This is a genomic window from Streptomyces sp. LaPpAH-108, from assembly GCF_000373625.1.
Classification (GTDB): Bacteria; Actinomycetota; Actinomycetes; order Streptomycetales; family Streptomycetaceae; genus Streptomyces.
This window is the reverse complement of record NZ_KB891994.1, coordinates 630,522-745,864: the sequence shown is the minus strand read 5'-3', so window position 1 is coordinate 745,864 and position 115,343 is coordinate 630,522. Positions and strand designations below refer to the sequence as shown.

Genomic DNA, 115,343 nt, shown 5'->3' with positions numbered 1-115,343 from the left:
GCGCGCACCGGTTCATGGTCGAGCAGGTCGAGACCCATCAGGTCGGCGTCGGGCAGGCGCAGCACGATGCCGTCGTCGGCGTGCATGACCTGGGCGTCCATGCCGTACCGCTCGGACAGACGGGCGCCGAGCGCGAGGGCCCAGGGAGCGTGCACCTGGGCGCCGAAGGGGGAGTGGATGACGACGCGCCAGTCGCCGAGTTCGTCGCGGAAGCGCTCGACCACGATCGTGCGGTCGTCGGGGACATGGCCGCAGGCCTCGCGCTGCTCGTCCAGGTAGGACAGCACGTTGTCCGCCGCCCAGGCGTCCAGGCCCGCCGTGAGCAGGCGCAGCCGGGCGTCCTCCTTGGACAGCGAGCCGACCTCGCGCAGGAACGCGCCCACCGCGCGGCCCAGTTCGAGCGGGCGGCCCAGCTGGTCGCCCTTCCAGAACGGCAGCCTGCCCGGCACCCCGGGCGCGGGGGAGACCAGGACCCGGTCGCGGGTGATGTCCTCGATCCGCCAGGAACTCGTGCCCAGGGTGAACACGTCGCCCACGCGGGACTCGTAGACCATCTCCTCGTCCAGCTCGCCGACCCGGCCGCCGCCCTTCTTCGGGTCGGACCCGGCGAGGAACACCCCGAACAGGCCCCGGTCGGGGATCGTGCCGCCGGAGGTGACCGCGAGCCGCTGGGCGCCCGGGCGCCCGCTGATCGTCCCGGCCACGCGGTCCCACACCACGCGCGGGCGCAGCTCCGCGAACGCGTCGGACGGGTAGCGGCCCGCGAGCATGTCCAGGGTGGCCGTGAACGCCGACTCCGGGAGCGAGGCGAAGGGGGCCGCGCGGCGCACCATGGCGAGCAGGTCGTCGTACTGCCAGGTGTCGAGCGCCGTCATGGCGACGAGCTGCTGGGCGAGCACGTCCAGCGGGTTGGACGGCACCTTCAGGGACTCGATGCGCCCCGAGCGCATCCGCTCGGTGACCACCGCGGCCTGCACCAGGTCGCCCCGGTACTTCGGGAAGACCACACCGGTGGAGACCGCGCCGACCTGGTGGCCCGCGCGGCCCACGCGCTGGAGTCCGGAGGCGACCGAGGGCGCGGACTCCACCTGGACGACGAGATCGACCGCGCCCATGTCGATGCCCAGCTCCAGGCTGGAGGTGGCGACCACGGCGGGCAGCCGGCCCGCCTTCAGGTCCTCCTCGACCAGGGCGCGCTGCTCCTTGGAGACCGAGCCGTGGTGCGCGCGGGCGATCACCGGCGGGGCGCCCTGGGCCGCGCCCGAACCACCCATCAGCTGGGCCGGGGCGTGGTGTTCGTCCAGCTTCTCGCCGGTGGCCCGCTCGTAGGCGATCTCGTTGAGCCGGTTGCACAGCCGCTCGGCCAGGCGGCGGGAGTTGGCGAACACGATGGTCGAGCGGTGCGACTGCACCAGGTCCGTGATCCGCTCCTCCACATGGGGCCAGATCGACGGCTTCTCGGCGCCCTCACTGCCGTCGGCCGCTGGGGAGCCGCCCAGCTCGCCCATGTCCTCCACCGGGACGACCACCGACAGGTCGAACTCCTTGCCGGACTTCGGCTGGACGATCTCCACCTTGCGGCCGGGGGAGAGGAACCGGGCCACCTCGTCCACGGGGCGGACGGTCGCGGACAGGCCGATGCGGCGGGCGGGCTTCGGCAGCAGCTCGTCCAGCCGCTCCAGGGACAGCGCGAGATGCGCGCCGCGCTTGGTGCCCGCGACCGCGTGGACCTCGTCCAGGATCACGGTCTCGATGCCGGTCAGCGCGTCGCGCGCGGCGGACGTCAGCATCAGGAACAGCGACTCGGGGGTGGTGATCAGGATGTCCGGCGGGCGCGTGGTCAGCGCGCGGCGCTCGGCGGGCGGGGTGTCGCCTGAGCGGATGCCCACCTTGACCTCGGGCTCGGGCAGGCCGAGCCGGACGGACTCCTGGCGGATGCCGGTCAGCGGGCTGCGCAGATTGCGCTCCACGTCGACCGCGAGCGCCTTCAGCGGTGACACGTACAGCACCCGGCAGCGCTTCTTCGGGTCGGCCGGGGGCGGCGTGGAGGTCAGCCCGTCCAGCGCGGCGAGGAACGCGGCCAGTGTCTTGCCCGAGCCGGTCGGCGCGACCACCAGCGCGTCCGAGTCCTCCTGGATCGCCCGCCACGCGCCCTCCTGGGCCTCGGTGGGCGCGGAGAACGCCCCCGTGAACCAGCCGCGGGTCGCGGGGGAGAAGCCGTCGAGGGCCGAGCGGGCGGAACTGACCATGCATCCATCCTGCACCCCGCCACTGACAATCCGCCTGACCTGCACAAACGGGACGGAAGCGGGCCGCGCGGACCGGCCTTGCGTGGCGGACAATGGGCGCATGTCTTCAGGGGAGCGGGCACGGTCTTCGACGGAGCGGGCAACGCCTCCGACGGAGCGGGCACGGCACTGGCGGTACGACGAACTGCCCGGTGTGGACCTGCTGCGCGCCCGCTACATCCGCAAGACCTTCGTCCGGCACACCCACGAGAACTTCGTGATCGCGGCCATCGCCGACGGGGTCGAGGTCTTCCAGCACGGCGGCAGCGACGTGTCGGCGGGCGCCGGGGCCCTCGCGCTGGTCAACCCGGACACCCCGCACACCGGCCGGGCCGGTGTCCCCGAGGGCTGGCGGTACGGCGCGCTCTACCCCTCGCCCGAGGTGGTGGCCCGGATCGCCGCCGAGACGACCACGATCCGGGGCACCCCGGGCTTCGTCACCCCGGTGCTCGACGACCCGTACGCCGCCCGCCTGGTCCACCAGGTGCTGCGCGCCGTCGACGAGGGCAACGCGCTGGCCGCCGACACCCTGCTGAGCGTGGCCGTCACCAGGCTGCTGCGGCTCAACGGCGGCCCGCTGCCCGAGCGGCGCCCCCGGAGCGCCGGAGCCTCGCTCGCCGCACGCGCGCGTGCCGTGCTCCAGGAACGGATGGCCGCCCCGCCCACACTCGAGCGGCTGGCCGCCGACCTCGGCACCAGCCCGTTCGCCCTGCTGCGCGCCTTCCGCGCCGCCTACGGGATGCCGCCGCACACCTGGCTGACCGACGCCCGGGTCCGCCGCGCGCGCCTCCTCCTGGACGAAGGGACCTCGCCCGCCGAGGCCGCCGTCGCCGTCGGCTTCACCGACCAGCCGCACCTCAACCGCCACTTCACCCGGATCGTGGGCGTGCCGCCGGGGGCGTACCGGCGCGAGCGGCACTAGAAGCGCGCGGCACCAGGGGCCGAGGGGCGGGCGCAAGAACGTACAAGACCCGCGCGCGCGAGCGGCCGTACCGTCCGGGCGTGGCACAGCGACAGACAGCACTCGAGGACAGGGCCGCCCAGAGCGCGGCACGCCCGGACAGCGCCGTCGTACGGGACGCCCTCGGGGTGGGCGTCGCCGTCGGGCTCTCCGGCTTCGCCTTCGGCGTCACCTCGGCCGGAAGCGGGCTCGGGCTGCTGCAGACCTGCGCGCTCAGCCTCCTGGTGTTCACCGGCGCCTCCCAGTTCGCGCTGGTGGGGGCGCTCGCCGCCGGGGGCAGCCCGTTCACGGCCGCCGCCGGGGCGTTCTTCCTGGGCGTGCGCAACGCGTTCTACGGACTGCGCCTCTCGCAGGTGCTGGCCCTTCCGCGCGCGCTCAGGCCGTTCGCCGCGCAGTGGGTGATCGACGAGACCACCGCCGTCACCCTCGCGCAGCGCGACCGGCGTGGCGCGCGGCTCGGCTTCACCGTCACCGGGCTCAGCCTGTACGTCCTGTGGAACCTGACCACGCTGCTCGGCGCGCTGGGCGCCCGCGCCATCGGGGACACCGACGCCTGGGGCCTGGACGCGGCCGGACCCGCCGTCTTCCTGGCCCTGCTCGCGCCCATGCTGTGCACCACCACCGAGCGCGCGGTCGCGGGCCTCGCGGTCCTGCTCGGCCTCGGCCTGCTGCCCGTGCTGCCCGCCGGGGTGCCGGTCCTGGTGGCGGCGCTGGCCGCACCGCTCGCCCTGCTCGCGGAACGCCGCGTCACCGGCCGGGGCGGCGAAGGCATACCGGACCCGGCTTCCCTGCCGGGCGACGCGGAGGAGGACCGTTGAACACCTGGATCGCGATCGGCGCGACCGCCCTCGGCTGCTACGCCGTCAAGCTCGCCGGACTGCTCGTCCCCGCCGGAGCCATGGAACGGCCCCTGGTACGGCGCCTGGCCGCCCTGCTCCCCGTCGCCCTCCTGGCCGCGCTCACGGCCCAGCAGACCTTCGCCGACGGCCACGCGCTCGTCCTGGACGCCCGCGCGGCCGGTGTCGCGGCGGCGGCCGTCGCCCTGATGCTGCGCGCACCGTTCCTGTTGGTCGTCGCGGCGGCCGTGGCGGTGACGGCGGGGGTGCGGATGCTCGGCGGGTGACGGGAGCCGGCCTCAGCCCACGTAGCGGCCGTACGCCCTGAGGGTGCGCAGCGCGTCGATCGTGACGGCCGGGCGCGCCTCCAGGGCCGGTACCGGTGCCCACTGGCGCCAGCGGATCGGCCAGCCGCCGTCCTCCTGCTGCTCGGCGGCGAGGAAGTCCAGCGAGCGGGCCATCTCCTCGTCCGTGAACCACGCGCGCGCGAGCGAGTCCGGGGTGCGGGCGAAGTCGTGCGGGAAGTGGTGCTCGGCGGGGGCGTAGCCCGGCGCGACCGGGTACGCGTCGAGACGGTCCGGCTCCAGCGCCGCGAGCCGCTGCTCGCGCACCAGGCGCCCCAGCCGGTCGGCAGCCGCCTGCGCGCGCGGGCGGTCGGGCGCGGAGTCCAGGAAGGCCACGGCCGCCTCCACCTCGTAGGGGTGGGACTTCTCCAGCGACTCCACCGCCTCCCAGCAGAAGTCGGTGGCCCGGAACAGCCACGCGTGCCACACCTCGTTGCGGTGCAGCAGACCCACCACGGGCCCGGTCGCGAGCAGTTCGCTCGGCGGATCGTCCACGATCGGCACGAACGGCGCCGCCGGATAGCCGCGCTGGGCGGGATCGATGGCGGGCAGCGCGCCCTCCATGGTGGACGCCGCGGTCAGATGACGGCACAGCCGCTCCACCCGCTGACCGCCGCACCGGCCGACCACGTCCAGCACATGCAGCGCGCGAGCGGCGTGCAGCGGCTGGCTCACCGGACCGCGCAGATCGGGTTCGAGACCATGGCCGTAGCCGCCGTCCTCGTTGCGATAGGCGTCCAGCGCCGCCTCCACCGGGTCGGCGGCGCCGTTCAGGAAGTGGAACGCGAACAGCCGCTGCTCCAGTACGCGCGCGGTGAGCCAGACGAACTGCTCGGCGCGGAAGAGCGGGGAGTGCGCCGGGGGCGCAGGGGGGCGTGGGGTAGCTCCTGAGTCGGACATGGGTCAGACCGTAGGGCGCGACGCGGCCCTTGTGGACGGTCCCGGACAGGCGCACCCCCGAGGGCGGGATACTGGAGTCGCGCGGTTGACGGTCTTCCGGCGGCGGAGGACCGGGCTGTGGTGCGGATGTGGGGGGACGACTTTGTCCCAGGACAGCCCTGTCGGGGGCTGAGGATGTCCCATTGTGAGGGCCTGCGGCGCATGTGAATCTCTCTCTCGTGGCCGACGGAACATGCCGAATGTCCAGGCCGCCAGAAATTCGATTCCCATGATTCACGCCTTCCCGCTCTTCGGCGGAAAGCTTTTCGGCTCACCCTCGCGAAGTGCTCGGTGGCGTGGAGAACCGGGAGTGTTCCACTCCCTGAGGAGAGAGCCGTCATGGCCAATGAGAACGTCAAGTCCGTGCAGATCAAGGCGTTGGCCTGGGACATCGCGGCGGACATCTACTTCCCGCCGGGATTCGACGCGAAGCAGAAGTACCCCGTGATCATCAGCGCGCACCCGACCGGCAGCTGCAAGGAGCAGACCTCGGGCAACGTGTACGCCACGGCGCTGGCCGAGCAGGGCTTCGTGGCGATCGCGTTCGACGCCAGCTTCCAGGGCGCCAGCGGTGGCGAACCGCGCTTCACCGAGGACCCGGCCTTCCGCGTGGGCGACTTCAGCTACGTGATCGACTACCTGGTCACGCAGCCGTACGTGGACGAGAACCGCATCGGTGTCCTCGGCATCTGCGGCGGAGGCGGGTACGCCGTCAACGCCACGATGACGGAGCGCCGGATCAAGGCGCTCGGCACCGTCGTCGCGGGCAACGTCGGCCGCCTGATGCGCGAGGGCTTCGTCAACTACGACCCGCTGGCGGCGCTGGAAGCCATCGCCGCGCAGCGCACCGCCGAGGCGCGCGGGGCGGACGGCGTGGTCAACGACCTCCTGCCCCCGTCGATGGACGCGGCCAAGGAGGCCGGCGTGACCGACATCGACGTGTGCGAGGCCACGGAGTACTACAAGACCGACCGCGGTATCGCGCCGCACGGTGCGACCAGCTTCCGCTTCTCGCGCCAGGCCGCCCTGGCCAACTGGGACGCCTTCGACCGCGCCGAGGTGCTGCTCACCCAGCCGATGTGCGTCGTGATCGGCGACCGGCCGGGCGCCTTCGGCTCCTACCGCGCCGGTATGGAGATCTACGGCCGCGCCGCCTCCAAGGACAAGGAACTCGTCGTCGTCGAAGGCGCGTCGCACTACGACCTCTACGACAAGCCCGAGCCCGTCGCGGCGGCGCTGGAGCGCCTGATCCCGTTCTACAAGAAGCACCTCTGACCGAGACTCGTGGTGGGCGGTTCCCCGTTCGGCGGGGAACCGCCCACCACGATTCCTGTCCGTCCCGCTTTATTCTGCGTACACGCATCCGCTTCACGCCGACGCGGGTGCGGGTAGCCGTGCCGGGGTGCGAAGGTGGGGGAACATGCAGGTCATAGCGGGTATGGAGCGGGCATCATGCGGTTGACGGTCTTCTGGCAGCGGATGGCGGAACACTTCGGCACGGCGTCGTACGCCGAGATGTTCGCGCGGGACCACGTCATGTCCGAACTGGGTGGACGCACGGTGAACGAGGCACTGGACGCGGGCTGGGCCGCCAAGGACGTGTGGCGAGTGGTCTGTACGGTCATGGACGTGCCGAGCGAGAAGCACTGATTTCCGCGCGCCTGTGATGGCCGGCCACATCGGCCGAAAGACACCCCTGAAATACACGGATCGCCCGGCCGCGGGGGCCGTCCGGCGGCGTATGTGTCCACGGTCATAGGCCGAGCCGGTCCCGAGCGGCACCGGCTGTCGGCGGCGTGGGCGAGACTTGGCGCGTGGCACCTACTGACGACCTCGACGACCGGCCCACGGCATCCCCGTCCGGGCCCGCGGCGCCCCCGGCCGAGCCGGTGGCGCCCGCCGTTGCGCCGGCCGACGGCACCACCCTGCGCACCGCGCGGATGCCGCGCTGGCTGCCGCGCGCCATGGTGCTCGCGCTCGCGCTCATCGCCACGTTCCAGTTCGGCAGCTGGGCCTTCCACCAGCTCACCGGACTGCTGATCAACATCCTGATCGCGTTCTTCCTGTCGCTCGCGATCGAACCGGCCGTCAGCCGGATGTCCGCGCGCGGGATGCGCCGGGGACTCGCCACCTTCCTGGTCTTCCTCGGCCTCGCGGTCGTCACGGCGGGCTTCGTCACCTTGCTCGGCTCGATGCTGGCCGGACAGATCATCAAGATGATCGAGGGTTTCCCGGAGTACCTGGACTCATTGATCAACTGGATCAACCAGACCTTCCACACACAGCTCAAGCGCGTGGACGTGCAGGAGGGGCTGCTGCACTCCGACTGGCTGCGCAAGTACGCGCAGAACAGCGCGGCCGGTGTCCTCGACGTGTCCGCCCAGGTGCTCGGCGGCCTCTTCCAGCTCCTGACCGTCGGGCTGTTCTCGTTCTACTTCGCCGCCGACGGACCCCGGCTGCGGCGCGGCCTGTGCTCGGTCCTGCCGCCCGCGCGCCAGGCCGAGGTGCTGCGCGCCTGGGAGATCGCCGTCGACAAGACCGGCGGCTACATCTATTCGCGCGGCCTCATGGCGCTCATCTCCGGCGTCGCGCACTACGTCCTGCTCCAGGCCCTCGGCGTGCCGTACGCGCCCGTGCTCGGTGTCTGGGTGGGCCTGGTCTCGCAGTTCATCCCGACCATCGGCACTTATCTCGCGGGTGCGCTGCCGATGCTGATCGCGTTCACCGTGGCGCCCTGGTACGCGGTCTGGGTGCTGGTCTTCGTCGTGGTCTACCAGCAGTTCGAGAACTACATGCTCCAGCCCAAGCTGACCTCCAAGACCGTCGACATCCACCCGGCGGTCGCCTTCGGCTCGGTCATCGCGGGCACGGCCCTGCTCGGCGCGGTCGGCGCCCTGATCGCCATCCCGGCGGTCGCCACGCTCCAGGCGTTCCTCGGCGCGTACGTGAAGCGCTACAAGGTCACGGACGACCCGCGCGTCCAGGGACACCGCCTGCGGGCGAACCGGCCCGGAATGCTTCCCCGGATGCTGTGGGCACGCGAGCGGCGCACGGAGGAGGAGGCGCCGTCCTCCTGACGCGGACGGGCACGGCCGGGCCGTCTCAGTACGCCAGCACGGCCCACACCACGGCCCCCGCGACCGCCACCGCGTAGCAGCCGGTGGCCGCCGCCACGGTCCGCCACCGGGTCCGCGCGCTCGCGGAGGTGCGGGACAGCAGCCACGCCAGCAGCGGCAGGACCAGGACGGCGTGCAGGCTCACCCCGTGCAGCGGCTTGAGCGGCGCCGTCGAGTGGTAGGCGCCCTCCTGGTGGCCGGTACGGGTGAGGACGACCCCGCGCGCGATCATGGCCGCGCCCGAGGCCAGCGCCACCAGCAGGATCGCGAACCCGGAGCGCACCGCGAGCGCCATCCCCGCGGGCCCGTCGGGCCGGTGCCGGAAGGACGCGACGGCGAAGACGGTGAGCACCACGACCAGGACGCCGCCCCCGACCGCGAGCATCATGGAGACGCCCGTGTCGAACGGCGTCTCCATGTTCAGATGCGAGGGCACCCGCCGCCACGCCTGGAGCGTGATCCCGCCGACCTCCACCACACAGTCGGCGGCGAAGACGGCGAGCAGCACCACGCGCGTGCGCGCGCCGAGCCGCACGTACGACGTGACCCAGACGACCGCCATGAGCGTCACCCCGAAGGACAGCCCGAACGTGACCGGCTTGCGCCAGGAGACCGGCCCGTCCCAGGGGCCGCCGTCGACCGCGAACACCACCAGGTGGGCGAGACCGGAGAGCATGAGCAGCAGCCCGGTCGCATGACAGAGGCGTTCTACGGCACGCCCTACGGCACGCCGGACGGCGCGTGGATTCTTCATGCGCCCAGCGTTCCGGCGGCGCCCGGCGCGGTCGTCGTACGGCCGGAGGCACCTGCCGTACGACGGCGGAAGCAGGGGCGGGGGCCCGCGTGCCGCTCCAAGATCCCGTACTGGCACGCTGGCCCTGCCCGATCCGTTCGGCCGAGAGGTGAGTGTCTTCGTGAGCACCGGCAGCTACTACGAGCCCATCGACGAGCACCGCTACAAGCCCACCCCGCACGCCGGTGGCGCCTGGGACACCGACGAACAGCACTTCAGCCCGCTGGGCGGCCTCATCGTCCACGCCATCGACCGCCAGCTGGCCGGGCGGCCGGACAGGGGTCTGGTGCCGTCGCGGATCAGCTTCGACATCCTGGGGCGCCTCGCCCTGGACGAGTGCGAGATCAGGGTGGAGGTCGTCCGGCCCGGCCGCACCATCGAGCTGGTGGAGGCCGTCGTGCTCATCGCGGGGCGCCCGGTGGTGCGTGGCCGCGTGTGGTTCCTCGCGGCCGGTGACACGGCGGCGGTGGCCGGGGGCGCGCCCGAACCGCTCACCCCGCCGGACGCGCTCGCGTCCTGGCCGATGGCCTCCCTCTGGCCGGGCGGCTACATCGCCTCCCTCGACGTGCGCCCGGTCGCACCCCCGCGTCCCGGACGCGCGACCGTCTGGGTCACCAGCGGACTCGACCTCGTCGCCGGACAGCCCGCGAGCCCGCTCGCCTCCTACGTGGCCCTCGTGGACACCGCCAACGGCATCGCGGTCCGTCAGCCGCCCACCGAGTGGATGTTCCCCAACGTCGACCTGACCCTCCACCTCCACCGCCGCCCCGAGGGCCCCTGGACCGGTCTCGACACCTCGGTGGTCTTCGGCCCCACGGGCCAGGGCGTGACCAGCACGGTCCTGCACGACCTCCACGGACCGGTCGGCCAGGCACAGCAGATGCTGACGGTCCGGCGGACGGGGACGTCATGACCGCCGGAAGCTGGCAGCTCAAGCGGGGGGACGCGCTCGTCGGAACGCTGACGCGCGAAGGCGCCGACATGTTCTGGACCGACTGCCTCTTCCGGCCCGGGCCCGCCTGGGAGACCGCCCGGCCGCTGTTCGAGGCGGCGGAGGACGCCTGGGAGCGTGCCGACGAGGACGCCGCCCTGGCCGCCGACGAGCTGATCCACGAGGCAGGGTTCGTGCTGGTCCCCGGTGACGGCGGGGTTCCGGTGACGGACTTCCTGCTCCGTGTCTCGGGCCGGACCGCGCGTTTTCGGGCCTAGCGAGGGGGCGCACCCGGGGCCGCTCGGCGACACGGCTCTCATCCCGGGAGTCGCTTGACACGGAAATCGAACATCCATTCTGATGGAGGCTCGGGCGAGGCTTCTGGCGGGTGTTTCATGGTGGTTCGGGTAGAAACATCCCCCAGTTATCCACAGGCCGGACCGACGTCGGGGCGCATTGTCAGTGGCAGGCGTTAGCGTCTTGGACGTGAAGCGATCGACTCAAGCAAACCGGGTGGAACCCATGGCAGGAACCGACCGCGAGAAGGCGCTCGACGCCGCGCTCGCACAGATTGAACGGCAATTCGGCAAGGGCGCTGTCATGCGCATGGGCGAGCGGTCGATGGAGCCCATCGAGGTCATCCCCACCGGGTCGACCGCTCTCGATGTCGCCCTCGGCGTCGGCGGCCTGCCGCGCGGCCGTGTCGTGGAGATCTACGGCCCCGAGTCCTCCGGCAAGACGACCCTGACCCTGCACGCCGTGGCCAACGCCCAGAAGGCCGGCGGCCAGGTCGCCTTCGTGGACGCGGAGCACGCCCTCGACCCCGAGTACGCGAAGAAGCTCGGCGTCGACATCGACAACCTGATCCTCTCCCAGCCCGACAACGGCGAGCAGGCGCTCGAGATCGTGGACATGCTGGTCCGCTCCGGCGCGCTCGACCTCATCGTCATCGACTCCGTCGCCGCGCTCGTCCCGCGCGCGGAGATCGAGGGCGAGATGGGTGACAGCCACGTCGGTCTCCAGGCCCGTCTGATGAGCCAGGCGCTCCGGAAGATCACCAGCGCGCTCAACCAGTCCAAGACCACCGCGATCTTCATCAACCAGCTCCGCGAGAAGATCGGCGTCATGTTCGGCTCGCCGGAGACCACGACCGGTGGCCGCGCGCTGAAGTTCTACGCCTCGGTGCGTATCGACATCCGCCGCATCGAGACCCTGAAGGACGGCACGGAGGCGGTCGGCAACCGCACCCGCTGCAAGGTCGTCAAGAACAAGGTCGCGCCGCCCTTCAAGCAGGCCGAGTTCGACATCCTCTACGGCCAGGGCATCAGCCGCGAGGGCGGTCTGATCGACATGGGCGTGGAGCACGGCTTCGTCCGCAAGGCCGGTGCCTGGTACACGTACGAGGGCGACCAGCTCGGCCAGGGCAAGGAGAACGCGCGCAACTTCCTCAAGGACAACCCCGACCTGGCCAACGAGATCGAGAAGAAGATCAAGGAGAAGCTGGGCGTCGGCGTCCGTCCCCAGGAGCCCGCGGCCGAGCCCGGCGCGGACGCGGCGGTCACCCCCGCCGCCCCCGACACCAAGGCGGCCCCGGCGACCAAGGCCACCAAGCCCAAGGCCGCCGCAGCCAAGAGCTGACCCATGACACGCCGAACCGACTGGGCCGAGCACGAGTACGCCTCCCCCGGTGCCCCACGGGGGAGGGGCATCGGGGGCGACTCCGCCTCCGCCACGGCCGGTGACGACCTGGGATACGGGGACGAGATGTACGGAGGCCGTGGTCACGGGACGGGTGACCACGACCACGGGGGTCACGGGGAGTACGGGACTCATGGTCACGGGGGCCATGAGGACGACGGGTACGGCGGACGCGGCGGGTACGGCGACGCGTCGTACGACCGGCCCGGCCAGGACGGCCCGGAACCCGCCGACGGCCGCCGCGGTCCCGCCAGAGGGCGTGGCCGAAGGCGCCGCTTCGGGGATCCGGGCGGTGAGACCGAGGGCTCCCTCTCCTCGTCGAGGGCCGAGCGGGGGGAGCCCTCGGCGGCGGATCCGGCCGAGCGGGCGCGGAACATCTGTCTGCGCCTGCTCACCGGTACGCCGCGCACCCGCAAGCAGCTCGCGGACGCCCTGCGCAAGCGGGAGATCCCCGACGAGGTGGCCGAGGAGGTGCTGTCGCGGTTCGAGGAGGTCGGACTGATCAACGACAGCGCCTTCGCGGACGCCTGGGTGGAGTCACGGCACCACGGCCGGGGGCTCGCCCGCCGCGCTCTCGCCCGTGAACTGCGTACCAAGGGCGTCGACTCGGCGCTGATCGACGAGGCCGTGGGACAGCTCGACTCCGAACAGGAGGAGGCGACCGCCCGCGAGCTGGTGGACCGCAAGCTGCGGGCGACCCGGGGCCTGGACCGCGACAAGCGGCTCCGCCGCCTGGCCGGGATGCTCGCCCGCAAGGGCTACCCCGAGGGCATGGCCCTCCGTGTCGTCCGCCAGGCCCTGGAGGAGGAGGGGGAGGACACGGAGTTCCTGGAGGGCGAGGGCTACTGACGGACGCCGTTCACCGGCTCCACCGGCAGCCCCGCCGCACGCCACGCCTGGAAGCCGCCCACCACGTCCGTCGCCCGGCGCAGCCCGAGCTGGTGCAGGGAGACGGCGGCCAGGCTGGAGGCGTAGCCCTCGTTGCAGAGGACCAGCACGCGTACGTCATGGCCGGTGGCCTCGGGGACACGATGACTGCCCTGCGGATCGAGCCGCCACTCCAGTTCGTTGCGCTCGATGACGAGGGCGCCCGGGACCAGCCCGTCCCGCTCGCGCAGCGCCGCGTACCGGATGTCGACCAGCAGGCCGTCACCCGCGCGCGCCGCCTCGTACGCCTCGCGGGCCTCCACGCGCCGGTAGCCGTCGCGCACCCGCTCCAGCAACGCGTCGATGCCGAGGGGCCGTTCGCCCTCGCCCGGGCGGCTGTCGCTCACTGCCAGTCCTCCGGGAGTTCCACCTGCTCCAGACGCAGTACCTGACCGCTGCGACTGTAGCGGCGGATGCGCGGCAGCGGCGGGTAGTAGGCGTGGACGGATACGGCGTGCCGGTCGGGGGACTCGTTGAGCACCTCGTGCACATGATGGCGGCCGAAGGCGCGGCCCTGTCCGGCCGCCAGCCGGCGTTCCCGGTCGACGCCGTCGGTGAGTTCGAGGGTCCGCCAGCCGTCGGTGGGGAGCCGGGCGGCCAGCGCGTTCTCCTTCAGCTCGCCCGAGGCGGTGAGGAAGGCGCCGACGGAGTCGGCGTGGTCGTGCCAGCCGGTGCCGGTGCCGGGCGGCCAGCCGATCAGCCACGCCTCGCTGCCGCCGGGCCCCGTCAGCCGGACCCAGGTGCGGCCCTCGGGATCGAGCGGGAGCGAGGCGATCAGCTCCGCGTCGGCGGCCGTACGCCGCACGAAGTCGAGCAGTTCCGTCTGCGTGGGGGCCGCAGCGGCCGGGGACGGGAGGGGGGAAGAGGACACGGGAGAGACAGACACGTGCACCGTCCTGAGAAGGGTTCGCCGAACGGGCGCACGACGGCGCCCGGAGAAAAGGGGGATGCGAATTCAGCAGGACGGACGACACATGCAGCCCGCGTAGCGGACGAGGTCCATATGGACCCTCCGCCACAGGCGCACACAGGTGTCGGTCATGATGCGGAGTACAGCACGCGGCCACGCCCCGAATCAATCCATGGTCACCATGTGGACAGGGCAGAAGGACGTGCCGCAGGAGCACTCCGGCGCACGGTCAGCGCGCGGCGGAACCCGCCTGCGCCTCCTCCTTCACCGCGTCCTCCGGCCGCTCGGCACCCCCGAGCGTGGCCTCCGCCGCCGCGTACAGGTCGGCGGGGCGGACCCCGCTCAGCGCGGTGACCAGATGGCCGTCCGGACGGACGAGCAGCACGCTGTGCGCGGGCGCGCCCGGGTACTCCTCGGCGACGAGCAGTTCGGCCCGGTGCGGCAGCGCGGTCACGGCAGCCGCGAGGCGGGGCATCACCCCGGCCGACATCCAGTGCTTGCGGTCCCACACACCCGTGCCCGGAGCGATCAGGACGACCAGCAGCGCACCCCGGCCGAGCCGGTCGCGCAGCCGGACGAACGACCCGTCCTCCGCCGTGACCCGCACATCGGCGACCGGGGCGCCGGGCTCGGTGCCGACCGGGATCTCGCCCTCCAGATACCGGGGCGCGAGCGGCGACGTGGTGTACGCCCCCGGCTCGCCGAGCGCGCCGCTCCCCAAATGGCCGTCGGCCAGCAGCGCGTCCTGGCCACGGGTGGCGCCGGGCACGTAGGCGCGCAGCCCGCCCCCGCCGCGCAGAACCGGAAGCAGCTGGTCGGCGGCGCGCAGCCGGGCGGCGACCACCGCGCGCCGTTCGGTCTGGTAGCTGTCGAGCAGCGCCTCGTGCGGGCCGTGGTGCCAGGCGACGGCCAGTTTCCAGGCGAGGTTGTCGGCGTCCCGCAGCCCCTCGTCCAGGCCCTGGGTGCCGAGCGCGCCGAGCAGATGGGCGGCGTCCCCGGCGAGGAAGACCCGGCCCGCGCGCCACCGCCGGGCCAGCCGGTGGTGCACGGTGTGGACGCCGGTGTCGAGCAGGTCGTACGCCGGGACGCCACTGGTCCAGCCCGCCAGGGTCTCGCGGACGCGGGTCACCAGCAGATCGGGCGTGACCAGTTCCTTGCCCGGGGGCAGCAGCCAGTCCAGGCGCCACACGTTGTCGGGCAGCGGGCGGGCCGTGATCTCCGAGCAGGGCGGCCCCGAGGTGCGCCACGGGGGCGTGCGGTGCAGCAACGCGCGCCCCTCCCAGGGGAGTTCGACGCGCAGCGCGGCGACCGCGTGCCGCTCCACCGCCGTACGGCCGGGGAAGCGGATGTCCTGGAGCTTGCGGACCGTGGAGCGCGGGCCGTCGCAGCCGACCAGATAACTGCCGCGCCACCACGTGCCGTCGGGGCCACGGGTGTGCGCGGTGACACCGGAGCGCTCCTGCTCCAGGGAGTCGAGACGGCTGCCGACCGCCACCCGGACCAGCGGCTCGGCGGCGGCAGCGGCCCGCAGGGCGCCGGTGAGGACGTGCTGGGCGATGTGCAGCGGCGCGGGGTCGTCCCGCTCGAAGTCGGTCTCGCCCACCACCTGCCGACGGCGCATCGAGCGCCAGCCGGACCACCTGGCCCCGAGCACACCGGCGGGCATCGCGGTCAGCCGCTCCAGCAGCGCGGCCGTGTCCTCGCGCAGGACGACGGTGCGCGCGAGGCGGGGTTCGTCCGCGCCCGGACCCTCGTCCAGGACGACGGACGGCACCTCCTGGCGGGCCAGCGCCAGGGCGAGCGTGAGCCCCACGGGCCCCGCTCCGACGACGATCACCGGGTCCACGACGCGACGCCCCCTGCCCACAGCGGTGCCCTGACGGACTCGGACGAACAGGAAGGTGAAGCGGGGTGCACGATCACAGAACGTATGCAACCCATTGGCAGAGTATGCGTCAAGTGACCGGGGCCCGTGGCGATCACACCCTCAAGGATCGGGCAACGGCGGCGTGTCCGCAACGGGGCGGGGCGGTGACGTGTCCGTCACCGCCCCGCCCGTGAAACGCAAGTGACGCCAGGTCAGGCGGGGACGCCCGCGTCCCCCGCGTTGAGGTCGTCGACCGTCTCCTTGGCGAGCACGGTGCCCGTGCCGCGCTTGCTGCGCCGCAGCCGGCGCTCCAGCCAGGAGGCGAAGGAGGTGAGCACGAAGTTGAGGACGATGTAGATGATCGCCACCACGACGAAGCTCTGGATGACGTTCGCGTAGTTCGCCGCGAGCGTGCTGCGCGCGCTGAGGAGTTCCGCGAACTGGAGCATGACGCCACCGAGCGCGGTGTCCTTCACGATGACCACGAGCTGGCTCACGATGGCCGGGAGCATCACGGTGACGGCCTGCGGCAGCAGGATGCCCGCCATGGTCTGGCCCTTGCGCAGCCCGATGGCGTACGCCGCCTCCGTCTGGCCCTTCGGCAGGGCGAGGATGCCGGCCCGGACGACCTCGGCGAGCACCGAGGCGTTGTAGAGCACCAGGCCGGTGACGACGGCGTACAGCGGGCGCTCGTCGCTCGCGATGTCGGTGGAGCGGACGTACAGCTCGTTGGCGAACAGCATCAGGAGCAGTACCGGGATCGCCCGGAAGAACTCCACGATCACACCGGCGGGTACGCGCACCCAGCGGTGGTCCGACATGCGGGCTATGCCGAGCACCGCGCCCAGGGGCAGCGCGATGACCATGGACAGCGCCGCCGCTTCGAGGGTGCTGCCCAGCCCCGGCAGCAGATAGGTCGTCCACGCCTGGGAGGTGGTGAAGGGCTCCCACAGGCTCCACTTCAGCTGGCCCTTGTCGTCCATCTTGGCCACGACCCACCAGGCCAGCAGCCCGAGGAATACGAAGAACAGGACGGAGAGGACCACATTGCGCACCTTGGCGCGCGGGCCGGGCGTGTCGAAGAGGACGGAACTCATCGCTTCACCGCCAGTCGCTTGCCGAGCCAGCCGAGGAACAGGCCGGTGGGCAGGGTCAGTACCACGAAACCGAGGGCGAAGACGGCACCGATGGCCAGCGTCTGCGCCTCGTTCTCGATCATCGTCTTCATGAGGGTGGCGGCCTCGGCGACGCCGATGGCTGCCGCGACCGTGGTGTTCTTGGTGAGGGCGATCAGCACGTTGGCCAGCGGGCCGATCACCGACCGGAACGCCTGCGGGAGCACGATGATCCGCAGGGTCTGGGTGAAGCTCAGCCCGATGGCGCGGGCCGCCTCGGCCTGGCCGACCGGGACGGTGTTGATGCCCGAGCGGATCGCCTCGCAGACGAACGCCGCGGTGTAGGCGGTCAGACCGAGCACGGCCAGCCGGAAGCCCTGGATCTTGAAGTCCTCGGTGCCCATGGTGACGCCGAAGATGTCGGCGAGGCCGAGCGAGGTGAAGAGGATGATGATCGTCAGCGGGATGTTCCGGACGATGTTGACGTAGGCGGTGCCGAAGCCGCGCATGAGGGGGACAGGGCTGACCCGCATGGCGGCCAGCAGGATGCCCCAGACGAGGGAGCCGACGCCGGAGAAGACGGTGAGCTGCACCGTCGTCCAGAACGCCCCCAGGACGTCGTAGCCTTCAAGAAAGTCGAACACGTTCTCCCGCGCTTCCGGGTGTGTGGCGTAGGGGTGGGCCGGCCCGCGCCGCCGTCCGGGAAGCGGTGGACGGTGGCGCGGGCCGTGGGACCGTGCGGGGCCTGTCCGGTCCTCGCGTCCGCGGCGACGGGCCTACTTGACGATCTGGCCGATCTTCGGGGCGGGCTCGTTCTTGTAGTCGGCCGGGCCGAAGTTCTTCTCCACGGCCTTGTCCCAGGACTTGTCGGAGACCATCTGCTCCAGGGCCTTGTTGATCTTGTCGACGGTCGCGGAGTCGCCCTTCTTGACGCCGATGCCGTAGTTCTCGTTGCTGAGCTTGAGCCCGGCGAGCTTGAACTGGCCCTTGTACTTGTCCTGCGCGGCGTAGCCCGCGAGGATCGAGTCGTCCGTGGTCAGCGCGTCCACGGAGCCGCTCTGCAGACCGGCGAGGCACTCGGAGTAGCCGGGCAGGTTGCGCAGGTTGGCCTTCGGCGCGATCGACTTCTGGACGTTCTGCGCCGAGGTCGAACCGGTCACGGAACACAGCTTCTTGCCGTTGAGGTCCGTGCCCTTGGTGACCTTCGAGTCCTTCTTCACCAGGAGGTCCTGGTGGGCCAGCAGGTACGGACCGGCGAAGTCCACCTTCTGCTTGCGCTCGTCCGTGATGGAGTAGCTGGCCACGATGAACTTGACGTCACCGCGCTGGAGCGCGTTCTCGCGGTCGGCGCTCTTGGTCTCCACCCACTCGATCTGGCCCGGCTTGTAGCCGAGCTGCTTGGCGACGTACGTGGCCACGTCCACGTCGAAACCGGAGAAGGAGCCGTCGGGCTGCTTCAGACCGAGACCGGGCTGGTCGTACTTGATGCCGATCTTGATCTTGTCGCCGCCGCTGCCCGAGGAACCGGCGTCGTCCTTCTTGTCGCCGCCGCACGCGGTGGCGGTCACGGCGAGAGCGAGCACGACGGCCGAGGCGGCGGTGACCTTGCGGAGCTTCATGGTGGACATCCTTTGCGTGATGCGGGAGAGGGGAGAACGAGGTCCTTGCGGGCGCGAGCGGCCCGGCGGGCGGCTCAAGTGCCGTGAGCCGCCCGGGCGATCAGTGGTGCGTCCGGTCGGTTCAGTGGTGCAGGATCTTCGACAGGAAGTCCTTGGCCCGGTCGCTGCGCGGATTGCTGAAGAACTGCTCGGGTGCCGCCTGCTCGACGATGCGGCCGTCGGCCATGAAGACCACGCGGTTCGCGGCCGAGCGCGCGAAGCCCATCTCGTGGGTGACCACGATCATGGTCATGCCCTCGCGGGCCAGCTGCTGCATGACCTCCAGGACCTCGTTGATCATCTCGGGGTCCAGGGCCGAGGTCGGCTCGTCGAAGAGCATCACCTTCGGGTCCATTGCCAGGGCGCGCGCGATGGCGACCCGCTGCTGCTGACCACCGGACAGCTGCGCGGGGTACTTGTCGGCCTGGGTGCCCACGCCGACCCGGTCGAGCAGGGCGCGGGCCTTCTCCTCGGCCTGCTTGCGGTCCGCCTTGCGGACCTTCATCTGGCCCAGCATCACGTTCTCGAGCACGGTCTTGTGCGCGAAGAGGTTGAAGGACTGGAACACCATCCCGACGTCCGCCCGCAGCCGGGCCAGCGCCCTGCCCTCCTGGGGCAGCGGCTTGCCGTCGATCGTGATCGTGCCGGAGTCGGTCGTCTCCAGGCGGTTGATGGTGCGGCACAGCGTCGACTTGCCGGACCCGGAGGGTCCGATGACCACGACTACCTCGCCGCGGGCGATCGTCAGGTCGATGTCCTGGAGCACGTGCAACGCGCCGAAGTGCTTGTTGACGCTCTTCAGGACGACCAGTTCGTCAGTGGCGGCCGCGTCCTCCTTGGCCACCGATACTTCGGTCATCGCTCTCGGGCTCCGTCCCACTCGGTTTCCGGAGGACCTTAGTGAGCCACGGCGACCAGCGTCATCACATCTGAGGTGAATCTGAGCATCACGATCCGATAGCAATCGGATACGTGTCGTAGCACTTGCCCTCAGTGTGAATATCGGCCGGATAACGGAAGCAGTGGGCGACCCGATCGCTCTTGACGCCGTCCTTGTCCATCGGCATCACTGCCATGGTGCACGCGTGCGTGCACCGCGTGACAACCGTGCGCGAACCATGGCCGTACACACACCGAACCGGAGGGGGCCGGATGAGACTGCTGCTCGTCGAGGACGACGACCACGTCGCCGCAGCCCTGTCCGCCGTCCTCACCCGGCACGGCTTCCACATCACCCACGCGCGCAGCGGCGAGGAGGCTCTTCGGTCACTCGTCCCCGACAGCGAGTGCTTCGGCGTGGTCCTGCTCGACCTGGGCCTGCCCGACCAGGACGGATACGAGGTCTGCGGCAAGATCCGCAAGCTCACCGCCACCCCGGTCATCATGGTCACCGCCCGCTCCGACGTGCGCTCCCGCATCCACGGGCTCAACCTCGGCGCCGACGACTACGTGGTGAAGCCCTACGACACCGGCGAACTGCTCGCCCGCATCCACGCCGTCAGCCGCCGCACCGTCCAGGAGGACCCCGCGACCGGCGCCGAGAGCACCGCCCTGCTCCTTGGTCCGGTCCGCATCGAACTGCCCACCCGGCAGGTCAGCGTCGGCGGCGCGGCCGTCCAGCTCACCCGCAAGGAGTTCGACCTGCTCGCCCTGCTCGCGCAGCGCCCCGGCGTGGTGTTCCGGCGGGAGCAGATCATCAGCGAGGTCTGGCGCACCAGTTGGGAGGGCACCGGCCGCACGCTGGAGGTCCATGTGGCCTCCCTGCGCTCCAAGCTCCGGCTGCCCGCGCTGATCGAGACCGTGCGGGGCGTCGGCTACCGGCTCGTCGCCCCGGCCGGATAGCGGGCAGGGGTGCGCACCCGCCTGCTGCCGCTGCTCATCGTCCTGATGGCGGCCGTCCTGCTCTCCCTCGGCGTGCCGCTCGCCGTCAGCCTGGCCGCGGCCGAGCAGCAGAAGGTGGTCGTCGACCGCATCGACGACACCGCGCGCTTCGCCGCGCTCGCCCAGTTCGTCACCGACGCGCCCAAGGGCAACCGCCCCGCGGTGCCCGACGAGCGCCTGGAGACGCTTCAGCGCGAACTGGACAGCTACTACGACGTCTACGACATCCGGGCCGGTGTCTTCTACCGCAGTCGTACGGCCATGGGCAGCGCCCCGGCCCACTGGCGGATACCGCGAGCGGGCGAGCTGGGCGCCGCCTTCGACGAGGCGCTGCTCAGCAGGCGCAGCCACGACCCCGGTCAGGTCTGGCCATGGCAGCACAGCCGCCTGGTCGTGGCCTCACCGGTCATCCGGGACGGTGACGTCGTGGCCGTCGTGGTCACCGACTCGCCCACCGACCAGATGCGGGCGCGCACCGTGCGCGGCTGGCTGCTCATCGGGGCCGGGGAGGCCGCCGCGATGCTCCTCGCCGTCGGGGCCGCGCTGCGCCTGACCGGCTGGGTGCTCAGACCTGTCCGCGTCCTGGACGCCACCACCCACGACATCGCCACCGGGCGCCTGAAGTCCCGCGTCGCCGCCGCCGGAGGGCCGCCTGAACTACGGCGTCTGGCGCGCTCGTTCAACGAGATGGCGGACAACGTCGAGGACGTCCTGGAACAGCAGCGCGCCTTCGTCGCCGACGCCTCCCACCAACTGCGCAACCCGCTCGCGGCCCTGCTGCTGCGCATCGAACTCCTCGCCCTCGAACTCCCCGAGGACAACGAGGAGATCGCCTCCGTGCGCACCGAGGGCAAACGGCTCGCCCAGGTCCTCGACGACCTGCTCGACCTGGCGCTCGCCGAGCACGCCGAGGCCGACCTCCGGCTGACCGACATCGGCGCCCTGGCCGACGAACGGGTCGCGGCCTGGACCCCGACCGCCCGCGCCAAGGGCGTACGGCTGACCGGCGAGTGCCCGCCCACCACCGCCTGGACCGACCCGATCGCCCTGTCCAGCGCGCTGGACGCGGTGATCGACAACGCCGTGAAGTTCACCCCCGAGGACGGCGAGGTGCGGGTCACCGTCTCCTCCGGCGGCGACTTCTCGACCGTCGTCGTCACCGACACCGGGCCCGGCCTCACCGAGGACGAACTGGCGCGCGTGGGCGACCGCTTCTGGCGCAGCGGCCGGCACCAGAACGTCAAGGGCTCCGGCCTCGGCCTCTCCATCAGCCGCGCCCTGCTGGCGGCGGCGGGGGGCGGCATCGGCTACGGGCACCACGAGCCGGGGGGCCTGCGGGTGACGGTCACGGTGGCGCGGAACCCTTGAGCGGGCGCGGCGCTGCCGGAGTCCGGCGGAGGGCTCGACCCCGGGCCCGTCAGGGTTTGACGGACCGGTAGTAGCGCCGGGCCCCCTCGTGCAGGGCCAGCGGGTCGGTGTAGATGGCGGTGCGCAGATCGACCAGTTGGGCGGAGTGCACGCGCTCCCCGATGCGGTCCCGGCTCTTGATCACCGTGCGGGTGACCCACTCGGTGAGCCGGGGGTCCATGTCCTTGCGGGTCACCAGCAGGTTGGACACCGCGATCGTGGCCACCGTGGCACCCCGCTGCACCGAGGGGTACGCCGACTCCGGCATGTTGGTCGTCCGGTAGTAGCGCGCCTCCTCCCCCTCGCTGTGCAGCTTGCCGACCAGCTTGCCGTCGATGGGTATGAACCGGAACGCCCACTTCTTGGCGAGCCCCGACAGCCCCTTCGTCGGCAGACCGCCCGACCAGAAGAAGGCGTCCACCGTGCCGTCGCGCAGCAGGTCCGGCCCGTTGTCTATCCCGACGGACATCGGGGTGATGTCCTTGTGCGGGTCGATCCCGGCGGAGCGCAGCACCCGCTCGGCTATCAGCTGGACCCCGGAGTCCTCGAGGCCGGTGGCCACCCGCTTGTGCCGCAGGTCCGCCACACTGGTGATCTTGGAATCGCGGGCCACGACGAGCTGCACGTAGTCGTCGTAGAGCCGGGCCACTCCGCGCAGCCGGTCCGCCTTGGCGGGGTTCTCCAGCTCGTACGACTGCACCGCGTCGGCCGCCGCGATGGTGAAGTCCGCCTCGCCGTCCGCCACCCGGCGGACGTTCACCTGCGAACCGGCGCTGCTCGTCAGCTCCACCTTCAGCCCGGGCATGTCCTTGGCCAGCGCGCTGCGCAGATGCTCCCCGTACTCCTCGTACACCCCCCGCGAGGTGCCCGTGCTGAAGACGATCTTGCCGGTGGGCGGTTCGTCGCCGAGGGGCAGCAGCCACCACGCCAGGAGCCCGAGGACCACGACCCCGACGGCCGTGCCCCACAGGACGGGCCGCCGGCCGGGCACGGGGAACGTTGTGGACATGCGGGCGATCCTGCCAGCCCGGACGGTGGCCCCGCCAGAGCCCTGGGCGCACCTGTGGACAACCCCACGGGACCGGCCCGCAGAGCCTGTGGACAACGTCGGGGGCTGTCGGTGGCGGCGGCTAGAGTCGCCCGCATGAGCACTTCTCCCGCCCGCCTCGTCCGTGAGTTCCACCGCGCCTTCGGCCTCGACGCCCGCGAGACCCCCACCGAGGTCTCCCCGCAGCTGGCCGCGCACCGCGGGGAACTGCTCGCGGAAGAGGCCGCCGAGGTCGCGGAGGTCGCGGTCGAGGGCCCCCTGGACCACCTCGCGCAGGAACTGGCGGACGTGGTCTACGTGGCGTACGGCACGGCACTGGTCCACGGCATCGACCTCGACGAGGTGATCGCCGAGATCCACCGCGCCAACATGAGCAAGCTCGGCCCCGACGGCCAGGTCCTGCGCCGCGAGGACGGCAAGGTCCTCAAGGGCGACCACTACCGGGCGCCGGACGTCGCGGCGGTGCTGCGCGGCCAGGGCTGGATAGCCGAGGACGCCTGACGGCCACCGTTCTCACCCCGTGAGCCGAGGCGGATGTGGGGGGATGTGTGGCTGTCTGTATCGATCTTGTAACCGAGTTTCGCGAGACAGGCGCGGACCCGGGCTCCGCCGACGACAATGTCGGCGTGTCTCTCTCACATGACCTCGAACTCGATGACGGCACACCCGTCCGATTCGTGCTCGCACCCGCGGGCGGTGAGGTTCCCGCCGCACCCGACGACGACCTCCCCGAGGGCATGGGAAGGGCCGTGCCCGTGGCGGCCGGGGGGAGAGTGGTGGCCGACTTCGCGGCCGGAGCCCTTCGCGGTGCCCTCCGCCCGCTCGGGCCGCTGCTCGAAGAGGTCCACGCCGCGGCCACCGCCGTGCAGACGCCGCCGACCGAGCTGAGCGTGACCTTCGGCGTCCAGGTCGGCCAGGACCTCAAACTCGGGATCGTCGGAGGCACGGCCCAGGCACACCTCACCATCACCGCGAACTGGAAGCCGGCTCCCCAGCCCGACGTGGCACCGACCGTGGAGTGACGCGTGGGATGGTTCGGAACCGCGGGGGACGGTACCGGCGACGCCTCCCTCCACGTCGTGTCCATCCGGCGGCCGGTGGACGCCAAAGCCATGGGCGCGGGATTCGTCCTCGGCGGCGACACGGTGCTGACCTGCGCCCATGTCGTCAACGCCGCGCTGGGCCGCCCCATGCTCACCTCACGCGCGCCCGGACCGGACGAGATCATGGTCGAGGTGCACGACGACGACCGGCCCTCGCAGCGCTATGGGGCACGCGTGGCCCACTGGATCGCGCCCCGCGCCCACGACGGCGGCCCGGTACGGCCGGGTGACGACGAATGGCTCGGTGATCTGGCCGTACTGCGCGTGGACGGACCGGCAGGCGGTCTGCCCGCAGGACCCCGCCGGACGGCCATGCGGGTCGGCCAGGACGTGGAAGCCTGTCACGGCTCCGGCGTCGAGGCCACGTTCGCGCTTCTCACCGTCCGCCGCCTCAACGGCTCCCGCGCCTATCTGGACGGGGCGCCCACCGGCATGGCGGTCGGCCCCGGCTACAGCGGCAGCCCGCTGTGGTGCGAGGAGGAGAAGGCCGTGGTCGGCCTGGTGGTCGCCCACTTCATGCCGCCCGTGGATCCTGGCACCGGCGCCCCTCGCCCGTCGAGCACCCAGGACCTCGCACGACGCAGCTGGGCCGCGCCCTGGCAGCGCGTGGAGGCCGAACTGCGCCCGCTCGGCGTGCTGGACGGCCTGGCAGCCGAACCGCCGGACGAGGACGATCACGCCTTCCTGCTGCTGGTGCAGGCCATCGAGGACATCTTTCCCTCCGCGAGCAGCCGGGTGGAGAGCGCCAAGCGGCTGGCACGGTCCTGCGGCGTGACGCACGGCAGCGACGTCACCCCGCCCACACCCGAGGAGTTCGCGTCCTTCCTGCTGACCCATCCGCGGGCCCTGGCCGCCCTGGTGGGCAACCTGCGGCGCGGCGCCCCCCGGGACGCCGACCGCGTCCTGGCGGCGGGCGCCCTGTCCCGGACACCCCTCCTGCTGTCCCCGCAGGAGTACGCCACGCTCCGTAAGCATCTGCGGGACGTGGAGGCGGACGTACTGGCCCGGATACCCGAGGCGGTCCGCGCCGCCCTCCCGCACCTGGCCGCACTGCCGGGCGCGGACACCGCGGAGGCGCTTCTCAACCACCTGGAGGCACTGCCGGGCGACGGCCACGCGGGCGACGGTGAGCCCCGGGTTCCCGCCCTGCTGAGGGTGATGGAGTACGTCAGCGCGCTGAGCGCGAATCCGGTCCGGCCACACCTGCGGTTCTGGGCCGACAGCGTGGCACAGCGCCTGGGCATCCCGCGGGCCGCCCTCGGTGAGCGCCGCTCCGACGCCCAGGACTGGGTGCGGTCCCTGCGGGCCCGGACCGCGCGCGTGCGGGTCCTGGTCCAGGTGACGCGCGTCGGCCGGGCGCGGCACCAGCTGAGGATCTGGTGCGACGAGGGCGCCGGGCTGCGGCAGATCTCGACGGACAGCGTCACCTCGCACTCGGCGTCGGAGGCAGCGCGCGAAGTGCTCCGCGTGCTCGACTCCCTCGCGCCCCCGGCCGACGACGAACGACCGCCCCTGGTCGAGGTACTGGTGGACCGGAGCGGCCTCAACCTGCCGGTGGACGAATGGACGGCACGCGACCCGGAAGCGCTCGTGCCCGGTGTCCTCGGCGTCGAGTTCCCGCTGGTGGTGCACTGCCCGGAACTGCTGCGCAGACACGGGCGGTTCCTGGCCCACTGGCGCAGCCGGTGGAGCCGGCTCGACTCGGGCAAGACCCTCGTGGTCTCCGACTCCATGGACCGCGAGGCGATCTACTCCCGGCTGGTCAACCAACTCGACACCGTACGCGTCTGTGTGGACGTGCCCCCGGGACCGCGGGACGGCATCGTGCAGACCTGCCTCGCCCTCGGCGTGCCGGTGGTGGTGTGGGACCGCGGTCGCGACGGCACCTCCCACACCGTCCGGTACACAGCCGAGATCGCCACGCCCGAACTGCCCGACGGGGTACGGGACTACCGCGCCCACGCCAAGGCCAACCCGCCCGACTTCCCCGGCCGCCCGGTCCTCGCCTGGGCGGACGCCGACCGCACCGTGCCCCGCCTGCACCTGACCGAACCCCAGGAGAGCGCATGACATCCGCTGCCGACGCCGACTGGCGTCTGTTCCGCGGCGACGGCGTCCCCCGCCCCATCACCTTGCCCCCGGCTCCGCCGTGGCGCCGCTTCACACCGGCGCGGTCCGTCCGCCCCGAACTGCCCTATGTGATCGAGCCCCAGCACGCCGATGTCGTCAACGCGGCGCTGCACCTGCGGCGCCCGCTGCTCGTCACCGGCCCGGCCGGGACGGGAAAGTCCTCCCTGGCCCGCGCCGTAGCCCATGAACTGAGCCTGGGCGAACTGCTGCGCTGGCCCGTCAACAGCCGCTCGACGGTGAAGGACGCTTTGTATCAGTACGATGCGATCGGCCGGCTGCGCGAGACGACCCTCAGCCGCGATCGCGGTGAGCGCGAACCGTCCATCGGCACATTCGTCCGGCTCGGCCCGCTCGGCACCGCGCTGGTCCCGTCGGACACCCCGCGCTGTCTGCTGATCGACGAGATGGACAAGGGCGACGTCGATCTGCCGAACGACCTGCTCACGGTCTTCGAGGAGGGGTTCTTCGACATCCCCGAACTCTCCCGGCTGCCCGAGGACTCGGCCAACGTGGAGGTGCAGACGTACGACCATCGCGGCGCCGTCCGTGTCCATCAAGGTCTCGTGCAGTGCGCCGAGTTCCCGGTCGTCGTCATCACGAGCAACGGCGAGCGCGACTTTCCGCCCGCCTTCCTGCGCCGGTGTCTCAGGCTCGATCTGCCGCTGCCCGACGAGCAGCGGCTGCGCACCATCGTCGCCGCGCATCTCGGCGAGGAGGCGATGGGGGAGGCCGACGACATCATCGAGGTGTTCCTGCGCCGCCGCGCCCTGGGCGAACTGGCCACGGACCAGCTGCTCAACGCCGTGTTCCTGCGTACGGGAGGCGTCGCGCTCGACGCGGAAGGGCTGCTGGACGCCGTGCTGCACCAGCTCACCGGGGCGATGTGACCATGCCGGGCGGTGGGGAGCGGCTCTCCGAGGTGCTGCGGACCCTCGCGGGCTGCGGTCTGGACCTGGACGCCGATCAGATACTCGACGTGCTGTGGCTGGCCCGCCGCCTCCCTTCGGATGCCGACGCCCCGCTGCTCCGGCAGACGTCCACTCAGCCGAGCACGAGTCAGAGCCCGCCGCCCGACGGCCAAGAGCCACAGGAGCGCCCCACCCCGTCCCAGCCCGCTCCCCAGCACGACGATCCGGAACTGCCGGACCTCACCAGCCCCAGCCTCTACTCGTCGGCCCGCCGGGCACCGGTCCCCGAGCCCCGTGCGGCCGACCCGGACCGGGAACCGCGCCGGGCGCTGCCCGTGCGGGTGCCCGAGGACAAGGCTCTCGTCGGCGAACTGGAACTCGGCCGCGCCCTGCGCCCGTTGCGCCGCCGCCACGACAGCAGGCACCGCACCGAGATCGACGAGGACCGCACCGCCTCGGCGCTCGCCGAGACCCACCTGCCCGACGTGGTGGAACGGCCCGTACGAGAACGCTGGCTGGACCTGACCCTGCTCGTCGACGACGGCTTGTCCATGCTGCTGTGGCATCGGCTCGGCACCGAACTGCGCGCGCTGCTGGAGCGTCTTGGCGCGTTCGCCGTCACGCGGGTGCTCGGCCTCGACACGCGCAGTCCGCAGCGGCCTCGGCTGCACGCCAGGCCGTTCAGCCCCGGCAGCACCGAACTGCCGCTGAGCACCGTCAACGATCCGTCCGGGCGCACCCTGTTGCTGGTCGTCAGCGACGGCATGGGCCCCGCCTGGCGGTCAGGGGCGATGCACCGGCTGCTCGCCGAGCGGGCCGCCCGGGGCCCGGTGGCCGTCCTGCACACCCTGCCGCGCGACATGTGGGAGGCGTCCGGGATCTCCGCCACGCCCTGGCAGGCCACCACCCGGCGCATCGGCGGAGCCAACACCTCCTGGCGGATCACCGACCCCGTGCTGCCCGCCGAACTCGGCAGCTTCGACGACATCCCGGTGCCCGTCCTCCAGCCCACGGCCCAGTCGCTGCGGGTGTGGGCCCGGCTGCTCGCCTCGCCCGGGATCACCGTGGAACTGCCGCTGCTGGTGCGCCCGGACAACTACGCCACCGTCGCCGCCGCACGGGACCTCAGCAGCGTCCAGCACTTCCGGGACGCGGCCACCCCCGAGGCGTACCGCTTGGCCGCCCACCTCGCGGCCGTGGCCCCGCTCTCCGTACCCGTGATGCGGCTGGTGCAGCGGGGAGTGCCCTGGACGGCCACGACCTCGCACCTCGCCGAGGTGTTTCTCGGCGGCCTCCTGCGACCCCACCCCGCCCCCGTCCCGGGCCCCCTCCCGGCCAAGCACAGGGTCTTCGACTTCTCGGACGACTCCAAGACGGTTCTCCTGGACGCCGTACCGCAGGCGGAACTCCTGCGCACCGGCGGCCGTATCGCCCGCCGCCTGGAAGAACTCGCCGGGAACTCGCCGGACTTCCCGGCATGGCTGCTCCACCCGGACGGCTCCGACGTGCTGTCCGCCGCGCAACTGCCGTTCAGCAGCATCGAGCGCCGACTGCTCACCCGGTTCGGCGTGTCCTTCGGCGACACCCGCCGCGCCACGGGTCCGGCCCGGCAGGACGCCATGGACACCGACGACTGGGATCCGCTCGTCGACGAGGACCCGCGCAGAGTCGGGGGCTACGAGCTGCGCGGGCGCAGGCGCGGGCGCCGCACGGTCGTCTACCGGGGCGTGGACGCCGACGGCAGGGAAGCCGTCGTGCGTCTGCCGCGCCCCGACCTGCCCGCCGTCAACGCCGGACTGATCGCGGTGGAGGCGGAGGTCCTGGCCCGCCTCCAGGGCCAGTACGCCCCCCTGCTGCTCGACGCGGGGCTCGACGAGTCGCCGCCCTGGCTCGCCATGACACCGATCTCGGACACGGGGGCGCCCGACGCACAGCCGACCCGGCTCCTGGAGATCTTCACCCGGGCCCTGACCGACAGCACCGCCCCCTTCGACCTGCTGCAGGGCCTGCTGGTCTCCTGCTACCTCGCCAACGCGGTCGCGCTGTGCCATGTCAACGGGATCGTGCCCGCGTTCCTGGACGCCGACAGCGTGTACGTCCTGCGCCGCACCGTGGTCCTGGGCGACCTCTCGGACTGTGCCGTCGACGGCACCTACCTGGGCTCCGGCGTGGCTCCCACCCGTGAGGACAACGTGCGGGCCCTCGGCGAGCTGCTTCAGGTCATCAGCAGCAAGGCGGGCTGGGAGATGCCGGGGCTGCCCGAGGGCATGCACCTGTGGCAGGGCGACACCTGGGAACAGCTGCGGAAGCTCGTGCTGCGCTGCGGCGACCCGGAGCCCGAGCGGCGGCCGAGTGCGAGCGAGGTCGCCGAAATACTCGCCCGGTACGTGTCGCGCACCCGCCTCCAACTGGGCGGTGCACGGTCGTCGGCGGTCCAGGAGACCCGGCCCCGCTCCGTGCCGCTCACGCAACCGCCGCCCGAGATCACCGGCGCGACACCTCCCGAGCTGCGGCTCCCGCGCTTCGGTGCCGCCCGCCGGGAGGCCGAGCGGCGACTGGAACGACTGCGGGTTCCCCTGTCGCACAGCCGACGCCTGACCCTGGTGGGCGCCCATCACTACAGCGGTCGGGCCACGACCACCATGGTGCTCGGATCGGTCCTCGCGGCGGTGCGCGGCGAACCGGTCCTGGCCCTCGACGGCTCCGCCTCCGAAGGCGCGCTGGACGCCTTCCTCACCGACCGCAACCCCGCCGTCGTACGCGACCTGGCGGCGCTCCCTGACCCCTCCTCGTACGAGACGATCCGCGACCGCACCACCCGCCTGCCGTCCGGCCTGGAGGTCGCCGCGCACCGCGCGGGTCACTTCACGCCCAACCCGTCCCACCAGCAGGAGTACGCCCAGGTACTGGTCCGGACCGCGCCCTACTACTCCTTCGTCCTCACCGACTGGGCACCGCTGCACCTGGACGGTACGGCCGAGGCGGTGCTCGATCACACCGACCGGCTGATCCTGTGCTGCGGGACCGGCGAGCTGTCCCTGGACGCGGCCGTGCGCACCCTCGCCCGTCTCAGGGGGAACGGCCGGGAACAGCTGGCACGACGGGCGCTGGTCGTGGCCACGGACATGGACGTCGGCTCCGGCCGCGAACTGCCCGAGGGATTCACCCGGCGGCTCCAGGTCCCCGCCGGACACGTGGTCCAGGTGGGCTTCGACGCGGCACTGCAGTCCCCGGGCTGGACACTGGACCGACTGCGGCCGGCCACCACGGCCACGTTCCTCCGGCTGGCCGAGCTGGCGCTGCGGGACGACGGAGACCGGACCCCGCGGTGACCGGACAGGAGGGCCGCATCGGCGGTCCGCCGGACCCCCTACCCTTGATGCATGACCAGCAGCAGCGACCGGAGCCCGGCAGTGGACGTTCTCTCAGCCAAGACGTACGAAATCCGCACCTACGGGTGTCAGATGAACGTCCACGACTCCGAGCGGTTGTCCGGGCTGCTGGAGGACGCCGGGTACGTACGGGCGCCGGAGGATGCCGACGGGGACGCCGACGTCGTCGTCTTCAACACCTGCGCGGTCCGTGAGAACGCCGACAACCGGCTCTACGGCAACCTCGGACGGCTCGCGCCGCGGAAGGCGTCGCGGCCCGGGATGCAGATCGCGGTCGGCGGCTGCCTCGCGCAGAAGGACCGCGACACCATCGTGAAGCGGGCGCCGTGGGTCGACGTCGTCTTCGGCACGCACAACATCGGCAAGCTCCCCGTGCTGCTGGAGCGCGCCCGCGTCCAGGAGGAGGCGCAGGTCGAGATCGCCGAGTCGCTGGAGGCGTTCCCCTCCACGCTGCCGACCCGGCGCGAGAGCGCGTACGCGGCCTGGGTGTCGATCTCCGTCGGCTGCAACAACACCTGCACCTTCTGCATCGTCCCGGCGCTGCGCGGCAAGGAGAAGGACCGCAGGACCGGCGACATCCTCGCCGAGATCGAGGCGCTGGTCGGCGAGGGCGTCTCCGAGATCACCCTGCTCGGCCAGAACGTCAACGCCTACGGCTCCGACATCGGCGACCGCGAGGCGTTCAGCAAGCTGCTGCGGGCCTGCGGCAAGGTCGAGGGCCTGGAGCGCGTCCGCTTCACCTCCCCCCACCCCCGCGACTTCACCGACGACGTGATCGCCGCCATGGCCGAGACGCCGAACGTGATGCCGCAGCTGCACATGCCGCTCCAGTCCGGCTCGGACACGGTGCTCAAGGCCATGCGCCGTTCCTACCGCCAGGAGCGCTACCTCGGGATCATCGAGAAGGTCCGCGCGGCCATCCCGCACGCCGCCATCACGACCGACATCATCGTGGGCTTCCCCGGCGAGACCGAGGAGGACTTCGAGGAGACGCTGCACGTCGTGCGCGAGGCCCGCTTCACGCAGGCGTTCACCTTCCAGTACTCCAAGCGGCCCGGCACCCCCGCCGCGACCATGGAGAACCAGATCCCCAAGGAGGTCGTGCAGGCGCGCTACGAGCGTCTTGTCGCCCTCCAGGAGGAGATCTCCTGGGAGGAGAACAAGAAGCAGGTCGGCCGCACCCTGGAGCTGATGGTCGCGGAGGGCGAGGGCCGCAAGGACGGCGCCACCCACCGGCTGTCCGGCCGCGCCCCCGACAACCGCCTGGTCCACTTCACCAAGCCGGACGAGGAGGTCCGCCCCGGCGACATGGTCACCGTCGAGGTCACCTACGCCGCCCCGCACCACCTCCTCGCCGAGGGCCCCGTCCTCGCCGTGCGCCGCACCCGCGCGGGCGACGCCTGGGAGAAGCGCAATGTCGCCGAGGCCGCCGCCAAGCAGCCCGGCGTGATGCTCGGCCTGCCCAAGATCGGCGTCCCCGAGCCGCTGCCGGTCGCGGCGAGCGGCTGCGGCTGCGACTGACAGCGCCCGATACGAGGTGGCCCCGGCTACGAGGTGCCCCGGCCCGGCGTCGTCCGGACCGGGGCCCTTGTGCGACGCGTGCGACCGACGGGTGGGGCGGGTTCACCGCCGCACGGGGATACCCTGCCGATCATGCTTGTCGCAGCCGCCGTCTGCCCCTGCCCGCCCCTGCTCGTCCCCGAGGTCGCCTCGGGCGCCGCACCCGAACTGGACGCCGCCCGCGCCGCCTGCGCGGAGGCGCTGGGCGTCCTCGCCGCGGCCCGCCCGGACCGGCTGATGATCGTCGGCCCCGACGAGCGCGGCGGCCTCTACGCGCAGGGCACCCCGGGTTCCTTCCGGGGCTTCGGCGTCGACCTGGCCGTACGGCTCGGCCCGGCGGCCGACGCCGGAGCCGACGCCCCTGAGCTGCCGTACTCGCTGGCCGTGGCCGCCTCGCTGCTGGAGCGCTGCGGCTGGGCGGAGTCCCCGGTCGAGGGCGTCGGCGTGCAGGACACGCTCACGCCCGAGCGGTGTGCCGCGCTGGGCCGCGTGATCGGCGCCGAGGACGGGCGGACGGCCCTGCTGGTGATGGGCGACGGCAGCGCCTGCCGTACCGTGAAGGCACCCGGCTATCTCGACGAGCGCGCCGCCCCCTTCGACGCGGAGGCCGCCCGGGCCCTCGCGACGGCCGACCCGGCGGCCCTCACCGCCCTGGACGCCGGGCTCGCCCGCGAGCTGAAGGCCTCCGGCCGCGCCCCCTGGCAGGTCCTCGCCGGAGCGGCCGACGGCGCGGACCTCAGCGGCACCCTGCTGTACGACGACGCCCCCTACGGCGTCGGGTACCTGGTGGCCTCCTGGAGCTAGGGCTTCTTGTCCGCCTCGGGCTTCTCGTCGTCCTGGTGGCCGAGCCGCTCCACGGCCTCCTTCGCCTTGTCCGTACCGGCGTGGATCTTGTCGCTGTACTTGCCCTTGGTCCGCTCGTCGACGAGGTGGGCGGCCTTGTCGATGCCGTCCTGGACCTTGTCGCCGTGCTCGCGGGCCAGGTCCGCCGCCTTCTCCTTAGCCGTGTCGAGACCGGCCTTCACGTTGTCGAACAGACCCATGATCCACCTTCCGAAAACACCCAATTGCGCGTGATGCGCCTGCTTGCGGGGGAACGTTTACCCGTGCGCACCGCGTGTCACACCCCGGATCCGCTCCGGTTGCCCATCTCACACACCGCCCGCAGAACATCACTCGTTGGAGACCGGGCCCCGGGGTTTGCGAAACTGGTGCGGTGAGCAGTGCATCCCGCGCCCCCCGTGTCATCGCCGTCGTCGGACCCACCGCGGCCGGAAAGTCCGATCTCGGCGTCTTCCTGGCCCAGCGGCTGGGCGGCGAGGTCATCAACGCCGACTCCATGCAGCTGTACCGGGGCATGGACATCGGCACCGCCAAGCTGACGCCGCAGGAACGCGGCGGCGTACCGCACCACCTCATGGACATCTGGGACGTCACGGTGACCGCCTCCGTCGCCGAGTACCAGAAGCTCGCCCGCGCGCGGATCGACGCCCTGCTCGCCGAGGGCCGCTGGCCGATCCTGGTCGGCGGCTCCGGCCTCTATGTGCGCGGCGCCATCGACAACCTGGAGTTCCCCGGCACCGACCCCGAGGTCAGGGCCCGCCTGGAGGAGGAGCTGACCCTGCGCGGCCCCGGCGCCCTGCACGCGCGCCTGGCCGCCGCCGACCCCGACGCCGCCCGCGCCATCCTGCCCGGCAACGGCCGCCGCATCGTCCGCGCCCTGGAGGTGATCGAGATCACCGGCAAGCCCTTCACCGCCAACCTCCCCGGCCACGACTCGATCTACGACACCGTCCAGATCGGCGTCGACGTCGCCCGCCCCGAACTCGACGAGCGCATCGCGCGCCGTGTCGACGTCATGTGGGAGGCCGGACTCGTGGACGAGGTACGCGCCCTGGAGGCCGAGGGGCTGCGCGAGGGACGTACGGCGTCCCGCGCGCTCGGCTACCAGCAACTCCTGTCGGCGCTGGCCGGGGAGTGCACCGAGGAGGAGGCGCGCGCCGAGACCGTGCGCGCCACCAAGCGCTTCGCGCGCCGCCAGGACACCTGGTTCCGCCGTGATCCCCGAGTGGAGTGGCTGAGCGGCGCGGCGGCCGACCGGGGGGAACTTCCCGAGCGGGCGCTCACGTTGGTCGAACGACCGGTCACAGCCTGATCACGTCATGGCATCGGGATGCGCCGCCGGTCAACGCGGCCTTCGGCGCCGTGCCATCATCGAGCTTCGATCGACCAGTGGAAGTCCTAGTTGGGAGGGCGCGTGGCGATGGAGGCCGGCCCTCGTGACACCGCACCAGGCACCGAGCACGTCACCACCGACGGTGACGAGCCGGACCGGGGCGAGGACCATCTGACCGACGACGGACCCGAGGACGTGGCGGGCGGCGTGACCGCCGACGGACCCGCGCCCGAGGAGATGTACGCGAGCGGTCCGGAGGTCGAGGTCGAGCTGCGGCCGCAGCGGCGGCTGCGCATCTGGCAGCTCGCGCCCATCGTGGGTCTGGCCGCGCTCGGCTCCCTGATGTTCGCCTTCCCGCTCGCCTTCGACTTCGGCGACAGCGGCGCGGTGATCGCCATGCTGGGCCTGCTGATCTGCTCCTGCGCGGCGGGCTGGGGCATGATGGCCGCCCGCCGGGTCGGCTACACCTGGCCCGGTCTGCCCGCGCGCGGCTCCGGCCGCCGCCCGGACTGGCGGGTCGTGCTCGCCTACGCGCTCGTGGTCGCGGTCGTCGCCGTCCTCGCCGTATGGCGGGTGGCCCGGCTGCGCTGAGCGCGTCTGCTGCCTTGGCGCGTCTGCGGCTGAGCGCGCCCTCACCAGCGCGGCGATGCGTTGTCCACAGGGGTCGACGGGGCGGCGACGGGTTGTCCACAGGGCAGCGGGCCCACAGCACGGCCTCGCCCGTGACGCCGTACGATCGAATCCATGAGCACGCGGATCGCCTTCCTCAAGGGCCACGGCACCGAGAACGACTTCGTGATCGTTCCGGACCCCGAGAACGCCCTCGACCTGTCCCCGGCCGCCGTCGCCGCGCTGTGCGACCGCCGCGCCGGCATCGGGGGTGACGGGGTGCTGCACGTGGTGCGGTCCGCCGCCCACCCCGAGGCCAAGGACATGGCCGGCGAGGCCGAGTGGTTCATGGACTACCGCAACAGCGACGGCTCGATCGCGGAGATGTGCGGCAACGGCGTCCGTGTGTTCGCGCGCTACCTCCAGCACGCCGGACATGTGGGCGAAGGTGACCTCGCGATCGCCACGCGCGGCGGGGTGAAGCGCGTCCACATCGACAAGGCCGCCTCCCTCGACACCCAGGGCGACATCACCGTCGGCATGGGCCGCGCGAGCCTCCCCGAGGGCGAGATCACGGTGACCGTCGGCGAGCGCAGCTGGCCCGCGCGGAACGTGAACATGGGCAACCCGCACGCCGTCGCCTTCGTGGCCGACCTGGACCACGCGGGCACCTTGTACGACGCCCCGCCCGTGAGCCCCGCCGGTGCCTACCCCGACGGTGTCAACGTCGAGTTCGTGGCCGACCGGGCCCCCCGCCACGTCGCGATGCGCGTGCACGAGCGCGGCTCCGGCGAGACCCGCTCCTGCGGCACCGGCGCCTGCGCCGTCGCCGTGGCCACCGCCCGCCGCGACGGCGCCGACCCGGCCGTGACCGGCCTCCCGGCGACGTACACCGTGGACGTGCCCGGCGGCCGTCTGGTCATCACCGAGCGGCCCGACGGAGAGATCGAGATGACGGGCCCCGCCGTGATCGTCGCCGAGGGCGAGATCGACGCCGCATGGCTGGCGAACGCACTCGGCTGACCAGGCCGGACCTCGGCCCCGGCGACTCAGGACGCCGGGGCGGGAGCGGCTGCGCGACCGGCCCGGTTCGAAATCGCGGGCGACTTCAGGCCAGGTGGCGCAAACCTCAAACCTCATTTCCATCGCTCGAATGGGTGATCCGTTTCACGCTCGGCGGGAGGCGGTCGGTCGCGCGTGATGGGCTCGGTAGCATCAAGCACCGGCACGGACGGGGGAACGTCGCCATCCCTGAGCCGCGTACGCCCTGCAGCCCCGTCCACCGGTCCACGAGCCGGAGGTGCCCATGAGTGCGGAGGCCACGAACCCTGCGACCGCCGGCCCGGTAGCGCCCACAGCGCCCACCGTGGCCCGCAGGAAGTCCCGGCCGCGGATCGACCTGCGCCGCCTCGGCCGGGCCGCGCTGCTGGGCCCCACCACCCGGGGCAGGCTCCCGGCCGCCATCGGGCACGTCGCCGAGGCCCACCGCGCCCACCACCCCGACGCCGACCTCGGCCCGCTGCGCCGCGCCTATCTGCTCGCGGAGTCCTCGCACCGGGGCCAGATGCGCAAGAGCGGCGAGCCGTACATCACGCACCCCCTCGCCGTCACCCTGATCCTGGCCCAACTCGGCGCCGAGACCACCACGTTGGTCGCCTCCCTGCTCCATGACACCGTCGAGGACACCGAGGTGACGCTGGACCAGGTGCGCGACCAGTTCGGGGAGGAGGTCCGCTACCTGGTCGACGGCGTCACCAAGCTGGAGAAGGTCGACTACGGAGCCGCCGCCGAGCCCGAGACCTTCCGCAAGATGCTCGTCGCCACCGGCAACGACGTGCGCGTGATGTCGATCAAACTCGCCGACCGGCTGCACAACATGCGCACCCTCGGGGTGATGCGCCCCGAGAAACAGGCGCGCATCGCCAAGGTCACCCGCGACGTCCTCATCCCGCTCGCCGAACGCCTCGGTGTGCAGGCCCTCAAGACCGAGCTGGAGGACCTGGTCTTCGCCATCCTCCACCCGGAGGAGTACCGGACCGTCAGAGAACTCATCGCGGAGAACGCCTCCCGCGCCGACGACCCGCTGGAAGAGATCGCCGAAGAGGTCCGCGCGGTGCTGCGCGAGGCCGACATCCCCGCCGAAGTCCTCATCCGCCCCCGGCACTTCGTCTCCCTGCACCGCGTCAGCCGCAAACGCGGCGAACTGCGCGGCACCGACTTCGGACGGCTGCTCGTCCTGGTGAACGAGGACGCCGACTGCTACGGCGTCCTCGGAGAGCTGCACACCTGTATGACCCCGGTCGTCTCGGAGTTCAAGGACTTCATCGCCGTACCCAAGTTCAACCTGTACCAGTCGCTGCACACCGCCGTCGCCCGCGCCGACGGCCAGATCGCCGAAGTCCTCATCCGCACCCACCAGATGCACCGCGCGGCCGAGGCGGGCGTGATCGCGCTCGGCAACCCCTACACGGCGCCCGAGGAACAGTCCGCGGCGGCCGACGGCGAGCGCGCCGACCCCACCCGCCCCGGCTGGCTCTCCCGCCTGCTCGACTGGCAGCGCGCCGCGCCCGACCCCGACACCTTCTGGTCCACCCTGCGCGAGGACCTGGCCCAGGACCGGGAGATCACCGTCGTCCGCCCCGACGGCGGCACCCTGGGCCTGCCCGAGGGCGCCACCTGCGTCGACGCCGCCTACGCGCAGTACGGCGACGACGCCCACGCCTGCATCGGCGCCCGCGTCAACGGCCGCCTCGCCCGGCTCAGCACCGTCCTGCACGACGGCGACACCGTGCAGCTCCTCATGGGCCAGGACCCTGCCTCCGAGCCCTCCCGCGAATGGCTGGAGCACGCCCATACCCCGGCCGCGCGCATCGCCATCCAGCGGTGGCTCGCGGCCCACCCCGTCGCCGACGACCAGTCCGAGGAGGCGCAGGCCCCGGCCGAGGGCCAGGGTCCGGTCGAGGGCTCCGGTCCGGCCCGCCCCGCCGCCGGTGCCCCCGCCGAGCGGCCACCGGCCGCCGACGTGATCGTGGACATGCCCGGGGCGGCCGTACGCCTCGCCGGGTGCTGTACGCCCGTGCCGCCCGACGCGATCGACGGCTTCGCCGTGCGCGGGGGAGTGGTGACTGTGCACCGCGCCGAGTGCGCGGTGGCGGAGCGCATGCGGGAGCGGGGGCGCACGGAGGTCGGAGTGCGCTGGGGGGACAACGCCGGATGCCGGGTCACCCTGGTCGCTGAATCGTTCGGCCGCCCGCATCTGCTGGCCGACCTCACCGAGGCGATGGCCCTGGAGGGCGCCGAGATCATCTCCGCGACCGTGGCCCCGCCCACCGAGCAGCGCGTCCACCACAGCTACACCCTCCAGCTCCCCGACGCCGCACACCTCCCGGCCCTGATGCGCGCGATGCGCGACGTGCCGGGGGTGTACGACGTGAGCCGGGCGCAGGGGCCCGCGTCCTGAGCGGGAGGCGACGGAGCCTGACCGTGGAGCGGGGGCGCAGGGGTGGGCGGCGCAGGAAGGGACCGCAGCCTGAGCGTGGGCCGCGGGCGCAACCCGATCGGGTGGGCCGGGCGCGCGCCGTCGCCACGGCGCGGTGGCGCGCTGGTAGCGGTGGGGCATGCCGTTCAACCTCCACCCGCGTCCGATCCCCGGCCCGCGTCGCGTACGCCGTTCCACGGCGGGCCTGCTCGCCTCCGCCGTCACGGTCTGCCTGGTCGCCGCCGGAGCCCCCGCCGAGCCCCTGGGCGTCGGCGACCGGCTCTACCCGGCCCTGGGCAACCCCGGCTACGACGTGGCGTCGTACGACCTCGCCTTCACCTACTCCGGCCGCAACGACAAGCCGCTGAGCGCCGTCACCACCATCCGGGCCCGGACGACCGCCACGCTCGACCGCCTCAACCTCGACTTCGCCCACGGCACCGTCGAGTCCGTGGAGGTCGACGGGCGCCCGGCCCGGTTCACCGGCGCGGGGGAGGACCTGGTCGTGACCCCGGACCACCCGCTGCCGCTCGGCAGCTGGACCCGGATCACGGTGCGGCACACCAGCGACCCGGTCGCCGCGAAGGGCCAGGAGGGCGGCTGGGTACGCACCACGGACGGCCTCGCCATGGCCAACCAGGCCGACGCCGCGCACCTGGTCTTCCCGTGCAACGACCACCCGTCCGACAAGGCGATGTTCACCTTCCGGATCACCGCCCCGAACGACTACACGGCCGTCGCCAACGGACTGCCCACCGGCACCGCCCGGGGCACCCGCACCACCACCTGGGCCTACCGCTCCGCGCACCCCATGGCCACCGAACTCGCCCAGGTGTCCATCGGCCGCTCCACCGTCGTCCACCGCAAGGGCCCGCACGGCCTGCCGGTGCGCGACGTCGTCCCCACGGCCGACCGCACGACCCTCGAACCCTGGCTCGCCAAGACGCCCGACCAGATCGCCTGGCTGGAGAGCAAGGTCGGCACCTACCCCTTCGAGACCTACGGCGTGCTCATGGCGCAGGCCAGCACCGGGTTCGAGCTGGAGACCCAGACCCTCTCGCTCTTCGAGAAGGGCATCTTCACCGAGCCCGCCTACCCGAAGTGGTACATCGAGTCGGTCATGGTGCACGAGCTGTCCCACCAGTGGTTCGGCGACAGCGTCAGCCCCCGCACCTGGTCGGACGTGTGGCTGAACGAGGGGCACGCCACCTGGTACGAGGAGCTGTACGCCGACGAGAAGGCGGACCGGCCCATGGCGGACCGGATGAAGGCCGCCTACGGCGCCTCCGACCGCTGGCGCGAGGCGGGCGGCCCGCCCGGACGCCCCAAGCCGCCCGCCCCCGGCCAGAAGATCGGCATCTTCCGCCCCAACATCTACGACGGCGCCGCGCTCGTCCTCTACGCCCTGCGCCAGGAGATCGGACGCCCGGCCTTCGAGCGTCTTGAGAAGGTCTGGGTCCAGCAGAACCGGGACTCCAGCGTCGGCACCGCCGACTTCGTCCGGCTCGCCTCCGCGATCGGTGGCCGCGACCTGACCGGTTTCTTCGACGCCTGGCTCTACGGTGCGAAGACCCCGCCGATGCCCGGCCACCCCGACTGGAAACCGGCCGCCCCGGCCCCGGCCAAGGGGGCCGGAGGCCCCAAGGGCGGGGCCTGAGCCCAGGCCGTGTCGCGCCCGTCTTCCGCCCGTCTTCCGTCCCCGCGATAACGCGGTGACGGGACATGCCGCGCCGTGCGACCATCTTCGAGCGGCGCGGCACGGTGCCCGGGGAATCTCCTGGGGTACCAGAACGTTGTCCCAGATGTCCGGCCACTTTCGTGGCCCGGACCGCATCCCATCGACGTAAGGACCCAATGACCTCCTCTTCTTCCCCTTCCCAGGACTCCCAGCGCCGCGCGCACGCCTACCCCGAAGGGCTTCGGGCCGATGCCCTGATGGAAGAGGACGTCGCCTGGAGTCACGACATCGACGGTGAGCGGGACGGCGACCAGTTCGACCGCTCCGAGCGCGCGGCCCTGCGCCGCGTCGCCGGACTCTCCACCGAGCTGGAGGACGTCACCGAGGTCGAGTACCGGCAGCTCCGTCTGGAGCGGGTCGTGCTCGTCGGTGTCTGGACCACCGGCACCGCGCAGGACGCGGACAACTCCCTCGCGGAGCTGGCCGCCCTCGCGGAGACGGCGGGCGCCATGGTGCTCGACGGCGTGATCCAGCGCCGTGACAAGCCCGACGCGGCCACCTACATCGGCTCCGGCAAGGCGCTCGAACTGCGCGATGTCGTGCTGGAGACCGGCGCCGACACCGTGATCTGCGACGGTGAGCTGAGCCCCGGCCAGCTCATCCAGCTGGAGGACGTCGTCAAGGTCAAGGTCATCGACCGTACGGCCCTGATCCTCGACATCTTCGCCCAGCACGCCAAGTCCCGTGAGGGCAAGGCACAGGTCGCGCTGGCCCAGATGCAGTACATGCTGCCGAGGCTGCGCGGCTGGGGCCAGTCGCTCTCCCGGCAGATGGGTGGCGGTCGCGGCGGCCTCGCCACGCGTGGTCCCGGTGAGACCAAGATCGAGACGGACCGGCGCCGTATCCGCGAGAAGATGGCGAAGATGCGCCGGGAGATCGCGGAGATGAAGACCGGCCGCGAGATCAAGCGCCAGGAGCGCCGACGCAACAAGGTGCCCTCCGTCGCCATCGCGGGCTACACCAACGCGGGCAAGTCCTCCCTGCTCAACCGCCTCACGGGCGCGGGCGTCCTGGTCGAGAACGCGCTGTTCGCGACCCTGGACCCGACCGTCCGCCGCGCCGAGACCCCGAGCGGCCGGCTGTACACGCTGGCCGACACCGTGGGCTTCGTCCGGCATCTGCCGCACCACCTGGTCGAGGCGTTCCGCTCCACCATGGAGGAGGTCGGCGACTCCGACCTGATCCTGCACGTGGTGGACGGCTCGCACCCCGCCCCGGAGGAGCAGCTGGCCGCCGTGCGCGAGGTGATCCGGGACGTCGGTGCCACCGACGTGCCCGAGATCGTCGTCATCAACAAGGCGGACGCGGCCGACCCGCTGGTCCTCCAGCGGCTGATGCGGGTCGAGAAGCGGTCCATCGCGATCTCGGCGCGCACCGGCCAGGGCATCGAGGAACTGCTCACGCTGATCGACGACGAGCTGCCCCGCCCCTCGGTCGAGATCGAGGCGATCGTCCCGTACACGCACGGCAAGCTCGTCGCCCGCGCCCACACCGAGGGCGAGGTGATCTCCGAGGAGCACACCGCGGAGGGCACCCTGCTCAAGGTCCGGGTGCACGCGGAACTGGCCGCCGAACTGGCGCCGTACACGCCCGCGGCCACGGTCTGACCCACACGCGGCGCAGCCCGCCGCACGCATGACGAGGCCCCGCCGACCCTCTCCTCACGGAAGGGACGGCGGGGCCTCGTCATGCACAGGGCTCGTCGCGCGCCGGGCTCAGTTCCCGGCGAACTCCTTGCTCACCGAGTCGTACACGCCCTTGGCCACCTCACCCAGCCGGGGACCGGCCAGCCAGCCCGAGGAGGCCGGGCCGATCGAGGTGTTGGAGACGAGCGTCGGCTCGCCGCCACTCCCGGCCTCCACCCAGCCACCGCCGGAGGAACCGCCCGTCATGGTGCAGCCGATGCGGTACATCGTCGGGTCCGCCTTGGCGATCGACAACCGGCCCGGCTTGTCGGTGCACTGGTACAGCCGCTGCCCGTTGAACGGCGCCGCCGCCGGATAACCGCTCGCCGTCAGGCTCCGCACGTCCGTCGCCGCCGGGGCGTCGAAGTCCACCGGCAGCGCCCCGCCGACCGTCTCCTCCAGCGACTTGCCGCCGCTGCCCTGCTCCGGCGTCACATGGATCACCGCGAAGTCGTACGAGGCGCCGTTGCCGCCGGTCTCACCACCGCCGTCGATCCACTGCTGCGAGGTCTTCGCCGAGTCGGCCCACCACACCCCGTACGGCGCGACCTCCGCGCGCGAGGCGGTCTTCATCCCGGCGGGCGACAGGCTCTGGTTGTTGTACGACGGCACGAAGGCGATGTTGCGGTACCAGCCGCCCTTCTTGCCCGCGTGCACACAATGGCCCGCCGTCCAGATCAGGTTGGACTTGCCGGGGTGCGCCGGGTCCTGCACGACCGTCGCCGAGCAGACCATCGTGCCCTTGGGGGCGTCGAAGAACACCTTCCCGGAGGTGGCCGCGTTGACGTGGTACGGCGCCTTGACCGGCTGCGCCTCCACCGGCTGCGGCGTCGGGTCCGTCACGCCCTGGTCGCCGGAGAGGTCGCCGTCACCGACGCTCTTGGCCGGGTCGTCGGCGCCGCGCATCCGGTCGGGATCCCACAGGCCCTTGATGATCGGGTTGATGAAGTCGTTGGCCTCGCGCAGCCAGTCGTCCCGGTCCCAGTCCTTCCAGGCACCGTTCTTCCACTTGTCCATGTCGATCCCGTGCTCCCGCAGCTTGTTGCTGAGGTCGTCCGGAACCCTGACCTTGCCGTCGCCCACGCCCGCCGCTGCCGTCGGTGAACCACTCGCGTTGTCGTCGCCCCCACAGGCGGTCGCCGTCAGCGCGAGCGCGGAGACCAACGCGACGGCCGCCAGCGTTCTGCGGGCGCCGCCCCCTCCCCGTCGAACGATGGACGACGGACGTATGGATCGCATGGTCGTGACTCCCCCTGCTGTGAAGGAATATGGTGCTTCGGCCCGTCACCGGCGGTCGACTCGGGGCGAGTTCGTGCCGAAGGCGTGGCCGACTGGGAACGGGAACACACACTATGCGGTCGCCGTGGGGGACTTCCGACGGAACCGCAACGGTTACGTCACGGCAAGGATCTTGAGGCAACCCGTAACCCGGCGGCCGGTGCGCTGTTGGTAGCGGTTGGGGGCCCGCCGCCGGTGTCCCCGACCATCAACTCGCCTGTGGACAGCGGGGAGGACAGCGAGCCGTGGCCGTGACCGAGTCGGAGGCTGAAGGCGCGTACGGGGAAGCCCCGGCCGTGCACGAGGGGATTCTCGGGCGCCAGTCGGCGCGCGAGTCCGCGGCCCGCACCTATGCCCGCGCGCTGCCCATCGTGCCGGTGCGGGCGCGCGGCCTGACCATCGAGGGCGCCGACGGCCGCCGCTACCTGGACTGCCTCTCCGGCGCCGGAGCCCTCGCCCTCGGCCACAACCACCCGGTCGTGCTGGAGGCCATCCGCAAGGTCCTCGACTCCGGCGCCCCGCTCTCCGTCCTCGACCTGGCGACCCCGGTCAAGGACCGGTTCATCACCGAGCTGTTCCACACCCTGCCGCCCGGCCTCGCCGACCGCGCCCGCGTCCAGTTCTGCGGGCCCGCGGGCACCGACGCGGTCGAGGCCGCGCTCAAACTGGTCCGGGCCGCCACCGGGCGCACCGGCGTCCTCACCTTCACCGGCGCCTACCACGGCATGACCGCGGGCGCTCTCGCCGTCTCCGGCGGCGCCGACGACGTGCGGGTCGCCCGGCTGCCCTATCCGCAGGACTACCGCTGCCCCTTCGGCGTCGGCGGCGCGCACGGCGCCGAACTCTCCGCCCGCTGGACCGAGTCCCTTCTCGACGACCCCAAGTCGGGTGTGCCGCTGCCCGCCGGGATGATCCTCGAACCCGTCCAGGGCGAGGGCGGCGTGCTCCCGGCCCCGGACGACTGGCTGCGCCGGATGCGCCGGATCACCGCCGACCGGTCCGTCCCGCTCATCGCCGACGAGGTCCAGACCGGCGTCGGCCGGACCGGCGCCTTCTGGGCCGTCGACCACAGCGGCATCACCCCCGACGTCATGGTCCTGTCCAAGGCCATCGGCGGCAGCCTCCCGCTGGCCGTGGTCGTCTACCGCGAGGACCTCGACGTCTGGCGGCCCGGCGCCCACGCGGGCACCTTCCGGGGCAACCAGCTCGCCATGGCCGCGGGCACCGCCACCCTCGCCTACGTCCGCGAGAACGGCCTCGCCGACCGAGCCGCCACCCTCGGCGCCCGCATGCTCGCCCGACTCCGCGAACTGAAGGACCGGTTCCCCTGCGTCGGGGACGTGCGCGGACGCGGCCTGATGATCGGGGTCGAACTGGTCGACCCGGAAGGCCCGAGCACCGCCCCCGGCACCGGCTCCCGGGAACCGCGCGCCGCCACGCCCCCGCACCCGGCCGCCCCCGAACTCGCCCGCGCCGTCCAGCGGGAATGCCTCGACCGTGGCCTGATCGTGGAACTCGGCGGACGCCACAACGCCGTCGTCCGCCTCCTGCCGCCGCTGACCATCACCGACGAACAGGCGACGGCCGTCCTGGACCGCCTCGCCGACGCGGTCACGGCCGCAGCCCGCCACCACACGCACCCCGCCACTCCGCTCCGACGGCCCGCGATCCCGGCCGAACGCACCGGCTAGCCGCACCGGCCCGAACCCCTCGGCCGAGCGCCACGACCCGACCGCGCCGGCCGACCGCAGCGGCCCGAACACCACGACCGGCCGCAGTGGTGGGAGAGCGACGCCCGGCCCCGGCGGTCCGCACACCACGGCCGACCGCAGGCGCCCGGACCCATCCGGCAGCCGACCCACCCGGACCGTCCCGCCCACCGAAGCGGGGCGAACGGCCCGTCCTCGCCGACCCGGTAACCACCACCGTCGCGCCGACCCGGCCCTACGACGGACGGGCGCCCACACCCCGGCGCCCCGTTTCCCACGCCACCACTGCCTCATCCATGTCCTCCCGACCAGCAGTCACCCGCACGACCCGCACCACACGAACACCCGCACAGCCCCGAGGAGCCGTCTTGACCGCCACACCCGCACCCGACGGCCGTTCCGAGACCCCCGACGAACCGCTCGACCCCGGCGCACCCCCCACTCCCGCCCCCGCACCGCTCGCCGAGGCCGTCCCGCAGCAGAAGCGGCGCGCCCCCGACCCCGTACGCCCCGGGGAGTCCGACGCCGACCCGCTGGAGCACCCGGACCCGCTCACCGCCGCCCAGGCGGCAGCCGTGGACAACCTGCTGCGCTGCTGGGCCCGCGAGACCGGCATCGCGGCCCCGGACGACGGCACCCTCCACATCCCGCTGCCCGCCAGCGGCACCGCCCTGACCGTGCCCGTCCGCCACTGGTCCCCGGCAGGCTGGCACCGCTTCGGAGCGCTCCGCCTGGACGGCGCCCCCGAACAGGCCCCGCCCGTCGACGCGGTCACCCTTGCCGCACTGCTCTCCCGGGAGACAGCGGCTCACGGGAGCGCCACCTCCGACTCCGGGCACCCCACCGGTGACGGCGCCGACCTCGTCGCCCGGGTCGCCGACTCGCTGCGCAACACCGCCGCCTTCCTGAGCGAACGCCGCGCGCACCCCGCCGACGGACCGGACCTCTTCCTCGGCGCCGAACAGGCCCTGCTCCTCGGCCACCCCCTGCACCCGGCCCCCAAGAGCCGCGAGGGACTGACCGAATCCGAGGCCCGCCGCTACGCGCCCGAGACGAACGGCTCCTTCCCGCTCCACTGGATGGCCGTGGCACCCTCCCTCCTCGCCGCCGACTCGGCCTGGACCGAGCGCGGCCGTACCGTCACCGCCGCCGAACTCATCCGGCGCCTCGCCGGAATCGACCTCTCCCTCCCCGAGGACTACGCCGCCCTGCCCCTGCACCCCTGGCAGGCCCGCGACCTACGCCACCGCCCCGCCGTCGCCGCACTCCTCGACACCGGCCTGCTCTGCGACCTCGGCCCCCTGGGGCCCGACTGGCATCCCACCTCCTCCGTCCGCACCGTCCACCGCTCCGGCACCCCCGCGATGCTCAAGCTCTCGCTCGGCCTGCGCATCACCAACTCCCGCCGCGAGAACCTGCGCAAGGAACTCCACCGGGGCGTCGAGGTGCACCGCCTGCTGCGCACCGGACTGTCCGAGCAGTGGCGTGCTGCGCACCCCTCCTTCGACATCGTCCGCGACCCGGCCTGGCTCTCCGTGGACGGCCCGGACGGGCAGCCGCTGCCCGGGCTGGACGTGATGATCCGGCACAACCCCTTCCTCCCGGCCGACGACGTGGGCTGCGTCGCCGGACTGGTCTCCCCGCGCCCGATCGCCGCCCCGGGCACCGACGCCGCACCCGCCCAGGACCCCTGGCCGCTGCGCTCCCGGCTGGCCCGGCTCGTCGCACGCCTCGCCGGTCGCACCGGCCGCCCGGTGGGAGCCGTCGCCGCGGAGTGGTTCCTGCGCTATCTCGAACAGGTCGTCCGTCCCGTGCTGTGGCTCGACAGCGAGGCCGGGATCGCCCTGGAGGCCCACCAGCAGAACACCCTGCTGCTGCTCGACCGCGACGGCTGGCCCGCCGGGGGCCGCTACCGCGACAACCAGGGCTACTACTTCCGCGAGTCCCGCCGCGCCGAACTCGACGCCCGGCTGCCCGGGATCGGCGAGCGGAGCGACACCTTCGTCTCCGACGAGGTCACCGACGAACGCTTCGCCTACTACCTCGCCATCAACAACGTGCTCGGCCTGATCGGGGCCTTCGGCTCGCAGCGCCTGGCCGACGAGCGCCTGCTGCTCGCCGCCTTCCGCCGCTTCCTCGACGCCGCCGCCTCGGGACCTGCCGCGCTGCGCAGCTCCCTGCCCGGCCACCTCCTCGACTCACCCGTCCTGCGCTGCAAGGCCAATCTGCTGACCCGGCTGCACGGCCTGGACGAACTGGTCGGCCCGGTCGACACCCAGTCCGTCTACGTCACCATCGCCAACCCCCTCCATCCCTGAGGCCCGTCCCCTTCTTCTTCGAGCTTCTTCGAGTCGCCCTCCTTCCCGAGCGGAGCAACCGGTGTCTTCCACAAGCGAGTTCGTCGTCACGCGCAGTCCGGGTCCGCTCCTCACGGACGACGACCCGCTCGACGCCCCGGCCACCTGGGGTGCGGCCGTCACCCCGGTGGGCCGGTTCGAGCTGGCGCCGGTGCGCCTGGACCGGGACCTCCCGCTCCTCCACCGCTGGATGAACGACCCGGCGGTGGCCGCCTTCTGGGAACTGGCAGGCCCCGTGAGCACGACCGAGAACCATCTGCGGGCGCAGCTCGACGGCGATGGACGCAGCGCACCGTGTCTGGGCGTCCTGAACGGCACGCCCGTCGGCTACTGGGAGATCTACCGGGCCGACCTGGACCCGCTGGCCCGGCACTACCCGGCCCGCCCTCACGACACGGGTATCCACCTGCTGATCGGCGACGCCTCCCACCGGGGGCGAGGGCTGGGTTCGGTCCTGCTCGCGGCCGTCGCCGACCTGATCCTGGACCGCCGCCCCTTCTGCACCCGTGTCGTCGCGGAACCGGACATGCGCAACACCCCCTCCGTGGCTGCCTTCCTGAGCGCCGGATTCCGGCGCGCCGCCGAGGTCGACCTGCCCGGCAAGCGGGCCGCCCTCATGATCCGTGACCGGCTCCACCCCCGACGCGTGTGACGCAGGGTGGATGGCCCGTCACATGTTGTACGTCCGGCGATCCCGTCAGGTTCCGACTTGTCAAAAAAATCCGAGAAAGTTCGCCCAGGGAAATCGCGGTGATCGTGCCCCCGCCCCCGTCCCCTGTTCGGCGGCCCGATTGTCAGTCGGGGGCCGTAGGGTGGTCGGGCTATGACGAAGCCCTCACTCCCCGAACTCCTCCACGCCGCCGTCGCCGCTGTCGGCGGTACGGAGCGTCCCGGCCAGGTCACGATGGCCGAAGCGGTCGCGGAAACGATCGACGACGGATCCCACCTGCTGGTCCAGGCCGGCACCGGCACCGGAAAGTCGCTCGGCTATCTCGTGCCCGCGCTCGCACACGGGGAGCGGGTCGTCGTCGCCACGGCCACGCTCGCCCTCCAGCGTCAGCTCGTGGAGCGCGACCTGCCGCGCACGGTGGACGCCCTGCACCCGCTGCTGCGGCGCCGCCCGGAGTTCGCCATGCTCAAGGGCCGGTCGAACTACCTCTGTCTGCACCGTCTGCACGAGGGGATGCCGCAGGACGAGGAGGACGGCCTCTTCGACCAGTTCGAGGCGGCTGCCCCCACCAGCAAACTCGGCCAGGACCTGCTCCGCCTGCGCGACTGGTCGGACGAGACGGAGAACGGCGACCGCGACGACCTCACCCCCGGCGTCTCCGACCGGGCCTGGGCGCAGGTCTCCGTGTCCTCGCGCGAGTGCCTGGGCGCGACCAAGTGCGCCTACGGCGCCGAATGCTTCGCCGAGATGGCCCGCGAGCGCGCCAAGCTGGCCGACGTCGTCGTGACCAACCACGCCCTTCTCGCGATCGACGCCATCGAGGGCGCCCCGGTGCTGCCCCAGCACGAGGTGCTGATCGTGGACGAGGCGCACGAACTCGTCTCCCGCGTCACCGGCGCCGCCACCGGCGAACTCACGCCCGGCCAGGTCAACCGCGCCGTCCGCCGGGCCGCGAAGCTCGTCAACGAGAAGGCCGCCGACCAGCTCCAGACCGCCGCCGAGGGCTTCGAGCGGCTGATGGAGCTGGCCCTGCCCGGCCGCCTGGAGGAGATCCCGGAAGACCTCGGCTACGCCCTGGCCGCGCTGCGCGACGCCGCCCGCACGGTCATCACCGCGCTCGGCTCGACCCGCGACAAGTCGGTCCAGGACGAGGACGCGGTGCGCAAACAGGCCCTGGCCTCGGTGGAGACCGTGCACGGCGTGGCCGAGCGGGTGCTGAACGGCTCGGAGTGGGACGTCGTCTGGTACGAGCGCCACGACCGTTTCGGGGCGTCCCTGCGTATCGCCCCCATGTCGGTCTCCGGCCTGCTCAGGGAGAAGCTTTTCGCGGACCGCAGCGTCGTCCTCGCCTCGGCGACGCTCAAGCTCGGCGGCGACTTCAACGGCGTCGGGGCCTCCCTGGGGCTCGCCCCCGAGGGACAGGAGGGCGAGGACCTGCCGCAATGGAAGGGCATCGACGTCGGCTCGCCGTTCGACTACCCCAAGCAGGGCATCCTCTACGTCGCCAAGCACCTCGCCCGCCCGGCGCGGGACGGCGACCGTGCCGACATGCTGGACGAGCTGACCGAGCTGATCCAGGCCGCGGGCGGTCGCACGCTCGGCCTGTTCTCCTCGATGCGGGCCGCCCAGCTCGCCGCCGAGGAGCTGCGGGTGCGCATCCCCGAGTTCCCGATCCTGCTCCAGGGCGAGGAGACGCTCGGTGAGCTGATCAAGAACTTCGCGGCCGACCCCAAGACCTGTCTCTTCGGCACGCTGTCGCTGTGGCAGGGCGTCGACGTGCCGGGGCCCAGCTGCCAGCTGGTCGTGATGGACAAGATCCCGTTCCCGCGCCCCGACGACCCGCTGATGAGCGCCCGGCAGAAGGCGGTGGAGGACGCGGGAGGCAACGGCTTCATGGCGGTCGCCGCCACGCATGCCGCCCTGCTCATGGCCCAGGGCGCGGGTCGTCTCGTGCGGGCCACCGGGGACAAGGGCGTCGTCGCGGTACTGGACCAGCGCCTGGCCACGGCCCGGTACGGCCAGTATCTGAAGGCGTCGCTGCCCGAGTTCTGGTACACCACGGACCGTAACCAGGTGCGCAAGTCGCTCGCGGCGATCGACGCGATGGCGAAGCAGGCGGAGGGGGAGTAGGCCCCGAGGCCGTACCTCCGCGCAAGGAGGAGGGAATGGCAGGGGCCCCGGAACCGGCGCAGGGGTTCCGGGGCCCGCTCAGGGGGACGGGCCGGGGGCCCGGTCCGCTGCGGCTGTCACACGCGGCGGAGCACCGCGACGACCTTGCCGAGGATCGTCGCGTCGTCGCCGGGGATCGGCTCGTAGGCGGCGTTGTGCGGAAGGAGCCAGACGTGGCCGTCCTCGCGCTTGAAGCGCTTGACCGTGGCCTCGCCGTCGAGCATGGCCGCCACGATGTCGCCGTTCTCCGCGACGGGCTGGCGGCGCACGGCCACCCAGTCGCCGTCGCAGATCGCGGCCTCGATCATGGAGTCGCCGACGACCTTGAGCACGAACAGCTCGCCGTCACCGACCAGCTGCCGGGGAAGGGGAAAGACGTCCTCGACCGACTCCTCGGCGAGGATCGGGCCGCCCGCCGCGATGCGGCCGACCAGCGGGACGTACGACGCGGCCGGCTTGCCCGCCGTGTCGGTGGGCTGCACGGTCACGGCCTGGTCGGAGCCGCGCACCTCGTAGGCGCGCGGGCGGTGCGGGTCGCGGCGCAGGAAGCCCTTGCGCTCCAGGGCCATCAGCTGGTGCGCGACGGAGGAGGTGCTGGAGAGGCCGACGGCCTGGCCGATCTCGCGCATGGACGGCGGGTAGCCCCGCCGCTGCACCGAGTCCCGGATGACCTCGATGACCCGGCGCTGCCGGTCGGTGAGACCTGAGCTGTCGGCGCGGATGCCTGGAGGTCGGCCCGGCAGGGAGCGCTTGTGTCCCTCGGGATTCGTGGCGTCGTTCATCGCGTGCACGGGCTCGGTCCGGCCGTCGGCTCGGCCCTGGGCAGTGATGGTGGCACTGTCGGCGGTGGTGGTCACGTCGGCCCCTCTCGATGGTCTCCCTGCTGCACAACGGTAGTTGCTTTCGAAAGGTTGCGCCAAACACACGTTCGAGTGAAAAAGCGTGATTCACCTGACGCGATCAAGTGTCCAGGTGTATGGCTTGCGCGATCCGCGGTGGGCAAAATGCCCATTGCTGTACTCTTCACCATCGGGCGGGCAGCCTCGCGCGCCGCTCAGTGTGTCATCCGGGGCCTTTCCGGCCAGGTGGGGGATGTCGGACCCCCGGTGCAGCCCCCGTCGAAGCCTCCCCGGAGACTTCCCCCGGGCCTGGACGGGCCGCCCTCGCGCGCGGTATTCACCGTAGCCCCAGGTCTCTCTCTGCGGCGCACAGGAATCCCGCGTGTCCGGCCGGGGCGGCCCCCGCGCCCGCCCTGTACCCGCTGTCCGGCGGCGACACGCGTGTCTGCCTCGGTGTTCGAGGTGATCCCCACATGTAGTGGTTGGATGGCTACAGATACCCACAAGTTGTGGTGGTTGCCGGTCCTGGGGTCTTCCGCACCTCCGCGATCGCCTATGCTTAGGTGCTGCTTCGCGGGGCTCCTGAGGTCCGGCGAGGCCATCGAGTCTGCTGTGAGGAGGGTTGGAGATCATGCACTGCCCCTTCTGCAGGCACCCCGACAGCCGTGTGGTCGACAGTCGTACGACCGACGACGGCACGTCGATCCGCAGGCGCCGCCAGTGCCCTGACTGCTCCCGTCGTTTCACGACCGTGGAGACGTGCTCGCTCATGGTGGTGAAGCGGTCCGGAGTCACCGAGCCGTTCAGCCGTACCAAGGTCATCAATGGCGTGCGCAAGGCATGTCAGGGGCGGCCGGTCACCGAGGACGCGCTCGCCCAGCTCGGCCAGCGGGTCGAGGAGGCGGTACGGGCCACCGGAAGCGCCGAGCTGACCACCCACGACGTGGGGCTGGCCATACTCGGACCGCTGCAGGAGCTCGACCTCGTCGCCTACCTGCGATTCGCCTCCGTCTACCGGGCGTTCGACTCGCTCGAGGACTTCGAGGCCGCGATCGCGGAGCTGAGGGAGACGACGTGCGGCCCCGCCGCGGACGACGAGGACACGGAAGCGGGGCGCCAGGAGGACGAAGCCGGGCAGCCGAGGACCCCTCAGGTCCCGGTGCCCGCGCACGCCGCCGAATGACCGGCCGGCCGGAGGACGGGAACGGTCCCGGAGTCCGGCCGGAGGGCGGCTCACGAAGACCTGTCGCGGGTGGCGCCGAAGGTGCCCGCGACGCAAGACAGAACACGTGTCCTGGGAACATCGGGGCACTTCAGGGCGTTTTGCCCGACAGGGAGGCGGCATGACAGAGACGGCGAGCGGTCCGGCACGAGGTTCCCGGGCGAAGGGCACCAAGGCCACCAAGGGACTGCGCATCGAGCGCATCCACACGACCCCCGGCGTGCACCCGTACGACGAGGTCGAGTGGGCGCATCGCGACGTCGTCATGACCAACTGGCGCGACGGCTCGGTCAACTTCGAGCAGCGTGGCGTCGAGTTCCCCGACTTCTGGTCGGTGAACGCGGTCAACATCGTCACCAGCAAGTACTTCCGCGGTGCCGTCGGCACCCCGCAGCGCGAGGTCAGCCTCAAGCAGCTGATCGACCGCATCGTGAAGACGTACCGGAAGGCCGGTGAGGACTACAAGTACTTCGCCTCGCCCGCCGACGCCGAGATCTTCGAGCACGAGCTGGCCTACGCCCTCCTGCACCAGATCTTCAGCTTCAACAGCCCGGTCTGGTTCAACGTCGGTACGCCGCAGCCCCAGCAGGTCTCCGCCTGCTTCATCCTGTCCGTCGACGACTCCATGGAGTCGATCCTCGACTGGTACAAGGAAGAGGGCATGATCTTCAAGGGCGGTTCCGGCGCCGGCCTGAACCTGTCCCGCATCCGTTCCTCCAAGGAACTGCTCTCCTCCGGCGGCAACGCCTCCGGCCCGGTCTCCTTCATGCGCGGTGCCGACGCCTCCGCCGGAACCATCAAGTCCGGTGGCGCCACCCGCCGCGCGGCCAAGATGGTCGTTCTCGACGTCGACCACCCCGACATCGAGGACTTCATCCAGACGAAGGTCAGCGAGGAGGAGAAGATCCGCGTCCTGCGCGACGCGGGCTTCGACATGGACCTGGGCGGCGACGACATCACGTCCGTCCAGTACCAGAACGCCAACAACTCGGTCCGCGTGAACGACGAGTTCATGAACGCGGTCGAGAGCGGCACCGACTTCGGCCTGCGCGCCCGCATGACCGGTGAGGTCATCGAGAAGGTCGACGCCAAGTCGCTGTTCCGCAAGATCGCGGAGGCCGCTTGGGCCTGCGCCGACCCGGGCATCCAGTACGACGACCAGATCAACCACTGGCACACCTGCCCCGAGTCTGGCCGGATCACCGCGTCGAACCCGTGCAGCGAGTACATGCACCTGGACAACACGTCCTGCAACCTCGCCTCGCTGAACCTGATGAAGTTCCTCAAGGACGACGGCAAGGGCAACCAGTCCTTCGAGAGCGAGCGCTTCCAGAAGGTCGTCGAGCTGGTCATCACCGCGATGGACATCTCGATCTGCTTCGCGGACTTCCCCACCGAGAAGATCGGTGAGAACACCCGTGCCTTCCGCCAGCTCGGCATCGGCTACGCCAACCTCGGCGCCCTGCTGATGGCCACCGGCCACGCGTACGACTCCGACGGCGGTCGCACGCTCGCCGCCGCCATCACCTCCCTGATGACGGGCACCGCCTACCGCCGCTCCGCCGAGCTGGCCGCGATCGTCGGCCCGTACGACGGCTACGCCCGCAACGCCGACGCCCACAAGCGCGTCATGAAGCAGCACGCCGACGCCAACACCACGGCCGTCCGCATGGACGACCTGGACAGCCCGGTGTGGGCCGCCGCCACGGAGGCCTGGCAGGACGTCGTGCGCCTCGGCGAGCAGAACGGTTTCCGTAACTCCCAGGCGTCCGTGCTCGCCCCGACCGGCACCATCGGTCTGGCGATGTCCTGCGACACCACCGGTGTGGAGCCCGACCTCGCGCTGGTCAAGTTCAAGAAGCTCGTCGGCGGCGGCTCGATGCAGATCGTCAACGGCACGGTCCCGCAGGCCCTGCGCCGCCTGGGCTACCAGGAGGAGCAGATCGAGGCGATCGTCGCCCACATCGCCGAGCACGGCAATGTGATCGACGCCCCCGGTCTGAAGGCCGAGCACTACGAGGTCTTCGACTGCGCCATGGGCGAGCGCGCCATCTCCCCGATGGGCCACGTCCGCATGATGGCCGCGATCCAGCCGTGGATCTCCGGCGCCATCTCCAAGACGGTCAACATGCCGGAGACGGCGACCGTCGAGGAGGTCGAGGAGATCTACTTCGAGGCCTGGAAGCTCGGCGTCAAGGCGCTCGCGATCTACCGCGACAACTGCAAGGTCGGCCAGCCGCTCTCCGCCAAGAAGAAGGAGGACGAGAAGGCCGAGGTGACCGCGAAGGCCGAGGCGACCATCCGCGAGACGGTCGAGAAGGTCGTCGAGTACCGCCCGGTCCGCAAGCGCCTGCCCAAGGGCCGTCCCGGCATCACCACGTCCTTCACGGTCGGCGGCGCCGAGGGCTACATGACCGCCAACTCCTACCCGGACGACGGTCTCGGCGAGGTCTTCCTGAAGATGTCCAAGCAGGGTTCGACGCTCGCGGGCATGATGGACGCCTTCTCCATCGCCGTCTCCGTCGGCCTCCAGTACGGCGTGCCGCTGGAGACCTACGTCTCGAAGTTCACCAACATGCGCTTCGAGCCGGCCGGTATGACGGACGACCCGGACGTGCGGATGGCGCAGTCGATCGTCGACTACATCTTCCGCCGCCTGGCGCTGGACTTCCTGCCCTTCGAGACGCGTTCCGCGCTCGGCATCCACTCCGCCGAGGAGCGTCAGCGCCACCTGGAGACCGGCTCCTACGAGCCGGCCGACGACGAGGTCGACGTCGAGGGTCTGGCCCAGTCCGCCCCGCGCCAGACCGAGCTGAAGGCGGTCGCGACCCCCAAGGCCGAGGCCGAGTCGGTCAAGCCCGCCCCCAAGCAGGCCCACACCAGCGCCGAACTCGTCGAAATGCAGCTGGGCATCCAGGCCGACGCCCCGCTCTGCTTCTCCTGCGGCACCAAGATGCAGCGAGCCGGCTCCTGCTACATCTGCGAGGGCTGCGGCTCGACCAGCGGTTGCAGCTGATCAGCGGCTGAGCCCGTGACACGGGCTCGGTGAAGGGGCGTCGACCAAACGGTCGGCGCCCCTTCTGCTGGGGCGGTTCAGGGGAGTACGGGGTGGCCGAGGACGTGGACGCGCTTGGCCGTGATCTCGAAGTCCGCGGTGGGGGAGAGGGGCGTGGTGATGCGCCGGGTCAGGGGAGCGCCGGTCAGGATGGCGCGGACGGCATCGAGGTCGATCGGCCGGTCCCCGTACTCCTCGGCGGACTTCACGTACGCCTCCGGGCTGCCGTCGGTGAGGCTGTCGAACAGCCATGCGGTGCCGTCCGCTTCGTCGTCGGCGAACTTCACCGGGCCGCATCGCCAGGCGCAGACCGTGGCGTCGAGGAAGCCCTCGAACTGGAACTCCGGCGCCGTCGCGTAGTGCGCGAGGGAGGCGGGCAGGCCGTCGAGCAGGCCCGGCCAGTGTGCCCGCAGATGTTCCCGCCAGGGCGTGGCGTCGCATTCGTGGTCGAAGCCGTGGAGGCCAGGTCGACCCCCTCGCGCCAGTCGGGATGGTACGTGTGCGTGGGTGCCGTCGGGTCGAGGACGGTGTCCAGCACCGCGAAGGCACAACAGCGGGCCGCCAGCACAGCAGGCTCGGGCAGCAGAGGCAGCAGGTCGTGCACGTTCATGACGGTCATTCAACAGCGCACCACTGACAACGCCCCGGCCGCTCGTTCACCGGCCGGGGCGTCGCGGGGTTCAGCCGCGGCGTTTGGTTCCCAGGATCCGGGTAAATGTCACCGGGTCTTCGTCGAAGCCGTGGACGCCCGCGTGGAAGGTCCATTCGCCGGAGCCGTCTCGCACGAACTCGGCGACCGTCGCCGCCGTGGCGTCCGGGGCAGCGGCGAAGTCACTCTCAGCGAGCACCGTGTAGCCCTCGCTGACGCGGAATGCCGGGTCCAGGACCGAGGCGAACGTGGTGCGGGCCTGGCTCTGCTGAATGACGACGCCGACCACCACGCGCGTGTAGCGGCGGTCCAGGCGGTGGAGTTCGAGGGTCATGACCTCGTCCCAGCCGAAGCCCTTGCCGTCGGGGCTGTCGCGGTTGAGGAAGATCGTGCCGTCCGGGGAGCGGCTGTCGAAGTACACCAGATAGGCGGGCTGCCCGTACGCGTCGTCCGCCGTGAACGTCGCGGCCACGAGGTCCAGGTCGGAGGGTGGCTGCCCCGCGGGACTGGGATTCCACTTCAGTGCCACCTCGACACCGCGGATTCCCTTGCCGAATCCGGTCACCAGGTTTCCCCTCTCCCGAAGGTCCGCTTTCTCAACTTCCGCTGCATAAGCTCTCGTTGTTCATCGTGCCACGCGAACAGGCCGCCCGCGCGGGGGATATGAGCCGGAGCGTGACCGACGCCACGTCCCGTGGCCTTACGATGGCGCAGTGCTGGTCAAGTGGATGCGCTGCACCGTCGTGGACCGCCGGGGGTTCGAACGGGGACAGCGGAAATGGGCGGGGCTTCTGGGGGAGCCGGGATTTCGGGGACAGGGCGGAGGCTGGAGTCGGCAGCGGCCGGGCGTGGCGCACATCTTCGCCTTCTGGGAGAGCCGGGCCTTCTACGACTCCTTCATGGCACGCTCGCACGACCGCCTCGCCGCCTCGCAGTCCGGCACGTTCAAGGACAGCCAGGTCAAGCTGTTCGAGTACCGCTTCGACGTGAAGACCGGCTTCGAACCCCGCTTCACCGACGCGGACCTGATCCGGGTCGCCCTGTGCCGCGTGCACGAGGAGCGCGTCGAGCACTTCACCCTCATGCAGGAGAAGGTCTGGAACCCCGCCATGGCGGGCTCGCCCGGCATGATCAGGGGCATGTTCGCCGAGGCCCCCGCGCACGAGTTCCTGGTGCTGTCCATGTGGCGCTCGGCCGCCGAACACGGCAAGTACCGCACCGAACGCGTCGAGCGCCTGGCCCTGCGCGCCCAGACCGAGGCGGACATCGCGGCCCTCTCCGGCGACATCGTGGAACTGGAGCCGTCCTGGACGGTCTGAGACGCCCGGAGCGTGTGACCTACGCCGTATGAAGCCGATACGCGTGCGCGACCGTCCCCGGGGCGATCTAGGGTGCTGGCATGGCACGACCACGGCGCATCATTCTTGTCCGGCACGGCGAGTCAACGGGCAACGTCGATGACTCCGTGTACGAGCGCGAGCCCGACCACGCCCTCGCCCTGACCGAGCGCGGCCGACGCCAGGCCGAGCACACCGGCGAACGGCTCCGCGAGGTCGTCGGCAACGAACGCGTGAGCGTGTACGTCTCGCCGTACCGCCGCACCCACGAGACCCTGGACTCCTTCCACCTCGATCCCGCGCGCATACGCGTGCGCGAGGAGCCCCGGCTGCGCGAGCAGGACTGGGGCAACTGGCAGGAGCGCGGCGACGTACGCCTCCAGAAGGCGTACCGCGACGCGTACGGCCACTTCTTCTTCCGCTTCCCGCAGGGGGAGTCCGGCGCCGACGTGTACGACCGGGTCGGCGGCTTCCTGGAGAGCCTGTTCCGCAGCTTCGAGGAGCCCGACCACCCGCCGAACGTCCTCCTGGTGACCCACGGCCTGGCCATGCGGCTGTTCTGCATGCGCTGGTTCCACTGGACCGTGTCCGAATTCGAGTCGCTGTCGAATCCCGGGAACGCCGAGATGCGGATGCTCGTTCTCGGGGAGAACGGCAAGTACGCGCTCGACCGCCCCTTCGAGCGCTGGCGCGAGCCGGTGCCGTACTGGATAGGCAGTTGAGGGCGGACACCGCTCCCCGGGCCGGAGCGCCGACTCCCGGGCACTGAATATCGGATGATCGAACACTGGGTCGACGATTAGGCTGGCCGAAGATGACCTCCGAAGCCCCCTCTTCCGGGCGCCTCGACCGCGCCCTGGCCAGTCTGCGCGGACTCGCGGTGGGCGACGCACTCGGCTCACAGTTCTTCGTCCCGGTGAACCATCCCCTGCTCAAGCGGCGCGAGCTGCCCGACGGACTCTGGCAGTGGACCGACGACACGGAGATGGCCTGCTCGGTCGTGTCCGTCCTCGCCGCCCACGACCGTGTCCACCAGGACGCCCTGGCCCACTCCTTCGCCCACCACCACGACTTCGACCGCGGCTACGGCCCCGCCGTGAACCGGCTGCTGCGCCTCGTCCGCGAGGGTGCCGACTGGCGCGAACTGGCCGCCCGCCTCTTCCAGGGCCAGGGCTCCTGGGGCAACGGCGCCGCGATGCGGATCGCCCCGCTCGGCGCCTGGTACGCCGACGACCCCGAGCAGGCCACCCACCAGGCGGAGATCTCCGCCTACCCCACCCACCAGCACCGGGAGGCCGTGGCGGGCGCCATGGCGGTGGCGGCCGCAGCCGCGCTGGCCGCCTCCCCGGACGGCCCGCCGACCCCGGACGCGCTCCTGGACGATGTCATCGCCCTGGTGCCCAGAAGCGCCGTGGAGGCGGGCCTCAGGCGCGCGAGGGACATGCTCGACTACGAGGACGCGGCCACCGTCGCCGCCGTCCTCGGCTGCGGCCGTCGTACCAGCGCCCACGACACCGTCCCGTTCGCCCTGTGGTCCGCCGCCCGCGCCCTCACCGACTTCGAGCGGGCCTTCACCGCCCAGGTGGGCGGCGACGTGGACACGACCTGCGCGATCGTGGGCGGCGTCCTGGCCGCGGGGACGGCGGGCGCACCGCCCGAGACGTGGTCGGAGCGGACCGAGAGGCTGCCCGCGTGGGTGCCCGACGGCCGCTGACGAAGACGGCCGACGCCCGGTCCTGGAAGGCTCTTCGGACGCCGTACGGCCGGACTTCGGCCGCCCGGGACCTCGCGGGGGAGGGGCGGGGTGTCGCGCCCCGCTCCGGGCGGCGTACGCTAAGGGCGCCATGCCGTACGAACCACCCACTCATACCGTCGAGCGCTCCCTGCGCGCCACGACCGGAGCGAAGGTCATCGCCGGCGTCGACGAGGTGGGACGCGGCGCCTGGGCCGGGCCCGTCACGGTCTGCGCGGCGGTCACCGGACTCCGGCGTCCGCCCGAGGGACTCACCGACTCCAAGCTGCTCACGGTCAAGCGGCGTACGGAACTGGCCGGGATACTCCAGACCTGGGTCACGGCCTACGCCCTGGGAGACGCCTCCCCCGAGGAGATCGACGACCTGGGCATGACCGCCGCGCTCCGCCTGGCCGCCGTACGGGCCCTGGAAGCGCTCCCGGTACGTCCCGACGCCGTGATCCTCGACGGCAAGCACGACTATCTCGGCGCTCCCTGGCGGGTGCGCACGGTGATCAAGGGCGACCGGTCGTGCGTGGCCGTCGCGGCGGCCTCGGTGATCGCCAAGGTCCGGCGCGACAAAATGATGGCCGAACTCGGTGCCGGCCATGCAGACTTCGGATTCGCGGACAACGCCGGGTACCCCTCACCCGTGCACAAGGCCGCACTGGAGGAGCGGGGCCCCACCCCGTACCACCGCCTGTCGTGGGCGTATCTTGATGCGCTGCCCCAGTGGCGGCATCTCAAGAAAGCCCGCGGCTGGGCCGACGGAGGCGCTCCGAAGATCGAAGGCCAGCTCGGCTTCGACTTCTGACCGTTCCGCTCGCACTGATGTGCCACCCGGACGTCGGTGTCGTTTCAATGTTTGATAAAAATCAGCTCATGCCTCTCATTCCCGAGGAGCCTCAGATTCACGAGAGTGCCCAGGGTTCCAGCGCCACGGCGGCCAGCAGCCGCGTCGCGCCGACCCCTCGCCCCGTACCCGGCCCCCGCCCCGCGGCTTCGGCCCGCCCCGGTCGTCCCGGCCCCCCGCGGCCGACGCCGCCGGTGCAGCGCACGCCGCGTGACGTGGCTCCGGCCAAGCCGAGCCCGTCGGGCCCGGCCGCTTCCGCCGCCCCCGCGGCGACCCCGCAGATCCAGCTGATCCCGGCCTCGGCCGAGGGTGCGCTCGACGCCGCCGAGGAGGCGCTGGACCTGCTGCTCGACTCGGGCCGTTCCCCGGGTGAGGTGCTGGTGATCACCACCGGCACCCAGCACCCGTGGACCGAGCACGAACTGTCCTTCGGTGAGGCGTCCTACTGGGCGCAGCACGACGCGGGCGACGACGTGTTCTACACGGACGCGACCTTCGCCGCCCGTGCCGCCGCCCGTCCCGTGGTCCTCGTGGCCGTCAACGGGGGCAGCACCGAGGCCGCCACCACCGCCCTGTCCGCGGCCCACTCCCGGGCCGGGGCCCTGCTGATCGTCTGCGGCGACCCGCAGCAGATCAACTCGGTCCTGGGCGCCGGGGCCTGACCCCGGGCGGCACGCGTCATCGGTCGCTCCGGTGGCGTCCGTGCCGCTGAGCGGTCCTGCCGTCGCTTGGACCGCCGTCCGGTGGCCGACCCCGTCATGGGCCGGCCACCGGACGGCGATCCGCGTTCATGGTGCGTGACCGTTCATGGTGCGCGATGCTGTTCCGGCGGCGGCGCTGTGCCGCCGCCGTTTCGCGGGTGCGGGTACCGTGAACCCGGGGTCAGCGGGCCGCGGCCCGCCGCAGCACCTCGGAGACCGGGCCACCGGTGCGCGGCGCCAGGGGCGGGACCTCCGACAGGGCGAACGCCTCCGGCGCCGAATGGGCGTGTGGACTGCGGCCCCCTCGTCCTTCACCGAGCACCTGCCAGCCCTCCTGGGTCAGCGTGATGTAGGCGCCACAGCGCAGCCCGTGCAGTGTGCACGCGTCGCGCAGCCCCCACATCCAGGCGCCGTCCTCCTCGGTCCAGCGCGCTTCGCCCTCGCGGCAGTAGAGCAGCACGGCGGTGCGCACCGGAGTGCGGCGGCGCAGGTCGTGCGGGATGATCCGGCGCAACTGGTCGAGCAGCGCGTTGCGGAACATCCAGCCGTCGGCCGGGGCGGGGCGACGGGTGAACGAGGCGCTGGCACACAGCCGTTCGTCCGGATCGAGCACGGCCACGACAGCCGTGGACGGTCTGGGGCGATGGCGGACGTGCAGGCCGCCCACGACCTCGCGCGGGTTGCGCAGCAGCGGGATTCCTGCGGCGGCCCACTCGGCGGGTTCGAGCAGACGGCTGGCGGAAGCGGCGGTCACGGACGTCGACAACGAGGCCGCCGAGGACGAGGCGAATCCGAAGGTCACGTTCCTCCCTTCGGCTACGCGCCCACACTGCGGGCGAGGTCGGATTCGGGGGAGCGCGCACCGCAGTAAAGCCCAGCCGGAACACGGGCGAGCCGTGCGGGGAGCGGACTTCAATTCTTCCTGTCGAACTTGGATGCGGCAACGAGCAATTGGGGCCGCCGACGGTTATCTGGTGGTCCGTTACTTATATCCCTACCCCCGGCGACCACCGCCGATGCCTCGGGTGACCGTTTCACACCCTTTCCGCGCCCCGGCGCCGACGCCCGCGCGCGAGGGGGTGCGTCACACCGGCCGGATTCGCCGATTGTCCGTGCCATCGGGTTGCATGGGGGCATGGACGATCTCACGCTGCGCGCCGAAGCCGATGCGGTCCTCGCCGAGCTGGTCGGCGCCCCCGAGGGCACGGCACGGCTGCGGGAGGACCAGTGGCAGGCCGTGGCCGCGCTGGTGGAGGAGCACCGCCGGGCACTGGTCGTGCAGCGCACCGGCTGGGGCAAGTCGGCGGTGTACTTCGTGGCCACCGCGCTGCTGCGCCGCCGTGGCGCCGGTCCCACCGTGATCGTCTCGCCACTGCTGGCGCTCATGCGCAACCAGGTCGAGGCGGCGGAGCGGGCGGGCATCCGTGCCCGCACCATCAACTCGGCCAACCCGGAGGAGTGGGACACCATCCGTGCGGAGGTCGAACGCGGCGGGACCGATGTCCTCCTGGTGAGCCCCGAGCGCCTCAACTCCGTGGACTTCCGGGAGAACATGCTGCCCAAGCTCGCCGCCACGGCCGGTCTGCTGGTGGTGGACGAGGCGCACTGCATCTCCGACTGGGGCCACGACTTCCGGCCCGACTACCGACGGCTGCGCACCATGCTGGCCGAGCTTCCGGCGGACGTGCCCGTCCTCGCCACCACGGCGACCGCCAACGCGCGCGTGACGGCCGATGTGGCCGAGCAGTTGGGCACCGGCGGCGCGGACGCCCTGGTGCTGCGGGGGCCGCTGGACCGCGAGAGCCTGCGGCTCGGCGTCCTGAAACTGCCGGACGCGGCGCACCGGCTGGCCTGGCTGGGGGAGCGGCTGGGCGATCTGCCGGGCTCCGGGATCATCTACACGCTGACGGTGGCGGCGGCCGAGGAGGTCGCGGCCTATCTGCGCCAGCGCGGCTATCCGGTGGCCTCCTACACCGGTAAGACCGAGAACGCGGACCGCCTCCAGGCGGAGGAGGACCTGCTGGCGAACCGGGTGAAGGCCCTGGTGGCGACCTCGGCGCTCGGCATGGGCTTCGACAAGCCGGACTTGGGCTTCGTGGTCCACCTGGGCTCGCCCTCGTCCCCGATCTCCTACTACCAGCAGGTGGGCCGCGCGGGCCGAGGCGTGGAGCACGCGGACGTGCTCCTGCTGCCCGGCCGCGAGGACGAGGCGATCTGGGCCTACTTCGCCTCGGTGGGCTTCCCGCCCGAGGAACAGGTACTGCGCACCCTGTCGGTGCTGGAGCAGGCCGGACGCCCCCTGTCACTGCCCGCGCTGGAGCCACTGGTGGAGCTGCGGCGCTCTCGGCTGGAGACCATGCTGAAGGTCCTGGACGTGGACGGAGCGGTCAAGCGCGTCAAGGGCGGCTGGACCGCCACCGGACAACCGTGGACCTACGACGCCGAGCGGTACGCGCGCGTGGCCCGTCAGCGCGAGGCCGAACAGCAGGCCATGCGGGACTACGTGGCGACCACGGACTGCCGCATGGAGTTCCTGCAACGCCAGCTCGATGACGAGAAGGCCACCCCCTGCGGTCGCTGTGACACCTGCGCCGGATCCTGGCTCGATCCCGCCGTCGCCCCGGACGCCCTGGCAGCCGCACGGGGTGAACTGGAGCGCCCCGGCGTGGAGGTCGAGCCGCGCCGCATGTGGCCCACCGGTATGCCCGCGATCGGCGTCGACCTCAAGGGCCGCATCCCCGCCGGTCAGCAGGCGGCCACCGGACGCGCGCTCGGCAGGCTCTCGGACATCGGCTGGGGCAATCGACTGCGCCCCCTGCTCTCGCCCCAGTCGCCCGACGGCCCGGTCCCGGACGACGTGCTCTCCGCCGTGGTGACGGTGCTCGCCGACTGGGCCCGCTCACCGTCGGGCTGGGCGAGCGGCACGGCGGACGCGACACCCCGCCCGGTGGGCGTGGTCGCGATGCCCTCCCGCACCCATCCCCGCCTGGTCACCTCCCTCGCCGAAGGCGTCGCCCGCATCGGCCGACTCCCCCTCCTCGGCACCCTCACCCTCACCGACGACCACCCCACCCCCCGCAGCAACTCCGCCCAGCGCCTGCGCACCCTCGCCACGTCCCTGACCGTCCCGCCCGACCTCGCCGCCGCCCTGGCGGCCACCCCGGGCCCGGTCCTCCTCGTGGACGACTACACGGACTCGGGCTGGACCCTGGCGGTGGGGGCGCGGCTGCTGCGACAGGCGGGGGCGGAGGGGGTTCTGCCGTTGGTGCTGGGGGTCGGCGGGTAGCGGGCAGCGGCGGCGGCCCGGGTGCGGCCGGGGTCGGCCGGCGGCCACTGCTTGGCGTGTCCCTGATCCGACTTATCCACAGGCCCAGCGGGATTTCGCGAATTGCGAGATCGTCAGCGCATGACGAATCACAGCGAAACGGCTGGACCGTTCGAAAACGGTGAGGACAGGGACTTTTCGGGAGTCGGGGCGGGAGGAGGTGGCGGCCCGGCGGGGGTGCCGCTCGGCGGGCGGGTCGTGCATGACGCTCAGGTGACGTTGCGGACCCCGGCCGAGCTGGCCGACGCGCTGCCCTATCTGCTCGGGTACCGGCCCGAGGACAGCATGGTCCTGGTCGCGCTGTACGACAGCGACGGGCCGGGCAGGTTCGGCGGGCGGGCCCGGCTGGGCATTCCCGCGAACGAGGACGACTGGGGTGCGGCGGCCCGGCAGCTGGCCAAGGGACTGGTGCTGAGCAGCGAGCGGCGCGGGGCGCGTGCGGAGCGGATGGTCGCGTACGTCTGCCAGGAGCCACAGGACGGTGAGTCCGGGCAGGACGTCATGCGTCGGCTCCGCCCGCTGGCCCAGCTGCTGCGCACCGAGTGCGGGAGCCTGGACGTCCCGGTCGTGGAGGCGCTGTGCGTCTCGGGCGGGCGCTTCTGGTCCTACGTGTGCCCGGTCGACGCGTGCTGTCCGGCCGAGGGCACCGTGATGGGGCTGCCCGGGACGTCGGTGCTGGCGGCGGCGGCCACCTACGCCGGGCTCCAGGTGCGCGGCACACTGCGGGAACTGCGCGCCAGGATGCTGCCCTGGGAGACCTCCGCCGCCCTGGAGCAGGAGATCGCCCTGGACGCGGCGGGCCTGTCCCTGGTGCCCCGCATCCTGGACGAGGCGAGCCGTGCGGAGGTCGCGGAGGAGACCCTGGACCTCGCCGAGCGGATCATCCGCCGCTTCACGGAGGCGCCACCCGTGTCCGGAACGCACCCGGCAGACGTGCGCGACGACACCCTGCTCGCGCACGACGAGGCCGCCGCGCTGATCCTCGGCCTCCAGGACCGTACGACCCGCGACCGGGCCGCCGCCTGGATGGAGGGCGACGAGGCGGCCCCCGCCCTGCGGCTCTGGCGTGCCGTGGCCCGCCGCTGCGTCGGTCCCTACCGCGAACACGCCGCCGCCCCGCTGACACTGGCCGGCTGGGTCGCCTGGTCCACCGGTGACGAACTGGAGGCGCGGGAGGCGCTGGCGATGGCTCTCGGCGCGGACCCCGACTACCTCTTCGCCCGCCTGCTGCACCAGGCCTGCAACGAAGGGATCGACCCGGAGGCGGTCCGGCGCTGTCTCCGAGTGGAACGGGCGAACCGGCTGCGGGGGACAGCCCTGGAGGGAGCCGACGTGAAGTCGGGCGCGGATGTGTCCCCTGCGCCAGGTGCTCAGGATTCCGCCCCCGCTTCTGGGCCGGACGATCAGGCTCGCCGCGACGACCGAACCGAGAGCGCCCCCGCCACACCGCCCACGACCGCCACCAACTCGCGCCGCCGACGCCGAGGTCGCCCCTCGGGACACACCAGCCCCGACAGTACCGGCCCCACCCGCGCGGACACCGGCCGCCGACGACCCCCGAACCACCGTCCGGACGCCTCCACCACCCCCACCCGGCGAGGAAACACGAGGCGGGACGCCACCCGGACGTGCGCGACCGACGGAGAGAACACATGAGCGCGGGTCGCGGAGCATCCCCTGAGCCAACCGAGTCCACTGCCACCGCCCTCGTGACGACGGCCGCCCACGTTCGCGACAGCGACCGCAGAAGGGAGTGTTTATCGTCAAGGAGACGACTATGATCGCCTTATGCCCTACGACCCGTCAGCGTTTCCGCCATTCGCCGTCACTGTGGATCTGGTCGTGCTGACCGTTCGCCGTCATGCCCTGTGCGCGCTGGCGGTACGGAGAGGTGAGCAGCCCTTCCAGGGGCGTTGGGCACTCCCCGGCGGATTCGTACGGGCCGACGAGGACCTGTCCCAGGCGGCGGCGCGGGAACTGGCCGAGGAGACCGGGCTCCGGGCCCACGACCCCGCCGTCCCGGCCCAGGACAACGGCGCGCATCTGGAACAGCTCGCCACCTACGGCGACCCGAAGCGCGACCCGCGGATGCGGGTGGTCAGCGTGGCGCACCTCGCCCTCGCTCCGGACCTCCCCGCGCCCCGCGCGGGCGGCGACGCGAGCAACGCCCGCTGGGCGCCGGTCGAGGAACTGCTCCAGCAGGGCGGGTACGGCCGGGACGGCGAGCCCGTCGCTCCGCTCGCCTTCGACCACGGTCAGATCCTCGCGGACGGGGTGGAGCGGGCCCGCTCGAAGATCGAGTACTCGTCGCTGGCCACGGCGTTCTGCCCGCCCGAGTTCACGGTCGGAGAGCTGCGCCGTGTCTACGAGGCGGTCTGGGGGGTGGCTCTCGATCCACGCAACTTCCACCGCAAGGTCACCGGCACGCCAGGCTTCCTCGTGCCGACCGGCGGGACGACCACCCGCCAGGGCGGCAGGCCGGCCCAGCTCTTCCGGGCCGGTGGCGCCACCCTGCTCAACCCGCCGATGCTTCGCCCCGAGGTCTGAGCCGAGTGCCCGCGCGGTGCCCGTACGGCGGCCGGTGTCCGGGCGGGACTACGCGGAGACTCGCACGGTCATGTCCCCAAGGGGGTGACCCCCGAACGGCGCACACGAGTTGCGCGCCGCCGCACGTCACAGTAGAGCGAATCGGGTCATAGCCGAAAAAACGGACTTCGCGCGCTATCTTGCTTCGGGTGATCCAGGCCGTCGGACTGACCAGCAATCCCCGCAAGGCACAAGCGCCCACCGTGGACGACGTCTCCTTCGAGGCGCGCGCCGGGCATCTCACCGTCCTGCTCGGAGCGGCGGGCGCGGGCAAGACGACCGTGCTCGGGCTGATGCTCGAACTCCAGCAGGGGCGTGGCATCACCTACTTCAGGGGGCGCCCCCTGCACCGGATCGCCCACCCCTCGCGCGAGGTGGGGGTCGTGCTCGGCGATGTGCCCGGGCACCCCGCCCGCACCGTCCGCGGTCACTTGCGGATGCTCTGCGCGGCGACCGGGGTTCCCGCCCGCCGTGCCGACGAAGTCCTCGAAGCGGTCGGGATCGTCAGCCTGCGCGAGGAACGGCTCGGCACCCTCTCGCGCGGCATGGACCGCCGACTGGGGCTCGCCTGCGCCCTGCTGCCCGACCCGCACACCCTCGTCCTGGACGAGCCCACCGCCGACCTCGCGCCCGCCGAGGCCCGCTGGACGCACACCGCCCTGCGTGCCTACGCCGACCAGGGCGGCACGGTGCTCCTCACCACCGCCGACCCCAAGGAAGCCGCGCGGACGGCCGATCGCGTCGTCACGCTCGACGGTGGCAGGGTCGTCGCGGATCAGGAGGGAAGGGAGTTCGCCCGCACCCGACTCCGCCCCCGTGTCGCCGTGCGCACCCCGCAGGCGGCGCGCCTCGCGACCCTGCTCACCAAGGAGGCGCGTATCGAGCGCCGTTCCGTCGAGGTCGTGGAGGAGGGCGGCAACCGCATCTCCGTGTACGGCAGTACGACCGCCGACATCGGTGAGACCGCCTACCGGCACGGCATCATGGTCCACCAACTCGCGGACGAGGTCGGCGACATGGGTCCGGGTGGCGAACTCGCGGACACCGCTCAGGACGAGGGTCGTCCGGCCGCCGAGACTCTGGAAACCGAGAGCGCCGCTTCCAGCGATGCGTCCCCGGCGGCCGAAGTCGCCCTGGTCGACAGTGCTTCGTCCCCCCTCCCGCCTCCCATCGCCGTGCGCTCCACCCCCAGCCCGCTCCGCCCCCTGCGGTACGAACTGCGGCGTGCCGCCGGAATCCGTACCGGGTTTCTCACCAGCGGGGTCGCGCTGCTGGTGTCGGCGCTCGTCGCCGTACTGCTGGCCCGGATCGGGCACACCCCGCAGGAACGGCTGTTCGCCGCCTGGCCGAGGGAGTTCCCGCTCCCGCCTGTGGCGCTGGCGGCCGGGTTGCTCGGCGCGCTGTCCTTCGGGGACGAGTTCCGCTATCCCGCGCTGGCGGTGGACCGAGCCACCGTGCCGCGTCGGCTGGGGCTGCTCGCCGCGAAACTCCTCGTCTCCGGGGCCACCGCCGCGATCCTCGCCTTTCTCGCCCTGGGCTGCGACGCCGAGGCGCTCTATCTCCTCTACGGCCGGGAATTGACCCAGGTTCCGGAGGACTGGCTGTCGATGGGCGTGAGTTGGTTCGCGCTCGTGATCGGGTGTGCGTGGGCCGGGGTGCTGGCGGCCGGTGTCTTCCGCTCGACCACGGCGGGGCTCGCGGCCGTACTCGCGGTGCCGGTGGCCGTCGTACCGCTGGTGCGCCAGGTGTTCGAGGGGTCGTCCGTACGAACCGCCGCCGGAATCACGGTCCGGATGCACGACGTGCTGCTGCTCCAGTGGCCCTTCGGCGGCGAGCGCTATGTGCTGGCGGTGATCCGGATCGTCGGCCAACCCGTGGGCGGCGCAATGGTGTTGTCGCTCGCCGCGCTGCTGTGCGCGTACCTGTTTACGACGCCGCGCGTCAGGGTCAGGTGAGGCCCGACGTACGGTTCCCGCTCCACTGTGCGCACAACTCCCCGCAGAAAGCCCGTTTCTTTACGATAAGGCGTCAATTGCGACGGAGTGAGCGATCACCCTTTCGTGTGCTTTTCACCAAAGCCCTCAAGGCAGTTGGAGGCAACGCCGACAAAGGATGCGTGAGTACCCTTGCGCACACCATGATGACCGCCGCCCGCTCCGCCGACTCCGGTCTGGCCGGCCCGGGCGAACTCGACCGTTACCCCTACGCCGAGGCTCCGGTGGCCGATCGCCCCACCGCGCCCGCCTGGGAAGGGGCCGATTCAGAGCTGGGCCGCGTCAGTCGGCGTGCCGCGGGCAGCCGCGGGCGCGGATTGCACGGCCAGCTCGTCCAGCAGCTGGGTCAGATGATCGTCTCGGGCGACCTCGGGGCGGACCGTCCGCTGGTGCCCGAGGAGATCGGCCAGCGTTTCGAGGTCTCCCGCACCGTCGTCCGCGAATCTCTCCGGGTCCTGGAGGCCAAGGGCCTCGTCAGCGCCCGGCCGAACGTCGGCACGCGGGTGCGCCCCGTGAGCGACTGGAATCTGCTCGATCCCGACATCATCGAGTGGCGGGCCTTCGGTCCGCAGCGCGACGACCAGCGCCGCGAGCTGAACGAGCTGCGCTGGACGATCGAGCCGCTCGCCGCCCGCCTCGCCGCCGGGCACGGCCGTGAGGAGGTGCAGCAGCGACTCTCCGACCTGGTCGAGATCATGAGCCACGCCCTCTCCGGCGGGGACGCGCTGACCTTCTCCCGGGCCGACACCGAGTTCCACGCCCTGCTCATCCAGGTCGCGGGCAACCGGATGCTGGAGCACCTTTCCGGGATCGTCTCCTCCGCGCTCCACGTCTCCGGCGGCCCCGTCACCGGCTGCGACCGGCCCTCCGAGGCGTCGCTCACCCAGCACGGCCGGATCGTGGACGCGCTCGGCGCGGGCGACGGCGGCGCGGCCGAGGCGGCCATGCGCCAGCTGCTCACCGTCCACCCCGAGGTGGAGCGCGTGGTCCCGGCGCCGCGCGAGCACTGACCCGCATCGCGGACGAACGCGGGCGACGGCGAGTGAGACGGCCGTCGGCGTGTGGTGCCCCGCGCCGGGCCGGTGCACCACGGACGAGGGCGGTTCCGGCGGAGGTGGTGATGGCGGTGCCGGGCTCGGGGCCCCGCCGTCGCGACCCCGGCCTGTGCCCGTGACGCCGGTCGCCGTGATGCCCGTCCTCGTGGTGTCGGCCCTTGTGGCTCCGGTCCTCGTGGCGCCGGACCGGACGGTGCCCGAGCGGACTCCGTGGCGCCGTGCGGCGAGCCGCCGAGGACGGAGGCTCAGTCCCGGCCGAAAGCGGGCTCGTCTCGTTAGGATGAAAAGAGCCCGTTCTGCTCGTGTCCGACAAGTTTTGACCGCTTACGGGGTGTGACTCGGGCCACGCAGATTGGGCGTAACGCTCGTGGAAACAGCGCGATGACCTAATAGGTGAAAGCCGCGGAGGGAATACGGACGCCGTACCAGGCGCTGTGTAGCTTCCCGGCCCCGCCCGCGCCGTCGGCCCATCCCCAGGCCGGTGGTCGGCTCCTGTCCGCGTCGGACGGAGTCGGAAGCCGTTTTCCAACGTTCCGAGAGGTTGTTCGTGTCGGCCAGCACATCCCGTACGCTCCCGCCGGAGATCGCCGAGTCCGTCTCTGTCATGGCGCTCATCGAGCGGGGAAAGGCTGAGGGGCAGATTGCCGGCGACGATGTGCGTCGGGCCTTCGAAGCCGACCAGATTCCGGCCACTCAGTGGAAGAACGTTCTGCGCAGCCTCAATCAGATCCTTGAGGAAGAGGGTGTGACGCTGATGGTCAGTGCCGCAGAGCCCAAGCGCACCCGCAAGAGCGTCGCAGCGAAGAGCCCCGCCAAGCGCACCACCACCAAGACGGTCGCGGCGAAGACGGTGACCACCCGCAAGGCCACGGCTTCCACGACCGCCCCGGCCGCCTCCGCGGCGGGTGACGACGAGGACGCCACGCCCGCCAAGAAGGCCGCGGCCAAGAAGACCACCGCCAAGAAGACGGCCGCGAAGAAGACCACGGCCAAGAAGGCCGCGGCGAAGAAGACGGCGGCCAAGAAGGACGACGCCGAGCTTCTCGAGGACGAGGTCGTCGAGGAGACCAAGTCCACCGACGAGCCCGAGGGCACCGAGGCCGCCGGTTTCGTGCTGTCCGACGAGGACGAGGACGACGCGCCCGCGCAGCAGGTCGCCGCGGCCGGTGCCACCGCCGACCCGGTCAAGGACTACCTGAAGCAGATCGGCAAGGTCCCCCTGCTCAATGCCGAGCAGGAAGTGGAGCTGGCCAAGCGTATCGAGGCGGGTCTGTTCGCCGAGGACAAGCTCGCCAACTCCGACAAGCTCGCCCCGAAGCTGAAGCGCGAGCTGGAGATCATCGCCGAGGACGGCCGCCGCGCCAAGAACCACCTGCTGGAGGCCAACCTCCGTCTGGTGGTCTCCCTGGCCAAGCGTTACACCGGCCGCGGCATGCTCTTCCTGGACCTCATCCAGGAGGGCAACCTCGGTCTGATCCGTGCGGTCGAGAAGTTCGACTACACCAAGGGCTACAAGTTCTCCACGTACGCCACCTGGTGGATCCGTCAGGCGATCACCCGCGCCATGGCCGACCAGGCCCGCACCATCCGTATCCCGGTGCACATGGTCGAGGTCATCAACAAGCTCGCCCGTGTGCAGCGCCAGATGCTCCAGGACCTGGGCCGCGAGCCCACCCCGGAGGAGCTGGCCAAGGAACTCGACATGACCCCCGAGAAGGTCATCGAGGTCCAGAAGTACGGCCGCGAGCCCATCTCGCTGCACACCCCGCTGGGCGAGGACGGCGACAGCGAGTTCGGTGACCTTATCGAGGACTCCGAGGCCGTCGTCCCCGCCGACGCCGTCAGCTTCACCCTCCTCCAGGAGCAGCTGCACTCGGTCCTGGACACCCTCTCCGAGCGCGAGGCCGGTGTTGTCTCGATGCGCTTCGGTCTCACCGACGGTCAGCCGAAGACCCTCGACGAGATCGGCAAGGTCTACGGCGTGACGCGTGAGCGCATCCGTCAGATCGAGTCGAAGACCATGTCGAAGCTGCGCCACCCGTCGCGTTCGCAGGTCCTGCGCGACTACCTGGACTAGTCCCGGTCGTACGACGACGAAGGCCCGGTTCCCTGTGTGGGAGCCGGGCCTTCGTGCTGCGGGCGGGCACGGAGTGGATCACCCTGGGTGTCTCATTGCCACCCTGAGTGAGGAGTGCCCCGATGCGTCGTGCCGTTTCCCGGACGCTGATCCGGCCGCTGGTCCTGGCGGCCACCCTGACCGCGATACCCCTGACCGGCGCGGCTCCCTCGGCCGCCGACAGCGTGGTGGTCGGCGGGTTCCCGATCGATGTCTCGACAGCGCCGTGGACGGTGGCGCTGTCCAGCCGTGACCGGTTCGGAGGTACGCGGGCGGGGCAGTTCTGCGGCGGGGTGGCCGTCGCGCCGACCACGGTGCTCACCGCGGCGCACTGCATGTCCGAGGACGCCCTGGGCGGACCGCCCGAGAGCGTCGGCGACCTCAAGGTCATCGCGAACCGCACCGACCTGCTGTCGGAGGACGGCGAGGAGATCGCCGTGAGCAAGGCCGAGGTCAACCCGGACTACGACGCCGCCTCCAATTCCGGCGACTACGCCGTCCTCACGCTCGCCCGGCCGCTGCCGGAGAGCGCCGTCGTGCGCATGGCGGAAGCCGGTGACCCGGCCTACGCGGCCGGTACGGAGGCGCTGGTGTCGGGATGGGGCGACACCAGCGGGGCGGGCGCCTACGCGAGGCAGCTGCACGCGGCACGGCTGCACGTCCTGGCGGACGACGTCTGCGAGCGGGCCTATCCGGGCGGTGCGGAGGGGGCCTATCGCGCCGACACCATGCTGTGCGCGGGGGAGGACGCCGGTGGGCCCGACGCCTGCCAGGGGGACAGCGGCGGTCCGCTGGTCGCCGATGGTCGGCTGATCGGGCTGGTGTCCTGGGGGAACGGCTGTGGGCGCTCGGGAAGCCCTGGCGTCTACACCCGGGTCTCCGAGGTCGCGAAGGTGCTGGGAACGGCTCAGGAAGCCGTCAGTCGCCGTACAGGCGCCTTCGACGGCGGCTGAGGGGGCCGGTTGAGGGGGGTTCTTCCCACCACGAGCGACGGGCGGCCGTTCCCCCGAAGGGAACGGCCGCCCGTTCACCGGCCTGGTGCCGGGGCTGGCTCGTCGGGTGGGTGCGAGATTCAGCGCTCTTCGTTGGAGGCGGCGGTGCCCGGAAGGGACGTCAGCCGCTCCGTCTCGTCCTGTATCTCAGCGGCGATCTTCTTGAGTTCCGGCTCGAACTTGCGACCGTGATGGGCGCAGAAGAGCAGTTCGCCGCCGCTGAGCAGGACGACGCGCAGGTATGCCTGGGCGCCGCAGCGGTCGCAGCGATCGGCGGCCGTCAGGGGGCTCGCGGGGGTCAGAACAGTAGTCACGTCGCCTCTTCTCTAGCTCGACGAGCTGTCGTACCAGGGTCAACATCCAACCAGCCCGAAATCGTTCCCGCTCGGGGGTTTCCGTCGGAAAAATCTTTCCGGGTGGCTGTCTGCTGCCGGTTGGCGGCGAATGTGCCGTAGTGCGTTTCTTGTGTGCTTACGGGTTCGCGCTCATGGGGTCTTGGTCCTCCCGGCCGGGTTGCCGGTTGTTCATGAGGACGTGCCCGGAGCCTAAATGGTTCATGCCTCGAAGGGAACGTGATGTGGACTTCACTCCATCGAGGGATCGAACGCCCGTACGACCGTGGACTAGGGTGAGTTCCCCGACGAGGGTGGCGTTACACCGGCTCTACCAGGCATCGGTACCCTCTGAGCGGCGACCGAAGCCTGCCCCTTACCCATGAGGGGCACATCTGAAATTCAGCGAGGAGCGAACCGCGTGACCGCCGATACGTCCGTGCCGTCCACAGCGCTGCTGGCAGGAGCAGACCGCGACGGTTCCAACTACACCGCGCGGCACCTGCTCGTCCTCGAGGGTCTCGAGGCCGTGCGCAAGCGCCCGGGCATGTACATCGGCTCGACCGACAGCCGCGGTCTGATGCACTGTCTCTGGGAGATCATCGACAACTCCGTGGACGAGGCCCTCGGCGGCTACTGCGACCACATCGAGGTGATCCTCCACGACGACGGCTCCGTCGAGGTGCGGGACAACGGCCGCGGCATCCCCGTGGACGTGGAGCCGAAGACCGGCCTGTCCGGCGTCGAGGTCGTCATGACCAAGCTGCACGCGGGCGGCAAGTTCGGCGGCGGCTCCTACGCGGCCTCCGGCGGCCTGCACGGTGTGGGCGCCTCCGTGGTGAACGCGCTCTCCGCGCGCCTGGACGTCGAGGTCGACCGCGACGGCCACACCCACGCCATCGGCTTCCGGCGCGGTGTGCCGGGTGCCTTCACCGGCGAGGGCGCCGACGCCAAGTTCGAGGCCAGGAGCGGTCTCGTCAAGACCAAGAAGATCGCCAAGGCCCGGACCGGCACGCGCGTGCGGTACTGGGCGGACCGGCAGATCTTCCTCAAGGACGCCAAGCTCTCCCTGGAGAACCTGCACCAGCGGGCCCGCCAGACCGCGTTCCTGGTGCCCGGCCTGACCATCGTCGTGCGCGACGAGATGGGCCTCGGCGAGGGTGGCAGCAAGGGCGAGGAATCCTTCCGCTTCGACGGCGGCATCAGCGAGTTCTGCGAGTACCTGGCCACCGACAAGCCGGTGTGCGACGTACTCCGCTTCTCGGGCCAGGGCACGTTCAAGGAGACCGTCCCGGTCCTGGACGAGCACGGCCAGATGACCCCGACCGAGGTCACCCGCGAGCTGGGCGTCGACGTCGCCCTGCGCTGGGGCACGGGCTACGAGACGACCCTGAAGTCGTTCGTCAACATCATCGCCACCCCCAAGGGCGGCACCCATGTCGCGGGCTTCGAGCAGGCGATCACCAAGACGCTGAACGAGACCCTGCGCGCCAAGAAGATGCTGCGCGTGGCCGAGGACGACGTCGTCAAGGACGACGCCCTGGAGGGCATGACGGCGGTCGTCACGGTGCGCCTGGCCGAGCCCCAGTTCGAGGGCCAGACCAAGGAGGTCCTCGGCACCTCGGCCGCCCGCCGCATCGTGCACAACGTGGTCTCCAAGGAACTCAAGGCGTTCCTGACCTCCAGCAAGCGCGACGCCGCCGCCCAGGCCCGCGTGGTCATGGAGAAGGTCGTCGCCGCCGCCCGCACCCGGGTGGCCGCGCGCCAGCACAAGGATGCCCAGCGCCGCAAGACCGCCCTGGAGTCCTCGTCCCTGCCCGCCAAGCTGGCCGACTGCCGCAGCGACGACGTGGACCGCAGCGAGCTGTTCATCGTCGAGGGAGACTCCGCGCTCGGCACGGCCAAGCTGGCGCGCAACTCCGAGTTCCAGGCCCTGCTGCCCATCCGGGGCAAGATCCTCAATGTGCAGCGCTCGTCCGTGACCGACATGCTCAAGAACGCCGAGTGCGGCGCGATCATCCAGGTCATAGGGGCCGGCTCGGGCCGGACGTTCGACATCGACGCGGCCCGCTACGGCAAGATCATCATGATGACCGACGCCGATGTGGACGGCTCCCACATCCGCTGTCTGCTGCTGACGCTGTTCCAGCGCTACATGCGGCCGATGGTGGAGGCGGGCCGGGTCTTCGCCGCCGTGCCCCCGCTGCACCGCATCGAGCTGATCCAGCCGAAGAAGGGGCAGGACAAGTACGTCTACACGTACTCGGACCGCGAGCTGCGCGACAAGCTCATGGAGTTCCAGCGCAAGGGCATCCGGTACAAGGATTCCATCCAGCGCTACAAGGGCCTGGGCGAGATGGACGCCGACCAGCTGGCCGAGACCACGATGGACCCGCGCCACCGCACCCTGCGCCGCATCAACCTCGCCGACCTCGATGCCGCCGAGGAGGTCTTCGACCTGCTGATGGGCAACGACGTGGCCCCGCGCAAGGAGTTCATCTCCAGCTCGGCGGCGACGCTGGACCGGTCGCGGATCGACGCGTAGGCGCTGCGCTCGGCTTCGGCCGGGGCTTCGGTCGGGCGGGGTGAAAGTGCCGGGCGGCCCGAGGTGCCGGGCGGCCGTGGCGAGCTGGGAAGGGGCGGGGAGGGCCTGGGCAGACCCTCCCCGCCCCTTCGGGGTTTCCCCCCAGGGCGTCTCCACCCGTGGGTGGAGGACAGGGGTGCCCGGTTTCCACCCATGATCCACCCCCGCTCCGATCTCCCGGCTCCCGGATTTCCGTACCTTCGAAGGCATCGGCAGCGCTCGCCGCCGAATCCCCTTCTCGCTCACGGAGGCAGCCATGTCCGGGCTGGTCGACGCGCTGGTGATCGTGGTCATCGCCGCCATTGTGATCACGCGGCAGTTCCGAGCCCGCGCGGTCGACACCGACCGGCGCTGGTGGCTGCTGCCCGCGATCCTCGCCTTCATGGCGCTGCGCGGCCCGGGCATACTCGACGACCACCACCGCGTCGGCTCGGCCGCCCTGCTCGCCGTGGAGATCGTCATCGGCCTGGCCATCGGCGCCGGGTGGGCGTGGACCTCCCAGCTCTGGAGGGCGGAGGACGGCGTCGTCTGGACGAAGAGCACCAAGGCGAGCGGGCTGGTGTGGGTCGTGGGCATAGCCCTGCGGGGCGGTCTCTTCGCGCTCGGCCGCGGCTTCGGTGTCCACCAGGACAGTTCCGCGCTCATGCTCGGTCTCGCCGCGACCCTGCTGGTCCGCACCGGGGTCGTGATCTGGCGGGCCCGGTCGCTGGACTCGGCGACCGTCTCGCCCGGCAGCGCGCCCGGCAGCCCGGGCTCCACCACCGGCCCGTCCCCGACGTACGGTGACGGGACGCGGCCGGCCTGGAAGGAGCGCGTGTGAAAGAGAACATCTGGACCCGCTGGCCGTCCCGCGAGGCGCTGGGCCGCAGCGGTACCTCCCAGGCCAAGCGGCTGTACTCCCGAGGTGTCAGGCTGCTGTTGCTCGCCCTTCTCCTGTGGGGAGCTTTCAGCCGGAGACACCTGACCATCGCGGGCGCGGCTGTCGCCGTCGTCGTGGTCCTGCTCACGGCCGTCGCCGCGTGGGGCTTCTTCCGGACCACCTACGCACACCGGCTCGTCTCCTCGCTGGCGCTCATGTCCGTGCTGCTGGGCATCGCGGTCCTCGGGCAGGCCACCGGATTCGGCGGGCCCGCCCTGGTGATCTGGTGCGCCTGCGGGATCACGGCACTCCAGCGACTGCCGCTCGGAGCCGCCGTACCGGTGGCGGCGGTGGCGCTCGCCTCGTACTCCGCGTTCAACAACGACGTGTGGCTGACCACCGCCGCCACCGTGACGGGGATGGCCCTCGCCGGGTACGTCCTGCGGCTGGACGCGGAGTCCCGGGGCAACACACAGCGGCTGCTCGCCCAGGAGCGGGCCGCGCGGGAGGCCGAGGCGGAGTCGGCGGCGCTGGGCGAGCGGGCCAGGATCGCCCGGGAGATCCACGACGTGCTGGCCCACAGCCTCTCCGCGCAGCTGGTCCACCTGGAGGCGGCCCGGCTGCTCATCGAACGCGGCGCCGACCGGGAGCAGATCCTGGAGCGGGTGGTGGCGGCACGGGGGATGGCACGGGACGGGCTCGACGAGACCCGGCAGGCGCTGTCGGCGCTGCGCGGTGAACTGAGCCCGCTGGAGGAGTTCCTGACCGGCCTCGTCAGCGGGACCGACGGCGCCGAGGTCACCGTCACGGGTGAGCGCAGACCGCTGTCGGCCGAGTGCTCCCAGGCCGTGCGCCGGGTGGCCCAGGAGGCGATGACGAACGTCCGTAAGCACGCCCGGGGCGCCACCGTGCGGGTCCGGCTGGACTACGGCGAGCGCGAGGTGACGCTGGACGTCCGCGACGCCGGGGGCCGTCCGGGAGAACTCGCCCGGTCCGGCGGCGGATACGGTCTGCTCGGTATGCGGGAGCGCGCCGAACTGCTGGGCGGCTCGCTGGACGCGGGACCGGACGAGAAGGGGTTCGCGGTGACATTGAAGGTGCCCGTATGACAGGGACGGACGGCGGACGGAAGGCCGCGCGCGTGGTGGTCGCCGACGACCAGACCGTCGTGCGGGAGGGCATCGTGATGCTGCTCGGGCTGCTGCCCGGTCTGGAGGTCGTCGGCTCGGCGCGGGACGGCGAGGACGCGGTGCGGCTCGTCGGTGAACTCGACCCGGACGTGGTGCTGATGGACCTGCGGATGCCCCGTTGCGACGGGGTGGAGGCGACCCGGATCATCCGTGGCCGGTATCCGAGGACGCAGGTCGTGGTGCTGACCACCTTCGCGGACGACGACTCGCTGTTCGCGGCGCTGCGCGCGGGAGCGCGGGGCTATCTCACCAAGGACGCGGGCGGGGACGAGATCGTGCGGGCGGTGGAGAGCGTCCTGTCGGGAGACGCGGGGCTCGCGCCGAGTGTCCAACGCCGTCTACTGGAGCGGCTGTCGGAGACCGAGGTCGCCGCCGCGCCTCAGCCGCCCGAGGCACCCGACGGGCTCACCGCGCGGGAGATCGAGGTGCTGGTGCTGATCGCGGACGGGCTCACCAACCAGGAGATCGCGCACACGTTGCACGTCTCCACGGCGACGGTGAAGACGCACATCAACAACCTGTTCGCGAAGACGGGGCTCAAGGACCGTGCGCAGGCGGTGCGTTACGCCTACGCGAAACGACTGGTGCGACCGAGAGCAGAGTGACTTACCTCACCTGATGGGGTGAAGTGGTACGGCAGGAGCTGTCGGGGATCTTCCCGATCTGTCCATCCTTGGGTATGCAGTCGAGCAACGGCCGGACCCGCGGGGCCGAGGAGAGCCCCCACGGTGCGGCCGACAACCAGGAAGAGCAGGGCGTGACTTCCCCCGATGTCCGGCACGAGGACCCTTGGCACGACACGCAGACCACCGGCCGCGCCGACCTGGACGGAGTGGGCCGCCCCGCTCCGACCGTGCCGGCCGCGCGCGGTGAGGCCGAGGCGGTGACCGTCCGGGCCCGGGATGTGTATCTCGAGGTGCAGCGGAGCGAGGCGTTCCAGGAAGTACGCAGCCGGTACCGGCGGTTCGTGGTTCCGGCGGTCGCGGCCTTCTTCCTCTGGTACGTGGGGTACGTGGTCACCGCGACCGCCGCGCCGGGCTTCATGGCCAGGCCCGTGGCCGGGGCGTTGAACGTGGGAATGCTCGCGGGGCTCGGGCAGTTCGTCAGCACCTTCCTGCTCACCTGGGCCTACGCCCGGCACGCGCGGCTGCGCCGGGACCGGGCCGCGCTGGAACTGCGCTGGGACACCCAGGAATTGACCCGAGGCGTCCGGGGAGGTGCCCTGTGACGAGCCATCACCAGACGCTGACACTGGTGCTGTTCAGTGTCTTCGTGGCCGTGACGCTGGCCATCACGACCTGGGTGGGCCGTCGGCGGCACGGTTCGGCGGAGGAGTTCTACGCGGGCGGACGGCTCTTCACCCCGCTGGAGAACGGGTTCGCGATCTCCGGCGACTATCTGTCGGCCGCCTCCTTCCTGGGCGTGGCGGGACTCATCGCGCTGTACGGCTACGACGGGCTGCTGTACGCCGTGGGCTTCCTCGTGGCGTGGCTGCTCGTGCTGTTCCTCGCGGCGGAACTGGTGCGCAACTGCGGGCGGTTCACCCTCGCCGACGTGGTGGCCGCGCGGATGAGCGAGCGGCCGGTGCGGATCGCGACCGGGACGTCCTCGGTCACGGTGTCGGTGCTCTACCTGGTGGCGCAGATGGTCGGCGCGGGCAGCCTGGTGGCGTTGCTGCTCGGGCGCACCAGCGGGGCCGCGCAGGCGTGGACGGTCATCGGGGTCGGCGCGCTGATGGTGATCTACGTGTCCCTGGGCGGGATGCGGGCGACCACCTGGATCCAGATCGTGAAGGCGGTCCTGATGCTCGTCGGGACGATCGCGCTGACCGTGATGGTGCTGGTGCGATTCCACGGCGACTTCAACCAGCTGCTGGTGACGGCGGCGGAGCGCAGCGGGAACGGGTTGCGGTATCTGGCGCCGGGACTGAAGTACGGCGGGGGCTGGACGGCACGGCTGGACTTCATCAGCCTGGGGCTTGCGCTGGTGTTCGGCACGGCCGGGCTCCCGCACATCCTGTCCCGCTTCTACACGGTGCCGACGGCGCGGGCCGCCCGGCGGTCCACGGTGTGGTCGATCGGGCTGATCGGCGGCTTCTACCTGATGGCGATCATCCTTGGGTTCGCGGCGACGGCGGTCGTCGGCGCGGACAAGCTGCGCGCCTCCAACGCGGCCGGGAACACGGCGATTCCACTGCTCGCGCTCGACCTGGGCGGCGGTGCCGAGTCGACCGGCGGGACCGTCCTGTTCGCGGTGGTGGCGGCCGTGGCCTTCGCGACGATCCTCGCGGTGGTCGCCGGGATCACCCTGTCCTCGTCGGCGTCGGTGGCGCACGATCTGTACGCGTCGCTGCGGCGGCCGACGGCCAAGGTGCGCAGCGAGGTGACCGTGGCGCGGGTCGCGGCGGCCTTCATCGGGGTCGTCGCCATCGCGCTGGGGCTGCTGGCCCGCAATCTGAACGTCGCCTTCCTGGTCGGTCTCGCCTTCGCGGTGGCCGCGTCGGCAAACCTTCCGGCGTTGCTGTACTCGCTGTTCTGGCGCGGGTTCACCACGCGGGGCGCGGTGTGGTCCGTGTACGGCGGGCTGGTTCCGGCGCTGGTCCTGGTCGTGCTGTCGCCGGTGGTGTCGGGCAGTCCCGGGGCGCTGTTCCCGGACGTGGACTTCCAGTACTTCCCGTTGCAGAACCCGGGGATCGTCTCGATCCCGCTCGGCTTCGTGGCGGGCTGGCTGGGCACGGTCACCTCCGACGAGGTGCCGGACGAGGCCAAGTTCGCGGAGACCGAGGTGCGTTCGCTGACGGGCGCCGGGGCCGTGTGAGCACCGGTGGTTCACAGCACCGACCGCCCCACGCCCCTGGACGGTCAGGCCGCGCCCTGGAGAGTCAGGGTGACACCCAGGCGTAGCGGTGCTCGGGGCGGCCGGTGTCGCCGTACTTGAGGGAGAGGCGCAGGCGGCCGGACTGTTCGAGGCGGCGGAGGTAGCGCTGGGCGGTGGACCGGCTCAGGCCGGTTTGGGCCGCGACCTCGTGGGCCGACAGCGGGTGGTCGGCGTGGTGCAGGACCTCGCAGATGAGTTCGTTGGTGGGTTCCGAGTGGCCGCTGGGCAGACCCGGCACGGAGGGGGCCGGGGCGGTGCGCAGGGCGCCGAAGATGCGGTCGACCTGTTCCTGCCCGGTCACCTGACGGCCGCCGACGCGCTCCATGGTGCGGCGCAGGGCGGCGTAGGAGTCCAGTCGTCCGCGCAGGGCGGCGAAGGTGAAGGGCTTGACCAGGTAGTGCAGGGCACCGAGGCGCATGGCCTGCTGGACGGTCGTCACGTCGCCCGCCGCCGTGATCATGATGACGTCGGCGCTGTGGCCGTGCTGCCGCATCCGGTGGACGAGTTCGAGGCCGGTGCCGTCCGGAAGATAGTGGTCGAGCAGCACCAGGTCGATGCTGCCGCGCTCGACGGCGGCCAGGGCTTGGGCGGCGCTGTGCGCGCGGGCGGTGACCCGGAAACCGGGAACCTTTCCCACGTACTTGGCGTTGATCTCGGCGACACGGTAGTCGTCGTCCACCACCAGGACGTCAATCATGAGGCCCACCCTTCCCCGGCCGGCGTGCAAGGGGCCCGCGCGTTAAGCCCGTGTTTCGGCTCCGCAGTTCTAGCGTGAGCAAAACGAGCACAACAGCCTCTTGCGAGCAAAAGAACGGGTTGCGCTCACAAGACTGCTGCTGTGGCGGGGGCCACACCTACCGTCCCTCGGTATGAGCGCAGACACCAGCCCCGCCATCGAGCTGAGGGGCGCGACCAAGAACTTCAGGACGCCGTCCGGCGAACTGCATACCGCTGTCCGGGAGTTGGACCTGACCGTGGGGCGCGGCGAGTTCGTCGCCGTCGTGGGCCCGACCGGCTGCGGCAAGTCCACCACGCTCACCCTCGTCAGCGGCCTTGAGGAGCCCAGCGCGGGCGAGGTCCTGGTGGCCGGGGAGCCGGTCGACGGGGTCGGCGGCAAGGTCGGGTTCGTCTTCCAGCAGGACGCCACCTTCCCCTGGCGGACCGTGCTGGCCAATGTGATGGCGGGCCCCCGTTTCCGGGGCGTGCCCAAGGCGGAGGCCAAGGAGAAGGCCCGCGCATGGCTGGCCCGGGTCGGGCTCGCCGCGTTCGAGGACCGCTATCCGCACCAGCTCTCCGGCGGTCAGCGCAAGCGCGTCGCCCTCGCGGCCACCTTCGTCAACGACCCCGAGATCCTGCTCATGGACGAGCCGTTCTCCGCGCTCGACGTGCAGACCCGGGCACTGATGTCCGACGAGCTGCTGGAGCTGTGGGAGGGCACCGGCGCCTCCGTCGTGTTCGTCACCCACGACCTGGAGGAGTCCATCGCCCTGGCCGACAAAGTCGTGGTGATGACCGCCGGGCCCGCGACCGTGAAGCAGGTCTTCGACATCGACCTGCCCCGCCCGCGCAAGGTCGAGTCGGTGCGCCTGGAGCCGCGGTTCATCGAGATCTACCGCGAGATCTGGTCCTCCCTCGGCGAAGAGGTCCGTATCACCCGTGAGCGAGGTGCCGCGCATGTCGCCTGAGACCCTGTCCACGCCCCTGGTCACCACCGCCAAGACCCCGGACCGCGCGCAGTCGCGGGCACGCGCCGCCCGCAGGCGCAAGGCGGTCGTCGTGGCCGCCCGGGTGCTGCTCCTCGTGGCCGTGCTCGGCCTGTGGGAGGGGTTGTCCCGCGCGAACATCATTGATCCGTTCAACTTCTCGATGCCGTCGGCCATCTGGGACCAGATCCAGTCCTGGACCCTGCACGGAACGGCGCTCGGTTCGCTGGGCGAGCAGATCTGGTACACGCTGTACGAGGCGCTGCTCGGCTGGTTCATCGGGGTCGCGGGCGGTGTCGTCCTCGGTATCGCGCTCGGCCGGGTCGCCTTCCTCGCCGATCTGCTTGGTCCATACATCAAGGTGCTCAACTCGATTCCCCGGATCGTCCTGGCACCGGTCTTCCTGATCTGGTTCGGGCTCGGCCCGGCCTCCAAGGTCGCCTCCGCCGTGGTGCTCGTCTTCTTCCCGGTGTTCTTCAACGCCTTCCAGGGCGCCCGCGAGGTGGACCGCAACCTCGTCTCCAACGCGCGGATGCTCGGCGCGAGCGACCGGCAGGTGACCCTCCAGGTGGTCATCCCCTCGGCCACCTCGTGGATCTTCACCAGCCTGCACGTCAGCTTCGGCTTCGCGCTGATCGGCGCCATCGTGGGCGAGTACATCGGCGCCACCCGCGGCATCGGCCTGCTCGTCGCCCAGTCGCAGGGCACCCTCAACTCCGCCGGTGTGTACGCCGCGATGGTCATCCTCGCGGTCGTGGCCCTGCTCGCGGAGGGACTGCTGACCTTCGCGGAGCGCCGCATCTTCCGCTGGAAGCCCTCGAACTCCGAGCAGTGACCGCTCCGCTCCGTTCCCGACCCGACCCGCCCCGCATTCCGCGCCCCCGCTCACAAGGACGTGACTCCCATGCGCACCCGCGCCCGCTACGCCTCCCTCGCCACCGCCTGTCTGCTCGCCGTCTCCTCCCTCACCGCCTGCGCCAACGAGGTGGCCGGTACGACCTCGTCGGGCAGCGGCGGCAACGGCGAGAAGGTCAAGATCATGGTCGGCGGCCTGGACAAGGTCATCTACCTGCCCGCGATGCTCACCCAGCGCCTCGGCTACTTCCGCGACGCCGGGCTCGACGTGGAGCTGCTGACCGAGCCCGCCGGGGTCCAGGCCGAGACCGCGCTCGTCTCCGGCCAGGTCCAGGGCTGCGTCGGCTTCTACGACCACACCCTCGACCTCCAGGTGAAGGGCAAGTCGGTGGAGTCCGTGGTGCAGTTCTCGCAGGCGCCCGGCGAGGTGGAGGTGGTCTCGGCCAAGCGGAAGGGCGAGATCACCTCGCCCGGCGACTTCAAGGGCCGCAAGCTCGGGGTCACCGGCCTGGGGTCGTCCACCGACTTCCTCACCAAGTACCTCGCGGTCAAGCACGGCGTGAAGGTCAACGAGTTCAGCCCGGTCGCGGTCGGCGCGGGGCCGACGTTCATCGCCGCGCTCCAGAAGGGCTCCATCGACGCGGGCATGACGACCGACCCGACCGTCGCGACGATCCTGGAGAAGAAGGCCGGCAGCGTCCTGGTCGACATGCGCACACCCGAGGGGTCACAGAAGGCGCTCGGCGGGCCGTACCCCTCCTCCAGCCTGTACATGCGCACCGACTGGGTGAACAGCCACAAGGCGACCGTGCAGAAGCTGGCCGACGCGTTCGTCCGCACGCTGCGGTGGATGTCCTCGCACAGTGCCGACCAGATCGCCGCGAAGATGCCCGCCGACTACTCCCAGGGCGACAAGAAGCTCTACGCCGAGGCGATCAAGAGCACGCTGCCGATGTTCACCAAGGACGGCGTGATGCCCGAGAACGGGCCCGAGACCGTCGAGAAGGTCCTCAAGGCCTTCAACCCGAACATCAAGAACGCCGACGTGGACCTGGAGAAGACGTACACCACCGAGTTCGCCGAGAAGGCGGCCAAGTGACGGCCCTCCGGCACCCGGCCCGCTGAAATCCCCTCAGCGAAATCCCTCAGCGCGCCTTGTCGGCCGCGCCCCACTCGCCGGACCCGGCGGGCACGGGCGCGGCCGTCGCCCTGTCACCGACCTCGCTCAGCGCCTCCGGCAGGACGACCGTGAACTCGGCGCCCCCGCCCTCCGCCGCCCCCACCGTCGCGCTCCCGCCCTGCCGTTGGGCGAGCCGTCGTACCAGCGCGAGCCCGATGCCGCGCTTGCCGTGCGCGGGCGGCTCCTTCGTGGACCAGCCCTCGGTGAACACCGACTCGCGCCGCCCCTCGGGCACCCCGGGCCCGGTGTCCCGGACGCGGAGGACGACCGTACGGCCCTCGGCGTACAACTCGGCCTCCACGCGCGCGTGCGGGGTGCCCGCGACGGCGTCCAGGGCGTTGTCCACGAGGTTGCCGACCACGGTGACCAGCGCGCGGGGATCGACCGACCGGTCCGGGATCCAGGTGCGTTCCGACAGCCGCAGGGCGACCCCGCGTTCGGCGGCGACGGTCGCCTTGCCCACCAGCAGGGCGGCCAGCAGCGGGTCCTGGATCTTCTCGGTGACCTGCTCGGCGGTGGCCCGGTGGTCCCCGACCACCTCGCCGATGAACTCCACCGCGTCGTCGTACATCTCCAGTTCCAGCAGGCCGAGCAGGGTGTGCAGCCGGTTGGCGTGCTCGTGGTCCTGGGCGCGCAGGGCGTCGATCAGGCCCCGGGTGGAGTCGAGTTCACGGCCGAGACGCTCCAGTTCGGTGCGGTCGCGCAGGGTGGCCACGGCGCCGCCGTCGCCGGTGGGCATCCGGTTGGCGACCAGGACGCGCGGCCCGCGCACGGCGAGCAGGTCGGTGCCGGTGACCTGGCCCGTCAGCACGTCCGTCACCCGGCCCTCGCCCAGCGCCTCGTCGGGGGAGCGGCCCACCGCCTCGTCGCCGATGCCGAGCAGCCGCGCCGCCTCGTCGTTCAGCAGCCGTATCCGGCCCGCGCGGTCGAGTGCGACCACGCCCTCGCGGATGCCGTGCAGCATCGCCTCCCGCTCCGCGAGCAGCGCCGAGATGTCGGAGAACGCCAGGTCACGGGTCTGCCGTTGCACCCGGCGCGAGATCAGCCACCCGGCGAGCGCACCCACCGCGAGCGCGCCCCCGGCGTACGCCAGGAGCCCCGGCACCGCGCTCACCAGCCGGGCGCGCACGCTGTCGTAGGCGATGCCGACCGAGACCGCCCCGACGATCCGGTGACCGTCGTCGTACAGCGGCACCTTGCCGCGCGCCGAGCGGCCCAGCGTGCCCCGGTCGATCTCCATGACCTGGGTGCCGGCCAGGGCGCGGCTCGGGTCGGTGGAGACGCGGCGGCCGACCTCGCCGGGCGTGGGATGGGACCAGCGCACGCCCCGGGTGTCCATGACGACGATGTACTCGGCGCGGGTCGCGCGCCTGATCCGCTCCGCCTCGCGCTGCACCGGGCCGGTCCGGGTGGGCCGCGTGGTCAGGACGCCGCGGGCGATGGCCGGGTCCTGCGCTGTGGTCTGCGCGATGACCAGCGCGCGGCGCATCGCCTCCTGGTCCAGCTGCCTGCTCAGAGGGGCGAGGAACAGTCCGGTCGCCAGGATCGCGACGCCCGCGGCGGTCGTCACCTGCATGAGCAGGACCTGTGAGAACGCCCGCCGGGGGAGTCCGAGGCGGACACGGCGGGCGGGGGAAGCGGCACTCATGGCTGGACCGTACGCGCCGGACGCGCGCGGGCCCAGGGGTCGTGCACGAGACGTCCTGGCTGCTCAGCCCGCCAGTGCCGCCGTCCGCAGCTCGTGGATCGCCACTGCCTCCAGGCGGCCCGGCGCTCCGAGCACGGTCGCGCCGCAGCTCTCCGGACGCGGCGGCAGTGACGCCGTCTGCTCGATGCCGACGCGCCAGGCCCGGCCGTCCGTGTGGGTGACGGTGACCTCCCAGTGCGGGGCCGCGCCCTCGGTGCGTACGACGCCGAGCACGCCCGCCTCGTACACGTCCGCCGCCGACCGTACGGCCAGTTCGGCGGCCTGGCCCGGGCGGTCCCAGGCGGAGCAGCCCCGGTTGTCCTCGACCATCACGCGCCCTTCCTCGGCGCTGTGCAGGGCCTGCTTGACGGTGTGGGCCTCGGCGCGGGCGTACGCGTAGCCGTACGGCAGGACGAGCACCGTCGGGGCGAAGCGGTGTCCACCCAGATGGGTGACCTCCCAGACGCCCGGTACCCCGGAGGCGACGAGTTCGGCGGCCAGCGGACGGCCGAGCAGGGCGCAGCAGCGGTCGCGCTTGCCGTTGGTGCACACGAGGGCGAGCGGGTCGCCGGTGTGCGGCCGGGCACCGAGCACCGAGGTGAGGGAGCGCGGGTCGCCCGCGCCGAGGGCGGCGAAGTCCAGGCCGAGCAGGCGGTGCGGATCGCGGGTGGTGGCCTCGTACAGCCAGACGTTCCCGGGGACGGTGTGGGCCACGTACACCCGGCGCTCCGAGGGCGTCCCGGGGTCCGCGTGGCGGCCCGGGCGCCGGATCAGCACGACGCGCACCCCCGTGCCCTGCGCGGCTGCCTCCAGGGCGCGGCCCAGCGCGGGGTCGAGATGGCTCGACGTGAGGGCTTTGACGCCCCAAGGCCCGGCCTGTTCCAGCAGCAGCCACGTCGTCGCCGTGGCCGCCGTACCGGAAACGGGCTCGTCGAGGCTCCGGGAGACGGTCGCGCACCTACTCACAGAGGTGAGCCTAACCTGACTTCCACCCGGGTCGCTCCCCGGCAGGGGTATGTCCGGCTCCCGATGGGTAGAACTCAGGGTTCACGGGGGGACTTTCACGGGTGGTTGTCAGGGGTACGGCAGGGGCTGTGGGGGTTTGGGGCCGACGTACTGGCCGCTCGGGCGCATCCGCAGCGGGCGTTCGCCGTACTCCTCCAGGGCGTGCGCGATCCAGCCCGCCGTCCGGGCCACGGCGAACACGGTCTCGCCCGCGCTCGCGGGCATCCCGCAGGAGACGGTGAACACGGCCAGCGCGAGGTCCACGTTGGCGTGCAGCGGGGTGTGCCGGGCCGTGGTGGCGACGATGTCGCGGGCGGCGAGCAACGCGGGCTCCGCGCGCGGGATCTCCTCCAGAAGCCTGAACAGCGCCTGCGCGCGCGGGTCTTCACCGGCGTACAGCCGGTGGCCGAGTCCGGGGACGCGGCGCCCGGCCCGGAGTTCGGCGGCGATCACCGGACCCGCCGTGCCCTGGTCGAGCACGTCGAGCAGCAGCCGGTGGGCCAGGCCGCTGGCCGCGCCGTGCAGGGGGCCCTCCAGGGCGCCGAGTCCGGCCGAGACGGCCGCGTAGGCGTGCGCGCGGGCCGAGGCGGCGACCCGGACGGCGAGGGTGGAGGCGGCCAGGTCGTGGTCGGCCAGCAGACCGAGGGCGGTGTCCAGGACCCGCAGACCGGCACCGTCCGGCGCCCGGCCGCTCAGCCGGGTCCACAGACGGCGCGCCAGGGGGCCGTCGTCCCGGTGGTCGGGCCGGTTCTGGGGCAGCGCGGCGACGAGCGTCGGGACGAGGAGGCGGCCCGCGCCGAGCACGGCGTCCTCGGAGAGGTCGAAGCGCAGCGGGTCCTCGGTCGCCGCCGCGATCGCCGCGACGCGCAGCCGGTCCGTGGTGGTGGTGTGCTCGGGCAGGGAGTTCACGGCCCGGCGGGCGGCCTCGACCGTGGTCTCGGGGGCGAAGAAGGCGGCGCCGGGGGTCGGTTCGCCCGTCCACAGCCACTCCGCGACTTCCTCGAAGGAGTGACGCGTCGCCAGCTCCGTGGCGTCCACACCCCGGTAGTAGTACCGGTCCTCCTCGATCAGGGTGATGCCGGTCCGCACGGACAGGTCCGTGGCCGAGCCCGAAGGCCCGGCCGCCTCGCGCCTGTTGCGCCGTGCGAGGGCCGTGACCTCCTGCGCGTCGAAGGTGCTGGCGCGGCTGCCGGGCTCGCGTCTGCTGCCGAGCAGGCCGCGGCTCACGTAGGCGTAGACCGTCTCGGGCTTCACGCCGAGGAGTTCGGCGGTCTCCTTGGTGGTCAGCCGCCGCTCGGGGCGGCCGGGGGCGAGGTCGTGATCGCGCATGGAGGCCACCGTAGCCCTCTCTGCATGTGTTGATGGCTCTAGGTTGATTCAATCAATATTGACAGTCATTCGGTCAAGCGTGGACAGTCGGATCAAGTTCAGGGAGGAACATCATGTCCATCAACAGGACCGCGCCCCTCGTCGACGTACCGCGCGGACTCGCCGGTGTCGTCGTCACCGACACCGAGATCGGCGACGTGCGGGGGACCGAGGGCTTCTACCACTACCGGCAGTACTCCGCCGTGGAACTCGCCCGCACCCGGAGCTTCGAGGACGTCTGGTACCTGCTCGTCCACGGCGCCCTCCCCGACGCCGAGCGCCGGGCCGCCTTCACCGCCGAGGTCGCGCGGCTACGACGGCTGCCCGGGGAGGTCGCCGCCGCACTGCCCGCCGTGGCCGCCGCGAGCCGGACCGCCGGGCCCCTGGCCGGACTGCGCACCGCGCTGTCCCTGCTCGGCGCCGCGCGGGACTTCCGGCCCGTCTACGACATCGACGCCGACCGGCGCCGTGCGGACACCCTTGCCGCCTGTGCCGCCGTCCCGACTCTGTTGACCGCTCTGTACCGGCTCGGCAAGGGACTTGATCCGATCGAGCCCCGCGTGGATCTGCCCTACGCGGCCAACTACTTGTACATGCTCACCGGCGAAGAGCCCGGTACTCGACAGGCTCGTGCAGTTGAGCAATACCTCATCTCAACCATTGACCACGGATTCAATGCGTCAACCTTCACCGCGCGCGTCATCGCGTCCACCGGCGCCGACATCGCCGCCTGCCTGGTCGGCGCCCTCGGCGCCCTGTCGGGACCACTGCACGGCGGCGCCCCCAGCCGCGCCCTCGACACCCTGGACGCGATCGGCACCCCGGACCGGATCGACCCCTGGGTGAGGGAACGCGTGCTCGCCGGTGACCGGATCATGGGCTTCGGGCACGCCGTCTACCGCACCGAGGACCCCCGTTCCCGGATGCTGCGCGAGATCGCCCTCGGCTTCGGTGGCCCGCGCGTCGACTTCGCCGTGGAGGTCGAGCGGCACGTGGAGGCGATCCTCGCCGAACTCAAGCCCGGCCGGGAACTGCACACCAACGTCGAGTTCTACGCCGGGGTGGTCATGGAACTGTGCGGGCTGCCGAGGGAGATGTTCACGCCCACCTTCGCGGCCGGACGCGTGGTCGGCTGGAGCGCCAACATCCTGGAACAGGCGGCCGACCCGAAGATCATCCGCCCCGCCGCCCGCTATGTCGGCCCCCAGGCACCGGTGGCGGTCCCCGTCGGCGGCTGAGCGCGGCCCGCCGCCCCGGGTACGCCCCGCACCCCGGTACAGCCCACACCACGGACACTCCCCGCCGCCCGACCCCCGCGCCCCCACCCCTCGTATCCTGGTCGGACAGTCCGTCCGCCGGGCGCCGCGCCCCGCGCCGGGACGCGGTGCCCGGTGAGAGCCGAAGGAAGGGTGCCGCCCGGTGGGGAGCAGTCGTAGTCCGCAGCAGATTCCCGTCGTCGTGCTCGCCGGGTTCCTCGGGTCAGGGAAGACCACGCTGCTCAACCATCTGCTGCATCGCAGCGGGGGCAGCAGGATCGGGGCGCTCGTCAACGACTTCGGGGCGGTCGAGATCGACGCCATGGCGGTCGCGGGCGCGCTCGGCGACTCCACCGTCTCGCTCGGCAACGGCTGTCTGTGCTGTGCCGTCGACGCGAGCGAACTCGACTCCTACCTGGAACGGCTCGCCGCGCCCGCCGTCGGCATCGACGTGATCGTCATCGAGGCCAGCGGGCTCGCGGAGCCGCAGGAGCTGGTGCGGATGGTGCTGGCCAGCGAGTTGCCCGGGATCGTCTACGGCGGGCTCGTCGAGGTCGTGGACGCGGCGGAGTTCGACGACACCCGCGCCCGGCACCCCGAGATCGAACGGCATCTCGCGCTCGCGGACCTGGTCGTGGTCAACAAGCTCGACCGCGCCGAGGACGCCGACAGGATCCTGGCCGGTGTCCGCGCGCTCGCCGACGGCGCCCCGGTCGTCGCCGCCACCTACGGCCGGATCGACCCGGAGTTCCTTTTCGAGTGCAGGCCCAGCGAGGAGCGCATCGGCCAGCTCTCCTTCGACGACCTCCACACGGACGGCGACGAAGACGCGGACGACGACCCGCACGCCTCCCACCTGCACACCGGCTACGACAGCCTGTCCTTCATCTCCGCCGCGCCCATGGACCCCCGCGCACTCATGCGGTTCCTGGACAGCAGGCCGGACGGGCTGTACCGGATCAAGGGATACGTGGACTTCGGGCCGTACGACACCGCGAACCGGTACGCCGTCCACGCCGTGGGCCGTTTTCTGCGCTTCTACCCGGAGCCCTGGCCGCAGCAGGACGCGGACCGCCTCACCCAGCTCGTCCTCATCGGCTCCGGCATCGACACCGACGCCCTCCGCAAGGAACTCGACGCCTGCCGAGCCGTCGACACCGACAGCACCGACAGCACCGAAGGCACCCCCCAGCCCGACGACCACGCCATGTGGGGCGTCCTGCGCTATGTGCCGGGCTCCGAGGACGAGCCCGGCACATGACCACCGGCGAGAGCCGCCGCTACAGCACCGGCCCCGCGACCACGGCCACCGGCTGCGCCAGCGACGTACCCGACCCGTCGCGTCGCGGGTCCAGCTCGGGCAGTTCGGCCGGAAGGCCGTTCTTCTGAGCCGCCCGCGCCGGGACCGGCCCCGCCCAGGCCAGCGACAGACAGTCCTCGCCCTTCAGGAACCGCTGGCAGCGGACACCACCCGTCGCCCGCCCCTTGCGCGGGAACTGGTCGAACGGGGTCAGCTTGGCCGTCGTGTGCACCGAGTCGTCCAGCGTGCCGCGGGAGCCCGCGATCGTGAACACCACCGCGTCGGCGGCCGGATCGACCGCCGTGAACGAGATCACCTTCGCGCCCTCGGCGAGCTTGATGCCCGCCACACCGCCGGCCGGACGGCCCTGCGGACGCACCTGGTTCGCCTGATAGCGCAGGAGTTGGGCGTCGTCGGTGATGAACACCAGGTCCTCCTCGCCGGTGCGCAGCTCCACCGCGCCGACGATCCGGTCACCCTCCTTGAGCGTGATGACCTCCAACTCGTCCTTGTTGGACGGGTAGTCGGGCACCACACGCTTGACCACGCCCTGTTCGGTGCCCAGCGCGAGACCTGGTGACGACTCGTCCAGAGTCATCAGACAGACCACCGTCTCGTCGTCCTCCACGGACACGAACTCGGCCAGCGGCGCGCCCCCGGAGAGGTTCGGCGCGGTCGCGGTGTCGGGCAGCTGGGGCAGGTCGACCACGTTGATCCGCAGCAGCCGTCCGGCCGAGGTGACCGCGCCGATCTCACCGCGCGCGGTCGCGGAAACGGCCGAGACGATCACGTCGTGCCGGGTGCGCCCGCCGTCCTGCGGAACGGGTTCGGCGTTCGTCGTACGGGCCAGCAGGCCGGTCGAGGACAGCAGCACCCGGCACGGGTCGTCGGCCACCTGGAGCGGCACGGTGGCGACCTGGGAGGCGGTGGACTCCAGCAGGACCGTACGCCGGTCGGTGCCGAACTTCTTGGAGACGGCCGCCAGTTCGTTGGAGACCATCTTGCGCAGCTCGGAGTCCGACTCCAGGACGCGGGTCAGCTCCTCGATCTCCTGGTTGAGCCGGTCCTGCTCGGCCTCCAGCTCGATCCGGTCGTACTTGGTCAGGCGGCGCAGCGGGGTGTCCAGGATGTACTGCGTCTGGATGTCGCTCAGCCCGAAGCGCTCGATCAGGCGCTCCTTGGCCTGCGCGGAGTTCTCGCTGGAGCGGATCAGCCGGATGACCTCGTCGATGTCGGCCAGCGCGGTGAGCAGGCCCTCGACCAGGTGGAGCCGGTCGCGGCGCTTGCCGCGGCGGAACTCGCTGCGGCGGCGGACGACCTCGAAGCGGTGGTCGAGGTAGACCTCGAGGAGTTCCTTCAGGCCCAGGGTGAGCGGCTGGCCGTCGACCAGGGCGACGTTGTTGATGCCGAAGGACTCCTCCATGGGCGTCAGCTTGTACAGCTGCTCCAGGATGGCCTCCGGCACGAAGCCGTTCTTGATCTCGATGACCAGGCGCAGCCCGTGCTCGCGGTCCGTGAGGTCCTTGACGTCCGCGATGCCCTGGATCTTCTTCGCGTTGACCAGGTCCTTGATCTTCGCGATGACCTTCTCGGGGCCGACCGTGAAGGGCAGTTCGGTGACGACCAGGCCCTTGCGGCGGGCGGTGACCGCCTCGATCGCGACCGTGGCGCGGATCTTGAAGGTGCCGCGGCCCGTCGCGTACGCGTCGCGGATGCCGTCCAGGCCGACGACCCGGCCGCCGGTGGGCAGGTCGGGGCCGGGGACGTGCCGCATCAGGGCGTCCAGGTCCGCGTTCGGGTGCCGGATGAGGTGGCGGGCGGCGGCGATGACCTCGCGCAGGTTGTGCGGGGGCATGTTGGTCGCCATGCCGACCGCGATGCCGGAGGCACCGTTGACCAGCAGGTTCGGGAAGGCGGCCGGGAGGGCCACCGGCTCCTGCTCCTGGCCGTCGTAGTTCGGCGCGAAGTCGACCGTGTCCTCGTCGATGGACTCGGTCATGAGGCTCGTCGCCTCGGCCATCCGGCACTCGGTGTACCGCATGGCGGCGGGCGGGTCGTCGTTGCCCAGCGAGCCGAAGTTGCCGTGGCCGTCGACCAGCGGGACACGCATCGAGAAGGGCTGGGCCATGCGCACGAGGGCGTCGTAGATCGACGCGTCGCCGTGCGGGTGCAGCTTGCCCATGACCTCGCCGACCACGCGGGCGCACTTGACGTACGCGCGCTCGGGGCGCAGGCCCATCTCGTTCATCTGGTAGACGATGCGCCGGTGCACCGGCTTCAGTCCGTCGCGGGCGTCCGGCAGGGCGCGCGAGTAGATGACCGAGTACGCGTATTCGAGATAGGAGCCGCGCATCTCGTCCACGACGTCGATGTCGAGGATCTTCTCCTCGTACGCATCGTCGGGCGGCGGGGTCTTCGTACTGCGGCGGGCCATCGCTGCCGGCTCCTTGCTGAGGCGGTTGACGGATCTGACGCGGACCATTGTGGACCGAGGTACTGACACTGCGGGCCGCGCCCCGGTCCGAGAGGGGGAAAGCCCCGGCATCAGGCGGTCCGCCCGGTCCGGTCACCGCGCAATCCGGCGCCGTCCGGTACCGCGCCCGCCATGAGCACGCCTGACGCAGGCTACGCGATCCGCTCAGGGCGTACGTCCGGCGGGAACTCCGCCGGGCCCTCGCACGCTTTGCATACAGTGGCAGGAACGGCAGGAAAACAGCGGTTTCTTTCGACCGCCTCCGCTTGCGAAGGGACGTACATGCCCATGGGTCACACGACCACAGCCCAGGCAGGCTCCGGGGGCCTGACAGCGACCGAGCACCGCCTGGCCAACGGTCTGCGCGTGGTGCTCTCCGAGGACCACCTGACCCCGGTGGCGGCGGTCTGCCTCTGGTACGACGTCGGCTCCCGGCACGAGGTCAAGGGCCGCACCGGACTGGCCCACCTCTTCGAGCACCTGATGTTCCAGGGCTCGGGCCAGGTCAAGGGCAACGGCCATTTCGAGCTGGTCCAGGGCGCGGGCGGCTCGCTGAACGGCACGACGAGCTTCGAGCGCACCAACTACTTCGAGACCATGCCCGCCCATCAGCTGGAGCTGGCCCTCTGGCTGGAGGCCGACCGCATGGGCTCCCTGCTGGCCGCCCTGGACGACGAGTCCATGGAGAACCAGCGCGACGTCGTCAAGAACGAGCGCCGCCAGCGCTACGACAACGTCCCCTACGGCACCGCCTTCGAGAAGCTGACCTCCATGGTCTATCCCGAGGGCCACCCCTACCACCACACACCGATCGGCTCCATGGCCGACCTGGACGCGGCCACCCTCGAGGACGCGCGCGCGTTCTTCCGCACCTATTACGCGCCGAACAACGCGGTGCTCTCCGTGGTCGGCGACATCGACCCCGAGCAGACGCTCGCCTGGATCGAGAAGTACTTCGGCTCCATCCCGGGCCACGACGGCAAGCCCGCCCCGCGCGACGGCGCGCTGCCCGAGGTGATCGGCGAGGAGGTGCGCGAGGTCGTCGTCGAGGAGGTCCCGGCGCGCGCCCTGATGGCCGCCTACCGGCTCCCGGAGGACGGCACGCGCGCGAGCGACGCGGCCGACCTCGCGCTGACCGTGCTCGGCGGCGGCGAGTCCTCCCGGCTGTACAACCGCCTGGTGCGCCGCGACCGTACGGCCGTCGCGGCCGGGTTCGGTCTGCTGCGCCTGGCCGGTGCGCCCTCGCTCGGCTGGCTCGACGTGAAGACCTCCGGCGACGTCGAGGTCCCGGTCATCGAGGCCGCCATCGACGAGGAGCTGGCCCGCTTCGCGGAGGAGGGCCCGACTCCGGAGGAAATGGAGCGCGCCCAGGCCCAGTTGGAGCGCGAGTGGCTGGACCGGCTCGGCACGGTCGCGGGCCGCGCCGACGAACTGTGCCGGTTCGCCGTCCTGTTCGGCGACCCGCAGCTCGCCCTGAGCGCCGTCCAGCGTGTCCTCGACATCACTCCTGAAGAGGTCCGGGAGGTCGCCAAGGCCCGGCTGCGTCCGGACAACCGCGCGGTCCTCGTCTACGAGCCCAAGTCCCCGGAGGCGGTCGAGGACGCCGACCTGCCCGACGACCCGGAGCACGAAGCCACCGTAGAGGCCGGCAACGACAACGAGGAGACGGCCAAGTGACCGAGCTCGCCACCATGGAGTTCCACCCCCAGCCGCAGCCGGGCGAGGCGAAGCCGTGGGCGTTCCCGGCCCCCGAGCGCTCCACGCTGGACAACGGCCTCACCGTGCTGCGCTGCCACCGCCCCGGCCAGCAGGTCGTCGCCGTCGAGGTGCTGCTCGACGCGCCCCTGGACGCCGAACCGGCCGGGCTCGACGGTGTCGCCACCATCATGGCGCGCGCCTTCTCCGAGGGCACCGGCGAGCTGAGCGCCGAGGAGTTCGCCGCCGAGCTGGAGCGCGCGGGCGCCACGCTCGACGCGCACGCCGACCACCCCGGCGTCCGGCTCAGCCTGGAGGTCCCGGCCTCCCGGCTGTCCAAGGGCCTCGGTCTGCTCGCGGACGCCCTGCGCGACCCGGCCTTCGCGGAGAGCGAGGTCGAGCGCCTGGTCCGCAACCGCCTGGACGAGATCCCGCACGAGCTGGCCAACCCGGCCCGCCGCGCCGCCAAGGAGCTGTCCAAGGAGCTGTTCCCGGCCTCCGCGCGCATGTCCCGCCCGCGCCAGGGCACCGAGGACACCGTCGAGAAGATCGACGCGTCCGCCGTGCGCGCCTTCTACGACCGCTACGTGCGCCCGGCCACGGCCACCGCGGTCGTCGTCGGCGACCTGACCGGCATCGACCTGGACGCGCTGCTCACCGAGACCCTGGGCGCCTGGACGGGCACGCCGGGCACGCCCCGCCCGGTGCCGCCGGTGACGTCCGACGACACCGGCCGCGTGGTCATCGTGGACCGGCCCGGCGCCGTCCAGACCCAGCTGCTGATCGGCCGTACCGGCTCCGACCGGCACGACCGGGTGTGGCCCGCGCAGGTGCTCGGCACCTACTGCCTCGGCGGCACCCTCACCTCCCGCCTGGACCGCGTCCTGCGCGAGGAGAAGGGCTACACGTACGGCGTGCGGGCCTTCGGCCAGGTGCTGCGTTCCTCCGCCGACGGCACGGGCGCCTCGATGCTCGCCATCAGCGGCTCGGTGGACACGCCGAACACCGGTCCCGCGCTCGCGGACCTGTGGACCGTGCTGAACACCCTCGCGGCGGAGGGCCTGACCGACGCCGAGCGGGACGTGGCCGTGCAGAACCTGGTGGGCGTCGCCCCGCTGAAGTACGAGACGGCCGCCGCCGTCGCCGGGACGCTGGCCGACCAGGTCGAGCAGCACCTGCCCGACGACTACCAGGCCGAGCTGTACCGCCGCCTGGCCGCGACCGGCACCGTGGAGGCCACCGCGGCCGTCGTGAACGCCTTCCCTGCGGACCGGCTGGTGACTGTCCTCGTGGGCGACGCCGCTCAGATCAAGGAGCCGGTGGAAGCCCTCGGGATCGGTCCGGTCACCGTGGTGTCGGCCGAGTAGCGACGAGCAGCCACGAGCGGCGTCGAGCGGCGACGCCCGCACGCGCGCAGGGGCCCTGACGGCCGATGACCCGTCAGGGCCCTTTCGTGTGCGCATCGGTCGGCAAATGTCCGGATTGATGCGGAGGTTGCCCGTCTGCCCTGTGTCGTGCGCTACAAATGCCCGGAGTCGTTTGAGTATCGGCCGCCGTCCCCATTAGCTTCTTCCGGGCTGTTCGTCACGCAGTGCGCCGCGCCCGCGGCACCGGACAGCCGACGCCGAGTCCCCGCGTGGCGCGAGCCTGGGGAGCCGGGGAACCATGTTCCCGAGGTGAATCGGGCGCCCACGCGCGAGCGGGGGAGTCCGTAGGAGACCTTCCTCTCCGAACCTTCCCCCAGCTCTGAAAGACCCGGGGGCGCCCCCACCGCTAACCCGGTAGGCGTGAGGGAAGGAAAGGACCAGCCACCACATGGCGTTCATGTGCGCCACCGGGAAGCACCGCAGGCCCGGACGTGTCACACGTACCACCGCTCGGGCGGCCGGAGTCGCGGCCCTCACCACCACCGGTGTCGTCGGCACCCTCACGGCCGCCCCGGCCCTCGCCGCCGACAACTCCGCCGAGCAGACCGGTCTCACCCCGGTCATCAGCGCCAACGACGACCTCGCCGCCGAGATCGAGGCCCAGGCGTCCGCGCAGCGGGCCGCCGCCGAGCGCAAGGCCGCCCAGGAGGCCGCCGCCGCGCGCGTGAAGGAGGCGCGCGCCGCCGAGGTCCGCGCGGCCCGTGCCGCCGAGCGCGAGCGGCTGAACGCCTTCGTCATGCCGATCGCCCACTCCTACGTCTCCACCGGCTACCGGACCGGCGGCTCTCTGTGGTCCTCCGGCAGCCACACCGGCATCGACTTCCACGCCGCGAGCGGGACGCCGGTCCACGCGGTCGGCGCGGGCACCGTCGTCTCCGCCGGGTGGGGCGGGGCGTACGGCAACGAGGTCGTGATCCGGATGGCCGACGGGATGTACACCCAGTACGGCCATCTGTCGTCCCTCGGCGTCACGGTGGGCCAGCAGGTCACCCCGGGCCAGCGGATCGGCCTGTCCGGCGCGACCGGCAACGCGACCGGACCGCACCTGCACTTCGAGGCCCGTACGAGCCCCGAGTACGGCTCGGACGTCGACCCGGTCGGCTACCTCCGCAAGCACGGCCTGGACGTCTGAGGCCGAGCCGCGCCCAAGCCGACGCCCCCCGCGTCGCACCCCAGGGAGCCCCGGTCCGCACCGCCGCCGGGGCTCCCGCCCTTTCCGTACCGTTTCCCGGCGCGCCGCCCGCCCGCCGGTTCGCCCGCCGGTTCGTCCGCCGCCCGGCCCCGCTGTCCAAAAAAGAGCCATGAATTCCGGTCCGCCGTCGGAAATTCCCGCGCATTGCAATAGAGTCACGGAACAGACGTCCATCGTCGGCGTTTCACGGGGATTAAGGCGGAGGTGGCTCATGCGTATTCCGGCGCATTCGGTATGCACGGCGATCCGGGACGACATCGTCGCCGGGGTCCACGAGCGCGGCAGCCGCCTGACCGAGGAGGTCCTCGCCCGCCGCTACGGCGTCTCGCGCGTCCCCGTCCGCGAGGCGCTGCGCACGCTGGAGGCGGAGGGGTTCGTGGTGACCCGGCGGCACGCGGGCGCGTGCGTGGCCGAGCCGACCGAGCGGGAGGCGGCCGACCTGCTGGAGATGCGCCGCCTGCTGGAGCCGCTGGGCGCCGCGCGGGCCGCGCAGCGGCGCACCGAGGCCCACCTCAAGGTGCTGCGCGGCCTGGTCCGGCTGGGCCAGGAGCGGGCCAGGCGCGGGAACAGCGAGGATCTGCGGGCGCTGGGCGGCTGGTTCCACGAGACGCTGGGGCAGGCCGCGGGCAGCCAGTCGCTGACCGCGATGCTCACCCAGGTGCGGCACAAGATCGCCTGGATGTACACGGTGGAGGCCCCGGCGAACCCGGTCGAGTCCTGGGCGGAGCACGGCGCGATCGTGGACGCCGTGGCGCGCGGGGACGGAGACCGTGCGCGGTCGCTCACGGCGCTGCACGCCGAGCGCGCGGCGTTCGCGCACCGGCTGCGCCAGCCGCAACATGTTGTAAACACAGCGGGTCAGCGGAATTAACACGGGCGCTGTATACAAAGAACAGCTATTTCGATGGCGATGTTTTTGCTGCCCATTTTCTCCGTGCGTTCGCAGTGCGCCGGAATTCCAGGGCACCTCTCGCACCCGAAGGTAAAAACGCGGAAAGCCGCGTCACCTTGAACAGGTGACGCGGCTTCCGTGCTGAACGGAAACGAGACTCAGACGGTCTCGGGCAGCTCGTCCAGGCCCTCGGCGACCAGCTTGGCCAGACGCTCCAGCGCGGCCTCCGCACCCTCGGCGTCGGAGGCGAGGACGATCTCCTCGCCACCCTGGGCGCCCAGGCCGAGAACGGCGAGCATCGAGCCCGCGTTGACCGGCGTGCCGCCGGACTTGGCGATGGTGACCGGGACGCCTGTGGCCGTGGCGGCTCGGACGAAGATGGAAGCGGGGCGGGCGTGAAGGCCCTCGGCCCAGCCGACGTTGACGCGGCGCTCAGCCATGTGATGCTGCCCTTCAGTCTCTCAGGTTGTCTAGACCAGTTTCCCACACGGGGAACCGTGCCCGGAGCGGCACTTCACCCCTCCGGAACCTCTCCGTACCGGTCGTCGGACCGCGGCCTCGGCCCGACTTCCGTTCCCCCACAGGTTGCCTCGCGCCGTTGTCGTACGCGAGCCGTACTCTGGGGCCCATGCAGACCCCGGCGGACCGGCAGGACCGGCACGAATACCCCGCCCACTGGGAGGCGGACGTGGTGCTGCGCGACGGTGGCACCGCGCGCATCCGGCCCATCACCACCGACGACGCCGATCGCCTCGTCAGCTTCTACGAGCAGGTCTCCGACGAGTCGAAGTACTACCGCTTCTTCGCGCCGTACCCCCGGCTCTCCGCCAAGGACGTCCACCGCTTCACGCACCACGACTTCGTGGACCGTGTGGGGCTCGCCGCCACGGTAGGCGGCGAGTTCATCGCCACCGTACGCTACGACCGGATCGGGGCCGACGGCATGGCCGCCTCGGCACCGGCCGACGAGGCGGAGGTCGCCTTCCTGGTGCAGGACGCGCACCAGGGCCGGGGCGTCGCCTCCGCGCTCCTCGAGCACATCGCGGCCGTCGCGCGCGAGCGGGGCATCCGCCGGTTCGCCGCCGAGGTGCTGCCCGCCAACACCAAGATGATCAAGGTGTTCACCGACGCCGGGTACACCCAGAAGCGGAGCTTCGAGGACGGCGTCGTCCGGCTGGAGTTCGACCTCGAACCCACCGACCGCTCCCTCGCGGTGCAGCGCGCGCGGGAGCAGCGGGCGGAGGCGCGGTCGGTGCGACGGCTGCTCGCGCCCGGGTCCGTCGCGGTCATCGGGGTGGGCCGCACGCCGGGCGGGGTCGGGCGCAGCGTGCTCGGCAACATCCGCGACGCGGGGTACCGGGGGCCGCTGCACGCCGTCAACACCGCCTTCCCCGAGGACGTCAAGGAGATCGACGGGGTCCGGGCGTACCGCTCGGTGCGGGACATCGAGGGGCCGGTGGACCTCGCGGTCGTGGCCGTCCCCGCGGACCGGGTGCCCGCCGTCGTCGCCGAGTGCGGGGCGCACGGGGTGCAGGGTCTGGTCGTCCTCTCCGCCGGGTACGCCGAGATCGGGCCCGAGGGGCGCGAGCGGCAGCGGGCGCTGGTGCGGCAGGCGCGGGCGTACGGCATGCGGATCATCGGACCGAACGCCTTCGGGATCATCAACACGGCCGCCGATGTCCGCCTCAACGCCTCCCTCGCCCCTCAGATGCCCCGGCCCGGCCGGATCGGGATGTTCGCGCAGTCCGGTGCCATCGGAATAGCCCTTCTCTCCCGGCTGCACCGGCGCGGGGGCGGCATCACCGGGGTCACCGGTGTCTCCACCTTCGTCTCCTCCGGCAACCGCGCCGACGTCTCCGGCAACGACGTCCTGCAGTACTGGTTCGACGACCCCGACACCGATGTCGTCCTCATGTACCTGGAGTCCATCGGCAATCCCCGCAAGTTCACCCGCCTGGCCCGTCGTACGGCCGCCGCCAAGCCGCTGGTGGTCGTCCAGAGCGCGGGCTCGACCCCGCAGGGCCACGCCGTGCGCGCCACCCGGCTCCCGCACGACACGGTGTCCGCGCTGCTCCGCCAGGCGGGCGTCATCCGCGTCGACACGATCACGGAACTGGTCGACGCGGGGCTCCTGTTGGACCGCCAGCCGCTCCCGGCGGGCCCCCGCGTGACGATCCTCGGCAACTCCGAATCCCTCGGCATGCTCACCTACGACCGCTGTCTGGCCGAGGGCCTTCAGCCCTCCACGCCGATCGACCTGACGACCTCCGCCACGGCCGCCGACTTCCACCGCGCCCTGTCCCACGCCCTGGCGGACGACACCTCCGACGCGGTGGTCGTCACGGCGATCCCGGCGATCGGGGAGGCGTCTCCCGGTGACGTGGAGCTGGCGGAGGCGCTGCGTACGGCCGCCGCCGCGGCGCCGGACAAGCCGGTGCTGGTGGTCCACGTGGAGTTGGGGGGCCTGGCGGAGGCGTTGTCGCTGGCGACGAGCACGGCGCCGGTGCCCTCAGGGGAGGGGACGGCTGCTGTGGGCTCCGCGCAGGCGTCCGGTGCGGAGAGTGCGGCTGAGACCGCTGAGACCGCTGGGCCCGCCTCCGCTTCCCCGGACGACCGGGCGGCAGAGCGGCACTCCGCCGCCACCCCCACGCCCTCCGTCCGGCCACCCGCCGTACGCGGCACGCCCCCGACCCCGGGCGCCGCCTCCGGCGCCCCGGTGCGAAGCGGGTCCGCCTCGGCGACTCCGTACCCCCGCCTCATCCCCGCCTACCCCGCCGCCGAACGCGCCGTCCGCGCCCTCGCCGAGGCCGTGAAGTACGCCCAGTGGCGGCGGGAGGCGACCGAGCCCGGCAAGGTGCCGGAGTACGACGACATCGATGAGCGGGGTGCTGCCAAGCTGATCGCCGGTCTGCTGGAGCGCGGGGAGGGGCTGGCCGTCGGCCCCGAGGACACCCGCGAACTGCTGGCCGCCTATGGCATCCGGGTACGCCCCGCTCTGCCCGCGCCGACCCCGGACGCCGCCGCCGAGGCCGCCCACGCGCTCGGCTACCCCGTCGCCCTCAAGGCGACCGCCCCGCATCTACGGCACCGCGCCGACCTCGGGGGAGTGCGGCTCGACCTCGCCGACGAGGAGCAACTGCGGCGGGCCTACGCGGAGTTGACCGAGCTGTTCGGCCCGGCGGAGCAGCTGCGCCCGGTCGTGCAGGCGATGGCGGCGCGCGGCGTGGACACCGTCGTACGCGCGGTCATCGACCCGGCGGCCGGTGCGGTCCTCTCCTTCGGCCTGGCCGGGGCCGCCTCCCAGCTGCTCGGCGACACCGCCCACCGCCTGGTCCCGGTCACCGACCGCGAGGCGTCCTCCCTGGTCCGCTCCATCCGCACGGCTCCCCTCCTCTTCGGCTGGCGCGGCTCCACCCCCGTGGACACCCCCGCTCTGGAGGAACTGCTGCTCCGCGTCTCCCGCCTGGTCGACGACCACCCCGAGGTGGTCGCGGTCACCCTGGAACCGGTCGTCGTCGCCCCACACGGCCTGACCGTCCTGGACGCCACGATCCGCCTGGCCCCGCCTCCGGCCCGGGACGACCTGGGGCCGCGCACGCTGCCGCTGTATTAGCCACCCGCGTACGTCCGTGCAGCGTGCGGCCGGTCTCCGCCTTCTGTCGTGATCCACTTTTGAAACCCGTCTCGGGCGGTGATCGCGGGCCACGAGGTGACCCCTCGCACACGCCCTTCACGAACACCTCCTGTCAGGCCCCGACCCTCCCCTGACTGGCCCGGAGCGCCCCCCTCCACGGATTAGGATGGACGCCATGGCCAAGACCAGTACGACGACCCAGGGGCTTCGCGCGGCGATCGAGCGCAGCGGCTACTACCCGGCCCTCGTGGCCGAGGCGGTGGAGGCCGCCGTGGGTGGCGAGCCTGTGCGGTCGTACCTGGTGCATCAGGAGACCACGTTCGACCAGAACGAGGTCCGGCGTCATGTCACCGTGCTGGTTCTGACCGACACTCGTTTCCTCGTCAGCCACACCGACGAGCAGGCCGCCGACAGCACCTCCCCGACGCCGTACGCCACCACCTCCACGGAGTCGGTGAAGATCGGCCGGATCTCGTCCGTGGTGGTCAGCCGGGTCGTGGCGAACCCGGAGAAGTACACCCCGGGTACCCTGCCCCGCGAGGTCGTGCTGACCGTCGGCTGGGGCGCGGTCGCCCGGCTGGACCTGGAGCCCGCCGCCTGCGGCGACCCCAACTGCGACGCCGACCACGGCTACACCGGCAGCTCCACCGCCGACGACCTCAGCCTGCGGGTCAGCGAGGCCGGGGACGGCCCGGAGACGGTGCGCGAGGCGCTTGCCTTCGCCCAGGCCGTCTCCGAGGCGACGGCGACCGCGGGCTCCGCGCGCTGATGTCGCAGCCCGCCGCCTGGGACGCCTACGAACCCCTCGCCCTGGACACCGCGCCGCTGCCGGAGTACGGCAGCGGTTCGCTCGCCGACCTCCTGCCCACCCTCGCGGCGGGCCTCGGCGTACCCGGCACCACCGCCACCATCGCCGAACTCACCCCCGCCGACCGCGTCTGCGTCTTCCTCGTCGACGGCCTCGGCTGGGAGCAGCTGCGGGCCCACCCCGACGAGGCGCCGTTCCTCAACTCCCTGCTCGGCACCTCGCGCGGCGGCACCGGCCGCCCGCTGACCGCCGGTTACCCGGCGACCACCGCGACCTCCCTCGGCTCGGTCGGCACCGGCCTGCCCCCCGGCGCCCACGGCCTGCCCGGCTACACGGTCCGCAACCCCGAGACCGACGAGCTGATGAACCAGCTCCGCTGGCGCCCCTGGACCCCGCCGCACGTCTGGCAGCCGTACCCGACCGTCTTCGAGCTGGCCGAGCGCGCGGGTGTGCACGCCGCGCAGGTCTCCTCGCCCACCTTCCGCGACACCCCGCTCACCCAGGTCGCGCTCAGCGGCGGCACCTTCATCGGCCGCCTCACCGGCGAGGAGCGCATGGACGCCGCCGCCGAGCAGCTGGCGGCGGGCGACCGCTCGCTGGTCTACACCTACTACGCCGAGCTGGACGGCGCGGGCCACCGCTACGGCGTCGGCTCCGACACCTGGCGCGGCCAGCTCATGACCGTCGACCGCCTCGCCCAGCGCCTGGCCGAGCAGCTGCCCCCACGCAGCGCGCTCTACGTCACCGCCGACCACGGCATGATCGACATCCCCTTCGGTGACGAGCACCGCATCGACTTCGACGAGGACTGGGAGCTGCGCGCGGGCGTCTCCCTGCTCGGCGGCGAGGGCCGGGCCCGCCATGTGTACGCGGTCCCGGGCGCCGAGTCCGACGTCCTCACCTGCTGGCGCGAGGTGCTGGGCGACCGCTTCTGGATCGCCTCGCGCGACGAGGCGATCACGGCGGGCTGGTTCGGCCCCCATGTGGACGACCGCGTGTACTTGCGCATCGGGGACGTGGTCGCCGCCGCGTACGACGACGTGCTGATCACCGCGTCCGAGCGGGAGCCGAAGGAATCGCTCATGGTGGGCAACCACGGCTCGATGACCCCCGCCGAGCAGCTGGTCCCGCTGCTCGAAGTACGCTCCTGACCTGTCCTCCCCCCACTCCCCGAAAGGTGCTCAACTTCTCATGCCCGAGCTGGTGTTCTTCTCCGGAACGATGGACTGCGGGAAGTCGACGCTGGCTCTCCAGATCGAGCACAACCGCTCCGCGCGCGGCCTCGTCGGCCTGATCTTCACCCGCGACGACCGCGCGGGCGAGGGCAAGCTGTCCTCCCGCCTCGGCCTGGTCACCGACGCGGTGGAGGCGGCCGACGGCATGGACCTCTACGGCTACCTCGTCCACCGCCTCTCCAAGGGCGGCAAGGTCGACTACGTGATCGCCGACGAGGCCCAGTTCCTCACCCCCGAGCAGGTCGACCAGCTCGCCCGCATCGTGGACGACCTCGGCCTCGACGTCTTCGCCTTCGGCATCACCACCGACTTCCGCACCCGCCTCTTCCCCGGCTCCCAGCGGCTGATCGAACTCGCCGACCGCATAGAAGCGCTCCAGGTGGAGGCCCTGTGCTGGTGCGGCGCCCGCGCCACCCACAACGCTCGCTCCGTCGGCGGCGAGATGGTCGTCGAGGGCGCCCAGGTCGTCATCGGCGACGTGAACCGCCCCGAACAGGAAATCGGCTACGAGGTCCTTTGCCGCCGCCACCATCTGCGGCGCATGACGGCGGCCTCGGCTCAGGCGGCGGCGCTGTCCCCGGACGTCCTGCCGGTCACGTCGGGCTGAAGGCCGGGCGCGCCTGCCGACCGAGTACGCCGTACACGTATCAAAACGCTGATACGGGGAGGTAGTTGCTCCCGGACAGGTAGGTTCCTGCCATGGCCACAGGCAAAGAGGTAGAGGACCCGGAGTCGAGCTTCGCGGCCGTGCTGCTGGGCGCGGCGAGGCTGCCGGGCGTGCGCATCAACAGGGACGCGTACCTGCGCAAGGCGCTGTCCCGCTACTGCTCCGAGGACGAGATCCGCGCAGCGATCGCGGGGACACCCGCGGCGGCGGGTATCCCTCTCGACGTCCTGGAGAAAGCGGCCGATGACTCCATCAGGTACGAGACCGCGAAGGTCAGCGCGCTCTCCGCGGCTGCCGGACTGCCCGGGCTGATCTTCCTCCCCGCCACCGTGCCCACCGACATGGCGCAGTACTTCGGTCACATGCTGCGCATCTCGCAGAAGCTCGCCTACCTCTACAGCTGGCCGGACCTGCTGTCCGGCGACAGCGATGACCTCGACGACGCGACCATGGGGGTGCTCACGCTCTTCCTGGGCGTGATGTTCGGCACCCAGTCGGCGAACACGGCCGTGGGCAAGGTCGCGGGGATGATGTCGAAGGAGGTCGCCCGAAAGCTGCCCCAGAAGGCGCTCACCAAGGGCGTCATATACCCGGTGGTGAAAAAGGTCGCGAGTTACCTCGGTGTCCAGCTGACCAAGCAGACCTTCGCGAGAAGCGTCTCGAAGGCGATCCCTGTCGTCGGCGCCGTCGTCTCCGGCGGGCTCACTTTCGCGACCTACCGCCCCATGGCCAGGAAGCTGAAGAGGCACTTGTCCAGTCTGGAGCTGACGAAGCCGGCCCACCGGGTCGTGACGGTGGAAGTCGTCGAAGACCGCGAGCCCTTCGTCATGGAGTACGTCGAGCGGCCCGACACGGGTGACACGGCGTCGTGAGCCCCTGCCGGTGACGGCGGGCTTCCTTTCCCCGGCGTTGAACCAAAACTGACGCGAGCTTTCCGCTCTCAGCTTGTAGTTGCAATGAATGTGCAGAAACCTGGAGGCTGACGCACCTCACGCGCCCGAAAGCTGTGAAAGCGAGGCCCCCGCCCCCATGACCGTCCCTCCCGATCCCCTGCTCACCCGCCCCGACACCGGACGCGCCATATCCTGGCACCGCGTCCGCGCCTCGATGAGCCGTAAGGAGTGGGCGCGGCTCGGCGGGATGGCGGCGTTCATCGTGGCGCTGCATGTGATCGGGTGGTTCACACTCGTGGCGATCGTGGCGCCGGAGCACTACAGCCTGGGGACGAAGACCTTCGGGGTCGGCATCGGCATCACCGCGTACACCCTGGGGATGCGGCACGCCTTCGACGCCGACCACATCGCGGCCATCGACAACACCACCCGCAAGCTGATGAACGAGGGCCGCCGCCCGCTGTCCGTCGGGTTCTGGTTCTCGCTCGGCCACTCCAGCATCGTGTTCGCGCTGGCCTTCCTGCTCTCGCTCGGCGTGAAGGCGCTGGCGGGACCGGTCGAGCACGACGACTCCACGCTGCACAGCGTCACCGGCTGGATCGGCACCACCGTCTCCGGCGTCTTCCTCTACGTCATCGCGATCATCAACCTGCTGATCCTGGCCGGGATCTGGAAGGTCTTCCGGGAGATGCGCGGCGGCCACTTCGACGAGGCCGCGCTGGAGGAGCAGCTCAACAACCGCGGCTTCATGAACCGCCTCCTCGGCCGCCTGATGAAGTCGATCACCAAGCCCTGGCAGATGTACCCGCTCGGCCTGCTCTTCGGCCTCGGCTTCGACACCGCGACCGAGATCGCCCTGCTCGTCCTCGCCGGGTCCGGCGCCGCCTCCGGGCTGCCCTGGTACGCGATCCTGTGCCTGCCGGTGCTGTTCGCGGCGGGCATGTGCCTGCTCGACACCATCGACGGCTCGTTCATGAACTTCGCCTACGGCTGGGCCTTCTCCAAGCCGGTCCGCAAGGTCTACTACAACCTCACGATCACCGGCCTGTCCGTCGCCGTCGCCCTCCTCATCGGCACCGTCGAACTCCTCGGCCTGATCGCCGAGAAGGCCCACCTCCACGGCGCCTTCTGGGACTGGGTCTCCGGCCTGGACCTCAACATCATCGGCTACGTCATCGTCGGCCTGTTCTTCCTCACCTGGATCCTCGCCCTGGTCATCTGGAAGGTCGCCCGCATCGAGGACAAGTGGACGGCGGGCCTGGCTCAGCCGGCCTCCGCCGACTCCGAGTAGCCCGGCCGCAGCGCCGTACCGCCCGCCCGCCAGGCACTGAGCAGCCGCTCCGCCAGCCGGTCCTCCAGGTACGTCGTCGCGCGGATGCCGAACACCACGTCGTCGGCGAGGTGCGGCTCGTGCTCCAGGAGGCCCGCGACCACGTCGTGCCGTACGACCTGCTCGTGCACGGCGTCCGCCTCGACGTGCTCGGTGTAGAACCGCACGGCCGCCGGGCCCGCGCCGACCCGCTCCAGCGCCTGGGCCAGACGGCGGGAGGCGGGGGAGGAGGTCACCTCGACCGTGGCGAAGTGGCCGACGAGCGCCCCGCGCAGCGCGCGGTGCAGCCCGAACAGCGACATCAGGTTCACGGTGGCGAGGGCTTCGGCGGGCGCCGCGTCGAGGTACGCCCCGTACGCGGTGTCCAGGCCGAGGTCCGCCATCAGGTCGGCGAAGAGCTGGGCGTGGATCTCGTCCGCGCGGCCCGCGCCGAACTCGTCGTACTCCACCGCGACCATGGCCGCCTTGGCCCGCCCGCGCAGCCGGGGGATGACCCAGGCGTGCGGGTCGGCCTCCTTGAGGTGGTAGAGCGAGCGCATCGCCGCGTACTCGCGCGCGTGCCCGAGCGTGCCGTGATCGCGCAGGAAGTGCGAGACACCGCCCTCGCCGGTGGGCTCCACCTGGAGTTCGTCCAGCGCGGCTTCCGGGGTGTCGTCGGGGTGCGCGGGCACGTCCGCGCGCAGGGCGTCCAGGAAGCGGGCCTCCAGGCGGGCGCGCAGGGCGAGCAGACCGGCGTCCCACTCCAGGTGCTCGGGTACGTCGGCGAAGCCCTGGTAGTGGAGTTCGTAGAGCGTGTAGAGGGCCAGCTGGAGGTCGTCGCCGTAGGGGGCGGGAAGCGGGGTGGGCACATCCGGTCCCGTGCCGTCGCGCAGAGCGGTGAGCACGGCCGCCGAGAGGGGGCCGCGGGCGGTGGGGAGCGGGGGCGGGCGCAGCCGGGTCGTCGTCATGGCGTGCCCTCTCCGCGCCGCTTGGCGTGGCGGCGGTGGCTGGTGTCGCACCAGGGGTACATCCGGCTGCGGCGGCAGGTGCACACCGCCACCAGGAAGCGGTCGGACACCGACACCCGGCCGCTCTCGTCCACCACCTCGACCGGCCCCTCGATCAGCAGCGGTCCTTCGCGCTGGACGCGGACCCGGACGCGACGGGGGCGCTCAGGCGTGTTCGGCACGGATCACCACCAGCTCCTCGGTCGTCCCCCGCGCCGTCAGACCGCGCTCGCGCAGCCAGGCGAGCCGCGAGCGCAGGACATGGCCGTAGGGCAGTCGGGCGCGGTCCACGACCTCGCCGTACAGCCCCGCCGCCGCGAGACGGGTCAGGGTGTCGTCCACCCCGCACAGATGCGAGTGCACCAGCAGCAGCGTGCCCGCGGGCCGCAGGACCGTCGGCGCGGCCTCGCAGATGCGGTCGATCACCATCCGGCCGTCCGTCCCGGCGTCCCAGGCGCGGGCGGGGCCGCGCGGGGGAGCGGTGACGGGCGCGGGGACGTACGGCGGGTTCGTCACCACCAGGTCGAACCGGCGGCCCGGCACCGCCGACGCCAGGTCACCGTGGCGGACCCGGACGCTCTGGCCGTTCAGGCGCGCGTTCCACCAGGTCGTCAGCACCGCCCGCCAGGAGATGTCCACCGCGGTCACCCGGCCGCCCCGCCGGGCCGCCTCCACGGCGAGCAGCCCGCTGCCGGTGCCGAGGTCCAGGATCTCCGTACGGCCGGGGGCGATGCGTTCGCGGCACATGGCCCGGCGCAGGAGGCCGGTGTCGGCCTGGGGGGAGTAGACACCCCGGGGAACCCAGCAGCGCAGCCGCGCGGGGGCGGTCAGGGTCTGGGCGGTCATGGGGTCACCTCGCGCACGGGGGCCTCCGGGGGAGCGGTCACAGGGGCCGGTGTCGCCGGTCTGGTGGCACCAGGTCGGGTAATTCCGGCATTTCACCTCGTGCGGGTACCCCTGACCTCGGACATCACTCCGCCCGTTCCCCTCACCTCGCGGGCCGCCTCACCGCGCGCCCGCGTGCAGCGACGCCAGCAGCGCGGCCGGATCGGCGTACACCGCGTCCGCGCCCGCCTCCTCCAGGTCCTCGCGCGGGATGCCCCCGCACAGCAGCGCCACGCACCGCACCCCCGCCCCGCTGCCCGCCCGCATGTCCCACACGGTGTCCCCGACGAACACGGCGTTCTCCGCGGACACCCCGGCCAGCTCCAGCGCCTGCTCCACCGGTTCGGCGGCCGGTTTGCCCTCGGACACGTCGTCGGCGCTCGCGGTGGCCTTGATCGCCTCGTCCGCGTCGAGTGCGCGCCGCAGCGCGGACAGCTCCTGGCCGCCCGCCGAGGTGGCGAGCACCACCCGCCAGCCGTCCCCGGCCAGCCGTCGCAGCAGTTCCCCGGCCCCCGGCAGGGGCGCGAGCCGCCCGAAGTACTGGCCGTACAGCGCCTTGTGGGCCGCGCTGAGCGCGTCCGCCTCCTCGCGGGCCGTCTCCTCGCCGAGCAGCCGGGCGACGAGGTCGGCGGACCGCAGCCCGACCGAGCGGTGGATCTCGTGCGTCGGCACCTCGTGCCCGGCCTGGCGGAACGCCTCCCACCAGGTCACCACGTGCAGGGCGTTGGTGTCGACGAGGGTTCCGTCCACGTCGAACACGGCGGCGCGCGGCTCGCCGTCGTCCGGCCGGTCGTCGGGGATGAGCATGGGCGGCACCTCGCGGGGCTCGTAGGGGAGGGGGACGTGCGGACGGGGTGCCGAGTACCCCGGGGACGCCGGATCGTGCGTCGCCCGCGCGTCGTGTCACCCGGGGGAACAGGGGTACGCGGGGGCCGACCGAAGCCCCGGTCCGGCCGTCCGGTCGGTGACGACACGGAGGATTCCATGGCCCTGCGTCCGCTGCCGCGCACGACGCGCCTCGCGTACCGCGTGGCCCGACACGTACCCCGCTCGGCATGGCCCCCTCCCGCACGGCTCGCGTACCGGGCGATCCGGATCGCACCCCACGTGGTCCCGCATGTGCCGGGTACGGCCCGACGGCACCGGCGACACGGCGGTGACCCGCGCGTCTTCGGACCGCGCCCCGCCGAGGCGGAGGAGGCCGCCCGCCACTCCCCGCTGCTCGGCGTCCTGCCCCTGTGGGTGGCACCCGCCGTGGCGGACTGGTGGATACGCCGCCGTACCCCCGTCGACACCCGGGAATCCGCGGTGCACGCGCTGAGGGTGGCCGAGGCCGGGGTGCCGCTGGTCCTCGGACTGGTCGCGCGGATCAACCCCCTGGTGCTCACGGTGATGACCGGCGCCGCCGCCCTCCACTGCGCCACAGCCGCCTACGACGCCTCCCCGGACGACCGCGCGGTCCGTCCCACCGAGCGGTACCTCCACACCCTCCTGAACACGCTCCCCCTCACCACCCTCATCCTCACCGCCTCCCACCACCCCGACCAGCTCCGCGCCACCCTCCACGGCGGCCCGGGCCCCCACGACTGGCACCTGCAGCCCAAGAAACCCCCGCTCCCGACCCCGTACCTACTGGCCCTCGGCGCGACCATCACGGCAGGCGTCGTCCTGCCGTACACCGAGGAACTGCGCCGCAGCCGACGAGCCTCCCGAGAGGCCCGCGAGAAGTGACCCGCCCGGGGCCGACAGGCGTCAGGCCGGCGCCTGGAGCACCGCGAACACCGCCCCCTCCGGGTCCGCCACGGTCGCCACGCGCCCCCGTGTGCCCGGGCGGGCCGGTTCCAGGACCCGGCCGCCGAGGGTCGTCAGCTGGGCGACGGTCCGGGGCACGTCCGTGACGCGGAAGTGGGTGAGCCAGTGGGCGCCGCGGTCGCGGGGGACCGTGCGGCCCGCGCCGTGCAGGGCGGCCACCGGGTGGCCGTGGGCGAGCAGGGTGACGTGGTCGGGCGGGGCCGGGTCCTGGGCGTAGCCGCACACCGTCTCGTAGAACTTGACGACGCGTTCGGTCTCGTAGGTGATCAGCTCGGTCCAGACCGGCAGGCCGTGGCGGTCCTCGCCCGGCGCCGACGCGGGGCCGGTGTCCTCGCGGAGGCCGAAGACCGCGCCCGCCGGGTCCGCCGCGACCGCCGTGCGGCCCTCGCCGGGACTGTCGAGCGGCCCGACGGCCACCGTGCCGCCGCACAGGCGGATCTGACCGGCCGCCAGGTCCACGTCGGGCGCGGTGAAGAACGGCGTCCAGGCGGCCGGAAGCTGACGGTCGGGCGGCGATTGGCCGATACCCGCCACCTCCTGCCCGTCCAGCAGGGCCCGCGTCCGGCGCCCGGGGCCCGGCTCGAACTCCCAGCCGAACAGCGCCCCGTAGAACTCCTCGGCGGCGGCCGGCCGGTGTGTCAGCAGGCTCACCCGCCAGGGTGCGCCGGGCGCACGGGACGCCCGGGGTACCGCCGCCTGCTGTGCCTGGGTCATCCGCCACTCTCCCTCCGGCCCCGCACGGGGGCCGCGTCGCGTCCGCTCACCCGGAAGGGGCGCGCGTCACCCGAAGGGGGCGCACGCCAGGGCGGAACCGGTGTCGGGTGTGCCGTACGTGCCCGGTGTCCCGTACGGAGGAAAGGCCGTCCTCCCGCGCACGCGCCCGGCGCACGATGTGTGCCCGGTCGCGTACGCCCCGTGATCGTGTCCGTCCGGCCGAGCAGAGTAGCCGTCCCTGGACGCCGGGGCTACCCCTGGCGTATGGATGGACCCCATGACAGTCATCATTTCCCCGTCCGAGCTGGCCCAGGAGCTGTCCGGGCAGGCACCCCCCGTGCTGCTGGACGTCCGCTGGCAGCTCTCCGCGGCCAAGGCGGCGGGGGCGCCCCCCTTCGACGGGCGGGCCGAGTACGCGGCCGGGCACATCCCCGGCGCGGTCTACGTCGACCTGGACCGCGAACTGGCCTCCACCCCCGGCGAGAAGGGCCGCCATCCCCTGCCCGACCTGGAGGTCTTCGGCGCGGCCGTGCGCCGTGCGGGAGTGACTGCCGGGCGGCCCGTCGTGGTCTACGACGGCGGCCAGGGCTGGGCGGCGGCGCGGGCCTGGTGGCTGCTGCGCTGGACGGGTCACCCGGACGTGAGGGTCCTCGACGGCGGGTTGACGGCCTGGGACGGTCCGCTGTCCACCGATCAACCCGCCCCGGCGGAGGGCGACTTCGAGCCGTCTCCCGGCGCGACCGGCGTCCTGGACGCGGACGGCGCTGCCGAACTCGCGGGCGTCGGCGTCCTGCTGGACGCGCGGGCGGGGGAGCGGTACCGGGGCGAGACCGAGCCCATCGACCGCGTCGGCGGCCACATCCCGGGCGCGCTGTCGGCGCCGACGACGGAGAACGTGGGCCCCGACGGCCGCTTCCTGCCCGCCGCCGACCTGCGCGACCGCTTCAAGGCACTGGGCGTCTCCGACGAGGCCCGCGTGGGCGTCTACTGCGGCTCGGGCGTCTCCGGCGCGCACGAGGTGCTGGCCCTCGCGGTCGCGGGCATCCCGGCGGAGCTGTACGTCGGCTCCTGGTCGGAGTGGTCCGCCGATCCGACCCGCCCGGTCGCGGTGGGCCCTGACCCCCGCTAGGGACACGACAGAACGAGCACGCGGAAGCGGGGGCGCGCTGAACACGCCCCCGCGATACGCCTATTCGCACAAACGGTCGTACAACCCGTTTGCTCTCGCCGCTACTCCTGCTTCTTGCGCCGCGTACCGAAGACGATCTCGTCCCAGCTCGGCACGGCGGCCCGGCGTCCGGGGCGTACCCCGTCGGCCTCGGCCTGGCGGTCGGTGGCGCCCACCAGCCGGTCGCGGTGGCTGCCGACCGAGCGGGGCATGAGCACGTCCGCATAGGCGGACCCGGCCGACGCGGCGGGCGCCGGGGGCTCCTCCGCCTCGGGCTCCTCGGGGGGCTCCTCGTCGGTCTCGGGCGGGCGCTCCGGCACCACCAGATCGCCCCGGAAGCTCGGCACGGCCTCCAACAGGCTGGTCAGCGAGTCCCGTTCACCGGCGGTGGTCTCCTCGGCGGGCTCGGACGCCTGCGCGGGCAGGCTCGGCCGGTCGCGGTCGCCCCGCTCCAGGGCCCGGTCCATCGTGCGGTCGCGCGGCAGCCGGGCGATGCGCGGCACGAACGGGAAGCTCGGCTCCGCCGAGGCGAGGTCGTCGGACTCCCCGATCAGCGAGCGCGCCTCGTCGTCCACGGCCTGGACCAGGCGGCGCGGCGGGTCGTAGGTCCAGCTCGCGGTGTGCGTCTCACCGGCGACCCGGTAGACGAGCAGCACCTCCCAGGTGCCGTCGTCGCGGCGCCAGGAGTCCCACTGCACGGTGTCCTTCTCGGCGCCGCGCAGCAACAGCCGTTCCTGGACGGCCTCGCCGAGGGGCGGGCCCGAGTTCTCGCCGGGGCGGCGGACGGAGGTCTTGCGGGCGCGCTCGGCCATGAAGGCGCGCTCGGCGAGGACGGGGCCCTCGAAGCGCCGGACCCGGTCGACGGGGATACCGGCGAGCTGGGCGACCTCTTCCGCGGTGGCACCTGCTCGTATCCGCGCCTGGATGTCACGGGGGCGGAGGTGGCTCTCCACCTCGATCTCGATCTGGCCGAGCCGGGGACGGTCGCCGCGCACGGCGGCGCGCAGCCGCTCGTCGATCGGAAGGGTGTACTCCGTCGCGTCGGCAGCCTTGAGCACCAGCCGTGTGCCGTCATTCGAGACGGCCACGACACGCAGTTCGGGCATGGGGACCTCCCGGGTGGTGCCTGCCGACGTCACGTGCGTCGCTGCTTCCGCTAGTCGAGTGTGGCCTGCCCGGGTGCAGCCTGCCACAACCTTGCCGAGTTGCCCGGCGTGTCGGGCTCGGACCCGAGTTCGCCGTTATGGCACGGTTACCTGTTCGCAACGCTAAGTGACGAACTCCATCACCCTGTGCAAGTAGCCCCCTCCCGGCGGTCCTGCCAGGCCCCGGACACCCTGGTGGGAGACCGGACCCAGGGCTCGCAACAGTACTCCATTCGGACCACGCGCGTGGATTGACGCGCCGCCCGAATTCCGGCGAGGGGCGCGTCTCGGCCGCGCGCGAGTCGGTCTGATCAGTCATCAACGTGGTGAACTTCACGCAATCGCCAGAAACGGAACTAAAGGTTTCGCCCATACGTCCCTCTCTCGTGCAAACCGCCGGTCAAGACCGGTCACGTAGGGGAAAGGCAGGCAGGTTCCGGGTATGGGTGAGAAGCCCGAGACGGGTCGCAAGCGGGTCGACCTGAGCGTGCCCCAGGTGGCGGGCAGCGCGCTGGCCGCCGTCGTGGCGGCCAAGCTGGCCTCGTACTTCGGGGTGTACGGCACGATCCTCGGCGCGGGGGTGGTGAGTGTCGTCGCCACCTGCGGCGGCTCCGTCTTCCAGCAGGTCTTCCGGCGCACCGGCGAGCAGTTGCGCGAGGTCAAGACGAACGGCCGCCCGAGGCCGCAGACGGCCGGTGAAGCAGCGGCCGTACCGGGGCAGTTCGGTACGGGGACCGTCTACCGCGCGCGGGTGAAGAGCTGGAAGCGCCCGCTCGTCGCGGCGGCGCTCGTCTTCGGCGTGACCATGGCCGGTATCACCGTCTACGAACTGGTCTCCGGCAGCAGCTTCAGCGGCGGCAAGGGCACCACGGTCAGCGACGCGGTCGGCGGCCGGAACGCCTCCCACCACAAGTCCCCGGCCCCCACGCCCTCCTGGACCCCGTCCACCGGGACGGACCCGGCCTCCCCGGACGAGACCGCACCTTCGGGTGACGGCGGTACGACGGGTTCGGCGACGCCCGAGCCGAGCCGGAGCCCGGACCGGCAGCGGAAGCAGGACACCGAGTCCAGCCCGCAGGAGACCACCCCGGCCCCGACGACGGACGCCCCGACCGCGAGCCCTACTCCCCGAGAATCCGCCGGGAGTAGTCGTTCTGGAACAGTCGTTCCGGATCAAGGCGGTTCCGCAGCGCCCTGAATTCCCCGAACCGCGGATACACCCGATCGAAGTACTCCGCGTCACGGGTGTGCACCTTCCCCCAATGGGGTCGCCCCTCGTGCGCGGTGAAGATCCGCTCGGCCGCGCTGAAGTAGGCGTGGTACGGCGTGCCCCGGTACATGTGCACCGCGATGTACGCGCTGTCCCGGCCCGAGGCGGTGGAGAGCGTGATGTCGTCGGCCGGGGCGGTGCGCACCTCGACCGGGAAGCTGACCCGCAGCCCCGACCGCTCGACGACCGCTTTCAGTTCACGGAGCGTGTCGCCCAGGGCCGCGCGCGGCACCGCGTACTCCATCTCGACGAACCGCACCCGGCGCGGCGAGGTGAACACCTTGTACGGGATGTCGGTGTACGACCGCGCGGACAGCGCCCTGCTGGAGATGCGGGCGATGGCAGGGACGCTCGCGGGCGCGGCGCGGCCGACCCACTGGGCCACCTGGAAGACGCCGTTGGACAGGAACTCGTCCTCGAACCAGCCGACCGGCTGCCCCACCGGACGCGCCGGGCCCGCGCTGCGGTTGTTGCGCTTGGTGTTGGTGCTGTCGGTGTGCGGGAACCAGTAGAACTCGAAGTGCTCGTTCTCCGCCCACAGTTGGTCGAACTCCGCCAGCACCCGGTCCAGCGGCATCGGCTCCTCGCGCGCGTGCAGCAGGAACAGCGGCTCCACGGCGAAGGTGACGGCCGTGACGATCCCGAGGGCGCCGAGCCCGATCCGGGCCGCCGCGAAGACCTCGGGGTTCTCCTCCCGTGAGCAGGTGAGCACCGAGCCGTCGGCGGTGACCAGTTCGAGCGCGGTGATCTGCGCCGCGATCGAGCCCGACTCGCGGCCCGTGCC

99 protein-coding genes (2 of these 99 cut by a window edge) are annotated in these 115,343 nt (G+C 72.0%); 67 read left to right on the top strand and 32 right to left on the bottom strand.

The window, feature by feature from the left end; genetic code table 11:
• Positions 1–2,249, bottom strand: partial view of an ATP-dependent helicase gene (locus tag B079_RS0118915; RefSeq protein ID WP_018547416.1) — the start only. Its footprint begins 2,695 nt before the window's first position; only the first 2,249 of its 4,944 coding nucleotides appear in the window; it begins with the start codon at positions 2,247–2,249; the stop codon falls past the left edge of the window.
• A gap of 100 nt (positions 2,250–2,349) precedes the next feature.
• Between B079_RS0118915 and B079_RS0118910 the strand changes: the two genes are divergently transcribed.
• From B079_RS0118910 to B079_RS0118900, 3 genes are all read left to right on the top strand, one after another.
• Positions 2,350–3,210, top strand: a complete 861-nt coding sequence (locus B079_RS0118910) for an AraC family transcriptional regulator (RefSeq protein WP_051095185.1) — start codon at positions 2,350–2,352, stop codon at positions 3,208–3,210.
• A gap of 80 nt (positions 3,211–3,290) precedes the next feature.
• Positions 3,291–4,067: an AzlC family ABC transporter permease gene (locus B079_RS0118905; RefSeq protein ID WP_026248848.1), complete on the top strand. Its 777-nt coding sequence runs from the start codon at positions 3,291–3,293 to the stop codon at positions 4,065–4,067.
• On the top strand, positions 4,064–4,372 hold the full coding sequence (locus B079_RS0118900; RefSeq protein ID WP_018547413.1) for an AzlD domain-containing protein: 309 nt from the start codon (positions 4,064–4,066) through the stop codon (positions 4,370–4,372). Before B079_RS0118905 ends, B079_RS0118900 begins: the two co-directional genes overlap by 4 nt.
• Positions 4,373–4,384: 12 nt before the next feature.
• Here B079_RS0118900 and B079_RS0118895 read toward each other — a convergent pair whose 3' ends face one another.
• Positions 4,385–5,329 carry a hypothetical protein gene (locus B079_RS0118895; protein WP_018547412.1) on the bottom strand — a complete coding sequence of 315 codons (945 nt, stop codon included), beginning with the start codon at positions 5,327–5,329 and terminating at the stop codon, positions 4,385–4,387.
• 378 nt (positions 5,330–5,707) lie between these two features.
• Here B079_RS0118895 and B079_RS0118890 point away from each other — a divergent pair, with 378 nt between their 5' ends.
• From B079_RS0118890 to B079_RS0118880, 3 genes are all read left to right on the top strand, one after another.
• Entirely contained in the window at positions 5,708–6,643 is a 936-nt protein-coding gene (locus B079_RS0118890; RefSeq protein WP_018547411.1) for an alpha/beta hydrolase, read from the top strand.
• Positions 6,644–6,820: 177 nt separating this feature from the next.
• Positions 6,821–7,018, top strand: a complete 198-nt coding sequence (locus B079_RS0118885) for a DUF3046 domain-containing protein (protein ID WP_018547410.1) — start codon at positions 6,821–6,823, stop codon at positions 7,016–7,018.
• 164 nt (positions 7,019–7,182) lie between these two features.
• On the top strand, positions 7,183–8,445 hold the full coding sequence (locus B079_RS0118880; protein WP_078495996.1) for an AI-2E family transporter: 1,263 nt from the start codon (positions 7,183–7,185) through the stop codon (positions 8,443–8,445).
• 25 nt (positions 8,446–8,470) lie between these two features.
• On the opposite strand, the gene B079_RS0118875 is transcribed toward B079_RS0118880, so the two are convergent.
• Positions 8,471–9,238, bottom strand: a complete 768-nt coding sequence (locus B079_RS0118875) for a hypothetical protein (RefSeq protein WP_026248847.1) — start codon at positions 9,236–9,238, stop codon at positions 8,471–8,473.
• Between the two features lie 160 nt (positions 9,239–9,398).
• Here B079_RS0118875 and B079_RS0118870 point away from each other — a divergent pair, with 160 nt between their 5' ends.
• From B079_RS0118870 to recX, 4 genes are all read left to right on the top strand, one after another.
• Positions 9,399–10,190, top strand: a complete 792-nt coding sequence (locus B079_RS0118870; RefSeq protein ID WP_018547407.1) for a thioesterase family protein — start codon at positions 9,399–9,401, stop codon at positions 10,188–10,190.
• Complete coding sequence (locus B079_RS0118865) at positions 10,187–10,486, top strand: hypothetical protein (RefSeq protein WP_018547406.1); 300 nt, start codon at positions 10,187–10,189, stop codon at positions 10,484–10,486. The genes B079_RS0118870 and B079_RS0118865 overlap by 4 nt, the downstream gene beginning before the upstream one ends.
• Positions 10,487–10,730: 244 nt before the next feature.
• Positions 10,731–11,846: a recombinase RecA gene (gene recA / locus B079_RS0118860; RefSeq protein WP_018547405.1), complete on the top strand. Its 1,116-nt coding sequence runs from the start codon at positions 10,731–10,733 to the stop codon at positions 11,844–11,846.
• Between the two features lie 3 nt (positions 11,847–11,849).
• Positions 11,850–12,755, top strand: a complete 906-nt coding sequence (gene recX / locus B079_RS0118855; RefSeq protein WP_018547404.1) for a recombination regulator RecX — start codon at positions 11,850–11,852, stop codon at positions 12,753–12,755.
• Here the strand turns inward: recX and B079_RS0118850 are convergent.
• The 8 genes from B079_RS0118850 to B079_RS0118820 all read right to left on the bottom strand — a co-directional run bounded on the left by B079_RS0118850 (position 12,749) and on the right by B079_RS0118820 (position 19,242).
• Entirely contained in the window at positions 12,749–13,180 is a 432-nt protein-coding gene (locus B079_RS0118850; protein WP_018547403.1) for a rhodanese-like domain-containing protein, read from the bottom strand. The genes recX and B079_RS0118850 overlap by 7 nt on opposite strands.
• The gene (locus B079_RS0118845) at positions 13,177–13,719 is read right to left on the bottom strand and encodes a cysteine dioxygenase (protein WP_026248846.1); all 543 of its coding nucleotides are present in this window, start codon (positions 13,717–13,719) and stop codon (positions 13,177–13,179) included. Before B079_RS0118845 ends, B079_RS0118850 begins: the two co-directional genes overlap by 4 nt.
• Before the next feature lie 69 nt (positions 13,720–13,788).
• Positions 13,789–13,836, bottom strand: a complete 48-nt coding sequence (locus B079_RS36590) for a hypothetical protein (RefSeq protein ID WP_359100516.1) — start codon at positions 13,834–13,836, stop codon at positions 13,789–13,791.
• A 136-nt stretch (positions 13,837–13,972) separates the two neighbouring features.
• Entirely contained in the window at positions 13,973–15,589 is a 1,617-nt protein-coding gene (locus B079_RS0118840; protein WP_018547401.1) for an FAD-dependent monooxygenase, read from the bottom strand.
• Between the two features lie 233 nt (positions 15,590–15,822).
• Positions 15,823–16,707, bottom strand: a complete 885-nt coding sequence (locus tag B079_RS0118835) for an amino acid ABC transporter permease (protein ID WP_018547400.1) — start codon at positions 16,705–16,707, stop codon at positions 15,823–15,825.
• Positions 16,704–17,369 (bottom strand): amino acid ABC transporter permease, encoded by a 666-nt coding sequence (locus tag B079_RS0118830; protein ID WP_018547399.1) that lies wholly within the window; start codon positions 17,367–17,369, stop codon positions 16,704–16,706. The genes B079_RS0118835 and B079_RS0118830 overlap by 4 nt, the downstream gene beginning before the upstream one ends.
• 132 nt (positions 17,370–17,501) lie before the next feature.
• Positions 17,502–18,344 carry a glutamate ABC transporter substrate-binding protein gene (locus B079_RS0118825; RefSeq protein WP_026248845.1) on the bottom strand — a complete coding sequence of 281 codons (843 nt, stop codon included), beginning with the start codon at positions 18,342–18,344 and terminating at the stop codon, positions 17,502–17,504.
• 121 nt (positions 18,345–18,465) lie between these two features.
• Positions 18,466–19,242 (bottom strand): amino acid ABC transporter ATP-binding protein, encoded by a 777-nt coding sequence (locus B079_RS0118820; protein WP_018547397.1) that lies wholly within the window; start codon positions 19,240–19,242, stop codon positions 18,466–18,468.
• A gap of 293 nt (positions 19,243–19,535) precedes the next feature.
• On the opposite strand from B079_RS0118820, the gene B079_RS0118815 reads away from it, so the two are divergent.
• Positions 19,536–20,225, top strand: coding sequence for a response regulator transcription factor (locus B079_RS0118815; protein ID WP_018547396.1), 690 nt, complete (start codon positions 19,536–19,538; stop codon positions 20,223–20,225).
• 9 nt (positions 20,226–20,234) lie between these two features.
• A complete protein-coding gene (locus tag B079_RS0118810; RefSeq protein ID WP_018547395.1) occupies positions 20,235–21,632 on the top strand; it encodes a sensor histidine kinase in 1,398 nt (465 codons plus the stop codon).
• 49 nt (positions 21,633–21,681) lie between these two features.
• Here the strand turns inward: B079_RS0118810 and B079_RS0118805 are convergent, their stop codons facing one another.
• Positions 21,682–22,680, bottom strand: coding sequence for a TAXI family TRAP transporter solute-binding subunit (locus tag B079_RS0118805; RefSeq protein WP_018547394.1), 999 nt, complete (start codon positions 22,678–22,680; stop codon positions 21,682–21,684).
• A gap of 135 nt (positions 22,681–22,815) precedes the next feature.
• Here B079_RS0118805 and B079_RS0118800 point away from each other — a divergent pair, with 135 nt between their 5' ends.
• The 7 genes from B079_RS0118800 (at position 22,816) to B079_RS0118770 (ending at position 32,616) form a co-directional block, all read left to right on the top strand.
• Positions 22,816–23,220 (top strand): MazG nucleotide pyrophosphohydrolase domain-containing protein, encoded by a 405-nt coding sequence (locus B079_RS0118800; RefSeq protein ID WP_018547393.1) that lies wholly within the window; start codon positions 22,816–22,818, stop codon positions 23,218–23,220.
• A 125-nt stretch (positions 23,221–23,345) separates the two neighbouring features.
• On the top strand, positions 23,346–23,741 hold the full coding sequence (locus B079_RS0118795; RefSeq protein ID WP_026248844.1) for a CU044_2847 family protein: 396 nt from the start codon (positions 23,346–23,348) through the stop codon (positions 23,739–23,741).
• 3 nt (positions 23,742–23,744) lie between these two features.
• Positions 23,745–25,892 carry a trypsin-like peptidase domain-containing protein gene (locus tag B079_RS0118790; protein ID WP_018547391.1) on the top strand — a complete coding sequence of 716 codons (2,148 nt, stop codon included), beginning with the start codon at positions 23,745–23,747 and terminating at the stop codon, positions 25,890–25,892.
• Complete coding sequence (locus tag B079_RS0118785) at positions 25,889–26,839, top strand: AAA family ATPase (protein ID WP_018547390.1); 951 nt, start codon at positions 25,889–25,891, stop codon at positions 26,837–26,839. The genes B079_RS0118790 and B079_RS0118785 overlap by 4 nt, the downstream gene beginning before the upstream one ends.
• Positions 26,840–26,841: 2 nt before the next feature.
• Complete coding sequence (locus B079_RS32325; protein WP_051095183.1) at positions 26,842–30,192, top strand: SAV_2336 N-terminal domain-related protein; 3,351 nt, start codon at positions 26,842–26,844, stop codon at positions 30,190–30,192.
• Positions 30,193–30,243: 51 nt separating this feature from the next.
• Positions 30,244–31,773, top strand: a complete 1,530-nt coding sequence (miaB, locus tag B079_RS0118775) for a tRNA (N6-isopentenyl adenosine(37)-C2)-methylthiotransferase MiaB (RefSeq protein ID WP_086022382.1) — start codon at positions 30,244–30,246, stop codon at positions 31,771–31,773.
• Between the two features lie 132 nt (positions 31,774–31,905).
• Positions 31,906–32,616 carry a class III extradiol dioxygenase subunit B-like domain-containing protein gene (locus B079_RS0118770; protein ID WP_018547388.1) on the top strand — a complete coding sequence of 237 codons (711 nt, stop codon included), beginning with the start codon at positions 31,906–31,908 and terminating at the stop codon, positions 32,614–32,616.
• Here B079_RS0118770 and B079_RS0118765 read toward each other — a convergent pair.
• Positions 32,613–32,855: an antitoxin gene (locus tag B079_RS0118765; protein WP_018547387.1), complete on the bottom strand. Its 243-nt coding sequence runs from the start codon at positions 32,853–32,855 to the stop codon at positions 32,613–32,615. The two genes, B079_RS0118770 and B079_RS0118765, sit on opposite strands and share 4 nt — an antisense overlap.
• Positions 32,856–33,028: 173 nt before the next feature.
• Here B079_RS0118765 and miaA point away from each other — a divergent pair, with 173 nt between their 5' ends.
• The 6 genes from miaA (at position 33,029) to hflX (ending at position 41,420) form a co-directional block, all read left to right on the top strand.
• On the top strand, positions 33,029–33,967 hold the full coding sequence (gene miaA / locus B079_RS0118760) for a tRNA (adenosine(37)-N6)-dimethylallyltransferase MiaA (protein WP_018547386.1): 939 nt from the start codon (positions 33,029–33,031) through the stop codon (positions 33,965–33,967).
• Between the two features lie 108 nt (positions 33,968–34,075).
• Positions 34,076–34,579 (top strand): hypothetical protein, encoded by a 504-nt coding sequence (locus B079_RS0118755; RefSeq protein ID WP_018547385.1) that lies wholly within the window; start codon positions 34,076–34,078, stop codon positions 34,577–34,579.
• Positions 34,580–34,732: 153 nt separating this feature from the next.
• Positions 34,733–35,620: a diaminopimelate epimerase gene (gene dapF / locus B079_RS0118750; RefSeq protein ID WP_018547384.1), complete on the top strand. Its 888-nt coding sequence runs from the start codon at positions 34,733–34,735 to the stop codon at positions 35,618–35,620.
• Between the two features lie 283 nt (positions 35,621–35,903).
• Positions 35,904–38,057, top strand: coding sequence for a RelA/SpoT family protein (locus tag B079_RS0118745; protein WP_018547383.1), 2,154 nt, complete (start codon positions 35,904–35,906; stop codon positions 38,055–38,057).
• 157 nt (positions 38,058–38,214) lie between these two features.
• Entirely contained in the window at positions 38,215–39,732 is a 1,518-nt protein-coding gene (locus B079_RS0118740; protein WP_018547382.1) for a M1 family metallopeptidase, read from the top strand.
• A gap of 197 nt (positions 39,733–39,929) precedes the next feature.
• Entirely contained in the window at positions 39,930–41,420 is a 1,491-nt protein-coding gene (gene hflX, locus B079_RS0118735) for a GTPase HflX (RefSeq protein WP_026248843.1), read from the top strand.
• A 108-nt stretch (positions 41,421–41,528) separates the two neighbouring features.
• On the opposite strand, the gene B079_RS0118730 is transcribed toward hflX, so the two are convergent.
• Positions 41,529–42,737 carry a trypsin-like serine peptidase gene (locus B079_RS0118730; protein ID WP_026248842.1) on the bottom strand — a complete coding sequence of 403 codons (1,209 nt, stop codon included), beginning with the start codon at positions 42,735–42,737 and terminating at the stop codon, positions 41,529–41,531.
• Positions 42,738–43,021: 284 nt separating this feature from the next.
• On the opposite strand from B079_RS0118730, the gene B079_RS32320 reads away from it, so the two are divergent.
• The 4 genes from B079_RS32320 (at position 43,022) to B079_RS0118710 (ending at position 49,642) form a co-directional block, all read left to right on the top strand.
• Positions 43,022–44,467, top strand: coding sequence for a diaminobutyrate--2-oxoglutarate transaminase family protein (locus B079_RS32320; protein ID WP_018547379.1), 1,446 nt, complete (start codon positions 43,022–43,024; stop codon positions 44,465–44,467).
• A gap of 386 nt (positions 44,468–44,853) precedes the next feature.
• Positions 44,854–46,803 (top strand): IucA/IucC family protein, encoded by a 1,950-nt coding sequence (locus tag B079_RS0118720; protein ID WP_018547378.1) that lies wholly within the window; start codon positions 44,854–44,856, stop codon positions 46,801–46,803.
• Positions 46,796–47,494 (top strand): GNAT family N-acetyltransferase, encoded by a 699-nt coding sequence (locus tag B079_RS0118715; RefSeq protein WP_078495994.1) that lies wholly within the window; start codon positions 46,796–46,798, stop codon positions 47,492–47,494. The genes B079_RS0118720 and B079_RS0118715 overlap by 8 nt, the downstream gene beginning before the upstream one ends.
• A 171-nt stretch (positions 47,495–47,665) precedes the next feature.
• Entirely contained in the window at positions 47,666–49,642 is a 1,977-nt protein-coding gene (locus tag B079_RS0118710) for an ATP-dependent DNA helicase (protein ID WP_018547376.1), read from the top strand.
• Between the two features lie 116 nt (positions 49,643–49,758).
• Here the strand turns inward: B079_RS0118710 and lexA are convergent, their stop codons facing one another.
• Entirely contained in the window at positions 49,759–50,538 is a 780-nt protein-coding gene (gene lexA / locus B079_RS0118705) for a transcriptional repressor LexA (protein ID WP_018547375.1), read from the bottom strand.
• A 613-nt stretch (positions 50,539–51,151) separates the two neighbouring features.
• On the opposite strand from lexA, the gene nrdR reads away from it, so the two are divergent.
• Both nrdR and B079_RS0118695 read left to right on the top strand, forming a co-directional pair.
• Complete coding sequence (gene nrdR, locus B079_RS0118700) at positions 51,152–51,703, top strand: transcriptional regulator NrdR (RefSeq protein WP_026248841.1); 552 nt, start codon at positions 51,152–51,154, stop codon at positions 51,701–51,703.
• Between the two features lie 160 nt (positions 51,704–51,863).
• Positions 51,864–54,758, top strand: a complete 2,895-nt coding sequence (locus B079_RS0118695) for a vitamin B12-dependent ribonucleotide reductase (RefSeq protein WP_018547373.1) — start codon at positions 51,864–51,866, stop codon at positions 54,756–54,758.
• 77 nt (positions 54,759–54,835) lie between these two features.
• On the opposite strand, the gene B079_RS35920 is transcribed toward B079_RS0118695, so the two are convergent.
• Positions 54,836–55,084, bottom strand: coding sequence for a hypothetical protein (locus tag B079_RS35920; RefSeq protein ID WP_018547372.1), 249 nt, complete (start codon positions 55,082–55,084; stop codon positions 54,836–54,838).
• Between the two features lie 393 nt (positions 55,085–55,477).
• The gene (locus tag B079_RS0118685) at positions 55,478–56,011 is read right to left on the bottom strand and encodes a TerD family protein (RefSeq protein WP_018547371.1); all 534 of its coding nucleotides are present in this window, start codon (positions 56,009–56,011) and stop codon (positions 55,478–55,480) included.
• A 148-nt stretch (positions 56,012–56,159) separates the two neighbouring features.
• On the opposite strand from B079_RS0118685, the gene B079_RS0118680 reads away from it, so the two are divergent.
• From B079_RS0118680 to B079_RS0118660, 5 genes are all read left to right on the top strand, one after another.
• Positions 56,160–56,765 carry a YdbC family protein gene (locus tag B079_RS0118680; RefSeq protein ID WP_026248840.1) on the top strand — a complete coding sequence of 202 codons (606 nt, stop codon included), beginning with the start codon at positions 56,160–56,162 and terminating at the stop codon, positions 56,763–56,765.
• An 80-nt stretch (positions 56,766–56,845) separates the two neighbouring features.
• Positions 56,846–57,505 carry a histidine phosphatase family protein gene (locus B079_RS0118675; protein ID WP_026248839.1) on the top strand — a complete coding sequence of 220 codons (660 nt, stop codon included), beginning with the start codon at positions 56,846–56,848 and terminating at the stop codon, positions 57,503–57,505.
• A 92-nt stretch (positions 57,506–57,597) separates the two neighbouring features.
• Entirely contained in the window at positions 57,598–58,497 is a 900-nt protein-coding gene (locus B079_RS0118670) for an ADP-ribosylglycohydrolase family protein (RefSeq protein ID WP_018547368.1), read from the top strand.
• 130 nt (positions 58,498–58,627) lie between these two features.
• On the top strand, positions 58,628–59,329 hold the full coding sequence (locus B079_RS0118665; protein ID WP_018547367.1) for a ribonuclease HII: 702 nt from the start codon (positions 58,628–58,630) through the stop codon (positions 59,327–59,329).
• 68 nt (positions 59,330–59,397) lie between these two features.
• The gene (locus B079_RS0118660) at positions 59,398–60,030 is read left to right on the top strand and encodes a hypothetical protein (RefSeq protein ID WP_078495993.1); all 633 of its coding nucleotides are present in this window, start codon (positions 59,398–59,400) and stop codon (positions 60,028–60,030) included.
• A gap of 220 nt (positions 60,031–60,250) precedes the next feature.
• On the opposite strand, the gene B079_RS0118655 is transcribed toward B079_RS0118660, so the two are convergent.
• A complete protein-coding gene (locus tag B079_RS0118655) occupies positions 60,251–60,871 on the bottom strand; it encodes a hypothetical protein (RefSeq protein WP_018547365.1) in 621 nt (206 codons plus the stop codon).
• Positions 60,872–61,204: 333 nt separating this feature from the next.
• Here B079_RS0118655 and B079_RS0118650 point away from each other — a divergent pair, with 333 nt between their 5' ends.
• The 7 genes from B079_RS0118650 to B079_RS0118620 all read left to right on the top strand — a co-directional run bounded on the left by B079_RS0118650 (position 61,205) and on the right by B079_RS0118620 (position 72,098).
• Positions 61,205–63,355: a RecQ family ATP-dependent DNA helicase gene (locus B079_RS0118650; RefSeq protein ID WP_018547364.1), complete on the top strand. Its 2,151-nt coding sequence runs from the start codon at positions 61,205–61,207 to the stop codon at positions 63,353–63,355.
• Positions 63,356–63,475: 120 nt separating this feature from the next.
• On the top strand, positions 63,476–65,050 hold the full coding sequence (locus B079_RS0118645) for a DUF4192 domain-containing protein (RefSeq protein WP_078495992.1): 1,575 nt from the start codon (positions 63,476–63,478) through the stop codon (positions 65,048–65,050).
• A gap of 132 nt (positions 65,051–65,182) precedes the next feature.
• Positions 65,183–65,941, top strand: coding sequence for an NUDIX hydrolase (locus tag B079_RS0118640; RefSeq protein WP_018547362.1), 759 nt, complete (start codon positions 65,183–65,185; stop codon positions 65,939–65,941).
• A 188-nt stretch (positions 65,942–66,129) separates the two neighbouring features.
• Positions 66,130–67,935: an ATP-binding cassette domain-containing protein gene (locus tag B079_RS0118635; RefSeq protein WP_018547361.1), complete on the top strand. Its 1,806-nt coding sequence runs from the start codon at positions 66,130–66,132 to the stop codon at positions 67,933–67,935.
• Between the two features lie 161 nt (positions 67,936–68,096).
• A complete protein-coding gene (locus tag B079_RS0118630) occupies positions 68,097–68,984 on the top strand; it encodes a FadR/GntR family transcriptional regulator (protein WP_026248838.1) in 888 nt (295 codons plus the stop codon).
• Positions 68,985–69,576: 592 nt separating this feature from the next.
• Entirely contained in the window at positions 69,577–71,106 is a 1,530-nt protein-coding gene (locus B079_RS0118625; RefSeq protein ID WP_026248837.1) for an RNA polymerase sigma factor, read from the top strand.
• Positions 71,107–71,228: 122 nt separating this feature from the next.
• Positions 71,229–72,098, top strand: coding sequence for a serine protease (locus B079_RS0118620; protein WP_018547358.1), 870 nt, complete (start codon positions 71,229–71,231; stop codon positions 72,096–72,098).
• Positions 72,099–72,217: 119 nt separating this feature from the next.
• On the opposite strand, the gene B079_RS0118615 is transcribed toward B079_RS0118620, so the two are convergent.
• On the bottom strand, positions 72,218–72,451 hold the full coding sequence (locus tag B079_RS0118615; protein WP_018547357.1) for a DUF7455 domain-containing protein: 234 nt from the start codon (positions 72,449–72,451) through the stop codon (positions 72,218–72,220).
• A gap of 439 nt (positions 72,452–72,890) precedes the next feature.
• On the opposite strand from B079_RS0118615, the gene B079_RS0118610 reads away from it, so the two are divergent.
• The 6 genes from B079_RS0118610 to B079_RS0118585 all read left to right on the top strand — a co-directional run bounded on the left by B079_RS0118610 (position 72,891) and on the right by B079_RS0118585 (position 79,919).
• Entirely contained in the window at positions 72,891–75,014 is a 2,124-nt protein-coding gene (locus B079_RS0118610; protein ID WP_018547356.1) for a DNA gyrase/topoisomerase IV subunit B, read from the top strand.
• 295 nt (positions 75,015–75,309) lie between these two features.
• Positions 75,310–75,873 (top strand): DUF1453 family protein, encoded by a 564-nt coding sequence (locus B079_RS0118605; RefSeq protein WP_018547355.1) that lies wholly within the window; start codon positions 75,310–75,312, stop codon positions 75,871–75,873.
• Complete coding sequence (locus tag B079_RS0118600; RefSeq protein WP_018547354.1) at positions 75,870–77,021, top strand: sensor histidine kinase; 1,152 nt, start codon at positions 75,870–75,872, stop codon at positions 77,019–77,021. The genes B079_RS0118605 and B079_RS0118600 overlap by 4 nt, the downstream gene beginning before the upstream one ends.
• A complete protein-coding gene (locus tag B079_RS0118595) occupies positions 77,018–77,707 on the top strand; it encodes a response regulator transcription factor (protein WP_018547353.1) in 690 nt (229 codons plus the stop codon). The genes B079_RS0118600 and B079_RS0118595 overlap by 4 nt, the downstream gene beginning before the upstream one ends.
• 74 nt (positions 77,708–77,781) lie before the next feature.
• Positions 77,782–78,330, top strand: coding sequence for a DUF485 domain-containing protein (locus B079_RS0118590; protein WP_018547352.1), 549 nt, complete (start codon positions 77,782–77,784; stop codon positions 78,328–78,330).
• Positions 78,327–79,919 carry a cation acetate symporter gene (locus tag B079_RS0118585; protein WP_018547351.1) on the top strand — a complete coding sequence of 531 codons (1,593 nt, stop codon included), beginning with the start codon at positions 78,327–78,329 and terminating at the stop codon, positions 79,917–79,919. The genes B079_RS0118590 and B079_RS0118585 overlap by 4 nt, the downstream gene beginning before the upstream one ends.
• A gap of 64 nt (positions 79,920–79,983) precedes the next feature.
• On the opposite strand, the gene B079_RS0118580 is transcribed toward B079_RS0118585, so the two are convergent.
• Positions 79,984–80,676 (bottom strand): response regulator, encoded by a 693-nt coding sequence (locus B079_RS0118580; protein WP_018547350.1) that lies wholly within the window; start codon positions 80,674–80,676, stop codon positions 79,984–79,986.
• A 172-nt stretch (positions 80,677–80,848) separates the two neighbouring features.
• On the opposite strand from B079_RS0118580, the gene B079_RS0118575 reads away from it, so the two are divergent.
• The 3 genes from B079_RS0118575 to B079_RS0118565 all read left to right on the top strand — a co-directional run bounded on the left by B079_RS0118575 (position 80,849) and on the right by B079_RS0118565 (position 83,636).
• Complete coding sequence (locus B079_RS0118575; protein WP_018547349.1) at positions 80,849–81,664, top strand: ABC transporter ATP-binding protein; 816 nt, start codon at positions 80,849–80,851, stop codon at positions 81,662–81,664.
• Positions 81,654–82,517, top strand: a complete 864-nt coding sequence (locus tag B079_RS0118570; RefSeq protein ID WP_026248836.1) for an ABC transporter permease — start codon at positions 81,654–81,656, stop codon at positions 82,515–82,517. The genes B079_RS0118575 and B079_RS0118570 overlap by 11 nt, the downstream gene beginning before the upstream one ends.
• Positions 82,518–82,586: 69 nt before the next feature.
• Entirely contained in the window at positions 82,587–83,636 is a 1,050-nt protein-coding gene (locus tag B079_RS0118565) for an ABC transporter substrate-binding protein (RefSeq protein ID WP_018547347.1), read from the top strand.
• A gap of 46 nt (positions 83,637–83,682) precedes the next feature.
• On the opposite strand, the gene B079_RS32310 is transcribed toward B079_RS0118565, so the two are convergent.
• The 3 genes from B079_RS32310 to B079_RS0118550 all read right to left on the bottom strand — a co-directional run bounded on the left by B079_RS32310 (position 83,683) and on the right by B079_RS0118550 (position 87,738).
• Complete coding sequence (locus B079_RS32310) at positions 83,683–85,365, bottom strand: ATP-binding protein (RefSeq protein WP_051095181.1); 1,683 nt, start codon at positions 85,363–85,365, stop codon at positions 83,683–83,685.
• 63 nt (positions 85,366–85,428) lie between these two features.
• Complete coding sequence (locus B079_RS0118555; protein ID WP_018547345.1) at positions 85,429–86,370, bottom strand: sucrase ferredoxin; 942 nt, start codon at positions 86,368–86,370, stop codon at positions 85,429–85,431.
• 108 nt (positions 86,371–86,478) lie between these two features.
• A complete protein-coding gene (locus B079_RS0118550) occupies positions 86,479–87,738 on the bottom strand; it encodes a citrate synthase (protein ID WP_018547344.1) in 1,260 nt (419 codons plus the stop codon).
• 113 nt (positions 87,739–87,851) lie between these two features.
• Between B079_RS0118550 and B079_RS0118545 the strand changes: the two genes are divergently transcribed.
• The gene (locus B079_RS0118545; RefSeq protein ID WP_018547343.1) at positions 87,852–89,015 is read left to right on the top strand and encodes a citrate synthase/methylcitrate synthase; all 1,164 of its coding nucleotides are present in this window, start codon (positions 87,852–87,854) and stop codon (positions 89,013–89,015) included.
• Between the two features lie 181 nt (positions 89,016–89,196).
• Positions 89,197–90,294 carry a CobW family GTP-binding protein gene (locus B079_RS0118540; RefSeq protein WP_026248835.1) on the top strand — a complete coding sequence of 366 codons (1,098 nt, stop codon included), beginning with the start codon at positions 89,197–89,199 and terminating at the stop codon, positions 90,292–90,294.
• A 19-nt stretch (positions 90,295–90,313) separates the two neighbouring features.
• On the opposite strand, the gene B079_RS0118535 is transcribed toward B079_RS0118540, so the two are convergent.
• Positions 90,314–92,767, bottom strand: coding sequence for a DNA gyrase/topoisomerase IV subunit A (locus B079_RS0118535; RefSeq protein WP_018547341.1), 2,454 nt, complete (start codon positions 92,765–92,767; stop codon positions 90,314–90,316).
• 321 nt (positions 92,768–93,088) lie between these two features.
• On the opposite strand from B079_RS0118535, the gene B079_RS0118530 reads away from it, so the two are divergent.
• From B079_RS0118530 to B079_RS0118515, 4 genes are all read left to right on the top strand, one after another.
• Complete coding sequence (locus B079_RS0118530; RefSeq protein WP_026248834.1) at positions 93,089–94,483, top strand: M16 family metallopeptidase; 1,395 nt, start codon at positions 93,089–93,091, stop codon at positions 94,481–94,483.
• The gene (locus B079_RS0118525; protein WP_018547339.1) at positions 94,480–95,868 is read left to right on the top strand and encodes a M16 family metallopeptidase; all 1,389 of its coding nucleotides are present in this window, start codon (positions 94,480–94,482) and stop codon (positions 95,866–95,868) included. Before B079_RS0118530 ends, B079_RS0118525 begins: the two co-directional genes overlap by 4 nt.
• Before the next feature lie 448 nt (positions 95,869–96,316).
• Positions 96,317–97,060, top strand: a complete 744-nt coding sequence (locus B079_RS0118520) for a M23 family metallopeptidase (protein ID WP_018547338.1) — start codon at positions 96,317–96,319, stop codon at positions 97,058–97,060.
• Between the two features lie 271 nt (positions 97,061–97,331).
• Positions 97,332–97,991: a GntR family transcriptional regulator gene (locus tag B079_RS0118515; protein ID WP_018547337.1), complete on the top strand. Its 660-nt coding sequence runs from the start codon at positions 97,332–97,334 to the stop codon at positions 97,989–97,991.
• Between the two features lie 179 nt (positions 97,992–98,170).
• Here B079_RS0118515 and B079_RS0118510 read toward each other — a convergent pair whose 3' ends face one another.
• The gene (locus tag B079_RS0118510) at positions 98,171–98,452 is read right to left on the bottom strand and encodes an HPr family phosphocarrier protein (RefSeq protein WP_018547336.1); all 282 of its coding nucleotides are present in this window, start codon (positions 98,450–98,452) and stop codon (positions 98,171–98,173) included.
• A gap of 188 nt (positions 98,453–98,640) precedes the next feature.
• Between B079_RS0118510 and B079_RS0118505 the strand changes: the two genes are divergently transcribed.
• The 6 genes from B079_RS0118505 (at position 98,641) to B079_RS0118480 (ending at position 106,540) form a co-directional block, all read left to right on the top strand.
• Entirely contained in the window at positions 98,641–101,625 is a 2,985-nt protein-coding gene (locus tag B079_RS0118505; RefSeq protein ID WP_018547335.1) for a bifunctional GNAT family N-acetyltransferase/acetate--CoA ligase family protein, read from the top strand.
• A gap of 187 nt (positions 101,626–101,812) precedes the next feature.
• On the top strand, positions 101,813–102,415 hold the full coding sequence (locus B079_RS0118500) for a DUF5998 family protein (RefSeq protein ID WP_018547334.1): 603 nt from the start codon (positions 101,813–101,815) through the stop codon (positions 102,413–102,415).
• On the top strand, positions 102,415–103,605 hold the full coding sequence (locus tag B079_RS0118495) for an alkaline phosphatase family protein (protein ID WP_018547333.1): 1,191 nt from the start codon (positions 102,415–102,417) through the stop codon (positions 103,603–103,605). The genes B079_RS0118500 and B079_RS0118495 overlap by 1 nt, the downstream gene beginning before the upstream one ends.
• Before the next feature lie 40 nt (positions 103,606–103,645).
• Positions 103,646–104,296, top strand: a complete 651-nt coding sequence (locus tag B079_RS0118490) for a thymidine kinase (protein WP_018547332.1) — start codon at positions 103,646–103,648, stop codon at positions 104,294–104,296.
• A gap of 92 nt (positions 104,297–104,388) precedes the next feature.
• Positions 104,389–105,228 carry a hypothetical protein gene (locus B079_RS0118485; protein ID WP_018547331.1) on the top strand — a complete coding sequence of 280 codons (840 nt, stop codon included), beginning with the start codon at positions 104,389–104,391 and terminating at the stop codon, positions 105,226–105,228.
• 157 nt (positions 105,229–105,385) lie between these two features.
• Positions 105,386–106,540, top strand: coding sequence for a HoxN/HupN/NixA family nickel/cobalt transporter (locus B079_RS0118480; protein WP_018547330.1), 1,155 nt, complete (start codon positions 105,386–105,388; stop codon positions 106,538–106,540).
• On the opposite strand, the gene B079_RS0118475 is transcribed toward B079_RS0118480, so the two are convergent.
• The 4 genes from B079_RS0118475 to B079_RS0118460 form a co-directional block, all read right to left on the bottom strand.
• Entirely contained in the window at positions 106,513–107,526 is a 1,014-nt protein-coding gene (locus B079_RS0118475; protein WP_018547329.1) for an iron-containing redox enzyme family protein, read from the bottom strand. The genes B079_RS0118480 and B079_RS0118475 overlap by 28 nt on opposite strands.
• Positions 107,523–107,747, bottom strand: coding sequence for a CDGSH iron-sulfur domain-containing protein (locus B079_RS0118470; protein WP_018547328.1), 225 nt, complete (start codon positions 107,745–107,747; stop codon positions 107,523–107,525). Before B079_RS0118470 ends, B079_RS0118475 begins: the two co-directional genes overlap by 4 nt.
• Positions 107,731–108,411, bottom strand: coding sequence for a HemK2/MTQ2 family protein methyltransferase (locus B079_RS0118465; protein WP_018547327.1), 681 nt, complete (start codon positions 108,409–108,411; stop codon positions 107,731–107,733). The genes B079_RS0118470 and B079_RS0118465 overlap by 17 nt, the downstream gene beginning before the upstream one ends.
• Before the next feature lie 159 nt (positions 108,412–108,570).
• A complete protein-coding gene (locus tag B079_RS0118460; protein WP_018547326.1) occupies positions 108,571–109,257 on the bottom strand; it encodes an HAD family hydrolase in 687 nt (228 codons plus the stop codon).
• Positions 109,258–109,434: 177 nt separating this feature from the next.
• Here B079_RS0118460 and B079_RS0118455 point away from each other — a divergent pair, with 177 nt between their 5' ends.
• Positions 109,435–110,181: a hypothetical protein gene (locus B079_RS0118455; RefSeq protein WP_018547325.1), complete on the top strand. Its 747-nt coding sequence runs from the start codon at positions 109,435–109,437 to the stop codon at positions 110,179–110,181.
• Between the two features lie 21 nt (positions 110,182–110,202).
• Here B079_RS0118455 and B079_RS0118450 read toward each other — a convergent pair whose 3' ends face one another.
• Positions 110,203–110,976, bottom strand: a complete 774-nt coding sequence (locus B079_RS0118450) for a VOC family protein (protein WP_018547324.1) — start codon at positions 110,974–110,976, stop codon at positions 110,203–110,205.
• A gap of 277 nt (positions 110,977–111,253) precedes the next feature.
• On the opposite strand from B079_RS0118450, the gene B079_RS0118445 reads away from it, so the two are divergent.
• Positions 111,254–112,105: a sulfurtransferase gene (locus tag B079_RS0118445; RefSeq protein ID WP_018547323.1), complete on the top strand. Its 852-nt coding sequence runs from the start codon at positions 111,254–111,256 to the stop codon at positions 112,103–112,105.
• A gap of 101 nt (positions 112,106–112,206) precedes the next feature.
• Here the strand turns inward: B079_RS0118445 and sepH are convergent, their stop codons facing one another.
• Positions 112,207–113,250 carry a septation protein SepH gene (gene sepH / locus B079_RS0118440; protein WP_018547322.1) on the bottom strand — a complete coding sequence of 348 codons (1,044 nt, stop codon included), beginning with the start codon at positions 113,248–113,250 and terminating at the stop codon, positions 112,207–112,209.
• A gap of 481 nt (positions 113,251–113,731) precedes the next feature.
• Here sepH and B079_RS0118435 point away from each other — a divergent pair, with 481 nt between their 5' ends.
• Positions 113,732–114,487 carry a hypothetical protein gene (locus B079_RS0118435; RefSeq protein ID WP_018547321.1) on the top strand — a complete coding sequence of 252 codons (756 nt, stop codon included), beginning with the start codon at positions 113,732–113,734 and terminating at the stop codon, positions 114,485–114,487.
• Here the strand turns inward: B079_RS0118435 and B079_RS0118430 are convergent.
• On the bottom strand, positions 114,411–115,343 hold the 3' portion of the coding sequence (locus B079_RS0118430) for a D-arabinono-1,4-lactone oxidase (RefSeq protein WP_026248832.1). The gene runs 387 nt beyond the window's last position; the window shows 933 of its 1,320 coding nt (coding positions 388–1,320); its start codon lies off the right edge, out of view; its stop codon occupies positions 114,411–114,413. The genes B079_RS0118435 and B079_RS0118430 overlap by 77 nt on opposite strands.

What these genes read in the sequence shown, in the direction of transcription:
- B079_RS0118910 (WP_051095185.1), top strand. Translation starts at nt 2,350, where the DNA reads ATGTCTTCAGGGGAGCGGGCACGGTCTTCGACGGAGCGGGCAACGCCT.
- B079_RS0118895 (WP_018547412.1), bottom strand. Translation starts at nt 5,329, where the DNA reads ATGTCCGACTCAGGAGCTACCCCACGCCCCCCTGCGCCCCCGGCGCAC.
- B079_RS0118890 (WP_018547411.1), top strand. Translation starts at nt 5,708, where the DNA reads ATGGCCAATGAGAACGTCAAGTCCGTGCAGATCAAGGCGTTGGCCTGG.
- B079_RS0118885 (WP_018547410.1), top strand. Translation starts at nt 6,821, where the DNA reads ATGCGGTTGACGGTCTTCTGGCAGCGGATGGCGGAACACTTCGGCACG.
- B079_RS0118875 (WP_026248847.1), bottom strand. Translation starts at nt 9,238, where the DNA reads ATGAAGAATCCACGCGCCGTCCGGCGTGCCGTAGGGCGTGCCGTAGAA.
- B079_RS0118865 (WP_018547406.1), top strand. Translation starts at nt 10,187, where the DNA reads ATGACCGCCGGAAGCTGGCAGCTCAAGCGGGGGGACGCGCTCGTCGGA.
- recA (WP_018547405.1), top strand. Translation starts at nt 10,731, where the DNA reads ATGGCAGGAACCGACCGCGAGAAGGCGCTCGACGCCGCGCTCGCACAG.
- recX (WP_018547404.1), top strand. Translation starts at nt 11,850, where the DNA reads ATGACACGCCGAACCGACTGGGCCGAGCACGAGTACGCCTCCCCCGGT.
- B079_RS0118835 (WP_018547400.1), bottom strand. Translation starts at nt 16,707, where the DNA reads ATGAGTTCCGTCCTCTTCGACACGCCCGGCCCGCGCGCCAAGGTGCGC.
- B079_RS0118825 (WP_026248845.1), bottom strand. Translation starts at nt 18,344, where the DNA reads ATGAAGCTCCGCAAGGTCACCGCCGCCTCGGCCGTCGTGCTCGCTCTC.
- B079_RS0118820 (WP_018547397.1), bottom strand. Translation starts at nt 19,242, where the DNA reads ATGACCGAAGTATCGGTGGCCAAGGAGGACGCGGCCGCCACTGACGAA.
- B079_RS0118815 (WP_018547396.1), top strand. Translation starts at nt 19,536, where the DNA reads ATGAGACTGCTGCTCGTCGAGGACGACGACCACGTCGCCGCAGCCCTG.
- B079_RS0118805 (WP_018547394.1), bottom strand. Translation starts at nt 22,680, where the DNA reads ATGTCCACAACGTTCCCCGTGCCCGGCCGGCGGCCCGTCCTGTGGGGC.
- B079_RS0118800 (WP_018547393.1), top strand. Translation starts at nt 22,816, where the DNA reads ATGAGCACTTCTCCCGCCCGCCTCGTCCGTGAGTTCCACCGCGCCTTC.
- B079_RS0118785 (WP_018547390.1), top strand. Translation starts at nt 25,889, where the DNA reads ATGACATCCGCTGCCGACGCCGACTGGCGTCTGTTCCGCGGCGACGGC.
- B079_RS32325 (WP_051095183.1), top strand. Translation starts at nt 26,842, where the DNA reads ATGCCGGGCGGTGGGGAGCGGCTCTCCGAGGTGCTGCGGACCCTCGCG.
- miaB (WP_086022382.1), top strand. Translation starts at nt 30,244, where the DNA reads ATGACCAGCAGCAGCGACCGGAGCCCGGCAGTGGACGTTCTCTCAGCC.
- B079_RS0118770 (WP_018547388.1), top strand. Translation starts at nt 31,906, where the DNA reads ATGCTTGTCGCAGCCGCCGTCTGCCCCTGCCCGCCCCTGCTCGTCCCC.
- B079_RS0118765 (WP_018547387.1), bottom strand. Translation starts at nt 32,855, where the DNA reads ATGGGTCTGTTCGACAACGTGAAGGCCGGTCTCGACACGGCTAAGGAG.
- B079_RS0118755 (WP_018547385.1), top strand. Translation starts at nt 34,076, where the DNA reads ATGGAGGCCGGCCCTCGTGACACCGCACCAGGCACCGAGCACGTCACC.
- dapF (WP_018547384.1), top strand. Translation starts at nt 34,733, where the DNA reads ATGAGCACGCGGATCGCCTTCCTCAAGGGCCACGGCACCGAGAACGAC.
- B079_RS0118745 (WP_018547383.1), top strand. Translation starts at nt 35,904, where the DNA reads ATGAGTGCGGAGGCCACGAACCCTGCGACCGCCGGCCCGGTAGCGCCC.
- B079_RS0118740 (WP_018547382.1), top strand. Translation starts at nt 38,215, where the DNA reads ATGCCGTTCAACCTCCACCCGCGTCCGATCCCCGGCCCGCGTCGCGTA.
- hflX (WP_026248843.1), top strand. Translation starts at nt 39,930, where the DNA reads ATGACCTCCTCTTCTTCCCCTTCCCAGGACTCCCAGCGCCGCGCGCAC.
- B079_RS0118730 (WP_026248842.1), bottom strand. Translation starts at nt 42,737, where the DNA reads ATGCGATCCATACGTCCGTCGTCCATCGTTCGACGGGGAGGGGGCGGC.
- B079_RS0118710 (WP_018547376.1), top strand. Translation starts at nt 47,666, where the DNA reads ATGACGAAGCCCTCACTCCCCGAACTCCTCCACGCCGCCGTCGCCGCT.
- nrdR (WP_026248841.1), top strand. Translation starts at nt 51,152, where the DNA reads ATGCACTGCCCCTTCTGCAGGCACCCCGACAGCCGTGTGGTCGACAGT.
- B079_RS0118695 (WP_018547373.1), top strand. Translation starts at nt 51,864, where the DNA reads ATGACAGAGACGGCGAGCGGTCCGGCACGAGGTTCCCGGGCGAAGGGC.
- B079_RS0118675 (WP_026248839.1), top strand. Translation starts at nt 56,846, where the DNA reads ATGGCACGACCACGGCGCATCATTCTTGTCCGGCACGGCGAGTCAACG.
- B079_RS0118670 (WP_018547368.1), top strand. Translation starts at nt 57,598, where the DNA reads ATGACCTCCGAAGCCCCCTCTTCCGGGCGCCTCGACCGCGCCCTGGCC.
- B079_RS0118665 (WP_018547367.1), top strand. Translation starts at nt 58,628, where the DNA reads ATGCCGTACGAACCACCCACTCATACCGTCGAGCGCTCCCTGCGCGCC.
- B079_RS0118660 (WP_078495993.1), top strand. Translation starts at nt 59,398, where the DNA reads ATGCCTCTCATTCCCGAGGAGCCTCAGATTCACGAGAGTGCCCAGGGT.
- B079_RS0118650 (WP_018547364.1), top strand. Translation starts at nt 61,205, where the DNA reads ATGGACGATCTCACGCTGCGCGCCGAAGCCGATGCGGTCCTCGCCGAG.
- B079_RS0118645 (WP_078495992.1), top strand. Translation starts at nt 63,476, where the DNA reads ATGACGAATCACAGCGAAACGGCTGGACCGTTCGAAAACGGTGAGGAC.
- B079_RS0118640 (WP_018547362.1), top strand. Translation starts at nt 65,183, where the DNA reads ATGCCCTACGACCCGTCAGCGTTTCCGCCATTCGCCGTCACTGTGGAT.
- B079_RS0118620 (WP_018547358.1), top strand. Translation starts at nt 71,229, where the DNA reads ATGCGTCGTGCCGTTTCCCGGACGCTGATCCGGCCGCTGGTCCTGGCG.
- B079_RS0118605 (WP_018547355.1), top strand. Translation starts at nt 75,310, where the DNA reads ATGTCCGGGCTGGTCGACGCGCTGGTGATCGTGGTCATCGCCGCCATT.
- B079_RS0118595 (WP_018547353.1), top strand. Translation starts at nt 77,018, where the DNA reads ATGACAGGGACGGACGGCGGACGGAAGGCCGCGCGCGTGGTGGTCGCC.
- B079_RS0118590 (WP_018547352.1), top strand. Translation starts at nt 77,782, where the DNA reads ATGCAGTCGAGCAACGGCCGGACCCGCGGGGCCGAGGAGAGCCCCCAC.
- B079_RS0118580 (WP_018547350.1), bottom strand. Translation starts at nt 80,676, where the DNA reads ATGATTGACGTCCTGGTGGTGGACGACGACTACCGTGTCGCCGAGATC.
- B079_RS0118575 (WP_018547349.1), top strand. Translation starts at nt 80,849, where the DNA reads ATGAGCGCAGACACCAGCCCCGCCATCGAGCTGAGGGGCGCGACCAAG.
- B079_RS0118570 (WP_026248836.1), top strand. Translation starts at nt 81,654, where the DNA reads ATGTCGCCTGAGACCCTGTCCACGCCCCTGGTCACCACCGCCAAGACC.
- B079_RS0118565 (WP_018547347.1), top strand. Translation starts at nt 82,587, where the DNA reads ATGCGCACCCGCGCCCGCTACGCCTCCCTCGCCACCGCCTGTCTGCTC.
- B079_RS32310 (WP_051095181.1), bottom strand. Translation starts at nt 85,365, where the DNA reads ATGAGTGCCGCTTCCCCCGCCCGCCGTGTCCGCCTCGGACTCCCCCGG.
- B079_RS0118550 (WP_018547344.1), bottom strand. Translation starts at nt 87,738, where the DNA reads ATGCGCGATCACGACCTCGCCCCCGGCCGCCCCGAGCGGCGGCTGACC.
- B079_RS0118545 (WP_018547343.1), top strand. Translation starts at nt 87,852, where the DNA reads ATGTCCATCAACAGGACCGCGCCCCTCGTCGACGTACCGCGCGGACTC.
- B079_RS0118535 (WP_018547341.1), bottom strand. Translation starts at nt 92,767, where the DNA reads ATGGCCCGCCGCAGTACGAAGACCCCGCCGCCCGACGATGCGTACGAG.
- B079_RS0118530 (WP_026248834.1), top strand. Translation starts at nt 93,089, where the DNA reads ATGCCCATGGGTCACACGACCACAGCCCAGGCAGGCTCCGGGGGCCTG.
- B079_RS0118520 (WP_018547338.1), top strand. Translation starts at nt 96,317, where the DNA reads ATGGCGTTCATGTGCGCCACCGGGAAGCACCGCAGGCCCGGACGTGTC.
- B079_RS0118515 (WP_018547337.1), top strand. Translation starts at nt 97,332, where the DNA reads ATGCGTATTCCGGCGCATTCGGTATGCACGGCGATCCGGGACGACATC.
- B079_RS0118510 (WP_018547336.1), bottom strand. Translation starts at nt 98,452, where the DNA reads ATGGCTGAGCGCCGCGTCAACGTCGGCTGGGCCGAGGGCCTTCACGCC.
- B079_RS0118505 (WP_018547335.1), top strand. Translation starts at nt 98,641, where the DNA reads ATGCAGACCCCGGCGGACCGGCAGGACCGGCACGAATACCCCGCCCAC.
- B079_RS0118500 (WP_018547334.1), top strand. Translation starts at nt 101,813, where the DNA reads ATGGACGCCATGGCCAAGACCAGTACGACGACCCAGGGGCTTCGCGCG.
- B079_RS0118495 (WP_018547333.1), top strand. Translation starts at nt 102,415, where the DNA reads ATGTCGCAGCCCGCCGCCTGGGACGCCTACGAACCCCTCGCCCTGGAC.
- B079_RS0118490 (WP_018547332.1), top strand. Translation starts at nt 103,646, where the DNA reads ATGCCCGAGCTGGTGTTCTTCTCCGGAACGATGGACTGCGGGAAGTCG.
- B079_RS0118485 (WP_018547331.1), top strand. Translation starts at nt 104,389, where the DNA reads ATGGCCACAGGCAAAGAGGTAGAGGACCCGGAGTCGAGCTTCGCGGCC.
- B079_RS0118480 (WP_018547330.1), top strand. Translation starts at nt 105,386, where the DNA reads ATGACCGTCCCTCCCGATCCCCTGCTCACCCGCCCCGACACCGGACGC.
- B079_RS0118475 (WP_018547329.1), bottom strand. Translation starts at nt 107,526, where the DNA reads ATGACGACGACCCGGCTGCGCCCGCCCCCGCTCCCCACCGCCCGCGGC.
- B079_RS0118465 (WP_018547327.1), bottom strand. Translation starts at nt 108,411, where the DNA reads ATGACCGCCCAGACCCTGACCGCCCCCGCGCGGCTGCGCTGCTGGGTT.
- B079_RS0118460 (WP_018547326.1), bottom strand. Translation starts at nt 109,257, where the DNA reads ATGCTCATCCCCGACGACCGGCCGGACGACGGCGAGCCGCGCGCCGCC.
- B079_RS0118455 (WP_018547325.1), top strand. Translation starts at nt 109,435, where the DNA reads ATGGCCCTGCGTCCGCTGCCGCGCACGACGCGCCTCGCGTACCGCGTG.
- B079_RS0118450 (WP_018547324.1), bottom strand. Translation starts at nt 110,976, where the DNA reads ATGACCCAGGCACAGCAGGCGGCGGTACCCCGGGCGTCCCGTGCGCCC.
- B079_RS0118445 (WP_018547323.1), top strand. Translation starts at nt 111,254, where the DNA reads ATGACAGTCATCATTTCCCCGTCCGAGCTGGCCCAGGAGCTGTCCGGG.
- sepH (WP_018547322.1), bottom strand. Translation starts at nt 113,250, where the DNA reads ATGCCCGAACTGCGTGTCGTGGCCGTCTCGAATGACGGCACACGGCTG.
- B079_RS0118435 (WP_018547321.1), top strand. Translation starts at nt 113,732, where the DNA reads ATGGGTGAGAAGCCCGAGACGGGTCGCAAGCGGGTCGACCTGAGCGTG.